The following is a 111713-nucleotide window of genomic DNA, read 5'->3' on the forward strand; positions in this document are numbered from 1 at the left end:
GAGCCGGGCGGCGACGGCCGCGGCGGTCTCGCGGCAGCGGCGCAGCGGGGAGCTGACGATGTCCTGGACGACGCCCAGGGCGGCGAAGTGCTCGGCGGCCCGTTCGGCCTGGCCGCGGCCGGTGGCGGAGAGCTCGGGGTCGGTGCCGCCGCTGCCGGAGAACCGCTTCTCGGGCGTGAGGGCGGTCTCGCCGTGCCGGAGCAGGACGAGCGTGGCGGGGGCGCCCAGGTCGGGGGCCGAACCCCAGCCGGTCTGCGGGGCTCCGGCGGCCTCGGCACTGCTTCCGGCCGTCTCCGGCATCGGGAAAAGCCCCTCCGGGGCGGTCGCGCCGCGTGCCGCCGCCAGCGCCGCGCGGGCCTTGGCCGCGCCCGCGGCCTGGTCGCCGGGCGGGCCAGTCGTGGGCGCGGGCGGCGGGGTGTTCACGGTGCCGCGGGCCGGGGCGTCCAGGGCGGCCGTGGAGGCGGACGCCTCCCACTGCCTGCCGTCGCGGCCCGCGTCCATCGCCTCGTTGGCGAGCCGGTCCGCGTGCTTGTTCTGCGCGCGCGGGATCCACTCGTACGTCACGGAGGACGGCGGCAGGATCGCGGCGGCGCGGGCGGCCAGCGGCTTCATGTCGGGGTGCTTGATCTTCCAGCGCCCCGACATCTGCTCGACGACCAGCTTGGAGTCCATCCGGACGTGGACCCGCAGCGCGTCACCCGCGTCCGGGAACAGCGCCTTCGCGGCCTCCAGACCGGCGATCAGGCCCCGGTACTCGGCGACGTTGTTCGTCGCGACGCCGATGTACTCGGCGGCCTCGGCGAGCGGCTCACCGGTGGCCGGGTCGATGACGACCGCGCCGTAACCGGCGGGCCCCGGATTGCCCCGGGAGCCGCCGTCGGCCTCGACCACCACCTGGCGGGCGACGCTCATTACAGGCCCGACTCCGAGGTACGGACCAGGATCCGGTGGCAGTTCTCGCAGCGCAGGACCGTCTCGGGGGACGCGGCCTTCACATCGTTGACCTCGGCCATGTTCAGTTCGAGCCGGCAGCCCTCGCAGCGGCGCTGGTAGAGCCGGGCCGCGCCGACGCCGCCCTGCTGGGCGCGGAGCTTGTCGTACAGCTTCAGCAGGTCGGCGGGGATGACCTCGGCGACGACCTGGCGGTCCTTGGTCACCGTGGCGGCCTCGGCGTCCAGCTCGGCGGTGGCGGCGTCCCGGCGGGCGGTGGCGTCGTCGACCTTGGCCTGGACGGCGGCGACCCGCCCGGTCAGCTCGGTGACCCGCTCCTGGGCGGCCTCGCGGCGCTCCATGATCTCCAGGACGACGTCCTCCAGGTCGCCCTGGCGCTTGGCGAGCGAGGTGATCTCGCGCTGGAGGCTCTCCAGGTCCTTGGGCGAGGAGACCGCGCCGGAGTCCAGGCGCTGCTGGTCGCGGACGGCACGCTGGCGCACCTGGTCGACGTCCTGCTCGGCCTTGGTCTGCTCGCGGGTGGTGTCGCTCTCCTCGGTGGTGGAGGCGACCAGCAGGTCACGCAGCTGGGCGAGGTCGCTGCTGAGCTGCTCGATCTCGGCGTGCTCCGGCAGCGAGGTGCGCTTGTGCGAGAGCTGGGCGAGACGGAGGTCGAGGGCCTGGACGTCGAGAAGTCGGATCTGGTCGGCGGGCGCGGCGTTCAGTTGGGGGCTCCAGAGGAATGGTGGGTGGTCCAGGGGTCGGTGACCTGCTTCGAGACATGGACCCGCAGGTCCCATCCGTGGCGGTCGGAAAGCGCGTCGAGCTGGGCGGCGGCCTGCTCGCACCAGGGCCATTCGGTGGCCCAGTGCGCGGCGTCGACGAGGCCGAGCGGCGAGTGCTGCACGGCTTCGGACGCCGGGTGGTGGCGCAGATCGGCGGTGAGGAAGGCGTCGACACCGGCGGCGCGCACGGCGTCGAAGAGGCTGTCGCCGGAGCCGCCGCTGACGGCGACGGTACGCACGAGCGCCTCCGGGTCGCCGGCCAGCCGGATGCCCTGCGCGGTGGCGGGGAGCCGGGCGGCGGCGCGGGCGGCGAAGTCGGCGAGGGTCTCGGGGTGGTCCAGCTCGCAGATCCGGCCGAGTCCGCGCCGCCCGGCCGGGTCGGTGGGGTCGGGGACGAGCGGTCCCGTGACGCGCAGGTCGAGGGCGCCGGCCAGGGCGTCGGAGACACCGGGGTCGGCGGTGTCGGCGTTGGTGTGCGCGACGTGGAGTGCGATGTCCTGCTTGATGAGGGTGTGGACGACCCGGCCCTTGAAGGTGTCGGCGGCCACCGTCGTCGTCCCGCGCAGATAGAGCGGGTGGTGGGTGACGATCAGCTGGGCGCCGAGCTCCAGGGCCTCGTCGGCGATCTCGCGGACCGGGTCGACGGCGAACAGCACCCGGTCGATCCGCGCGTCCGGATCGCCGCAGACCGTCCCGACCGCGTCCCATCCCTCGGCCCGCTCGGGGGGCCAGAGGGCGTCGAGGGCGGCGATGACTTCAGACAGACGGGGCACGGGGGAAAGGCTACCTGTCCGGGCAGGCCCGCCGCCCCTGGCCGCCGGACCTGTACGCCAGGACCGGCGGCCGGACACGAATCGTTACTTCACCGGCCGGCCGCCGCGCCGGACCGAGCGGTCACTTCACCAGGTCCGCGCGGAGGTCGTCGAGGACCAGGTCGGCCGAGGTGACGCCGAGGCCCAGGTACCAGGTCTCGTCGGAGACGTCCTTGGCCCGGCCCTCCTTGACGGCCTTCAGGTTCTTCCACAGCGGGTTGGACCGGGCGGTGTCGCGCTGGGTGGCCTTCGGGTCGCCGTAGACGCCGGTGAAGATCCAGTCGGCGTCCGCCTCGTCGATCTTCTCCGGGCTGATCTCGGCGGCGAGGTCGTCGATCTGCTGGTTCTTCGGACGCGGCAGGCCGACGTCCTGAAGGATCGTGCCGATGAACGAGGCCTTGGCGTAGAGCCGGAGGCGGTCGGGCATGTAGCGGACCATCGAGACGGTCGGCTTGTCGGGGCCGATGTCCTCGCCGAGCTTGACGGCCTTCGCCTCGTACGCGTCGAGATTCGCCTCGGCCTGCTTCGTGCGGTCCAGCGCCTGGGCGTTGAGGAGGTAGTTCTCCTTCCAGGTGAAGCCGGGGCGGATGGAGAACACGGTGGGCGCGATCTTGGACAGCTCGTCGTACTTGTCCGCGGCACGCAGCTGGCTGCCGAGGATCAGGTCCGGCTGGAGGCCCGCGATGGCTTCGAGGTTGAGGCTGTTGATCGTGCCGACGCTCTTCGGCTCGCCCGCGTCCTTCTTCAGGTACGAGGGGATGGCCGCGTCGCCCTCGCTGGGGGCGTAGCCGACCGGCTTCAGGCCCAGCGACACCACGTTGTCGAACTCGCCGACGTCCAGCACGACCACGCGCTTCGGGGCCGCCTTGATCTCGGTCCTGCCCATGGCGTGGGTGACCGTACGCGGGAACTCGCCGGCCGTGGCGTCGGTGCCGTACGCCGCCGTCTTCTTCGCCGCGTCCGCGAAGTCCTTGCCGCCCGTGGCGACGGCGGCCTTCTTGCCGCCGCCCGCGTCGGACTTCGCCGCGTCCGCGTCGTCGCCCCCGCAGGCCGACAGGGAGAGAGCGGCCGCCACGGCCAGGGCAACTGCGGCGGTACCGCGGGGTCGAGGGGACATCACTTACTCCAGTTGTCCGCGTACGTGCGTGGGGGGGCACGGGTGTTTGGTTAGGGCTGCCTAACCATAGACACGGCCGCCTCCGACAGCACACTCACCCCTGCCGCCTCAGGAGAATCCGGGCATCGCCACCCTTATGTGTGAAGTGCGGTGGCTCGTGTTGTTCGGCTGGAAGTGCGAAAACTAGCTTTCGTAGCCGGAGGTGACGAGTCCATGACTGCCTGTGCCATCGAGGGTGGATCCGCCGGGGCCGCCGCGACGGCGGACCCGGAAGCGGAACCCGAACCGGAAGAGCCCGGAAGGCCCGCCGGGGAGGACGGGAAAGCCGAGGAAGACAGCGAAACCGGGCAAGCCCGGGAAGCCCGGGGCGGCGAAGAAGCGGAAGCGTCGTCCACGGGGGTCGGCCCGCGGTCGCCCGCCGACGGCGCACCCCTTCCGGGCGGCTTCACGCTCACCGCGGACGGGGCCTACGCCGCCCGGCTGACCGCGGCCCCCGGCCCGCCGGGCGAGCGCGCCTGGTATCCGGAGCGCTGGACGCTGGACGGGCCCGAGCCGTATGCCGTGCCTCTCCCCCTGGACCAGCCCGAGGAGCCGGACGCCCAGGTGGCGCCGCTCGCCGACGGACGGGTGCTGATCCAGCGGCAGGTGGCGGACCGGCAGATGTTCTCGCTGCTCTACCCGACCGGGCCGGGGACCGGCGAACTCCTGCTGGGCGCGGTCGCGTGCGCGCGGATGACCCTGCTCCCGCCGTCGCCGGACGGCCGGTGCGTGTACGCCCTGTCGGCCGGCGAGGACGAGTCGTCGCTCTGGCTGGTGGCGGGCGGGGCGTTCGGGCCCGAGGAGGTAGCGCGGATTCCCGGGCACTGCTCGGGCGGGGTGTGGCTGGACCGGGCGGGCCGGATGCTGGCGCTGGACCGGCGGGCCCCGGGCGGCGGACCGGTGAAGGCGGTCGCCGTCGATCTGGGCAGGCAGGGCGAGGTGACGCCGCTGCTCCAGATCGCGCCGGAGAGCGATGACCGGCTGCTGCTCGCGGACGCCGACAGCGGGCTGCTGCTGCTCCGCTCCGACGCGCCGGGCCACGACCGGCTCGGCTGGGGGGTGCTGGGGAGCTGTCTGCCGGTCAGGTTCCCGGAGTGCCTGCGCCTCGCGGACGCGGCGGTGACCCCGTTCGCGGTGCAGCCGGGCCAGATGCTGATGCCGGAGAGCTGTGCGGTGGCGCTGCGGATCGACGGGGCGGCGGGCAGCTGGGTGGGCGTCTGGCGTCCGGCGGGCCGCCGGCTGCACCAGTTCGCGGCCCCGCTGGGCTGGGCGCCGGGGGCCGGATACTGGAGCCGGGACGGGGTGTTGCACCTCCCGTACGCGAACGCGGCGACGCCCTGCGGCGTGGCGCTGCTGGCGGCCCCGGAGGACGTGGAACCCTCCTCCGTGACCGGCTGTCCGAGTGACGGTGCGGGCGGAACGGAACCATCCGCCGCTGTCGCCGCTCCTGCTGTGTGCAAGCCGGTTCCGTTGGGGCAGGCGCCTCTGCACCGAGCGGCTCGATCTGACTAGACTCGTGGGCCCACGCTACGCGGCCATATCGGGCGGGTACCGACGGTGACCGCTTCGGACGGCGGTGGCGGGGCTTGCGACACACGTAGGTGCGACAGAAGTAAGCGATCACAACGGGGTGACTTCCCACATGTCCGAAGCACGGACCGACACCACCCAGCAGCGCCCGACGGGGGCGGACGAGGGGTCCGGAACCGGTGGTTCCGGAAAGCACCGAGGGGGTGCGTCGGCGGAGAACACGTCGGTGCAGCCGCACGGCCGCCACCGCCGGCCCGCCGAAGAGGAGTCCAGGGCGGCCTGAGCCGCCGAGCAGTCCAGCGCGAAAGGGCCCGGACCGGCGGGAGGACCGCCGGTCCGGGCCCTTTCGCGCGTCGGGGCGGGCGTACGGGCGTACGGCTACCGCCGCTTCAGTCCCAGCACTTCGGCGGCGGCGAAGGTCTCGTTCGGGGGCCGGTCCGCGTAGTACGGGGTGAGCAGCTCGTCCAGCTCCGCGAAGGTGAAGGTCTCCTTCGTCGCGTCGAACTGCGCGGCCACCCGGGGCCGTTCGACGACGGCGACCATGCCTCCGTGGACGACGAGCAGCTGCCCGTTGACCCCGGCCGCCGCCGGTGAGGCGAGATAGCCGACGAGCGGGGAGACATGCTCGGGCGCCAGCGGGTCGAGGGTGCCGTCGGCCGGTTCCTGGAAGCCCGCGAACACGTCCTCGGTCATCCGGGTCCGGGCGCGCGGGCAGATGGCGTTGGCGGTGACGCCGTACTTGGCGAGGGCCAGGGCGGTGGAGGTGGTGAGACCGACGATGCCGCCTTTGGCCGCCGCGTAGTTGGGCTGCCCGGCCGAGCCCGCGAGGAAGGCCTCCGATGAGGTGTTGACGATCCGGCCGTAGACCGGTCCGCCGGTCTCCTTGGAGCGGGTCCGCCAGTGGGCGGCGGCGAAGTGCGTGGTGTTGAAGTGGCCCTTGAGATGGACGCGGACGACCGAGTCCCATTCCTCCTCGGTCATCGAGAAGACCATCCGGTCGCGCAGGATGCCCGCGTTGTTGACCAGGATGTCGAGCCGGCCATGGGCCGAGATCGCCAACTCGACGAGTGCACGCGCCTGTTCGTGGTCGGAGACATCGCCGAGGTGGGCGACGGCCCGGCCGCCCGCCGCGCGGATCTCGGCGGCGACCTCCTCGGCGGGGGCGGCGGACGCCTCGCCGGAGCCGTCGCGGCCGGGCTGCCCGTAGTCGTTGACGACGACGGCCGCGCCGAGGCGGGCCAGTTCGAGCGCTTCGGCCCGGCCGAGGCCGCGGCCCGCGCCGGTGACGATCGCGGACAGTCCGTCCAGCGGAAGGGGAAGTGACATCACGGTCCTCGGATTTCCTTGGCTGCGGGCGGGGTTCAGAGCTCGATGCAGGTACGCAGCGACTCGCCCGTACGCATCTGGTCCAGGGCGTCGTTGACCCCGTCCAGCCGGACCCGGTGGGTGATCATCGACTCCAGGTCGATGCGGCCCGCCCGCCAGAGCGCGATGGCCCGCTCGTAGGAGCGCAGGACGTCCCCGCCGCCGTACATCGAGGGCAGGATGCGCTTCTCGTCGAAGAACAGCTCGAACATGTTGACCTGGAAGATGTCGTCCATGGCCCCGGCCCCGACGACGCACAGGGTGCCGCCGCGGCGGGTGTGTTCGTAGGCGGTGCGGGCGGTGGCGGACTTGCCGACGACCTCGAAGACGTAGTCGAAGCCCTCGCCGCCGGTGATCCGCTGCTTGGCGTCGGCCAGTTCGCCGGGGGCGACGGCCTCGGTGGCGCCGAAGCGGAGGGCTGCCTCGCGGCGGGAGGCGACCGGGTCGACGGCGATGATCTGGGCCGCGCCCTGGACCCGGGCGCCCTGGATCGTGGAGATGCCGACGCCGCCGCAGCCGATCACGGCGACCGACGAACCGGCTTCCACCTTCGCCGTGTTGATGGCCGAGCCGAGGCCGGTGGTGACCCCGCAGCCGATCAGGGCGGCGATCTCGAACGGGACGTCGTCGGGAATCGGCACCGCGCAGCCCGCGCCGACGACGACCTCCTCGGTGAAGGTGCCCGTGCCCGCGAAGCCGAAGACGTCGCCGCCGGGGCGCTTGAAGTTCGGGGTGCCCGCGTTCATGAAGCCGGCCAGGCACAGCTGGGTCTGGCCGCGTTTGCAGGACGGACAGGCGCCGCAGGCGGGCAGCCAGCAGACCAGGACCCGGTCGCCGGCGTTGAGCCCGGTCACCCCGTCGCCGATGTCGACGACCTCGCCCGCGCCCTCGTGGCCGGGGATGAAAGGGGCGGGCTGCGGGAGGACGCCGCTCATCGCGGAGACGTCGGAGTGGCACAGGCCGGTGGCCCGGATGCGGAGCTTGACCTTTCCGGGGCCGAAGCCCACCGCCTCGACGTCGTCGAGGACTTCGAGCTTCTCCTGGCCTATCTCGTGGAGTACGGCTGCGCGCATGGGTGGGGCTCCCCTCACATCGTCATCTACAGCAGGGTTCTGGAGTGCTCAGGAGTGTTCGACGAGCGTGTCGGCGAGGACCGGAGCGTCGTCCCGGTCGGCGGCGGTGACCGTCACCCGGACACGGCCGTCCTCGGTCCACATCCGGATACGGAGCGTCTCGCCGGGGAAGACCACCCCGGCGAAACGGGTGCGGTAGGCGGCGATACGGGAGACGTCGCCGTCCAGCAGGGTGTCGGCGACGGCCTTCAGGGTCATGCCGTAGGTGCACAGCCCGTGCAGGATCGGCCGGTCGAACCCCGCGAGCTCGGCGAACGCGGGGTCGGCGTGGAGCGGGTTCCAGTCGCCGGAGAGCCGGTACAGCAGCGCCTGGTCCTCGCGAACGGTCCGCTCGACCGTGCGGTCGGGGTCGCGGTCCGGCGGGGCGAGCCGGTCGGACGGCCCGCGGTCACCGCCGAAGCCGCCCTCGCCGCGTACGAAGATCTGGGCGTCGTTGGTCCACAGCGGCCCGTCGTCGTCGCCCGCCTCGGTACGCAGCACGATGACGGCGGCCTTGCCCTTGTCGTACACCGCCGCGACCTTCGAGGTCTGCACGGCGCGGCCGGTCACCGGGATCGGACGGTGGACGCGTACGGACTGCCCGCCGTGCAGGACGGCGGCGAGGTCCACGTCGATGCCCTGCGCCCCCATTCCGCCGAAGGCGGCCGTGCCCGCGCCCGCGACGGTGGCGAAGCTCGGCAGCACCTGGAGCCGGGACTCCAGGGTGTAGCGCAGTTCGTCGGGGTCGGTGGCGGGGACGCCCGCGCCGAGGCCCAGGTGGTAGAGCTGGACGTCCTTGTGGTTCCAGTCGATCTCGGCCCGGCGGGGTTCGGCGGCGAGGGCCGCTGAGACATCAATGGGCATGACGGAGCAGCTCCCTGAGGTCCTGGGTGGTCCGTGGCGGTGGGAAGACCTCGGCACGGCCGTCCGCACCGTCGGCCGCACCGAGGTCGTGCGGTGACCGGCAGGACACGCCCCTTCCGGAACGGACGCACGCCTTCTAGAACGCGTTCTAGCCGATGGCCCATGTATAACGCAGGCCCCGGAAGTTGGGAAGACTGCTGACGTCGCGTCAGATCGCGGTTTCCGGGTGACGCCCGGGGCGGGGCGTGCGGTGGTTCGGCAGCCAGATCAGCATCACGATCACCCCGGCCAGCAGCACCCCGCTCGCCGTACGGAAGGCGAGCGCGTATCCGGCCGTGACCTCGGCAGCGTCGCCGGAGCCCGCGGTGCGCGCGGCGGCGACCGTGGAGAGCACCGCGAGGCCCAGCGCACCGCCCATGGTGCGGGAGGTGTTGACCAGGCCCGAGACGAGTCCGGCGTCGCCCGGCTCCGCGCCGGAGGTGGCGAGGGTGGCGAGCGGGGTGGAGGCGAGACCGGCCCCGGCCATCATCAGCACGCCGGGCAGGCAGATCGCGGTGAGGTAGGAGCCCTCCACGCCCATCGTGGACTGCCAGCCGAAGCCCGCGGCGGTGATCAGGACCCCGGCGACGGCGAGGCTCTTGGCCCCGGTGCGCACCATGAGGCGGGGGGCCAGCTTGGAGCCGATGATGACGGCGGCCGAGGTCGGTATCAGCGCGAGTCCGGCCTCCAACGGCGTGTAGCCCAGCACGTTCTGGGCGTACACGGTCATGAAGTACCACATGGAGAAGGTCGCCGACCCCATGAGCAGCATCGACACATTGGCCGAGGACACGGCCCGTACGGAGAACACGCGCAGCGGGATCAGCGGAACGGCGGTCCGCGCCTCCACCAGCACGAAGGCGGCGAGCAGCGCGACTCCGGAGAGCAGCGGTACGAGCGTGGCGGCGGCCGTCCAGCCCTCGGCCTCGGTCTGGACGATGCCGTACGCGACGGCGGCCAGGCCCGCGGTGACGAGGACCGCGCCCAGCAGGTCGATGCGGCGGCGGTCGCCCGCGCGGCCCTCGGTGATCCGCAGGGCGGCGGCGATCAGGACGAGCGCCCCGACGGGCACGTTGATCAGGAGGACCCAGCGCCAGGAGAGGGCGTCGGTCAGGACCCCGCCGATGAGCCCGCCGGCCGCGCCGCCGCCCGCCCCGACCGCCATCCAGGTGCCGATCGCCCTGGTCCTGGCCGGGCCCTCGGGCACGGCCGCGGTGAGGATGGTGAGGGTGGCCGGGGCGAGGACGGCGGCCCCGAGGCCCTGTGCGGCGCGGGCGGCGAGGAGCTGCCAGCCCTCCTGGGCGAGGCCGCCCGCGAGGGAGGCGGCGGTGAAGACGCCGAGCCCGACGAGGAACATCAGCTTGCGCCCGTAGATGTCGGCGGCCCGCCCGCCCAGGAGCATGAACCCGGCGAACGCGATCGAGTAGGCGTTGACGACCCACTGGAGACCTGCCGCGCTCAGCCCCAGGTCGGCCCGCATGGAGGGCAGCGCCACATTGACGACGGAGACGTCGAGGACGACGAGGAACTGGCCGGTGCAGGCGGCGAGCACGACGGCCCAGGTGCTGGGCCGTATTCGGGCGGGGGCGGGCGGGGCGGAGATGGGCGCGGAGACGTCGGGCATGACGGCCATGGTCCCAGGCGGCGAACGGCCCGTACATCGGGTATCGGATCCAGGTCCGGCGCCGGAGCCACCGGTCGCAGGACCTAGGCCCCGCGCCCCGGGAGCCCCGGCCACAGGTCGTGCACCCCGGCCCGCGCCCCGGCCACACGCCGTGCACCCCTGCCCGCGCCGAGAACCCGCCGCCGGGCCCGTCCGGCTCAGCCGCGCCGCAGCAGCGTGACCACCGCCGCTCCGCCGAGGCCGATGTTGTGGGCGAGGGCGGTCCGGGCGCCGGGCACCTGGCGGGGACCGGCCTCGCCGCGCAGCTGCCAGGTCAGCTCGGCGGCCTGGGCGATACCGGTGGCGCCCAGCGGATGGCCCTTGGAGATCAGCCCGCCGGACGGGTTCACCACCCACCGCCCGCCGTAGGTGGTCGCGCCGGACTCGACGAGCTTGCCGGACTCCCCCTCGCCGCACAGGCCCAGCGCCTCGTAGGTGAGGAGTTCGTTGATGGAGAAGCAGTCGTGCAGCTCGATGACGTCGAGGTCGTCCGGGCCGAGGCCACAGGCCGCGAAGACCTGTTGGGCGGCGGCCTTCGACATCGGGGCGCCGACCGCGTCGATGCAGCTGCCGGAGGCGAAGGAGGCCTCGGTGTCGGTGGTCATGGCCTGGGCGGCGATCTCCACGGCCCGCTCCCCCAGACCGTGTCGCTCGACGAACCGCTCGGATACGACCACGGCCGCCGCCGCCCCGTCGGAGGTGGGCGAGCACTGGAGCTTGGTGAGGGGGTCGTGGACGGTGCGGGCGGCGAGGATCTCCTCGACCGTGTACGGGTCCTGGAACTGGGCGTACGGGTTGTTCACCGAGTGCCGGTGGTTCTTCGCGCCGACCGCCGCGAGCTGCGCGGGCGTCGTCCCGTACCGCTCCATGTGCTCGCGGGCCGCGTTGCCGAAGATCTGGGCGGTGGGCGGGGCGTTCACGAAGCCGTGGCCGGCCGCCATGATCCCGTAGTGCCGGGCGACGGGCGAGGTCGCGAAGTCGCCGCCGTCGGAGCCGCCGCCCAGCGCGCCCCGGGCCATCTTCTCGAAGCCGACGGCCAGGACGCAGTCGCTGCCGCCGCCCTCGACGAACTGCCGGGCCAGCATCAGGGCGGTGGAGCCGGTGGCGCAGTTGTTGTTGACGTTGTAGACGGGGACGCCGGTCAGTCCCAGTTCGTAGACGGCCCGCTGCCCGGCGGTGGAGGGCTGGAAGCAGTAGCCGACGGGGACCTGTTCGACCTGGTCGTAGCGGACCCCGGCGTCGGCCAGGGCGGCGCTGCCCGCCTCGCGGACCATGTCCCCGTAACTCCAGTCGCGGGTCTCGGGCTTCTCGAACCTCGTCATGCCGACGCCGACGATGTAGGCCTTCATCTTCCGACTCCATCCTTCTCCGTGCGTGTGGTCAGTCCCGGGGCAGGCCGAGGATCCGCTCGGCGACGACGTTGAGCTGGATCTGGGTGGTGCCGCCCGCGATGGTCAGGCAGCGGGACATCAGGAAGCCGTGGAGGGCCCGTCCGCCCGCCGCCGGTTCGTCCACCGCGCCGTCCGGGCCGAGGAGTTCGAGGGTGAGCTCGGCGGCCTTCTGCTGGTGGAGGGTCTGGACGAGCTTGCGGACCGAGGCCCCGGCGCCCGGTTCGCGGCCGGAGACCTGCTGGAGCGTGGTGCGCAGTCCGATGCAGGCGAGCGCGTGGGCCTCGGCGGCGAGCGCGCCGATCCGGGCCCCGGTCACCTCGTCGAGCCCGGCCGAGCGGGCGATGAGCGTTTCGAGCCCGCTGTCGAAGGTCATCTGGTCGGCCATGTGGACGCGTTCGTTGCCGAGGGTGTTGCGGGCGACCCGCCAGCCGCCGCCGACCTCGCCGACGACGGCGTCGGCGGGCAGCAGGACGTCGTCGAAGTAGACCTCGTTGAAGAGTGCCTCGCCGGTGATCTCCTTCAGCGGCCGGATGTCGATGCCCCGGGCCTTCTTCATGTCGACCAGGAAGTAGGTGAGTCCGCGGTGCTTGGGGGCGTCCGGGTCGGTACGGGCCAGCAGGATGCCGTGGTCGGCGGTGCGGGCGGCGCTCGTCCAGACCTTCTGCCCGGTGATCCGCCACCCCTCGTCGGTCCGTACGGCGCGGGTGCGGAGCGCGGCGAGGTCGGAGCCGGCCTCGGGTTCGGAGAAGAGCTGGCACCACTGGAGGTCGCCGCGCAGGGTGGCGGGCAGATAGCGCTCGCGCTGCTCATCGGTGCCGTACGCGATGAGCGACGGCACCACCCAGGTGGCGACGGAGAGGTCGCTGAGCCGGATGCCCTGTTCGCGTGACTCCTGCTGGATCGCGAGCTGTTGCACGGGGCCGGCGCCCAGCCCGTACGGGGCGGGGAGGTGCGGGGCGGCGTAGCCGGTGGCGGCGAGGGCGCGGCGGGCCTCGCGGGGCGCCAGGCCCCGGGCGGCGGCGAGGTGGGGGCGGGCCTCGGCGCGGTGGCGGGCGGCCTCGGGCGGGAGTTCCAGGGTGAGTTCGCGGCGGGCTCCGACCTCGGCGAGGCGGACGGCGCGCAGCCGGTGGGCGTCGGCGGCGCCGAGGAGCTGGCGGGCGAGGACGGCCCGGCGCAGCTGGAGGTGGGCGTCGTGCTCCCAGGTGAAGCCGATGCCGCCGAGGATCTGGATGGCGTCCTTGGCGCAGGTGTACGCGGCCTCCGGCGCGGTGGCGGCGGCGAGGGCGGCGGTGAGCCCGCGCACCTCGGGCTCCTCGTCGGCGGCGCGGGCCGCGTCCCAGGTGAGGGCGCGGGCCTGTTCGAGGCGGACGAGCAGGTCGGCGCAGAGGTGCTTGACCGCCTGGAACGCCCCGACGGGCCGCCCGAACTGTTCCCGTACGGCGGCGTGCGCGACGGCGGTGTCCAGGCTCCGGGCGGCGGTCCCGCAGGCGTCGGCGGCGAGGAGGACGGCGGCCAGGTCGCGGACGAGGGCGGCGTCGAGCGGCAGGTTCCGGTGGGCCGGTACGTGGACGGCGTCGGCCCGCACCCCGGCCGTGGGCCGGGTCGGGTCGACGCTGCGGTGCGGGCGCACGGTGAGCCCGTCGGCCCCGGCGTCCACGAGGAACCAGAGCACACCGCCCGACGCGTCGGCGGCGGGCAGGAGCAGGAGGTCGGCCGCCTCGCCGGTCAGGACGGGCGGGGCGGTCCCGTCGAGCCGGTGGCCGCCCGGGGCCGGGGTGGCGGTGAGGGTGCCGGGAGTGAGGGCGAAGGCGGCGGTACGGTCCCCGGCGGCCAGCGCCCGGAGCAGGTCACCGGTCCCGGGGCGCACCACCCGCCGCAGCACCGCGCCCACCAGCGCGGTCGCGAGGTACGGCCCCGGCAGCGATCCGTACGCGGCCTCCTCCAGGACCACGGCGAGGTCGAGGAGGTCCCCGCCGCCACCGCCGTACGCCTCGGGCAGATGGATGCCGGTCAGCCCCTGCCCGGCGAGCGCCTCCCAGTGGGCGGGGCGCACGCCGGAGGTCGCCGGGCCTTCCGCGTCGAGGAGCTTGCGCACCTCGCCGGGTGGTGCGGCCCGCGCCAGCCACCCCCGTACGGAGTGCGCCAGCGCGCGGTGCTCCTCGGTGATGCCGATGCCGGTACCGATCGCCGTACCCCTGTCCATGCGCGTCTCCGCCGGTCGCAGCCACTGGAACGGCGCAAGAGTAGAACACGTTTCAATATGACGGAAGGTCAGGAGACTGCCGGATCAGAACCGGAATACCACCGCCACCCAGAAGCGTTCACCCTGCATGCACTTGGGGGGAGCCCGGGTGATCGACGGCTGCCCGGGAGGCCCCACGCATGCGAAGGACGCAACGGATACGGCACGCGGAGGACCTTCCCGAGCCGCGAAAACCGCGCTCAGGACCGATCGTGCCCGTCCTCGCCTTCGCGGGTATCACCGTCGCGGTCATGCAGACGCTGCTGGTCCCGGTCATCAAGGACCTGCCGGTCCTGCTGAGCACCGACCCGGCCAATGCCACCTGGGTGATGACCGCCACCCTGCTCGCGGGCGCCGTCTCGACGCCGATCATGGGGCGGCTCGGCGATCTCCACGGTAAGCGGCGGATGCTGCTCGCCTCGCTGGCCGTCATGGTGGTCGGCTCGCTGATCTGCGCGTCCACCGACGACCTGGTCGTGATGATCACCGGCCGTGCGCTCCAGGGCTTCGCGATGGGCGCCATTCCGCTCGGCATCGGCATCATGCGCGACGAGCTGCCGCGCGAGAAGCTCGGTTCGGCGATGGCTCTGATGAGCTCCTCGATCGGGGTGGGCGGCGGCCTCGCGCTGCCCGCCGCCGCACTGGTCGCCCAGCACGCCGACTGGCACGCGCTGTTCCTCGGCTCGGCCGGTCTCGGCGTCCTCGCGATGGTGCTCACGTACACCCTCGTCCCCGAGCCGCCGCTGCGCGCCCCCGGAACCTTCGACGTCGTCGGCGCCCTCGGGCTCTCGCTCGGCCTGGTGCTTCTGCTGCTGCCGGTCACCAAGGGCGGCGACTGGGGCTGGACCTCGGCCCCGACCCTCGGCCTGCTCGCCGCGTCCGCCGCCACCCTGCTGCTGTGGGGCCGGTTCGAACTCCGCACCCCGGCGCCGCTCGTCGATCTGCGCACCACCGCCCGTCGCGAGGTGCTGCTCACCAACCTCGCCTCGATCATGGTCGGCGTGGCCTTCTACGCGGTCTCGCTGGTCCTGCCGCAGCTGCTCCAGCTGCCCACGTCCACCGGTTACGGCCTCGGGCAGTCCATGGTGATCGCCGGGCTCTGCGTGGCCCCGCTGGGCGTGACGATGATGTTCGTCGCCCCGCTCTACGCCCGGATCTCGGCCCGCCGCGGCCCCAAGACCACGCTGATGCTCGGCATGCTGGTCATCGCGGTCGGTTACGGGGCCGGGCTCGGGCTGCTCTCCGCCGCCTGGCAGACCGTGCTGATCGCGGTGGTGCTCGGCGCCGGGATCGGACTCGCCTACTCCTCGCTGCCCGCCCTGATCATCGGGGCAGTCGACCCGTCGGAGACCGGCGCGGCCAACGGCCTCAACACGCTGATGCGCTCGATCGGCACCTCGGTGTCGAGCGCGGTCATCGGCATGGTGCTGGCCAACACCTCCGTGACGATGGGCTCGGCCCAGGTGCCGTCGATGGAGGGGTTCCGGATCTCGTTCCTGATCGCCACGGGCGCGGTGCTGATCGGCCTGGTGCTGGCGGCGTTCCTGCCCGCGCAGCGGCCCTCCGCGCACCCCGTGCTCCTGGCGAGCAGCGCGGAGGACGCACGGACCGCGGAGCACGCACCGACCGCGGACGGCGCACAGGCCGCGGTCAGCGCACCGGAGCGTCGAACCGCGGCGCCGTCGTGAGCAGCCCGGACACGTCGGACCCCGGCAGGAGCTCCTGAGGCTCGGCCGCGCGGGTGAACAGCCGGGCGGGGCGGCCGCCCTGGACGTGGGCCCGGTCCCCGTCGACGCGGAGCCAGGAGCCCTCGCGCAGCCCGAGCACGGGCACGTCGTTCTCCTCCAGGAATTCGGTGAGCCGCTCCTCGCGGGTCTCGCCCTTGTGGGTGCTGGCCGGGTCCGGGTCCAGATAGTGCGGGTTGATCTGGAACGGGACCAGGCCCAGCGTCTCGAAGGACGGCGGCTGCACGATGGGCATGTCGTTGGACGTGCGCAGGGTCGGGGCGGCCATGTTGGTCCCCGCGCTCGCGCCCATGTAGGGCAGCCCGTCCCGTACCGCGTCGCGCACGGCCTCGCGCAGACCGGTGCGGTAGAGGGCGGCGAGCAGCCGGAAGGAGTTGCCGCCGCCGATGAACACGGCGTCGGACGCGGCGAGTTCGGCGACCGGGTCGGCGTTCTCGTGGACGCCGCGCACGGTGATCCCGGACGGCTCCAGGGCCTCGCGGACCCGGGCGGTGTACGCGGTGTGATCGGCGAGCGCGTACGGGACGAAGGCGAGTCGCGCGTCCGTGGGAAGGAACGCGGCGACGGTGTCCAGGGCGTGTTCCAGGTAACCGCAGCCGTACTGGGTGGAGTTGGAGAGCAGAAGCAGATTCACGGGGTTCCTCGGATACGTCGGGCGGATCGGGTCGGTCAGGTGGTGCGGGGCTGCCGGGCGCGGGACTTCGGCCGCTGCGGCGGGTGGGTGAGGCGCTGCTCCAGCAGCTGGGCCGCGTGGCGCAGCGCGTCCAGCCGGTCCTCGGGCGCCCCCTGGAACCGGTCCTCCCCGCCGCCGAGGCTGAGACTTCCGTACGGCTCGCGCCCCAGGAAGACCGGTACGGCGACGGTGGCGATGCCGGTGTCGTACTCGCCGACCGTCCAGGCGTAGCCCTGGGCCCGGATCTTCATGAACTCCCTTTCCAGCAGGTCCGGTTCGGTGACGGTGCGGTCCGTGAAGCGTGCCATGGGGCGGCCCCGGAAGAGCCGGTGGCGCTGCTCGTCGGGCAGATAGGCGTAGTACGACTTGCTGGTCGCCCCCGCGTGCGCCGGATAGAGCTCGCCGACCAGCGGGTAGTAGCGCAGCGGTCCGGTCTCGCCCTCCTCGGCGGCCACGCAGCGCATGTGGAAGTTGTCGGGCAGGCAGAACAGGACCGTGTCGCCGGTGGTCCGGCGCAGCTCCTCCAGCACCGGACCGGCCAGCAGCTCCAGTGAGCCCGAGCGCTCCCAGAGCCGGCCGAGCCGCAGTACGGCGGGGCCGATGCGGTAGCGGCGGGTGGCCGGGTCGGAGACCAGGAAGCCCCGGCCGGCCAGGGTGGCGAGCAGTCGCTGGGCGACGGAGGTGTCCCAGCCGAACTCCTCGGCGACCTCGGTGACGCCCCAGTCGGGCCGGGTGCGCTCGAAGGCGAGCAGGACCAGGAGCGCCCGGTCGACGGTCTGCAGCGCCCCGGCGGGCGTACGCCGGTCCAGATCGAATACGGCCATCGTCATCTCACCATTCAGACCGGAATTGCAAATAACGGGAAACAGTTGCGCTCAACGCTATCCGATCCCGAATGTTGCCTCAGCACCCCGCCCCGCGCTCTCCCCGTCGAGCGCCGGGCGGGTGTCAGGATCAGGAGAAATGCCCCCATGTTGAAGTACGTACTGGACATCGTCGAGCTGCTGGACGATCCCCAGGTCACTGGCAAGACGGTCGTCGAGCACCTCGACGCCGCAGCGGGGGCCGAGGGCTCGTCCGCGCAGGTCACCACCGTCACGGGTGACCGGGGCTCGACGGACTTCGTGCTCGTCCGCATCCCCGGCTCCCGCGGCCGGACGTCCGGCGGCAGCGCCCGCACCCTCGGTGTGGTGGGCCGGCTCGGCGGTATCGGCGCCCGGCCCGGGGTGACCGGTCTGGTCTCCGACGCCGACGGCGCGGCCGCCGCCCTCGCCACCGCGGCCAAGCTGCTCGACATGCGCCGCCGCGGCGATGTGCTGCCCGGCGACGTGGTCGTCGCCACCCACATCTGCCCGGACGCGCCGACCGAGCCGCACGACCCGGTGCCGTTCATGGGCTCGCCCGTGGACATCGCCACGATGAACCGGCACGAGGTGACCGCCGACATGGAGGCCGTGCTCTCCATCGACACCACCAAGGGCAACCGGATCATCAACCACAAGGGTCTGGCCCTGTCGCCCACCGTCAAGGAGGGCTGGGTGCTCCGGGTCAGCGAGCAGCTCGGCGAGCTGCTGGCCGTGGTGACCGGTGAGCCGTTGGTCACATACCCGGTGACCACCCAGGACATCACGCCGTACGGTAACGGTGCACACCACATCAATTCGATCCTCCAGCCCGCCACCGCGACCGCCGCCCCGGTCGTCGGTCTCGCGGTCACCTCGGCCGCCGCGGTACCGGGCTGCCAGACGGGCGCGAGTCACGAGAGCGACATCGCGTCCGCCGCCCGCTACGCCGTCGAGGTCGCCAAGGGCTTCGGCGCCGGGAGCCTGGACTTCCACGACGCGGTGGAGTTCGACAACCTCGTCCACCGCTACGGGTCGCTGGCTCACCTCCAGACCCTCGGCCGCACCCCCCAGGAGTCCTGATGGCATCCGCCCACCGGGCCGACGCCACGGCCCCCGAGGTCAAGAGCATCGGCAGCGACGACTACTCTCTCTCGCGGGTCCCGCGCGACAAGCGCTTCGGCTTCTGGTCCATGCTCCTGCAGTGGCTGGCCCAGTCCGGCTCGATCTCCCAGTTCACGCTGGGCGCCACCATCGGCGTCGGCATGACCTTCGGGGACGCCTTCCTCGCCTTCACGCTCGGCGCGGTGATCCTGGAGATCGTGATCTTCGCGATCGGTCTGGCCGGTATGCGCGAGGGTCTGGCGACCCCGATGCTCACCCGCTGGACGGGCTTCGGCCGCAACGGTTCGGCGCTGGTCAGCTTCGTCATCGCGGTCAGTCTGGTCGGCTGGTTCGGCGTCCAGAACACGATCTTCGGCAACAGCGTCTCGGCGCTGGTCGGCGGACCGTCCTGGATGTGGTGCGTGATCGCGGGCGTCGCCATCACCGGCCTGGTGATCTTCGGCTTCCGGTACATGGCCCTGTTCGCCAAGATCGTCACCCCGCTGTTCTTCGGCATGGTCGCCTGGTCGATCGTCACGACCCTCAACGACCACTCGATCAGCGAGCTGATCAGCTCGCCGCCGCCCGGCGAGGCGATCCCGCTGGCCGTCGCCGCCACCGCCATCGCGGGCGGTTACATGACCGGCGCGATCGTCTCCCCGGAGATGACCCGCTACAACAGGAAGGGCTCGCACGTCTTCGTGCAGAGCGCCTCCTCGATGATCCTCTCCGAGTACATCGTCGGCATGGTCGGTGTGCTGCTCGGTCACCTGGTGAAGTCCAACGACGTGTCCCACATCGTGCTCTCCGCCTCGGGCGCCTTCGGTGTGATGGTGGTCCTGATGTCCACCGCGAAGATCAACGACTGGAACCTGTACGGCTCCTCGCTCGGCGTCGTCAACTTCTTCCAGGTCGTCTTCCGCAAGCGGCTGCACCGCGGCGTGGTCACCGTCGTCCTCGGCATCGCCGGCACGCTCCTGTCCGCGGTCGGCATCATGACCCACTTCACGGAGTTCCTCTCCCTGCTGGGGGTGATGATCCCGCCGATCGGCGGCATCATCGTCGCCGAGTACTGGGTCGTGAAGCGGATGCGCAAGCCGCTGGACGACACCCGTGAGGCCGAGACGCTGCCCCCGACCTCGCCCACCTGGGTGCCGATGTCCCTGGCCATCTGGATCGTGGCCTTCTGCGTCGGCAAGTTCTACGACGGCGGCATCCCGGCCCTCAACTCGCTGGCCACCGCCTTCCTGCTCTACTGCGTCCTCGGCCTGCTGGGCTGGGTCAGGCCGTACGGCACCTCCACCCTGGACGACGGGGAGGAGACCGCCTCCGCCCCCGCCGCCCGCGCGACCACTCCGGCAGGAGCAGCATGACCCTCACCCCCGCCTCCGAGCAGGCCCAGAGCGAGGTCGTGGACCTCTGCGCCGAACTGATCCGGTTCGACACCTCCAACCCGACCAGCGACGAGCGCGCCGCAGCCGAGTGGGTGGTGGACCGCCTCGCCGAGGTGGGCATCGCCTCCGCACTGGTCGAGTCCGCCCCGGGCCGGGCCAGCGTCATCGCCAGGATCGCCGGGTCCGATCCCGCCCGCGGGGCCCTGCTGGTCCACGGCCATCTGGACGTCGTCCCCGCCGACGCCTCCGAATGGCAGGTCCCGCCGTTCTCCGGCGAGATCCGCGACGGCTACCTCTGGGGCCGGGGCGCGATCGACATGAAGGACACGGTGGCGGTCATGCTCGCCACCGCCCGGCACTTCGCCCGCACCGGCACGAAGCCGGCCCGCGACGTGGTGCTCGCCTTCCTCGCCGACGAGGAGGCGGGCGGAAAGTTCGGCGCCCACTGGCTGGTCGAGCACCGGCCCGACCTCTTCTCCGGGGTCACCGAGGCGATCGGCGAGGGCGGCGGCTTCTCCTTCGCCATCGACGACACACGCCGGCTGTACCCGATCGAGAACGCCCAGCGCGGCATGGCCTGGATGGAGCTCACCGCCAACGGCCGGGCCGGCCACGGCTCGTCGCCCAACGACGAGAACGCGGTCACCGACCTCGCCGAGTCCCTCACCCGGATCGGCCGCGAGACCTTCCCGATCCGGCTGATCGAACCGGTCCGCGCCCTGCTGGAGGAGGCCGCCCGGCTCTACGGCGTCGCGTTCGACGAGAACGACATCGAGGCCACCCTGGCCGGGCTGGGACCGGTCGCGGACTTCATGCAGGTGGTGCTCCGCAACTCGGCGAACCCCACCATGTTCACCGCCGGCTACCAGACCAACGTCATCCCCGGGAAGGCCACCGCCCGCGTCGACGGCCGTTTCCTCCCCGGTCATGAGCAGGAACTGATCGACACGATCGACCGGCTGCTGCTCCCCTCCGTCAGCCGTACGTGGGTCAACCACGACATCGCGATGGAGACGACGTTCGACGGCCCGCTGGTCGACGCGATGTGCGACGCCGTACGCGCCGAGGACCCGGACGGCCACCCCGTCCCGTACTGCAACCCGGGCGGCACCGACGCCAAGGCCTTCACCCGCCTGGGCATCCGCTGCTTCGGCTTCAAGGGCCTGAAGCTCCCGCACGACCTGGACTACGGCCGCCTCTTCCACGGCGTGGACGAGCGCGTCCCGCTGGAGGGCCTGCGCTTCGGCGTCCGCGTCATGACCCGCCTCTGGCAGAGCTGCTGACCCTCGGGTCGACGGTTCCGCCGGGGGGCCGCCCGGACCCGGGCTCACCCCGCGTACGCCCCCGCCGATCCCTTCGGCGGGGGCGTACGGCACGATGGGTCGCCGTCGATCGCACCCCGCCCCACCTGGAGGAACCCCGTGACCGCCGCCGCGTTCTCTGCCGGGCCCGAACCGGAGATCCTCGCCGCGTTCGAGGCCGCCAAGGGCTTCATGCCGGTCCACGAAGGGCTCGCGCTGTACGCCGCCGCCACCGAAGCCGGTGCGCTCGGGCTGCCGCTGCTGGAGGTGGGCACGTACTGCGGGCGCTCCGCCATCCTGCTCGCGGACGCGGCGCGGGCGGCCGGGGTGAGCGCGCTCACGGTCGACCATCACCGGGGCAGCGAGGAGCAGCAGCCCGGCTGGGAGTACCACGACCCGAGCGTGGTGGACCCGGAGGTCGGGCTGATGGACACGCTGCCGACGTTCCGCCGCACCCTGCGCCGGGCCGGTCTGGAGGACCACGTGGTGGCGCTCGTCGGCCGCTCGCCGCAGGTCGCCGCCGTGTGGCGCGGACCGCTCGGGCTCGTCTTCATCGACGGCGGGCACACCGACGAGCACGCGAACGCGGACTACGAGGGCTGGGCCCCGCATGTCGCCGAAGGCGGACTGCTGGTGATCCACGACGTGTTCCCGGACCCGGCCGACGGCGGGCAGGCCCCGTACCGGATCTATCGGCGCGCCCTGGCCTCCGGGGCGTTCACCGAGGTGTCGGTGACGGACTCGCTGCGCGTGCTGCGCCGTACGGGCACCGGGATCTGAGCCGCCCGGTCGCCGTACGGGCACCGGGATCCGGGCCGCCCGGCCGGCCGGGTGGGTAGCATCGCCGCGTGCCGTACGACGACAGCCCTCCCACCGCCCGCCGCGCCCGGCCCCTGTCCGTGGCCGCCGCGCTGGCCGCCGTATGCCTGACCGCCGCCGGATGCGGTGGCGGTCCGGAAGCCGACGAGGCCGGTGCGGCCGCGCCCCGACCGGGCGCGGGCGGCGCGTCCCCGACGGCGGCGACGCCGGGCGACCGGCAGCCGGAACCGTCCGGATCCACCGAAGCCGGGGCCACCCCGTCCGGATCCGCCTCCGCGCGACCGCTGCCGAAGGGCCCGCTGACCGGCCGGACCGTGGTGATCGACCCGGGGCACAATCCGGGCAACCGCGATCACACCCGGGAGATCAACCGGCAGGTCGACATCGGCACCGGCCGCAAGGAGTGCGATACGACCGGTACGTCCACGAACGACGGTTACGCGGAGGCCCGGTTCACCCTCGACGTCTCCCACCGGCTGCGCACCCTGCTGGAGGCGGAGGGCGCCCGGGTCCGGCTGACGCACGACGCGGACCGGCCGTTCGGGCCGTGCATCGACGAGCGGGCCCGGATCGGGAACGAGGCGAAGGCCGACGCGGTGGTCTCGGTGCACGCCGACGGATCGGCCGTGGGCAACCGGGGCTTCCATGTGATCCTGCCCGCGGCGGTGAAGGGCGGCGGGTCCGACACCTCGAAGATCGTGAAGAGTTCGGCAGATCTCGGCGCCCGGATCGCCGGACACTTCGTCCGCACGACCGGAAGCGCGCCCTCCAATTACATCGGCGGAAATAGCGGTCTGGACACGCGTAATGATCTCGGCGGACTGAATCTATCGACCGTGCCCAAGGTGTTCGTCGAATGCGGCAATATGCGTGATCCGAAGGACGCCGCCCTGCTCACCAGCGCGAGTTGGCGGCAGAAGGCGGCCCAAGGGCTGGCGGACGGCATTAGCAGCTACCTGAAGGGGTAGCTCTGCGGCAGCTCGTGATGAGTGATGGGTGATATTTGGGGGGATAGCAGCTCATGATTCGGGCAGGGACGCAACCCGCCCGGGCAGACGATAGATTCATCCGTACGATGGGGAGCCGCTCCCGAGCTTCACGCCGTACCGCCGCACAGGCGGCAACGACGACCGCCCCGACGAGACGACCGACTAAGGACCTTCACGTGAATATCCGCTCCCTCACTCGAGGCGACGGCGTGGTGATCGGAGCAGCGGTCGTGCTGTTCATCGCCTCTTTCCTCGACCTCTCCGGCTACAACTGCCCGCAGGGCGTCGACTGCTCCCGGTTCAGCACGAACGCCTGGGACTCCCTGACCTTCCTGATGAGCATCTACCTCGCCGGTGTCATCGGCGCGGCGCTGGTGATCCTCGGGCGGGCCATGCCGGGCCGCAAGGTCGCCGGGCTCGACATCGGCCAGTTCGGTGTGGCGCTGACCGTCTTCGCGCTGTGGACCGTGTTCTGGACGATCCTCGACGTCAGCGACGCCGGCGCGGGCCTGATCCTCGGCCTGCTGGCCGCCCTCGTGCTGGCCGGCGCCACGGTCGCCGGTCCGCTGGTCCCCGCGCTCAAGGCCCCGCTGCTCAGCCCCGCCGCCCCGGCGCAGGGCGGACAGCCCCAGTTCGGCGCCCAGCCCGGCCAGGGCTACGGCTACCCGGGCGCGCAGCAGCCGCCGTACGGTGCCCAGCCGAGCCAGGGTTACGGCTACCCGGGCGCGCCCCAGCAGGGCCAGCCCGCCCCGGCCGACCAGGCGCAGGCCCAGGCCCAGCAGCCCGCGCCGGGCGGCGCGGCCCCGGCGGGCGACTTCACCCCGTTCTGGTTCGCCGTTCCGGTGGCGCGTCCGCTGTACGGCGAGGACGGTTCGCCGAACCCGATCGCCGAGCTGGCGCCGGGCACCTGGTACCTCGCGGTGGAGCAGCGCGGCCAGAGCCTCGTGGCCCAGACGCAGGACGGCCGTCGTGGCGTCCTCCAGGACACCACGGGCATCCAGCGCGGCTGATCCCGTACGCACGAACGCCGCGGCCCCTCGCCCTTCCGGGCGGGGGGCCGTTGTCGTACAGTCCAACCCTCACACCCTTGCCTGACGCTTCGTCAGTTACGGCTGGAGGGAACGGAATGCGGCTCGGACTCGCGCTCGGTTACTGGGGCCGCGGCCCGGATCCCGGACAGCTCGCCCTGGTCCAGGAGGCCGAGCGGCTCGGCTACGACTCGGTGTGGACGGCGGAGGCCTGGGGCTCGGACGCCTTCACACCGCTGACCTGGATCGCCGCCCACACCTCACGGATCCGGCTGGGCACCGGCATCGTCCAGATGGCGGCCCGTACGCCCACCGCGACGGCCATGCACGCGCTGACCCTGGACCATCTCTCCGGCGGCCGGATGCTGCTCGGCCTCGGCCTGTCCGGGCCGCAGGTGGTGGAGGGGTGGTACGGGCGGCCGTTCCCCCGGAGCCCGCTGACCGCGACCCGCGAGTACGTCGAGGTGATCCGGCAGGTGCTGGCGCGGCAGGCCCCGGTCGAGCTGGCGGGCCGCTTCCACTCCCACCCGTACACCGGCCCGGACGCCACCGGTCTCGGCAAGCCGCTGAAGCCGATCACGCACCCGCTGCGTGCCTCGCTCCCGGTCCTGCTGGGCGCGGAGGGTCCGAAGAACATCGCGCAGACGGTTCGGATCGCGGACGGCTGGCTGCCGCTGTACTGGTCGCCGCTGCGCACGGACGTCTACGGGGCCTCCCTCGCCGGGCTCCGGGACGGCTTCATGATCGCGCCGATGGCCCGTGCGCACGTCTGCGAGGACGTGGCCGAGGGGCTGTGGCCGGTGAAGGCGATGCTCGGCTTCTACATCGGCGGGATGGGTCACGCGGCCCGCAACTTCCACGCGGACCTGATGGCCCGGATGGGGTTCGAGGAGGAGGCCCGGCGGATCCAGGAGCTGTTCCTGCAGGGCCGCAAGGAGGAGGCGGTACGGGCGGTGCCGGACGCGTTCGCCGACGAGATCTCGCTGATCGGGCCGCGCGCCCGTATCGCGGAGCGGCTGGAGCTGTGGCGCAAGGGCCCGGTGACGGATCTGCTGGTCACCGCCCCGGACCCGCACACGCTGCGGGTCCTGGCGGAACTCAACGCCTAGGACGGGCGGTTCAGCCGAACGAGGAGCGGTCCAGCCAGAAGTCCAGCAGTGCCGCGTCGCCGAGCACCTCCACCCGTGAACTGGTGGGCTCCAGGCGGCGGTTGAAGACGAGCATCAGATCGGTGAGCGATCCGCGCAGGGCGACCGTGGCCTTCCCGTGCGCGTGCCGCCAGGTGAAGCGGTCCTCGCCGAACTCGATCAGCCACTCCGCGCCGGGCACATCGGTGGCGTGCAGATGCAAGGAACGCCCGCCGCCGCGCAGTTCGGCGGCCTCCGGGTCGCCCTGCTCCTGGGCCAGCGAGACGATGCCCAGCCACTCCTCGATGGTGTCGGCGGCCACCTCGGCGTCGACGGTGTACGGGGCGCGGGCGGCGAGCGCCGCGTCCGCCCGGTGCACCGCCGTCTCGTGCGTCATGCGCCGCGCCCAGAAGGCCGTGCGCCGCTCGGTCACCCACGTCCACACCTCGGTGTCCGGCCCGGCTTCCCGCAGCGCCGCCACGGTGGCGGCGGCGCCCTCGGCGAGCCAGGCGTCGAGTGCGGCCGGGCCGTCGCTCCCCGGCCCCGCGAAGCCGGGCACCCTGTCCTCCGGAACCTCGTCGGCGGCCCGGCCGCGGACGATCTCGCCGACCCAGCGGTGCGCGCCGCCGACGTGCACGGCGAGCTCCCGCAGGGTCCAGTCGGGACAGGTGGGGACGGTCGCGGTGAGGTCGGCGCCGGTCAGCACGGCGCGCAGGGCGTCGGTCTGGGCCAGGATCTCGTCGCAGTAACGGTCGTGGGAGAGAGGCGTCATGCGGCGCACCCTAACCGGCGGAGCCCGGGTCGATCACCCGGATTTCCGCCGGTCAGGGGGCGGTCCGGCCGGTCCGGCCCGCCCTGTGCGGCCGGCCGGTCAGACGACGCTGCCGGTCCAGTGCTTCACCGGCGCCCTGACTCCGGTTCCGGTGCTGGTGAACGAGAACAGCGAGTCGATGCGCCGGCCGTCGACGGTGGTTCCGGCGCGGTAGAGGACACCGACGTCGGCCTTGCCGTCCTTGTCGAAGTCGCCGGACACGGGCTGGCTCGCGGCCCAGGAGAAGGATCCGGTGCTGGTCCACACCTCGCGGGGCGCGGCGAAGCCCGTGCCGGTGCTCGCGAAGGTGAAGAGCGCGGACTGGTGCACGCCCGCCTCGGTGGTGCCCCGGTTGTAGAGGACGGCGATGTCGTCCCGGCCGTCGCCGCTGTAGTCGCCGGACGTCAGCTTGGTGGCGTTCCAGTTGAAGGAGCCGCTGCTGGTCCAGGTCTTGCGCGGGTTGGCGAAGGCGGTGCCGGTGCTGTCGAAGGTGTACAGCGACGAGATGAACTTGCCGTCCGCCGATGTGCCGTTGTTGTAGAGGACGGCGATGTCGTCCTTGCCGTCCTTGTTGTAGTCGCCGGAGGTGACCTGGCCGGCCGCCCAGGTGAAGCCGCCGGGGGTGGTCCAGGTCTTGCGCGGGTTGGCGAAGCCGGTGCCGGTGCTGGTGAAGGTGTAGAGCGAGGAGACCCGGCCGGTGTCGGAGGAGCCGGAGTCGTAGAAGACGGCGACGTCGTCCTTGCCGTCGCCGTTGTAGTCGCCCGAGGTGACCTTGCTCTTGCTCCAGGTGAAGCCGCCCGGCGTGGTCCAGGTCTGCTTCGGCGCGCTGAAGCCGGTGCCGGTGCTGGTGAAGGTGTACAGCGAGGTGATGGCGCCGGTGTCGGAGGAGCCGGAGTCGTAGAGGACCGCGAGGTCGTCCTTGCCGTCGCCGGTGTAGTCACCGGAGGTCAGTTGGCTCTTGCTCCAGGTGAAGCCACCCGGGGTGCTCCAGACCCGCTTGGGCTCGCCGAAGCCGGTTCCGTCGCTGTAGAAGGCGAAGAGCGAGGCCCGGTTCTTGCCCTCGACGGAGGGGCCGTTGTCGTAGAACGCGGCGATGTCCTCGCGGCCGTCGCCGTTGAAGTCGCCGGAGGCGACCTGGGACTCCCCGGGCAGTCCGCGGACCTGGGTGACCCAGTCGGTGAGGTCGTCGGTGCGGGACTCCACCGCACCGGCGCGGGTCTCGTCCGAGCCGAAGCAGCCTGCCCCCCAGGAGGCGCTGTGGACGGCGGCGAGCAGGACGGCGCCGTTCTGCTCGCGCAGGGCGGGCCCGCCCGCGTCGCCCTTGCAGATCGCGCCGCCGTCGCGGGTGACGGCCACCGTCGTCGCACCGGCCGCGGTCACGTCGAACGTGCCCGCGTGCAGCCGGTCGGGCACCCAGGACGTGGCGGTGCGGCCGTAGCCGACCGCCCGCAGGCTCTCGCCCGCCACCGGGGCGGAGTCCGCGAGCAGGACCGGCGCGATGTCCGTGACCGGCTGGGCCAGCTTGGCCATCACCAGGTCACGGTCACTGCGCGAAACCAGCTCGGTCACCTCGACGACCTTGCCGCCCGTGCCGGTCAGATCGGCACGCCCGATCGTCGCCGTGGTCTTCTGCGCCGGGGCGCCGGCGGGCAGCGGGAACGCCGGCTGCCCGGCCGCCGCGAAGCAGCTGCTCGCGGTCAGGATCCACTGGGCGTCGACCAGCGAACCGGTGCAGGCACGCTTCGTGTCACCCTCACCGATGTCGAGCTTGGCGGTGAAGGCGTACGTGCCGTCGGCGACCGCGTCACCGACGACGGCCTGGGCGGGAGAGGAGACGGTCATCGCCCCGGCCGCGGCGACCACCGCGAACAGAGCCGTACCCCGCACACGGCGGGAAGATCTCGAAGACACAAGGATTCCTTGCTGGTTACGGAAGGGCGGACCGCGCTCTACTTGGTGGCGTGGATCTCGAGAAGCGTGTGGTCGCGGTTCTCGGGATCGGCGGTCTCGCCGACCGGCGTCCAGGTGTTCTTCGGGACGTCGAAGGAGGCCTCGTCGCCGCCCACGGCCTCCATGTCGACCCGCAGCGTGTAGTCGTTGCCCTTGACCCCGTAGACCTGCGGGAGTTCGAGCGAGAGGAAGCCGCTGTTGCCGGTGACCCGGAAGCAGAAGCGGCCCTTCTCGCGCGAGAAGACCTCGACCAGTCCGGTGGCGGACGCGCAGTCCGCGAGCAGGATGTGTCCGTCGCCGCGCTTGAGGAGGATGCCCTGCTCGGCGAAGATCTTGTCCGCCTCCGGGTAGGCGAAGTCCTCCACGGCCACCGGCGGCAGCTCGTCGGCCGCGGCGGCCGGGGCGCCGGGCTCGGCTCCGGCGAACGGGGCGCCCACCAGGACGATTCCGGTGACGGCGGCGGCCGCCAGGGCGGAGGAAAGGAAGGAACGGGCTCTCACTGCTTCATCAGCCTCTCGTAGTCGGGCCACAGGAACGGCCGCACGAGGGAGCAGTGATGCGCCGCTCGACCGAAATCGAGGCCCCCTCGGCACGTACCGTCCACCCGGCACGTCAACTTCACATGCCGAGCCGAATATTCATATCATCCACATGGTCACGACCGAGGGCGAAGGGTCACCCGGATCTTTCACGCCGCCCCTGTCCGGATCGCCGCGCAGCCGCTATCCGGTCAGCTGGGAGGTGGAGGGAACCTTGTCCTTCACCTCGGCGCCCGCGTCCTTGCCGGCGTTCTTGATGCTGTCGATGACGCTCTCGAACGCGCCCACATCGCCTTCGCCCGCCTCGCCCTTGCGGAGCTTCGTCCCCAGCCCCTTGAGCGATTCGATTCCGGCGGTGAGCGGGGCGACGGCCTTCGACAGCAGCGGGTCGCCCTTGGCGTTCTCCGCCGCGGCCCTGAGCCGGTTGTAGGCGAACCCGCCCGCCAGGCCCGCCTTGACGAGGGCGATACGCCGCCCCTCCGCGCCCTTCTTGAACGTTCCGGCGCGGTACGGCTTCACGATCCACTGGTACGTCGCACCCGCCGCGAGCCCCGCGTTGGCGACGAACCGGGTCTTGGCGAGCCGCTGCTTCTCGGCGGAGGCCGAAGGGCTGGCGCCGGAGGGGTCGGCCGCCGCCGACGCGCTCGCCGCGTTGCCGCCCGCGGAGTCTCCGGAGTCGCCGCACGCGGTCGCGCCCGTCAGAAGGGCGCAGGACAGCAGCAGCGCGGTCAGGGTGCGGCGGAGCGGTACGGGACGGGACACGGCGGGCCTCCTGACCGGACTGAACGGGCCAACCCGGGCATGTCACAGCGAGTGACGGACCTCGGCACTCCGGTTCAGCCTCGCCCGTTCTCCCCTCGGTCGCCACCCGGTGCGGGCCGTCCGGGTTTCACCCTGCGTAAAGCGGCAACCAGAGTTCCATGTCTCCCAGAACCCGTTCAGGAAGCAGTTCAGCGGCTCGTGTGATCGCCGTCGTGGCCGACATCCTGGCCTTCATCATCATTCTCTGGATCCTGATGTACCTGCTGGACGCCAACCGCGGCAACGACTTCGTGCAGTGGGTGCACGACTCGGCCCGCTGGCTGGCCGGCTGGTCGTACGACCTGTTCACGTTCGACAAGGCGTGGGCGCGGGTGGTGGCCGGTTACGGTCTGGCGGCCGCGGTCTACCTCTTCATCGGGCACGCGGTGGCGGGCCGGCTCCGCCGGGGCTGAACCGGCTCCGCCTCAGGGCGTGTTCAGCGGCAGCAGTCCGGCTCCAGGCCGACCGGCAGCCGCTCGCCCGCGAAGACGGCGGTGGTCGCCTCGTCGCCCCCCAGCGCGGCCACCGCCAGCAGCAGGGAGCCCGCCGTCCAGGTGGTGAGCTCCTCGGGCCAGAAGGCCCGGTTGCCCTCGAAGACGTACCCCGTCCAGTACAGCCCGCCCTCGGCGCGCAGGTGCTGGACGGACTGGAGGATCTCCAGCGCCCGGTCCGACTCCCCCGTCACCCAGAGGGCCAGGGCCAGTTCGCAGCTCTCGCCGCCGGTCACCCAGGGGTTGGGCAGCACACAGCGCACCCCGAGACCGGGCACCACGAAACGGTCCCAGCCCTCCTGGATGCGGGCGGTGGCCTCGGCCCCGGTGACCGCGCCGCCGAGGACCGGGTAGTACCAGTCCATCGAGTAGCGCCCCTTGTCGAGGAAGCGCTCGGGGTGACTGCGGATCGCGTGGGCCAGCGCCCCGGTCGCCAACTCCCAGTCGGGCTGCGGCTCCTCGCGGCGCTCGGCGATGGCCAGCGCACAGCGCAGCGCCTGGTGGATCGAGGAGGAGCCGGTCAGCAGCGCGTCGCTCACGGGCGTGCCGTCGGGCTCCCGCTTCCAGCCGATCTGCCCGCCGGGCTGCTGGAGGCCGAGGACGAACTCGACGGCCGCGAAGACCGTGGGCCACATCCGGTCGACGAACGCGTCGTCGCCGGTGGCGAGGTAGTGGTGCCAGACGCCGACGGCCACGTACGCGCAGAAGTTGCTCTCCAGGCCCCGGTCGGTCGGCTGCTGCGGGTCGCCGTCGTGGTAGGCGGCGTACCAGGAGCCGTCGGCGTTCTGGTTGCGGGCGAGCCAGTCGTAGGCGCGGGCGGCGGCCTCGTGCTCGCCGGCCGCGTCGAGCGCCATCGCGGTCTCGGTGTGGTCCCACGGGTCGAGGTGGTGGCCCCGGAACCACGGCAGCGCCCCGTCCTCCCGCTGTACGGCGAGCAGGGCGGCGACCGTCTCGGACGCCTGACGTGCCGTCAGGACACCGGGCAGGACGAGGTGTTCGGTCTGTTCGGGAGTGCTCACGCCTCGGCCTTCGGAAGGTGCGGCTTGGTGGCGTAGGCGACGAAGCTCTTGCCGACGACCGGGTTGAGGAGCTGCTCGGCGACCCGGGTCGCGAGCGGCTTCTTCATGATGTCCCAGACCAGCAGCTTGTGGTAGGCGCGCACCGGCAGCGCCTGGTCGTTGTCCACGCCGAAGGCGCACTTCAGCCACCAGTACGGCGAGTGCAGCGCGTGGGCGTGGTGGGTGCCGTACGGCTTGAGTCCGGCCTCGCGGATGCGGGCGAGGAGCTGGTCGGCCTTGTAGATGCGGATGTGGCCGCCCTCGACCTCGTGGTACGCGTCGGAGAGGGTCCAGCAGATCTTCTCGGGGCCGTAGCGCGGGACGGTGATGGCGATCCGGCCGCCCGGCTTGAGGACCCGGACCATCTCGGCGAGGACGCCCTTGTCGTCCGGGATGTGCTCCATGACCTCGGAGATGATCACGACGTCGAAGGAGTCGTCGGGGAAGGGCAGGTTGAGCGCGTCGCCCTCCATGGCGGTGGCGGTGGCGCCCTCGGGGGCCTCGCCGGCCTCCTTCATCGCGGCGAACCACTTGGCGACCTCGCGGATCTCCTCGCCGTTCTGGTCGAGGGCGACGACCTGCGCACCGCGCCGGTAACACTCGAAGGCATGCCGGCCGGCACCGCAGCCCAGGTCGAGCACTCGGTCGCCTGCGGCGAGCGGGAAGCGGGTGAAGTCGACGGTCAGCACGAGGGCCTGCCTTCGAGGTCGGAGGTACGGGTTGCGACGATCGGGTCCGCGGTCGCCCGGAGGCGCGCGGCCGCCCGGGAGTCCACGGTCACCTGCGGACTCCGCGGGCGGTGATCGCCCGACGGTACAGCTCGGCGGTTCCGGCGGCCGCCCTGGCCCAGGTGAAGTTGGCCAGCACCCGTGCGCGGCCCGCCGCGCCGAGCCGGGCGCGCAGCTCCGCATCGCCCAGCAGCCGGGCCAGCGCCCCGGCCAGCGCGTCCGCGTCGCCGGGCGGGACGGCGAGACAGGTCTCCCCGTCGCGGCCGGAGACCTCGGGGATCGCACCGCCGGTGGTGGCGACGAGCGGGGTGCCGGTGGCCATGGCCTCGGCGGCGGGCAGCGAGAAGCCTTCGTACAGCGAGGGCACGCAGGAGACCTGGGCGCTGCGCACCAGGTCGACGAGCTCGGCGTCGCTGATGCCCTTGACGAACTCGACGGCGTCCGCGAGGCCGTGCCGCTCGATCGCCCGGGCGACCGGCCCGTCCTCGGCGCGCTTGCCGACGACGACGAGGTGGGCGTCGGGGTTCTCGGTACGGAGCTTGGCGAGCGCGTCGACGAGGTGGACCAGGCCCTTGAGCGGGACATCGGCGCTGGAGGTGGTGACGATACGGCCGGGCACCTCGGCGACGGAGGGGTCGGGCGACCACAGGTCGGTGTCCGCGCCGATGTGGACGACGCTGATCCGGTCCTTGCGTACGCCGAGGTCCTCGACGATCTCGTCGCGGGAGGAGCCGGAGACGGTGAGGACGGTGTCCAGCTTGCGGGCGACCCGCTTCTGCATCCGGGTGAAGGCGTACCAGCGGCGTACGGAGGCGCGTCGGCGGCGGCTGGTGGCGGCTTCCAGGTCGAGCCTGCGGTCCACGGTGATGGGGTGGTGGATCGTCGTCACCAGCGGCGCCCCGAGGTCGCCGAGGAGCCCGTACCCGAGGGTCTGGTTGTCGTGGACGACGTCGAACTCGCCGCGCCGGGCCAGCAGGTGGCGGCGGGCACGGAGGCTGAAGGTGAGCGGCTCGGGGAAGCCGCCGGTCCACATGGTGGCGACCTCGGCCAGGTCGACCCAGTCGCGGTACTCGCCGCGCTTCGGCGTACGGAACGGGTCGGGCTGGCGGTAGAGGTCGAGGCTGGGCAGCTCGGTGAGCGGAACGCCCTCGTCGAGCACCGGGTAGGGCTGGGCGCCGATGACCTCGACGCTGTGGCCGAGCCGGGCGAGCTCGCGGCCGAGGTGGCGGACGTACACGCCCTGCCCGCCGCAGAACGGATTGCCCTTGTAGGTGAGGAGTGCGATGCGCAACGGCCGGTCGCCGGTCCCGGCGGAGCTGCCGTCGCCCGTGCGGGGGCCTGTCTCTATGGCCTCAGCGGTCACACTCGGCCCCCTTCTGACTGCGTGTTCGCCGGAGCGTAACCGGTCGCGCTAATCTAGAACAAGTTTCAGACTTGATAGAACATGTTGCAGACTTGATCGTTCGACGTGCATCGAATCTACCGGCAGGTAGCGTCGGCGGAACGGCCGGATCAGGTGATTCGCGCCACGACGGACGCCCTGGCATGCTGTGCGCGCCCGGCCGGGGCCGCTTCGTCCGTCCGGGTGCGGTATCAAGCCATGGATCACGGATCGTGGATCGGGGACAGCATGACCGCGGACGCCAGACCGGCAGCGCCTCCGCTGACCGAACGCCAGGAGGCCCGTCGCCGCCGCATCCTGCACGCCAGCGCCCAGCTGGCCAGTCGGGGCGGGTTCGAGGCGGTGCAGATGCGGGAGGTGGCCGAGGCCGCCGGGGTCGCGCTGGGCACCCTCTACCGCTACTTCCCGTCCAAGATCCATCTGCTGGTCGCGACCATGCAGGACCAGCTCCAGCACATGCACACCACGCTCCGCAAGCGCCCGCCGGCCGGCGACGACGCGGCCCAGCGGGTGGCCGAGACGCTGATGCGCGCCTTCCGCGCGCTGCAACGCGAACCGCACCTCGCGGACGCCATGGTCCGCGCCCTGACCTTCGCGGACCGCAGCGTGAGCCCCGAGGTGGACACCGTCTCCCGGCTCACCACGGCGATCATCCTGGACGCGATGGGCCTGGAGCACCCGACCCCGGAGCAGCTCTCGGCGGTCCGGGTCATCGAGCACACCTGGCACTCGGCGCTGATCACCTGGCTGTCGGGGCGGGCCTCGATCGCCCAGGTGAAGATCGACATCGAGACGGTCTGCCGCCTCATCGACCTGACGGCGCAGGACCGGCCGGAGCGGGAACCGGAGCGGGGCTGAGGGTCTGGGCGCCCGCGAGCGCCACCACGGCCGCCCGGCGATGGTCCGTCCACTCGGTCAGCGGGACATCGTCCCGCCCGGCCTTGAACAGCGCCTCCCGCCGGACCCACAACCGCAGCAGCGCCGGGCCGGGGTCCGGCCCGGCGCCGGCGGCGTCCACCTCGGCCTCCGGCAGCAGCCGCCGCAGTACGGGCAGGGGCCCCGGCCGCCGGGTCAGGGGCTCCACGTCGATGCCGACCGGGCCCGGCCCGACCGCCGCGGCGACCAGCCCGTCGGCGTGACTGAGACTGGCGCCCAGGCCGGGGCGGTCCGGCAGATACGGCCGGCCGTGTCCGCTCTCCCCGCACCCGGGGCAGCGCTGGGCGGGCTCCATCTCGTGGGGCGGCCGCCCGGTGACCCGGGAGGCGCACAGCCGCAGCAGCAGCCGGGCCGCCACGACATCGGCACGCCGGGCGGGCACCCGGACCGCCGCGAGCCGGCGCCGCTCCCACGGGGCGAGCATGTCCTCGTCCAGCTCCGGGCAGGCCAGCACCTCGGCGGTGGTGGCGACCAGCGCGACGGAGGCCGCGCTCACCCGGCCGGAACCTCCGCGCGGCCGACGGAGCCCAGGAAGCGCTCCTGGACGCGGGCGAGGGTGCGGAAGTCGTCAATGGTGACTTCTTGCAGGTCGATACTGTCGCCGGAGATCTCCTCCAGGAGATCGATGAACTCCAGGAAGTCCATCGAGTCGATGAGACGGGCCTCGATGAGGTCCTCGTCGACACCGATCGGGCCGTCGAGGCCAGGGTTCTTCTCGTGGAGCCACGCTGAGACCTGGTCCATGGGGGAATCGCTCCTCTGACTGTTCTGGTGACTGCCGGGCGTAACTGCTGTGACCGTCAGGACCCGGTGGCGGCCCGGAGCCGCTCCAGGGCCTGTTCGGCGGTGCCGTGGGCGAGGATCATCGCGTGCACCCAGCGTTCGACGCCGAAGGCGACGCAGGAGCTGTACGCGGGACCGTGCGAGCCGGCGCGGATGCCGAGCCGCTCGCCGAAGAAGTTGCGGTGCCGGTTGACGGAGCCGATGGCCGTGCCGTCGGGGGCGCTGTACTCGTACTTCACCGGGTCCAGCGCCATCAGGCGGGCCCGCGATCCCCCGTTGTCGTAGAACGGGTCGTCGGCCGCCGCCCGGGTCAGGACCAGGCCGAGCCGTCCGGCCACCTCCTGGATGAACTCGCCGCCGCGTTCCTGGTGTTCGGAGGCGCCGTCCTTGGTTCCGAGGTAGATCACCTCACGCATGTGGAACCCCCAGAGGCGGCGCAGGCCGTCGTAGTGGGTCTCGTTGCGGAAGCAGCGGCCGACCGCCGAGAGCCGCAGCCCGTCCTCGCCGACGTCCTGGCCCTCCAGGGAGAGCAGCAGGCCGTAGCAGGTGGCGGACGGCAGCACATGGCCGGTCGGGTGCAGCGGGAGGTCCTGGGGCGAGCCGCCGGAGGCCAGCCCGTCGAGCGCGTCCGGGCCGAACCGCCCGGCGGAGACGCCGAGATGGGGGAAGTTGCGGAAGAAGTCCAGCCGTGCCAGTCCGTCGACGGACAGCAGGGGCGGCCCCACGACCTCGGGGGCGGAGAGCCGGGCGGCCAGACCGGTCAGCAGATCGTCCAGCCCCCGCAGCAGAGCGGTGCGGACCGGGTCCAGCGTGATCAGCCCGGCACCGGGGCTCTTCAGCTCGATACCCGGCAGGGCCGTGATGCTGGATGTGTTCATGAAACCGCGTCTTTCTCGGTCGGGACGGCCATCGGCGACCCACCGGATGTACGAACCGCATCGCCATGACGGCGGCGACCCTGAGCAGGGCCGTCGACAGGTCCGCCAGCAGGGCCGTCACCGGCCGGAGCGCGGGCAGGGAAAACGGCTTGACAGCCCGTCACGGACCCGACCGCGCCCTTGGACATTAGGCCCGTGGCTCGCTTGTTGTCTAGACCAAAAATACCGAACGACAAGTATCGGTTCCGTGTCTGTCAAGCACATGACCACACCCCATATCCCCATATGTGCCAGGCACTTGACAGCTCAGGCGGTCTGGACCAATCCTGCTGATCGACGTGGTCACGGCTCCTCCCGCCACGGCACTGCCATCCGTCCCGCCGTCCGCGGCGACCCCGCTCCCCCGGGGTCGCCGCACGGCCGGCCGAGGAGAAGAACCTGCCATGAACCTCATGACGACACCCGCCCCTCGCCGCCGGCCCCGCCTGCACCGCGCGGCGTCGGACATCCCGTACTTCAGCGCGGACGGCGAGGCCTACCTCGCGCAGACAGCCCTGCGGGAGCTCGACAAGTCGCGTCCGCTGCGGGTGCTGTCCGAGGAGGACTTCGCCCACTGGCAGACGTACGGCTACGTCATCGTCCGGGAGGCGGTCCCGGCCTCGGTGGCCGGGCAACTGCTGGACTTCACCTGGGACTTCCAGGGCCTGGACCCGGAGCGGCCGGAGAGCTGGTACGAGGACCGGCCGCTGCGCTCCGAGCTGGACCAGCAGCTGCACATCTACGGCTTCGTAGAGGCGTACCACCACCAACTGCTGTGGAACAACCGGCAGTCGCAGCGGGTGTACGACGCCTTCGTCGACGTATGGGACTGCGAGGAGCTGTGGGTCACCCTGGACCGGCTCAACCTCAACCCGCCCAACCGGGGCAACCGTGACCGCGCCCTGATCGAGCCGACGGACCGGGGCTTCGACATCGAGCTCCACTGGGACATCGACACCACGCTCGCCGTGCCGCCGCAGCGGGTGCAGGGCATCATCGCGCTCAACGACACCCGGCCGGAGACCGGCGGTTTCCAGTGCTGCCCGGAGCTGTTCCGGCAGTTCGACACCTGGAAGACGCGGCAGCCGGGCGACCGGGACCCGCTGCGCCCGGACATCGACCGGGACGAACTCCCGGTCGTACGCCCGGATCTGCGCCCCGGCGACCTGCTCATCTGGAACGGTCTGCTGGCCCACGGGGTGGCGCGCAACCTCTCCGAGAACGGGGTGCGGGCCGTGCAGTACCTGTCGATGATGCCCGCGCTGGAGGAGCACGAGCGGCTGCGCAAGTCCCGGGTGGAGTCCTGGCGCCATCTGCGGACGCCGCGCTGGAACCGCACCCTGGTCGGCGACCCGGTGCTGCCCGAGTCCAAGCGCTACCCGACGGCCGAACTGAACGCTCTGGGCAGCCGGTTGCTGGGGCTCGCCTCGTGGCAGGACCCGGTCGAGGAGACCGAGGACGCCGCGGGCACGGCATCCGCCGCCCCGAGCGGGGAGCCTTCGTGCGCCGCGTCTGCCTGACCCTGCCCACCCACCGGGCATGCTCCGGCACCATCGCGGCGATCGGTGAGGAAGCGGCGTACGGGGCACGGGAGTTCGGCGTGGAGGTGCACCTCCTGATCCTGGACTCCTCTCCCGAGCCGGTCCTCGCCGAGCACCGGGCGGCGGTGGCCGCACTGCCCGCCTCCCCCGGGGTGACCGTCCACCACCTCGACGAGAACGAGCAGCGCGCCTTCCTGCGCGAGGCGACCGAACGGTCCGGCGCGACGTCGGCCGCGGCGGACCGGCTGCTGGGCCTGATGTTGCCGTCCCGCGTCTCCTACGGGGCCTGCACCAACCGGGCGTTCCTCATCGCCCAGGCCCTCGGCTGCACGTCCGTGCACCGCCGGGACTCCGACAGCCGCTACCAGCACCTCGACGGCGAACCGGTCTTCCCGCTCCACCAGGAACTGGCCCACCTGGGCCGACGGGCGGACGACGTACGGAAGTCGGCGACGAGAAGCAAGCTGCCACCGGGCTCGGGCGACCGCCGGGTGGCGGTGGCGGGCGGCTCGTTCGTGGGCGAGATGTCGGTGGACGTGGCGGAGATCCACGAGCTCGACCCGGACACGTACGGCGAACTGATCGGCCTGTCGCTGCCCGAGGGGTACCCGGATTTCTGGCGCAAGCATCTGATCGACGAGTCGTTCCGGGGCGCGGGGAACGGGACGTTCGACGGCGACCGCGCGACGCTCGCCCCCATCAGCCCGATGCGCGTGGACATGTGCAACATCGCACTCGACCACGAGGTCTATCGCAGGGTCCCGCTGCCGCCCGCACCCGACACCATCGGCACCGACTACTTCCTGCTCCACCTCGCCCACGACGCCCGGCTGCCCGGCCTCCAGCACAACCGACACATCGTCAACTTCCATACGGCGGAACGGCGTACGGACGCCGGCTTCCTCGCGTACCAGCTCCGCTTCGCGAAGTTCCTGCTGGCGAAGACGTATCTCAACGCCGTGTACGCGAGGACGGCGGAGGCCGGTGACGCGCTGCTCGACGCCGGGGGCCACATCCGGGCGTCCGTGGTCGCCGGTTTCGTCCGGGACAGCGTCGCCCTCGACCGTACGGAGGTCGCCCACCGCCTCGACGTGATCGAGCGGGCCTACCGGCGGCTCGGCGGCCGCTACACGACGGTCGCGGACACCCTCGCGGAGAGCCGCGGCCCGCTCCTGGACGAGGCCCGGGACGACATGGCCGACTTCGCGCTGCTGATGGACCACTGGGAGGCGCTGGCCGGCGCGAGCGCCGAAGCGGGCCTGGAGCAGCAGGTCCGGGCCGTGACCCGATGAACTCCGCCGCCGACAGGGAAACGATGCACCGGAACCCCCCGCACACCACCACGACCACGGTCACCGTCGCCTACAAGGGCGGTGAGGAGCGGCGTGGCCCGATCACCATGGGCCAGGCCAACATGATCCGCTGCATCCTGCGGGACGACCCCACCCACATCAACATCCACGATGTGTGGCCCGTCCCCGAGGGCGCCACCGTGGCGGCCGTCACCGACGCCCTGCGCGTCCTGGCCGTACGGCACGAGGGGCTGCGCACCACCTTCCCGCACCCGCCGGAGGCCGCACCGGTCGACCAGGCCGTGGCGGCGGAGGGCACGTTCACGGTGACCGTCCTCGACCACGCCGAGCTCCCCGCCGACCCGGCGGGGTACGCGGAGTCGGTGGCGCGGGCGGCCCGGGCCGGGCGCTTCGCCCTGGAGCGGGAGTTCCCGATGCGGATCACGCTGCTCACCGTGGCCGGACAACCGGCCTATGTGGCACTGGCGTTCAGCCACGCGGTGGCCGACGGCAGCGCGATGGCCATCCTGCGCGAGGAGTTCGCCGAGCTGCTGGCGGGCAAGGAGCTGCCGGGGCTCACGTCCCTTCCCCCGGTCGACCTGGCCGCCGTGGAGGCCTCCCCGGCCGGGCTGCGGAAGTCGGAGGCCTCCCTGCGGTACTGGGAGCGGATCCTCCGCACCGGGCCGCAGGAGATGTTCGCGGAGCCGCGCGGCAGGAGGCCGGGGACCGACGAGGAGGCCCGGCAGCTGACGCTGCGCTCCCGCCGGGGCGGCCGGGCGCTCGCCGGGGCGGCCCGCCGTACCGGACACCCCGAGGCCACCGTGCTGATGGCCGCCTGGTGCGCCCTGGTGGCCCACCGGGCGGGCCAGGACAGCTGTGTCACCGCCGTCCCGAGCGCCAACCGGTTCCACCCCCGGGTCGCCCGTTCGGTGACCACCACGTCCCAGGACGCGCTGCTTCACCTGGACGTCCGGGTGCCCGCCTTCGACGCGCTGGTCGCCCGGACCTGGGGGGCGGTGCTCAACGCCTACCGGCACAGCCAGTTCGACTCCGTACGGCTGTGGGAGATGATCGACCGGGTCACCGCCGAGCGCGGCAGCCACTTCGGCCGGGACGTGGTGTTCAACGACGTGAGCGCCCTGCCCGCCCCGCTCCTGGGCACCGACGCGCAGGACCACGACGACGCCGGGCAGGAGCTGACCTGGGGGCCGCCCCAGACGCTGCCGACCCGGCTGCTCGCCTTCACGTACCGGACGGCGCCCCGGCTCCACATCTCCCTGTGGGCCGCCCCCTCGCTCTTCACCCCCGAGGAGGCGGAGGGGTTCCTCTCCGGGCTGGTCCTGCTCCTGGAGGCGGCCGCCGCCGGGGACGTACCGATGGAGGCGCTGGCCGAGGTGACGGGAGTCCGCCCCGCCGAACGCGGGTCCGGCTGGCTCCGGGTGGACGGCTGCTGGGTCTCGCCCGACGCGGTGCGCGAGACCCTCGGCCGGGCGGTGGGCGGACTGCCGGTGGGGGTGCAGGTGACCGAGGCGTCCGGCGCGGAGCCCCACCTCACGGCGTACATCGCCCGCGGCGACACCGCGTTGACGCCCGAGGAGGCCCACCGGGCGCTGACCGCCCTCATCCCGGCCGCCGGTTCGGGGGTCCTGGCACCCCACCGCTACGTAATCGTCGAGAACCCACCCACCGAGCCGGACCGGAGCGACGCATGGCGTCGGCTGAACACCATCGATGAAGGGACCGGCAGGAGCCGGCAGGTGTGACATGAGCGTTGACGACACGACCCTCCAGAAGCCCGAACCGCTGCCCAGCCCCTGGCGGTCGGGCCGGTTCCGGCTGTTCTTCACGGCGCGCAGCGCGTCGCTGCTGGCCGACGGCATGCTGATGGTGTCCCTCACCACGGCGGTGCTGGGCGCGGGCCACGGGGCGAGCGGCGTCGGGTACGCGCTGGCGGCGTGGATGACCCCGATCGTGCTGCTGGTGCTGTTCGGCGGGGTGCTGGCGGACCGGTTCACCCCCCAACTGATGATGATCTGCGCGGACGTGGCGCGCATGCTGGCCATGCTGACGCTGGCCGCTCTCCTCTTCTCCTCCGACAGCGTCCCGCTGTGGCAGATCATGGGCCTGATGGCGCTGAGCGGCGCCGCGACGGCGATGTTCCAGCCCGGTATGGCGAGCATGGTCCCGCGGGTCGCCGAGGACATCCAGAAGGCCAACGCGCTGCTGCGGATCTCCGAGGCCCTGAGCACGCTGCTGGGCCCGGGCCTGGCGGGCATCCTGGTGGCGTACTGGCAGGTCTCGGGCTCGTACCTGGTCATCGCGGCGGCGTACGCGCTCAGCGCCCTGGTCCTGCTCCCCCTGCGGAAGCTGCACACGGAACGCGACGAGGGCGACGCCCCGATGTGGCGCAGGCTGGCGACGGGCTGGCAGGAGTTCCGGTCGCGCCAGTGGCTGTGGGGCGTCATCGCGGTCTGGTCCGTCTACGGCCTGTTCGTGTTCGGCCCCGCGCTGCCGCTGGGCGCGACGCTGATGATCGAGCAGCACGGGGCGAACGGGTACGGCTGGATCGCCTCGGCCGACGGCGCGGGCACGATCATCGGCGGCCTGATCGGCATGCGGGTCCGCCCACGCCGCCCCCTGGTCGCGGGCGCCCTGGCCATGCTCTGCTTCGCGCTCAACCCCTTGGCCCCGGCCCTGGAATGGTCCTTCGCGGCGACGGCGATCGCGCATGTCATCGCGGGCTACGGCTTCGCGTTCTGGGGCGTGATGTGGGCGACGAGCGTCCAGTCGCACATCCCGCTGACGGTCCTGAGCCGCGTCTCGGCGTACGACGTCGCGGGCTCCATCATGGTCATCCCCCTGGGCCGCGCCCTGGCGGGCCCGGCGGCGGACGCGTTCGGCGCGAACGAGGTGCTGATCTTCTCGTCGGTGATGTCGTTCGCCCTGCTGGCGGTGATGCTCAGCGTCCCGGCGATCCGGGCTCTGCGGCGGGCGCCGGAGGGCGCACTGAGCAAGCCGGCTGCCGAACCGGCGGTCTGAGCTGCCGGTTGCACCGGGGCGGGCGCGGCGAGGCCCGGGAACGCCAGGTCGCGGCGGTGCAGGCGTTTGAGGCATCCGCGCGGAGAGGAAAGTACGGAATGAGTGTGGTGGAGAGCTGGTCCCGTGTGGTCAGTCTTCTTGAGCAGCACGCCCCCGCCGATCACGCGGATCTGCCGGGGCCCACTTCTGAGCGGATGCTCGCTGCCTCCGAGGAACGGATGGGTGTTCCTCTCCACCAGGATCTGCGGGCATGGCTGTTGCGGAATAATCTGGATCTTCCCGAGGAAGATGTGGATGACGATCTGGCGTGTTGCGGCTTCGTCGGATTCCCGGACGAGGGAAGCTTCTTTCTGGGTATCCGGGCGATCGAGAAGCTGTACGCGAATCGCTTCACGCCCGGCGGATTCGATCCTCCGGACCAGCCGGACAATCCCTTCTGGCGCAATGAGTGGATCCCGTTCCTGTCGGACCAGGACGGCTGGATGGGAAAGTTCGTCGACGGGCGGGACGGGCGTGTCGGCAGGTGGTTCGTGGGGGACATCACGATCACGGGCGAGTACGAATCCCTGGCTCACTACTTCGACTCCGTGGCAGAGATGCTGACGAAGATCGCCGATGGAAGCTACCCGGTCTGTGAAGTCGCCGACGGGCGTCTCGTCTGGTCCTGACCCGCCCCTCACTCCTCCGGCGGAAACACCACCTCCCCCGACCCCGCCAGCGTCAGCGTGATCGCCTCCACCGGGCAGCCCTCCGCCGCCGCGAGGACGTGTTCGCCCGCGTCGCGGTTCTCCTCGGTCGGGTGGGACTGGCGGGCCGAGTCCAGGTGGAAGGCGTCGCCCGCGTGGTTGACGCACATGCCGGAGCCAATGCAGACGGAGCGGTCGACCTCCACGTGCCAGCGGTCGCCCATCATGCCTCCCGGTAGCCGGCGGGCAGGTGGATCATCTTGTGCTCGAAGAACTCGCCGTAGCCCTCGGGGCCGAACTCGCGGCCCAGGCCCGAGTTCTTGTAGCCGCCGAAGGGGCCGAGCATGTCGAGGCTGAAGGTGTTCACGCTGTACGTGCCCGTGCGGACGCGGCGGGCCACGTCGATGCCGCGTTCCGTGTCGGCCGTCCAGACGCTGCCGCTGAGGCCGTACGGGGAGTCGTCGGCGATGCGGACCGCCTCGTCCTCGTCTCCGTACGGGATCAGGCAGATCACCGGGCCGAAGATCTCCTCGCGGGCGATGCGCATCGAGTTGTCGACCGAGCCGAAGAGGGTGGGTTCTACGTACCAGCCTCGCTCCTGGGAGGCCGGCACGTTGCCGCCCGTGAGGATCTTGGCGCCCTCCTCCTGGCCCAACTTGATGTAGTCCAGGGAGCGTTGTTGTTGGCGGCGTGCCACCAAGGGGCCCAACTCGGTGGTCGGGTCCAACGGGTCGCCCACGCGGAGTGCGCCTGCCGCTGCCGCGAACGCCTCCGCTATCTCGTCGTAACGGCTGCGCGGGGCCAGGATGCGGGTCTGGGCCACGCACGCCTGGCCGTTGATCATCCAGGCGAACGGGACGATGCCCGCCACCGCCGCCTCCAGGTCGGCATCGGGGAGGATGACCGCTGCCGACTTGCCGCCCAGCTCCAGGGTGACGCGGGTCAGGTTGCGCGACGCCACCTCCATGACGCGGCGGCCGGCCGCGACCGAGCCGGTGAAGGAGACCTTGTCCACGTCCCGGTGAGCCACCAGGTACTCGCTGACCTCCCGGTCCGCCGGGAGGATGGAGAGGACGCCGGGCGGCAGGCCCGCCTCTGCTGCGATTTCCGCCAAGAGGTAAGCGTCCAGAGGGGTTTCCGGGGAGACCTTCAGGACCGCCGTGCAGCCGGCCAGGAGGGCAGGGGCCAGTTTCGCCGCTGCTGTGAACTGGGGGACGTTCCACGGGACGACCGCGGCCACCACACCCACCGGTTCCCGGCGGACCAGGAGCGGGCCGAGGACTCCGTCGCGGCGCTCCTCGTACGGGAACGTACGGGCCACCGTGATCGCCGAGTCCCAGACCATCATCGCGGCCAGCGCCTGCACCATGACGCTCGCGCTGTACGGGGTGCCGTTCTGCGCACTGATGAGGCGCGCGAACTCCTCGTGGCGTACGGCGAAGGCGTCCTTGATCCGGGTGATCACCGCGATCCGCTCGTCCAGCGACATGCGGGGCCAGGGTCCCTCGTCGAATGCCTGGCGGGCGGCGGCGACCGCTCGGTCCACGTCGGCCTCGGAGGCGTGCGGCACGCGGCCGATGACCTGTTCGGTGTGCGGCGAGATCACCTCGATGACCTCGGTGGAGAGCGGATCGGTGAACTCCCCGCCGATGAACAGGTGTCCGTGTTCCACAAGCTCCGTACGTTCCGTCATGGCTGCCGCCTCCCGCGAACCCGCACACCCGTAACTGACTGTTCGTCAGAACTGATACCAGTTCCTGTTTCAGGAGTCCACGGTGCGGACCGCACCCGGGCGGCGAATAATTGGTAGACCCGGGCTACCACTGGAACGAGTTCTCGTTACAGTGGAGGCCGGCGCGGAGATGGGAAGCCCATGACTCAGGTGACGCAAGTGCCTCAGGTGACCGACCATGGCGGAGGCGTCCACAGCATCAAGGTGCCCATCCCGGACAACCCTCTCGGGCACACCCTCGTCCATCTCGTCGACACCGACCGGGGACCGGTCCTCATCGACACCGGCTGGGACGACCCCGCCTCCTGGGACACCCTGGTCGCCGGGCTCGCCGCCCTCGGCACCGCCGTCACCGACATCCACGGCGTCGTCATCACCCACCACCACCCCGACCACCACGGCCTCTCCGGCCAGGTCCGCGAGGCCTCCGGGGCCTGGATCGCGATGCACGAGGCCGACACCGCGATCGTCCGGCGCACCCGGGACTCCGAACCCGGCACCTGGCTCGACTACCTCACCCGCAAGCTCGCCGCCGTCGGCGCGCCGGACGACCACCTCGCCCCGTTGCGCGCCGCCCGCAGCGGAGGGCGGCTGCGGACCCTGCCGGGACTGCGTGCCGCCCTGCCCGACCGGGAGATCGTGCCCGGCGAGCTGCTCGACCTGGCCGGGCGGCGGCTGCGGGCCGTCTGGACGCCCGGGCACACCCCGGGCCATGTCTGCCTCCATCTGGAGGAGCGGCATCCCGCCGGGCTGGAAGGGAACGGGCGGCTGTTCTCCGGCGACCATCTGCTGCCGGGCATCAGTCCGCACATCGGGCTGTACGAGGACCCGGACGACACCGCCGTCACCGACCCGCTCGGCGACTACCTCGCCTCGCTGGAGCGGATCGGCCGGCTCGGGGTGGCCGAGGTGCTGCCCGCGCACCAGCACGCGTTCACCGATGCGGGCGGGCGGGTGCGGGAGTTGCTGGACCATCACGAGGAGCGGCTGACCGGGCTCCTCGCCCTGCTCGCCACGCCGCTCACCCCGTGGCAGCTGGCCGAGCGGATGGAGTGGAACCGGCCCTGGGCGCAGATCCCGCACGGTTCGCGGTCCATCGCCGTGTCGGAGGCCGAGTCCCATCTGCGGCGGCTGGTGAAGCTCGGCCGCGCGGAGGCCGTACCGGGCGGGCCGCCGGTGACGTACATCGCCGTCTGACACCCGGCATCCCGCCTCGGCGGCCCGCGCGGCCGGTGACGTACGGCGCCGTCCGAGCCCCCGACCGGCCCGCGCCCCCGGTGACGTACATCGCCGTGCGGGCTCCCGGCCGCTCCCCTACGGACCGGTAGAGTGGGCAGGTCGTCATCATGCCCGTACAGGGGGAAGCCGGTGCGAATCCGGCGCTGTGCCCCAGCCGTGACCCGTCCGCCCGACGGCAGCCGGACCGCCCTCCGCGGAGCGTGACCGGCTCGGGCCACCGGAACCCCGGTGGCCGGCACCGTCGAGGCATACGGGGCCGGAACCCGGTGCCCTCGTGCGCCCGGGGAGTCCGGCCCTCGCAGGAGAGGCCCAGCCAGCCATGACCGTACGCCGCAGCGCAGCCGCGCTCGCGACCACCGCCGTGCTTCTGGGCGCGGCCGCCCCCGTGGCGGTCGCCGCGCCGAGTCCTTCCCCGTCGGCGGAGCTGCCGGCCGGGCTCTACGGCACCGCGGACCCCACGTACGACGGGGTGTGGCGGCAGTCGCTGGCCTTCCTCGCGCAGAAGATCGAGTACGTCACGCCGTCGACGCAGGCGGTGGACTGGCTGGTGGGGCAGCAGTGCGACAGCGGGGCGTTCACCTCGTACCGCGACGCCTCCAAGCCCTGTGACGCGTCCACGGTGATGGACACCAACGCCACCGCCGTCGCCGTCCAGGCGCTCGTCGAGGTGAACCTGCACCGGGACGCCGCGAACAACGGCGCCGACTGGCTGAAGTCCGTGCAGAACGAGGACGGCGGCTGGGGCTACAACCCCGGCAGCCCGAGCGACGCGAACTCCACCTCCATCGTGATCGGCGCGCTCGCCCGCACCGGCGTCCCGGTCGGCGAGCTCACCACCGCCGACGGCAGCACCCCGTACACCGCGCTCCAGGCCCTGGCCATCCCCTGCGAGGACAAGGACGGCGGCGCGTTCGCCTACCAGCCGGGCAAGAAGGGCGAGCTCACCGCCAACCTGGACGCCACCGCGGCCTCCGTGCTCGGTCTGATGGGCAAGGGCATCGCCTCCGGCACGTCCAACGCGGTCAAGGACCCCTCCTGCGCCAAGGGCGACGACCTCAGCCCGGAGCAGACCGCCCAGAACGGCGCCTTCTTCCTCGCGGACACGCTGAAGAAGCAGCCGTACCTGGAGCAGGCCCCGATGCCGGGCGCCGAGGACAGCACGCCGCAGCCCGACTACGGCAACACCGCGGACGCGGTCGTCGCGCTCGCCGCCTCCGGGCACAAGAACAAGGCCCAGTCCTCCGTCACCTGGCTGCAGAAGAACGCCACGGGCTGGGCGAAGCAGGGCGGTCCGGCCGCCACCGCGCAGCTGATCCTCGCGGCGCACGCCACCGGTGCGGACGCCCGCAGCTTCGGCGGCGTCGACCTCGTCAAGCAGCTCAACGCGACCGGACCCGCCCCGGCCGCCACCGCCCTCCCCTCGCCCACGCCGACCGGTCCGCAGCCCTCCAGCGGCACCGACAGCGACGACAGCGGGCTGAGCCTGGGGTGGCTGATCGGTATCGGTCTCGCCGCCGGTGCGGGCATCGGCTTCCTGCTCAGCATGCGCCGGAAGAAGCAGCAGCCGTGAGCCGTACGTCGCGGGAAGCGGCCGTGCGGCGTGCGCCGCGTACGCCGGTCCCGGCGCGGCCGCTGAGCCCTCTCGTCGCGCGGCCGCTGAGCCCGGTCGTCGCGCGGTTGCGGAATCCGCTCGTCGCGCTCCTCGCCGCCCTGGTCGCCGCCTCGGCCGTGCTGCTCGGCGCGGGCAGCGCCGAGGCCGCCGGATACCGCTACTGGTCGTTCTGGCAGGGCAACGGCAAGAACTGGGAGTACGCCACCCAGGGGCCGTCGGTCCTGCGCCCGGACGACGGTACGGTCCAGGGCTTCCGGTTCGCCGTGAGCGAGGACTCGGGCGACGCCGACCAGCCGCGCCGCGCCCCCGACTTCGGGGCGATCTGCGCGGACACCCCGGCGGAGGACGGGAAGAAGCGGGTGGCGCTGGTGATCGATCCTGGTACGGCGGCGGACGCCCCGGACGGCGAGAAGCCGCCCGCCCCGCGCGCGGCCTGCGCGCAGGTCGCGCCGGACGCCAGCAGCGCGGAGGCGCTCGCCGCGGTGGCGAAGCCGCTGCGGTACGACAGCAGCGCCATGCTCTGCGCGATCTCCGGCTATCCGAAGTCGGGCTGCGGCGAGCAGGTGTCCGGCGACAGCGGCAGCGCGAAGCCGTCCGAGCCTGCGAAGACCGCCGACGGCCAGGAAAAGGGCGAGGAAGGCGACGGCGGCGGTCCTTCCGTCGGGCTTCTCGTCGGCATCGGCGCCGTCCTGTTGCTGGGCATCGCCGCCGTGGTCCAGGCCCGCCGCCGCCGGTGACCGCCTCCCCCGCCCCGGCCCCGGCCCGGCTGCTGCGCCGCGCCCTGCACGCCCCCGAGGCGGACCGCGGCAACGCGCTGCCCGCCGGGGCGTGGTGGCTGTGGGCGCTGGGGCTCGCCACCGCCGCGTCCCGGACCACGAACCCGCTGCTGCTCGGGCTGCTGGTCGCGGTGGCGGGGTATGTGGTCGTGGCGCGGCGCACGGACGCTCCGTGGGCCCGCTCCTACGGCGCGTTCGTCAAGCTCGGGCTGTTCGTCGTGGCGCTGCGGCTCGTCTTCTCCGTCTTCCTCGGCTCGCCGATCCCCGGTTCGCACACCGTCTTCGTCCTTCCCGAACTGCCCCTGCCGGACTGGGCGCAGGGGGTGCGGATCGGTGGCCGGGTCACCGCCGAGCAGCTCGTCTTCTCCCTCTACGACGGGATGAAGCTGGCCACCCTGCTGATCTGTGTCGGTGCGGCGAACTCGCTGGCCAACCCGGCGCGGCTGCTGAAGTCGCTGCCCGGCGCGCTGTACGAGGCGGGGGTCGCCGTCGTGGTCGCGATGACGTTCGCGCCGAACATGGTGGCCGACGTGGTGCGGCTGCGCACCGCGCGCCGGCTGCGGGGCCGGCCGACCGGTGGCGTCCGGGCCGTGGCGCAGATCGGGCTGCCGGTGCTGGAGGGCGCGCTGGAGCGGTCGGTGGCGGTGGCCGCGTCGATGGACGCGCGGGGGTACGGGCGTACGGCACAGGTCCCGGCCGCTGTCCGGCACACCACGAATGTGCTGACCCTGGGCGGGCTGCTCGGGGTGTGCGCCGGCACGTACGGGCTGCTGGCCGCGCAGGGGGCGGTGTACGGGCTGCCGCTGCTGCTGGCCGGTCTGGTCACGGCGATGGCCGGGCTGCGGCTCGGCGGGCGGCGCTCGGTGCGCACCCGCTACCGGCCGGACCGGTGGGGTGTGCGGGCCTGGCTGGTGGCGTGCTCGGGTGTGGTGGTCGCGGCGGCGATGATCTGGGCGGGGGCGGTGGATCCGGACGCGCTGCACCCCGGGGTCGTACCGCTGACCGCGCCGGTGCTGCCGCTGTGGCCCGCCGCCGCGGTGCTGGTCGGGCTGGTGCCCGCGCTGGTCGCCCCCGTACCGCCGTCGACCCGGGCGCACGGACAACCGGCGCATCGCAGCAAGGAGCAGGCGTGATCAGGTTCGAGCGGGTCTCCGTGCGGTACGAGGGCACGGAACGTCCCACGCTGTCGGGCGTCGACCTCACGGTGCCCGAGGGCGAACTGGTCCTGCTCGTCGGCCCCTCCGGTGTCGGCAAGTCGACTTTGCTGGGTACGGTCTCCGGGCTCGTCCCGCACTTCACGGGCGGACTGCTGTCGGGCCGGGTCACGGTGGGCGGTCGCGACACCCGTACGCACAAACCGCGTGAACTGGCCGATCTGGTCGGGACCGTGGGCCAGGATCCGTTGGCGCACTTCGTCACGGACACCGTCGAGGACGAGCTCGCGTACGGCATGGAGTCGCTCGGCCTGGCCCCCGACGTGATGCGCCGCCGGGTGGAGGAGACGCTCGATCTGCTGGGCCTGGCCGAGCTGCGCGACCGGCCGATCGCGACCCTGTCGGGCGGCCAGCAGCAGCGGGTGGCGATCGGTTCGGTGCTCACCCCGCATCCGAAGGTGCTGGTGCTGGACGAGCCGACCTCCGCGCTGGACCCGGCGGCGGCCGAGGAGGTCCTCGCGGTGCTCCAGCGGCTGGTGCACGATCTGGGCACGACCGTGCTGATGGCCGAGCACCGGCTGGAGCGGGTGGTGCAGTACGCGGACCAGGTCGTCCTGCTGCCCGCCCCGGGCGCGGCCCCCGTGATGGGGACGCCCGCCGGGATCATGAAGGTGTCGCCGGTCCGGCCGCCGGTGGCGGAGCTGGGGCTGCTGGCAGGCTGGGACCCGCTGCCCCTGTCGGTACGGGACGCCCGGCGCGCGGCGGGCGGGCTGCGGGAGCGGCTGGCGGATTCGGTGCCGCCGGGGGCCGCCTCGGACGCGGTGCCGGTGCGGACGGACGTTCCGCCGGGGTCGCCGGAGGTGCCCGGTCCGCCGGGGTCGCCGGAGGTGCCCGTTCCGGTCGCGGTCGAGCGGCCGCGGGCCGGCCGGTTGGCGCGGCTCCTGGGACGTGGGCCCGCCGCCCCGGCCACCCCGGCCGCCGCCGATCCGGTCACCCGGGTCGACGGGCTCGGGGTGCGGCGCGGCCGGGTCGAGGCGCTGCGGCGGGTGACGCTCACCGTGGCTCCGGGCGAGACGGTGGCCCTGATGGGCCGCAACGGGGCCGGCAAGTCCACGCTGCTCGGCGCGCTCGTCGGCATGATCGAGCCCACCGCGGGCACCGTGCGCGTCGGCGGCCTGGCCCCGGCCCGGACGGACCCGCGGGCGATGGTGCGCCGGGTCGGCCTCGTACCGCAGGAGCCGCGCGATCTGCTGTACGCGGACACAGTGGCCGCCGAGTGCGCGGCCGCCGACCGGGACGCGGGCGCGGCGGAGGGCACCTGCCGGGCGCTGGTGTCGGAGCTGCTGCCGGGCGTCGGCGACGACACGCACCCCCGGGACCTCTCCGAGGGCCAGCGCCTCGCGCTCGCCCTGGCGCTGGTGCTGACGGGCCGGCCGCCGCTGTTGCTGCTGGACGAGCCGACGCGGGGCCTGGACTACGCGGCGAAGGCCCGGCTGGTCGGCGTACTGCGGGGGCTCGCGGCCGAGGGGCATGCGATCGTCCTGGCGACGCACGACGTGGAGCTGGCCGCGGAACTGGCGCACCGGGTGGTGATCCTCGCCGACGGGGAGGTCGTCGCGGACGGCCCGACCGGGCGGGTGGTGGTCTCCTCCCCCGCCTTCGCCCCGCAGACGGCGAAGATCCTCGCCCCGCAGGAGTGGCTGACCGTGTCCCAGGTGCGCGGGGCGCTGGAGGCGGGCGCGTGAAGGCGATGCCGGAGGTACGGGAACGGGCTCCCCGGCCCGTGCGGCTCGGGCCGAAGTCGGTGGCCGTGCTGCTGCTGACCGGGGCCGTCGGGGTGGTCGCGTTCGGGTGGCCGCTGCTGGCGGACGCCGGGTCCGGGCTCGCGCACGCGCGGGACGCGCCCTGGCTGTTCGCCGCGCTGCTGCCGCTGCTGGTCGCGGTGGTGGTGGCGACGATCTCCGAGTCCGGGATGGACGCGAAGGCCGTCGCGATGCTCGGTGTGCTGGCGGCGGTCGGGGCGGCGCTGCGCCCGCTGGGGGCGGGCACGGCGGGCCTGGAGCCGATGTTCTTCCTGATGGTGCTGAGCGGCCGGGTGCTGGGCCCCGGGTTCGGGTTCGTCCTCGGCTCGGTGACCATGTTCGCCTCGGCGCTGCTGACCGGCGGGGTCGGGCCGTGGATGCCGTTCCAGATGCTGTCGATGGGCTGGTTCACCATGGGCGCGGGGCTGCTGCCGGGGCCGGACCGGCTGCGCGGGCGGGCCGAGTTGGCGATGCTGGCGGTGTACGGCTGCGTGGCGGCGTTCGCATACGGCACGGTGATGAATCTGCAGGGCTGGACGCTGATCACCGGTCTGGGGTCGGGGATCTCGTTCGTCGCGGGCGACCCGCTGCACGAGAACCTGGTGCGGTTCCTCGCCTACTGCGCGGCGACCTCGCTGGGCTGGGACCTGGGGCGGGCGGTGCTGACCGTGGTCCTGACCCTCACGCTCGGTCCGACGCTGCTGAAGGCGCTGCGCCGGGCCACCCGCCGCGCCGCCTTCGACGCGCGCGCGGCGTTCGGGGAGCCCGGGGCGTAAGGCCCCCGGCGTCCCCGGACGAGGCCGCCGGGGTCAGAGCCGCTGGATGATCGTGCCCGTCGCCAGGGCTCCTCCCGCGCACATCGTGATCAGCGCGAACTCCTTGTCACGGCGTTCCAGTTCGTGCAGGGCCGTGGTGATCAGCCGGGCGCCCGTCGCGCCGACCGGGTGGCCCAGCGCGATCGCGCCGCCGTTGACGTTGACCTTCTCCAGGCCGTCGAGGTCCGCCTCGAACTCCTGCGCCCAGCTCAGGACCACGGACGCGAACGCCTCGTTGATCTCGACGAGGTCGATGTCCCGCAGCGACATGCCGGCCTTGCCGAGCACCGCCCGGGTCGCGTCGATCGGACCGTCGAGGTGGAAGTGCGGGTCGGACCCGACCAGGGCCTGGGCCACGATCCGGGCCCGGGGCTTGAGCTTGAGGGCCCGGGCCATGCGCTTCGACGACCACATGATCGCGCAGGCCCCGTCCGATATCTGCGAGGAGTTGCCGGCGGTGTGGATCGCGCTCGGCATGACGGCCTTCAGCCCGGCGAGCGCCTCCATCGAGGTGTCGCGCAGCCCTTCGTCCCGGTCGACGAGCCGCCACATGCCCTGGCCCGCCGCCTGCTCCTCCTCGGTGGTCGGGACCTGGACGGCGTACGTCTCGCGCTTGAAGCGCTCCTCCGCCCAGGCGGCGGCCGCCCGCTGCTGGGAGAGCAGGCCGAGCGCGTCGACCCGCTCCCGGGTCAGACCGCGTTTGCGGGCGATGCGCTCGGCGGCCTCGAACTGGTTGGGCAGGTCGACGTTCCACTCGTCGGGCCAGGGCTTGCCGGGTCCGTGTTTGGAGCCGCTGCCCAGCGGCACCCGGGACATCGCCTCGACGCCGCAGCTGATGCCCACGTCGATGACCCCGGCGGCGACCATGTTGGCGACCATGTGGGAGGCCTGCTGCGAGGAGCCGCACTGGCAGTCCACGGTGGTCGCGGCGGTCTCGTACGGCAGGCCGACCGTCAGCCAGGCGTTGCGGGCCGGGTTCATCGACTGTTCGCCGGCGTGGGTGACGGTGCCGCCGACGATCTGTTCGACGCAGTCGGCCTGGATGCCGGTGCGGCCGAGAAGTTCCCGGTAGGTCTCACCCAGCAGATAGGCGGGGTGCAGATTGGCGAGTGCGCCTCCGCGCCTGCCGATGGGGGTGCGTACGGCTTCGACGATGACGGGTTCCGCGGCCATGAGCTCGTCCTCTCCTCGCGCTTCCGCAGGGGGCGTCCCGGCGCCCACGGAAGGAACTAGTACGCGTTCTAGTTCTGCAAGCAGTCTCGTGACGGCGGCCCGGCTGCGCAAGGGGCGTGCACGCACCGCACGCACGCCCTCCGGCGAGGCGACGGGCCGGAGGGCGGCACCGGGGGCAACAGATCCGGCCACGGCTCTTGCCACTTGTAGAACTCGTTACTACCTTGCGGGCACCTTCTGATGGTCCGTCAGGCAGCCGGGGAGACAGCCGAACCGGCCGGGCGGGGCGTCGGACGGTTCGCGATCAGATCCGGAGTGGAGAGGTGCCCATGCGCTGCCCCCATCTGCCCGACGGGTTCGACTTCACCGACCCCGATCTCCTCCAGGCCCGCGTGCCGCACCCGGAGTTCGCCCTGATGCGGGAGACCGCGCCGGTCTGGTGGTGCACCCAGCCGCCCAACATCTCCGGGTTCGGCGACGCGGGCTACTGGGTCGTCACCCGCCACGCGGACGTCAAGTACGTTTCCACGCATCCCGAGTTGTTCTCCTCGAACACCAACACCGCCGTCATCCGCTTCAACGAGACGATCAGCCGCGACCAGATCGACGTCCAGAAGCTCATCATGCTGAACATGGACCCGCCAGAACACACCCGGGTCCGCCAGATCGTCCAGCGCGGCTTCACCCCGCGCGCGGTGCGCTCGCTGGAGGCGGCCCTGCGCTCCCGGGCCCGCTCCATCGTCGAGACGGCCCTCGCGTCGGCGGACGCGGACGGCTCCTTCGACTTCGTCACGAACATCGCGGTGGAGCTGCCGCTCCAGGCCATCGCCGAGCTCATCGGCGTACCGCAGGAGGACCGTTCCAAGATCTTCGACTGGTCCAACAAGATGGCCGCGTACGACGATCCGGAGTACGCGATCACCGAGGAGGTCGGCGCCGAGGCGGCGATGGAGATCGTGGCGTACTCGATGAACCTGGCGGCGGCCCGCAAGGAGTGCCCGGCCCAGGACATCGTGAGCCAGTTGGTCGCGGCGGAGGGCGAAGGGAACCTGTCCTCCGACGAGTTCGGGTTCTTCGTGATCCTGCTCGCGGTGGCCGGCAACGAGACCACCCGTAACGCGATCAGCCACGGGATGCACGCCTTCCTCACCCACCCCGAACAGTGGGAGCTCTACAAGCGGGAGCGCCCGAAGACGACGGCCGAGGAGATCGTGCGCTGGGCGACCCCGGTGGTCTCCTTCCAGCGGACCGCCACCCAGGATCTGGAGCTGGGCGGGCAGCGGATCAGGAAGGGCGAGCGGGTGGGGCTGTTCTACTCCTCGGCCAACAACGACCCGGAGGTGTTCGACGCCCCGGAGGCCTTCGACATCACCCGGGACCCCAACCCGCACCTCGGGTTCGGCGGCGGCGGTCCGCACTTCTGCCTGGGCAAGTCGCTGGCCGTGATGGAGATCGACCTGATCTTCAACGCCATCGCCGACGTACTGCCGGATCTGCGGCTGCTGGAGGACCCGCGGCGGCTGCGTTCGGCGTGGCTCAACGGGATCAAGCAGCTTCAGGTGACCACGGCGGCAAAAACCTGACACCGGTACTTCCGGTACGCCGGCACGTCCGGCACACCGGTCCCGAGTGGCGGCACCGGCCGCGCGGGCGGACGATGGATGCGCGGCGATCCATGCCGAAGGGGTGCCGGGACGGTGGACGTCGTCCCGGCACCCCTTCGGCCTGCTCCCCCCTGCTGCCCTGCTGCCCTGCTGCCCTGCTGTTTACTTGCCGCCTGCGGCTTTCCCGGCCGGTACGGGCTCCGGATCGGCCTCGGGTTCCGCGGGCTCCGCGGACTCCTCGGGTTCCGCGCGTTCCGCAGGTTCCGCGGGCGGCTGTTCCACGGCTTCCGCTTCCGCCGCCGCTTCCCGGTCCCCGGTCACCAGCCTGCGCGGCCCCGACAGCAGATACGTCAGCCCGAAGCCCAGCGATACGACCAGGGCGCCGCCGGCCGCGTCGAGCACCCAGTGGTTGGCGGTGGCCACGATCGCGGCGATCGTGAAGAGCGGGTGCAGCAGGCCCAGCGCCTTCATCCACAGCTTCGGCGCCAGCATCACGATCACCACACCGCACCACAGCGACCAGCCGAAGTGCAGTGACGGCATCGCGGCGTACTGGTTGGTGACGGTGGTCAGCGTCCCGTAGTCGGGCTTCGCGAAGTCCTGCACCCCGTGGACGGTGTCGATGAAGCCGAGGCCGGGCATGAGCCGGGGCGGGGCCAGCGGGTAGAGCCAGAAGCCGACGAGCGCGAGCAGGGTGGCGAAGCCGATGGACGAGCGGACCCAGCGGTAGTCGGCGGGGCGGCGCACGTACAGCACGCCGAGGATCGTCAGCGGGACGATGAAGTGGAACGTGGAGTAGTAGTAGTCGAAGAATTCACGCAGCCAGGTGATCTGGACGACCGTGTGGTTGACCCAGTGCTCGATGTCGATGTGCAGCCACTGCTCGATGGCGTGGATCTGCCGGCCGTGCTCCTCGGCGAGCGGGCGGCCCGCCCGGGCGGCGAGGCGGACCTGGGCGTAGGCGTCGTAGACGACCCGGATCAGCAGGAGTTCCAGCAGCAGGTTGGGGCGGGTGAGGACCCGGCGCCAGAACGGCAGGAGCGGCACGCGTCTCCAGCGCGCCGCGACCGGTTTCGCGTAGTCGGTGGGGACCGGGTGCTGCCAGTACGGCGAGGTGCGGGGCAGGAACGGGGCGAGGCAGGCCGCGCCGAGCGCCACGAGGAGCAGCACGTTGTCGCGTACGGGGAAGAGCGGTTCGAGGTTCGGCAGGAGCATCGTGCCCGGCAGGGTGACGACCAGCACCACCACGGAGGGCCAGACCAGCCGGTCGGAGGCCTGCTTGCCGACCCTGCCGACGACCGCGAGGAGCACCCAGAGCAGCTGGTGCTGCCAGGCGGTCGGCGAGACGGCGACCACGACGCAGCCGGTCACGGCGACCGCGAGGAGCAGCTGCCCGTCCTGGGCGTACCGCACCGCGCGCCGCAGGCCGACGGCCACGACGGCGGCGGCGAGCACCAGGAAGAGGACGATCTCCAGCGGCCCTTCGAGGCCGAGCCGGAGCAGCGCCCCGTGCAGCGACTGGTTGGCCAGGCTGTCCGGCCGCTCGCCCAGCCCCGCGCCCGCGAGATGGTGCACCCAGTACGTCCATGAGTCCTTCGGCCCCGCGACCCACGCGACGGCCGTGGCGAGGACGAAGGTCGCACCCGCGCTCACCGACGCCTGCCGCCTGCCGGTCAGCCAGAGCAGGGCGGCGAACAGGAGCAGCACCGGCTGGAAGGCGGCGGCCAGACCCACGAGGACACCCGCCGCACGGTGCTCCCGCACGACGAAGCAGGCCAGCAGCACCAGCAGGACGGGCAGGATGCTGGTCTGGCCCAGGTGCAGGGCGTTGCGGACCGGCAGCGACAGCATGAACAGGCTGATCGCGACGGGGGCCGCGAGCAGGGCCGTCCGGCGGCCCACCGGTGCGGGCAGGGCGCGGGCCGCGACGATGCCGAGAGCGACGACGAGCAGCAGCGACCCGAACGTCCACACGACGCCCAGGGTCTGCTGGGCCGAGGAGGTGAGCGGTTTCAGGACCAGTCCGGCGAAGGGCGTCCCGGTGAACCGGCCGCCGTCGTACAGCGAGCCCGTCAGGTGCAGGACGCCGTTCTCCCCGATCCAGGTCTCCAGGTCGAGCAGCCGTTCCCCCGGTGGCTGCCGGAGCACCACCGCCACCTGCCGTACCGCCAGCGCGGCCGCGACCAGCCAGAGCAGGGCACGGGTCAGCCCGGTCCTCGCTCCCGCGTCCGCCGCCGCGTCACCGCGCACACTGTGATCCGCATTCACCACGCTGCGCCGACCCTCCCACCGTTCCATGCACCGCCCCTTCGATTGGAGGCGATGCCGGATGAAGCCTCGCATTGCCCTACGAGGTAGACACAATCAACCCCCTCTTTGCCTGACTGTCATCCTGCTGCGGTCCGGAAGAAGTCGTTCGCGGGGATGAGAAGGCGCCGGAGGCCTCAGGCGTTCGGGCCGGCGGCGGGGGCGTCCGCCTGCCAGGCGGTGAACAGCGGTACGTCCTCGGACCCGGCCAGCACGACGACGCCGAACGGGCGGTCGAAGGCGATGTGGTGCACCCGCTGCGGCCGGGGGGCGGCGCCCGCCGGCGCCATGGCGACCACCGTCACGGCGGCGGCCTCCACCCCTTCCTCGGCGACCTTCAGCACGGCCTCCTGGACCACGTCGGAGATGGTGAGCGGTTCGGGCGAGAGGCCGGAGAAGTCCGCGTCGTCGGAGGTGGCCAGCCGGATGCCGAGGGCGGGCAGCTGCCGGGTGACGGCCACCCGGGTGCGCAGCGCGAGCCTCGGCAGCCCGATGGTCACCCGGTCGGTGTCCAGCGGAGCGCCCGCGGCCCGGGGCGCCCAGCCCGCGGGCAGCACCCGGCCGGCCCCGGCGCCCGGCTTCCCGAGGACGAGTCGGACCCGGGCTCCGGGGCGGACGTCCGGTTCCGGTGCGCAGCGGAGCTCGACGACGTACGCTCCGCCGGTCGTCCAGGCGTCGGACAGCGGCACGTACGCGAACATGGTCGGCACCGGGGTGACCGCCCCGGCCGCGTCCGTGAACGGCAGGTCCTGGGTCCGCCAGGCTTCGAACGGCTTCTCCCAGCGGGCCTTCAGCGCCAGCACGTTGACCAGGGCGAGGAGGATCTCGTCGGTGATCTCCAGCGGCAGCCGGTCGATCAGCCCTCCGGTGGCCTCGCGCACCCAGGCGTCGACGGCCGCCGGGTCCATCGGGCCGAAGCGGACGTCCGGCAGCGCCTCCCGGTACGCGCGCAGCACGGGCACCCGGCTCCAGACCCGGGTGGCCACGCCCAGCGCCCCGGTCTCCGCCAGCTCGCGGGCGACCGCCGTGACGACCGGCGCGGCCTCCTGGTCCGCGGTGCCGAGGAGGGCCCGCAGCTCGGCGGCGGTCGCGCCGCGCGCACCGGCGGCCACGGCGGCCAGGGCGAGCCACAGCCCGGCGGGCGAGCACACGAAGCCGGTGCCCGGCTCCGTACGGTTGCCCGGCTCCGTACGGTTGCCCGGCTCTGTACGGTCGCGTCCTTCGCGGCCCTCTCCTGCCGTGTGGCCCTCTCCCGCCGTCGCGGCGGCCATGCCGTCCTGTATCCAGCGTTCGGCGAGACGCTGGATCGCTCCGGTGGTGGACTCCGTGGATCCCGTGGCCACATCCGTCACTGCTGCCCCCTCCATATGAATGGCGTCGTCATTCGGCCGTACGGCGGCGAGAATGCCCCGCATGACCTGGACCGTGACCGCCGAACGATACGACTCCCCCGACGCGAGCGCACTGCGCCGGGACTACTACGACGAGGTCGCGAGCCGCTACTGGCAGCGGCCCGCCACCGCCGAGGAGATCGCCGACGGACTCGCCGACGACGGCGCCGACCTGCTCGTACCGCCGACCGGGCAGTTCGTCGTCGGCCGGTACGGGAGCAAGGCCGCGAGCTGTGCCGGGCTGGTGCTGACAGAGGCGGCCGGGCCGGGTACGGCGGAGTTGACGCGGGTGTACGTGCGGCCGGCGTTCCGGGGCACGGGCGGCGGCGGGCTGCTGCTGGCCGCGGTGGAGGAGGCGGCGAGGTCGTACGGCGTACGGCTGCTGCGGCTGGACACCCGCAACGACCTGGTCGAGGCGCGCGGGCTGTACACGAAGCACGGGTACCGGGAGGTGCCGGCGTTCCACCGCCGCAACCCGTACGCGGAGCACTGGTTCGCCAAGGAGCTGTGACCCGGCCCGCCATGACGTGCCGGACCGTGCCTCCGTGGGTGGCAGGTCTGGCGGGCGGGTCAGGCGGGCGGGTGAGGGTGGCCGGGGTCGTCCTGGTCGTCGAGGGCGCGGCGGTGGGCCTCGCGCTCGTCGGGGCGCAGATGCGCCTCGTGGTCGCGGGGAGGCGTCGGGGAGTGCGGGCGCTCCCTGGTCGAGCCGCTGACCTCGGCGGTCAGTTCGCTGACGAGTTTGACCAGGTCGGTGGGGCGTTCGGGGCCCCACCAGTCGCCGAGGAGCTCGGCGAGGGAGTCCTCGCGGGCCTGGGAGAGGTGGACGACGGCCTCGGCGCCCGCGTCGGTGAGGATCATCTGCAGGCCCTCCCGGCGGGCCAGTCCGCGTTCCTCGACCTGCCGGGCCGCGTCGGTGATCACATGCAGCGGTACGGGAGCGGTCTCGGCGAGCCGGGCGGGTTCGACGGTGCCGTGCCGCTTGATCCGCAGGAGCAGCCAGCTGGCCGCGGGCAGCAGGTCGTACCCGGCCCGTGCGGTGATCTTCTCGTAGATCTCGCGGCGGCCCTCCCGGGTGGCGAGCACCGACAGCGCGCGGGCGCACTCGTCGTACGAGGAGCGCTCGACGGGGTTGGAGGCGAGGGTCTGGCCGGCGTCGGGGGCGGTCACCGAGCCCCGGAGCTTGTCCTCACGGAGGAACCAGGCGAGGACGAAGGCCAGGAGGACGACCGGGACGGCGTACAGGAAGACGTCCGTGATGGAGGTCGAGTACGCGCCGAGGATGCCGGGCCGCAGGTCGGCGGGGAGCTGTCCGATGGCCCGGGGGTCGGCGGCCAGCCGCCCCGCGTCGACGCCCGGCGGCAGTGACTGTCCGGCGAGCGCGTCCGTGAGCTGGCCGGTCAGCCGGTTGGCGAAGATGGTCCCGAAGATGGCCACGCCGAACGCGGAGCCGATGGACCGGAAGAACGTGGCGCCGGAGGTGGCGACGCCGAGGTCCTGGTACGAGACGGAGTTCTGGGCGACCAGGACGAGGACCTGCATCACCAGGCCGAGACCGGCGCCGAAGACGAAGAAGTAGGCGCTCATCAGCCAGGTGGAGCTGTTCTGGTCGAGGTTGTGGAGCAGCAGCAGACCGACGGCGGTGAGGGCCGTGCCCGCGATCGGGAAGACCTTCCAGCGGCCGGTGCGGCTGACGATCTGGCCGGAGCCGGTCGAGGTGATCAGCAGACCGAACACCATCGGCAGCATGTGCACGCCGGACATCGTCGGGGTGATGTCGTGGACCACCTGGAGGAAGGTCGGCAGGTAGGTCATCGCGCCGAACATGGCGAAGCCGATGACGAAGCTGATCACGGCGACGAGGCTGAAGGTGCGGATCCGGAACAGTTTCAGCGGCAGGACGGGTTCGACCGCGCGCCGCTCGACGGCGATGAACGCCACGAGCAGGACGACGGCGAGCACCGCGAGCGCGATGATCTGCGGGGAGCTCCAGGCCCAGGTAGTACCGCCGAGGGAGGCGACGAGCACCAGGGCGGTGGCGACGGACGCGATGAGGAAGGTGCCGAGGTAGTCGATGATGTGCTTCTCGCGGCGGACCGGGATGTGCAGGACGGCCGCGATGACGACCAGCGCGACGACGCCGATCGGCAGGTTGATGTAGAACACCCAGCGCCAGCTGAGGTGTTCGGTGAAGAAGCCGCCGAGGAGCGGTCCGAGGACGCTCGTCACGCCGAAGACCGCGCCGAAGAGTCCTTGGTACTTGCCGCGTTCGCGCGGGGTGACGAGGTCGCCGACGATCGCCATCGACAGCACCATGAGTCCGCCGCCGCCGAGCCCCTGGAGGGCCCGGAATCCGATCAGCTGGGGCATGTTCTGGGCGATTCCGCAGAGCGCGGAGCCGATCAGGAAGATCACGATCGCGGTCTGGAAGAGCTTCTTGCGGCCGTACTGGTCGCCGAGCTTGCCCCACAGCGGGGTCGCCGCGGTGGCCGCCAGCAGATAGGCGGTCACCACCCAGGACAGATGGTCGAGTCCGCCCAGCTCGCTGACGATCGTCGGGAGCGCCGTGGAGACGATGGTCTGGTCGAGTGCCGCGAGCAGCATGCCGAGGAGCAGCGCCCCGATCGCCACCAGGACGCTCCGGTGGGACTGTCCCTCACCGGGGGCCGGGGGTGGCGGGCTCAGCTGCTGGGCCATGGGCGTCGTCTCCTCGATCCGCTGGACGCACGGATCCGGTCCGATCCCGATCCGATCCGCTACACCCCCATCCTGGACGTTTCGTTCTGTTATGGCCTGTTATGTACTGCCGAGGGCGGACCGAGCCCCGGCAGCCCGTTGGGCTTCCCCGGGGCGGGCTGCATAATCGCAGGCAGTTCAAGGGGAGGGGACCCACGATGACCGGACACGCATGCCCGGAGTGCGGAAGACGGACGGCCGGGGAGCCCGGCACGGAGCACCGGGTGCCGTGCCGGTGCGGCGCGGGCGCGGATTCCGCGCCGCTCACGGGGGACGAACAGCGGGCCGCCCGTACGGCGGAGATCGCCGCGGCCGAGGACTTCGACCCGCTGCGCATCCGGCCGTACGTGACGTTGACGGACCTCGACGCGAGGGCGGGCGGGGGTGGACTTGACGGCCTTGCGGAGTCGGGGGGTGCGGCCGCTTCGAGTGAGTCGGGGAACTCTGGGGCTTCTGGGTCTTCCGGGGCGGCGGTTCCTGCTGGCATCCCGAGTGCTCCGGGTGCTCCGGGTGCCGCGGAGACCACGATGCCGCTGTTCCTGGGCGATGACGGCCCGGACGCGGGCGTAGGCACGGTTACGGGTACGAGTGCGGGCACGGGTACGGGCGCGGGCACGCCTGCCGGGCCGGGGAGCCGTAGACGTTCCGCGGCCGCGGAGCCGGTCTTCGCTCCCGACCCCGTGCAGCCGCGCCGCAGGCGACCCTTCGGAGCCCTCGCCGTGGGGGCGGCCGTGGCCGCGGTGGTCGGTACGGCGGCCTTCGCCGGCGGGCTGTTCGGCGGCGACGACAGCCAGGACGAGGCGCTGCCGGAGGCCACCACGAGCGTCCCGGACACCGAGGACGAACCGGCCGCGTCGGTCGCCCCGTCGCCCTCAGCGTCGGCCGCTCCGTCCCGTACCCCGTCCGCCTCGGCCACTCCGTCCGCCTCGCCGTCCGCGTCCGCCTCGCCGACAAGGAGCCAGGAGCCCACCCCGACCGCCACCGCGTCCGCCCCGCCGACGGCGAGCGCGTCGGCCGCCCCGGGCGGCGGTGGCGGCGCGTCCCCGGCCCCGCCGTCCGAGGCCCCGCCCGCCGAACTGGCCGGCCCCTCGCTGCGGCCCGGCGACCGGGGCCCGGAGGTCGCCGAGCTGCAGAACCGGCTCATGGAGGTGTGGCTCTACGCGGGCCCGTCCGACGCGAACTACAACGACCGGGTGGAGAACGCCGTGGCGATCTACCAGTCGTACAAGGCGATCCAGGGCGACCCGGCGGGCGTGTACGGGCCGAACACCCGGCGCGCGCTGGAGGCGGAGACGAGTGGACGCGGACGCCGCTGAGCGCGGCCGCCGGGCGGGGGGATTGGCGTTCCGGGCGCGGTTTTTGTATCGTGATGGAACAAAGTAGCTCCCGCCCGCACTCCCTGACCGGCGGGCGGGGGTTGCTCTGGTACGGGACACGCATGCGGAACACCTCGTACCGCACACCCACGTACCGCACCGCCTCACGGCCCGCGTACGCCCCGCCCCACGGCACGCGCACCCGGGCTGTTCGTACACCTCCCCGCGTTCTGGAGCAGCCGATGCCGGCCACCGTCCTCACCGCACAAGCCCTCCTTCTCGACATGGACGGCACCCTCGTGAACTCCGACGCGGTGGTGGAGCGCTGCTGGCGGCAATGGGCGGTCGAGCACGGGCTGGACCCCGAGGCCGCGCTCAAGGTGGTGCACGGCCGGCAGGGGTACGCCACGATGGCCGTGCTGCTCCCGGACCGCCCGGTGGAGGAGAACTACGCGGACAACCGGCGGATGCTCGCCCAGGAGACCGCCGACGTCGAGGGCGTCGTGCCGATCGGCGGCGCGCCCGCGTTCATGACCGCGATCGCCGAGCTGCCGCACGCACTGGTGACCTCCGCCGACACCGCGCTCGCGACGGCCCGGATGGGTGCGGCCGCGCTGCCGATGCCCGCCGTCCGCGTCACCGCCGAGCAGGTCGGCGCCAGCAAGCCGGACCCCGAGGGCTTCCTCAAGGGCGCGGCGGAGCTGGGCTTCGACGCGGCGGACTGCATCGTGTTCGAGGACTCCGAGGCGGGCATCGCGGCGGGCCGGGCGGCGGGCATGCGCGTCGTGGGCGTCGGCCCGCGCGCGGCGGCCCTCGCGCCGGACGCGCACGTCGAGGACCTGACGCAGGTACGGGTGGAGGCGGCCGAAGACGGCTCGATCCGCCTGCACATCAGCGAGGCCTGAGGCTCTCCCGGTCCGGGCGCAGGCCGGGGCCGCTGCGCCGGCCTCGGAGTTCAGTCCCGGTGCAGCAGCCCGCGCGCGACCAGTTCCAGGACCGTCGCGACGGCCATCACCTGGACCGCCATCAGCGCCACCAGGACGAACAGCTGCACGGCGCCCGCCTCCACGGGTGAGGCGCCGCCCAGCAGCATGCCCACGAACGCCCCCGGCAGCGTGACCAGCCCCACCGTCCGGGTCTGATCGAGCCCGGGCAGCAACGCGTCCGACGCCGCCGGCCGCACGATCTCCAGCCGGGCGTCCCGGTCGAGCAGCCCGAGGGCCATGCCCGCCTCCACCTCGCCGCGCCGGGCGGTGAGTTCGTCCAGGGCGCGCCGTCCGGCGAGCACGGTCGCGGTGAGCGCCCCGCCGATGAGGATGCCCGCCACCGGAATGAGCGCCAGGCCCCGGACCGGCACGAGCCCGGTGAGCAGCAGCGCCCCCACCACGGGAAGCACGCTCACCCCGATCGGCACGGCCGCCCAGCGCCAGGTGCGGTTGCCGGTGATCCGGCGTCCGGCGGTCCACACCGCCACCGCGAACATCAGCGCCACGAACCCGAGAAGCGGCGCCAGGGACCGGACCACCCAGCCGATGAGCAGGGAGACGGCGGCGAGTTGGGCCGCCGCCCGCACCCCGGCGACGAGAATCTCGCGCGACCGGCCCAGCGAGGCCCACGCGGCGACGGCGGCGGCAAGGACCAGCAGGACGGCGAGGACGACACCGAGCGTGAGGGAGACCGGAAGCAGCACGCGGCAACGATAGAGCGAGCCGCACCCGCCCCGGCCCCATCACCACCCGGCCCCCTGGGGGGCGTACCCGGGACCCCGCACGCCCCCGTCCCCCGATCCAACCTCCAACACCACCCGGACAAACCACCCGTGATGGATCCGCGCGCTCCCGCGATCCATCACTCCCCTTGCACACCCCTTGATGTGACGTGCACATGTCGCCACTCTGTTACCTGACGCCCACCCCACAGAAACCTGGCGTCGCCACGATGGCCGGGCCACACCACCGCCCGCCCACGCACCCCCCACGTCAAGGGAGTTCGCATGTCCGGTATCTACGCGCGTCGCCTCTCCGTCGTCGCGGCGACCGCCGCACTCGCCGCCTCGTCCGCCCTGCTCGCCGCCCCCAACGCCCAGGCCGCCATGCCCACCCCGGTCAGCGCGGCGACCGCACGCACCTACCTCGGCCAGCTCACCGTCGGCGCCGAGGGCTCGTCCAGCGGCTACAGCCGTGACAAGTTCCCGCACTGGATCACCCAGTCGGGGGCCTGCAACACCCGTGAGGTCGTCCTCAAGCGCGACGGCACCAACGTCCAGCAGGACGCCTCCTGCGCCGCGGTCAGCGGCAGTTGGTACTCGCCCTACGACGGCGCGACCTGGAGCGCCGCGTCCGACGTGGACATCGACCACATGGTCCCGCTCGCCGAGGCCTGGCGCTCCGGCGCGAGCAGCTGGACCACCGCCCAACGCCAGGCGTTCGCCAACGACCTGACCCGCCCCCAGCTCATCGCGGTCACCGACAACGTGAACCAGTCCAAGGGCGACAAGGACCCGGCCAAGTGGATGCCGCCGAGCTCCTCGTACAAGTGCACCTACGTCCGCGCCTGGGTCCACGTCAAGAAGCACTACAACCTGAGCGTGGACTCCGCCGAGAAGAGCGCCCTGCAGTCCGCCCTGAACGGCTGCTGACCCGCCGGAACCCGTGCGCGGCCCTTCCTCGTTCTGTACGTTACGGAGCCCATCCGTGACGGCGTAGCGAGGAGACATCACATGGCCGGACTGCGCCTGGGTCCACTGCTGCGGTACGTCGACTGGGAGACCGGGTCCACCGCGACCGTCTGGGTCGAGGCGAGCCGTCCGTGCACCGTGGAGGTCCGGTGCGCGGACGGCGCCTCGGGGTCGTCGCCGACCTTCGCGGTGGCCGGGCACCACTACGCCCTGGTGGTGGTGACGGGTCTGACCCCCGGCTCCACCACGGCGTACGAGGTGCTGATCGGCTCCCGGCGCGTCTGGCCGCCCGACGACGCCCGCCTCCCGCCGAGCACCATCACCACACCGCCGGTGGCGACGGCGTCGACCACGGCCACGGCGGACGGGGCGGAGAGCGCCGAACCGCCCGGCGTGCGGATCTCGTTCGGGTCGTGCCGCTGGGCCGCCGCTCCCGGCGGCGGACACGACCCCGTGGGGCCGGACGCCCTGGTCACGCTGGCCGCCCGGCTCGCGGCGGATCCGGCGGCCGAGCGGCCCGACGTGCTGCTGCTCCTGGGCGACCAGGTGTACGCGGACGAGACCTCGGCGGCGACCCGGCGCAGGCTCGCCGCCCGCCGGGATCTGCGCGAGCCGCCGGGCGCGGAGATCGCGGACTACGAGGAGTACACCTACCTCTACGACGAATCGTGGCGCGACCCGGAAGTGCGCTGGCTGCTCTCCACCGTGCCCAGCTGCATGATCTTCGACGATCACGATGTCATCGACGACTGGAACACCAGTGCCGCCTGGCAGCGGGACATGCGCGCCACACCCTGGTGGCACGAACGGATCGTCAGCGGGCTGATGTCGTACTGGGTCCACCAGCATCTGGGCAACCTCTCCCCCGCCGAGCTGGCCGCCGACCCCCTGTACGCGGCGGTCAGGGCATCGCCCGACGGCACCGAGGCGCTGCGCCGCTTCGCCGCCGAGACCGACGCGGATCCCGCCCGGACCCGGTGGAGCTACCGGCGTGTTTTCGGCCGAGTACGGCTGGTGATGGTCGACACCCGCGCGGCCCGGGTCCTGGCCGAGGAGCAGCGGGCGATGCTCGACGCCGAGGAGGCCGGCTGGCTGCGGGAAGCGGTCCTGGACGACCCGACTTCATACGATCATCTGCTCATCGGCAGCTCGTTGCCGTGGCTGCTGCCGCCGCTCGTCCACGACGCGGAACGCTGGAACGCCGCCCTGTGCGCGGGCGTACGCGGGCGACGCTGGGCGCGGTTCGGCGAGAAGCTGCGCCGCGCGTCCGACCTGGAGCACTGGGCCGCCTTCCCGGAATCCTTCGACCGGTTCACGGAGTTGCTGCGGGAGGCGGGAAGCGGTCCGCACGCCCCGGCGACGGTATGCGTCCTCTCGGGCGATGTGCACCACGCCTACATCGCCGAACCCCGGTGGCCGGACACCGGGCCCCGCCGACCGGACACCGAGCCCGGCCCCGGAAGCGACTCCGGAGCCGATGCCACCGCCGGCTCCGGGGCCGCCCCGGCCTCCCGCGTCCTCCAGCTGACCTGCTCCCCCGTGCACAACTCGATCCCGCGATCCATCCGGACGGGCTTCCGATTCGGCTGGAGCCGGGCGGGCCGGTGGATCGGCCGGGCGCTGAACCGCCACGGCCGTACGGGAGCGCCGCCGGTGACCTGGGGCAGGGCGGGTGGGCCGTGGTTCGGTAACCAGCTCATGACGCTGACGTTGCTTGGCCGGAAGTCTGCGCTGACATTGGTGCAGGCCACAGCGGGCAGAGAAGGGGCCCAGCTAGAGACGGTTCTTGAGCGTTCACTCACCCCTGAGGGTGAGGCGGTTTCCAGCCACTCGACGGAATGTTGAAGTTGCAAGCACTGGTGAGGTTTCCCTAACCTGAGGCGCTCGGTCGGTTTACGTCCCCACCACAACCGAAGGAGCCCACCCCCCATGCTCATCCGCTTGAACCAGGCACAGCCCTACGCGCTCAGCCTCTTCCGCTTCGTCGTCGGCCTGCTCTTCGCCTTCCACGGCGCCGCCACGCTCTTCGGAGTGCTGGGCGGCAACCAGGCGGAGACCGGCGCCTGGCCCGGCTGGTACGCCGCCCTGATCCAGCTGGTCTGCGGTTCCCTGGTCGCCCTCGGCCTCGGCACCCGTGCCGCGGCCTTCCTCGCCTCGGGATCGATGGCGTACGCGTACTTCAAGGTGCACCAGCCCGAGGCGTTCCTGCCGATCCAGAACGGCGGAGAGGCGTCGGCGATGTTCTGCTGGGCGTTCCTGCTGCTGGTCTTCACCGGCCCGGGAGCCGTCGCCCTCGACCGCTTCTTCGGTTCGCGCGGCACGACGGCCACCGCCGAGGACCCGGCCCGGCGCGAGCAGGCCCCGGCCGTCCCGGTCTGACCGGCGGTCCGCCCACCCGCCCCTCTCCCGGAGCCCCGCGTTCCGGCGCCGACCCGGCGCGCGGTGAGACTCCGGAGGAGGGGCGGAGCCCCCGTCACACCCTCCCGGCGGGCCCGAACGGCACCGTGAAGCAGGCCGCCCGCTCCCCCGCACCGCCCTGCCGGTCGTGAATGATCACCGACCGCGCCCCGCCCTCCCGGAAGTCCCAGCCGTGCAGGGCCTCCGCCCGGCCATCGCCGTCCTCGTCCGTCCGGAAGTCCAGCCACACCTCGTTGACCGGGTCCGCGGTCGCCGCCGGACGGTGCTGGTAGTGAGGTCCGGCCGCCGCGGGATCGGCGCCACAGGGCGAGGTGTGCACATGCATCCCGTACGCCCGGCCGGGCACGAGCCCCCGCAGCCGGGCCCCGACCCGGGTGCCGGACGGGTCCGTGAACTGCGTGACCTCGATCCGCGCGCCCGCCGGCACCAGCCGGGTGTCGTACGTCAGCGCGTCCGACGGGACGAAGGAACCGGGCGGGGAGAACACCCCTGCGGCCCGCATCCACGAACTGCCGCGCGCCGTGGCGCCGTCATCGCTGCGGCTCGGGTCCCCGCCTCCACCGGGTTCTCCACCGCCGCTCGGCTGCTGCGCCGGGATCCCCACCGCAGGGGCCCCGTGCGCCCCGTGCGCACCGTGGCCGCCGAGCGCCACGTCGTCCGTCGCGTGGGCGACGCCGACGCCGACGCCGCAGACCAGCGTCAGCAGAGCCACCGTGCCCGCCAGCACCCCCGGGACCCGCGGCACGTCCGTCCTCCGCCGCCGCCCGGAATGCGGGTGCGACGGCCCGTGTCCCGTCCGTACCATCCATGCCGTCATGCGCTGCTCCTCGCTCGTACCGGCCCTCGTGCCGGTCGTTCATCCCTCCTAACGGGCGCATGGCCTCCAGGTGTACGTGACCTGCACAACATCACCCGCCCTGGACGAGGCCCCGGGAACCCTCACGCGTACGCTGTACAGCTGAACCTGCCGCCCCTGCCGCTCCCCTGCGACGTCGCGGCGTTGACACGATCGGGGAGTAGTAGACGGTGCTAGAGAGTGTGGCCGCGCTGACCAGCAGCCCATGGATCTACGCGGTGGTCGCCCTCTCCGTTCTCCTGGACGTCTTTCTGCCCCTGCTGCCCAGCGGCGTGCTCGTCATCACGGCCGCCACGGCGGCCGCGGCCGGCTCCACCACCGTCAGCGGCGGGGGCACCGGAGGGCAGGTCCCCTCGCTCGTCGTGCTGATCCTGTGCGCGGCCACCGCCTCGGTCCTCGGCGACCTCGTCGCGTACCGGCTCGCCTGGCGCGGGGGCGACCGGCTGGACCGGGCCATCGCCCGCTCCCGGCGTCTCAGCACCGCGCAGGAACGTCTCGGCGCAGCCCTGAGCCGGGGCGGCGGCGCGCTGGTGATCATCGCCCGGTTCGCTCCGGCGGGCCGCTCCGTGGTCTCCCTCGGCGCGGGCGCCGCCCACCGCAGGAAGCGGGACTTCCTGCCCTGGTCCGCGCTCGCGGGTCTGGCCTGGGCGGGTTACAGCGTGGGGCTCGGCTACTTCGGCGGCCGGTGGCTGGGCTCGACGTGGTTCGGCACGGCCGTTTCGGTACTGGCCCTGTTCGTGGCGGGCGCGCTGGCCGCGTTCGTGGTGAAGCGCCCGGCGACGCGGACGGCGACACCGGCCGGGATCCCGGCGGAGGCGGCGAAGACGCCGCTGCCCGCGCAGACGGACACCGAGACGGAGATCGGGACAGCAGCGGAGACCGGGGCGGGGAAGGGGACACCGGCAGTCGGGCCCGGCGGCCCGGCACCCGTGGGTACGCCCGCTCCGGCCGCCCCCTGAACCGAGGGCAGTCGCGCGGCGGCGGGGCTCAGCCCTTGGCCGCGCCCCGTATCTCCAGACCGTCGAGCAGCTTCATCGTGGCTGCGGTGATCTCGTCGACGGCCCGGTCGAAGACCTCACGGTTGTGCGCGGCGGGCGCGCGGAACCCGGAGACCTTGCGTACGTACTGAAGGGCGGCGGCCCGCATGTCCTCCTCGGTGGCCTCTTCGGGGAGGGCGGGCGGGCGGAGCGTCTTGATGCTGCGGCACATGTCTCCAGTGTGGACCGCCCCACTGACAACGGACACCCGTCGCCGTCGCCGCCCGCCGTCCCGGCCGGTTCAGCTCCGTACCAGGTCGCTCGGGTTCGACCGGTCGGTGCACAGGGCCCAGATCACGAAGCTGTCGATCGCGATGGTGACGATGGCCCAGACCGGGGTGTACGGGAGCCACATGAAGTTGGCGATGAGGTTCAGGGAGGCGAGGGCGACGCCCGCCGCGCGGGCCCAGGTCGCGCCCTTGAGGATGCCCCAGCCCACGAGGATGAGGATCACGCCGAGGACGAGGTGGATCCAGCCCCACGAGGTCACGCTGAACTTGAAGACGTAGTCGTTGATCCGCGTGTAGACGTCGTTCGAGGCGATCCCCGCGATGCCCTTCAGTACCCCGAGGATGCCGTCGACGAAGAGCAGGACACCGGCGAACACCGTTCCTCCGGCCGCCCACCCGCTGCCGGTGTATCCGCCCGGACGCGGGTCGGCGGGGCGCGAGGCGCCGGGTGTGCTGGGCTGCGACATGAGGACTCCTTGGTCGGAACAGACGCCGGGCGCCTGCTGTCCTGACCTGCCCCGGCGGTGCGGGCAGATCAGCTCCGACGTTCCTCGCGGCCCTCGCGCGAAGCCACCTGGACGCACCCGTTCGGGTGATGTGTCACGGCGCGCTGACCGTCACGATGCGACCTTGGGCGTCGACGGTGAGGGCCACGCGCTCGACCCGGTTGACGAGGGCGACGCCGGCCCACACGATCCCCCACACCAGGCACGAGAAGACGGTGAGGAAGGCGTGCAGCACATGGTTCACCGGCTGCCCGCGCACCAGCACCACCTGGCTCCCGGAGCGCGACTCGACGCGCCAGCCGCTCGCGATGCGCCGGCTCACCACCCAGTCCAGGATCAGCGTGCGCTGCGCCGCGTCGGGGGGCTCGGCCCCGGCCACGTAATACCCGGGCGGCGGTTCGATCGAGGCGCTCTCGCGTACCGTACGACGACGCTTCACGGGATCACCCCCAGGTGTCGAGGTCGCCGCCGCGCCATTCGATCAGCCCGGGCCGGTCCAGCTCGACGACCTTGTCGGGCCCCGGGGCGAACCCCGCGGCCCGCAGCAGCGCGGCCACCTCGCCCCGCCCGTGCGCCAGGCCGACGATCTGGCCGTGCACGGTGACCCGCCGCCCTCCGGTCGCGGAAGGCGGATAGACGATCACGGGCGGGTGCTCGGCCATGCCTCCACGGTGCCTTGAGCACTGCCCCCGCGCATCCCGGGAGGCGGACCGCCCGCCCCGCGCCACGGAACCGCCCAGGCGCGGCCCGACGTCCCCGCCCACGTTCGTACGATCATGAACCGCGACGGAGGGCCCGCCCATGACGACAACGACCGCTGCCCGCTACCTGTACGTGACCCGGCACGGTCAGGCGTCCGCCGACGAGACCACGCTGACGGACGCGGGCCGCCGTCAGGCCGCCCTGCTCGGGGAGCGGCTCCGCGGGGCCCCGATCACCGCGATCCACCACGGCCCGCTGCCGCGCGCCGAGCAGACGGCGAAGCTGATAGCCGAGCGGCTCCCGGGCGTTCCCCTGGTGCCCTCCGAACCGGCCGGCGACTACCTCCCGTACCTGCCGCCGCGGGAGGAGCTGCCGCCGGAGTCGGCCGACGAGACGCTCGCCCGGCTGGCCGGCTTCCCGGCGGCGGAGCGCGAGCTGGGTCCCGGGCTGGCCGAGGAGGCGCTCGCACGGTTCACGGGCACGGTCGAGGGCGACGAGCCCCGCCATGAACTCCTCGTCACCCACAACTTCCTGGTCGGCTGGCTCGTCCGGGCCGCGCTGGAGGCCCCGAAGTCGCGCTGGCTGGGCGTCAACCACGCCAACGCGGCGCTGACCGTGATCCGTTACGCGCCCGGCCGCGCGCCGGCCCTCCTCCTGTTCAACGACACCGGGCACCTGCCCGCCGAACTCCGCTGGACCGGCTTCCCGCCCGAACTGCACATCTGAGCGGAGACGGGCGGAGGCGACGACTCAAACACCGCGCCCGGGCCCGGGCCTCCCGACCATCGACATGAGCAGCTCATGCGTCCCGGCGTCGGCGGCCACGACGAGGCCCCGGCCGCCCGGCCCGGCCGGGGCGCCGTCGATGCCGGTGACGACACAGCCGGCGGCCCGGCACAGAGCGATCCCGGCGGCGAAGTGGACGCTTCCGCTCAGGTCGCCGCCGTCGGTGACGTAGGCGGCCCGCTTGCCGGCCGCGACCCAGGCCAGCGCGAGCGACGTGGAGACGACGCGCGGGCGGAAGTGCTCGATGAACCCGGGGTGGGCCAGCAGGTCCACCGCCCGGAATCCGGGCGCACCCGGGAAGGGCGGATCGAGGTTCACGTCGACCAGCCGGGTGTCCGCCGTGGGCGCCAACGGCTCGTCGCCCTCGGCCCCGGACCGCACCCAGGCGGTCTCTCCGTCGGTGAGGAAGACCTCGCCGCTGAACGGATCGGCCACGGCGGCCGGGCCGTCGCGCAACGCCACGTTGACGGCGACCAGTTGGGAGCCGACGGCGTAGTTGAGCGTCCCGCACAAGGGGTCCACCAACCACTCCCGCCCCGCACCGACCGCACCCCGCCGGCCCCCCTCCTCACCGTGCACCGCGTCCTCGGGCCGGGCGGCGCGAAGGATGTCGAGGACGGCCTCCTCGGCCGCCACGTCGACATCGGTGGCGAAGTCCCCGGCGCCCTTGTCGATACGGGAGTGGAGCTGCCCGTACCGGGCGCGCACGACCGCCGCCCCGGCCAGCGCCGCGGCGGCGGCCGTCTCGGTGTCGGTCAGCCCGGCAGGTGAGTCGATCATGAAGAGCAGGCTAGCGGGGTCCCCCGTACGCCGTCCGGAAAACCGACCACGACCGCAAGCCCCCCCACCACCACAACACCCCCTCACAACACCCCTCTTCCCTCCCCCCTCACGCGCCTTCCCGGCGGCCGAGGAGCAGCGCCTCCGAGCCGACGGGCCGGAACCCGGCGGCCTGGAACGCCCGGATGCTGCGCGCGTTGCCCGCGGCCTGCTGCGACCAGAGCGGTTCGCCCGGGGGCACCAGGTGCCGAGCGGCGGTGGCGAGAGCCCGGCCGAGGCCCCGGTGCCGGGCGTTCTCCTCCAGCTCGACGGCGACCTCCCACCGGCCGGCCACCCCGCGCCCGAGCACCAGCACTCCCCCGTCGACCTCCCACATCCGCACCCCGTCCCGCCGCCGACGGGCGCTGACCACGCGCGGGTGCACGGGATCGGTGACCTCCCGCAGCTCCAGCCCGGGCGCACCGGGCAGCGAGGACGCCACGGTCAGCAGGTCGATGGTGTCGGTGACCCGCCCGGTGCGTTCCAGGAGGGCCAGCAGAAAGCGGGGATGCATGGTCGCGGCCAGCGCATCGCAGTCCAGAGCGGCGAGCGTCGCATGGACCCACTCGGGGTCCTCGTCGGTGAACACGACCGAGTGCGCGGTGAAGGCGATCACCCCCGTGTCGCGGCCGCTCGGCGCGGCGACCACGGTCGTGCCCCCATCAGCCTCCGGAAACCGCCCGCACGCCGCGGCGTCCAGGATCTCCGCCAGCGTCTGCCCCATGAAGTGCCCCCTCGTCCCCAGTCGTCGTCCGCTACGACGCTCCACTTCGAACCGAGCGCAGAAGATCGGCCCGCGTATGCGCCTCACGTTCGCACACCGCTAATGCCCCGCGCTGTCATACGACTGCCTACCGCAAAGCCGCTTGCCGCCACCGAAATACCCAGCGGGAACAGTCCGCTCCAAACTGGATTCATTGCCGACAATATGGGTCGAACCATTTGCGCGCCTGCGTCTATCTCCAGGACCAGCCCCTCTGGCATGCACCACCAGCAGCATTAATATGATGAACTGCATGAACTCGGCGCCTTTCGTGATGGTCCATGTAGGACAGAGCTATGCGCCGCGGCGCAACCTGCGGCACGGGGTCGAGACCTGCACCTGGGGGCTTCCCAAATGGCAGCCCGAGTACCGGTCTCAACGTCCGCGCTTCGCCGTACTGGCCACAGGTGCGGGACCACGTACAAGTCGCCCCAAGTGGCTCACCCGGAGGATCACGCTGTACCTCTTCGAGGTCCGCGGGAACTTCTACCAGGGGGAGAGCCTGCACTGGCCCGACGAAGAGGACGAAAGGGCAGTCAAATACCGGGTGCGCTTCGGGATCGAGCCTTTGGCCGTGATACGGGACGTATCCCTCGGCGAAGACGGACCGTTGCCCGCGGCCGCAAGTGACGCCATCAGACTCTCCGGGACCAGGCAGGGCAGCGGCATCCTCTGCGACTTCGACCCTCAACCCCTCCTGAAAATGGCGCATATAGAAATGAACTGGGCAAACGGGCAGCCAGTTCTATCGGGGATCGCCCCGGGATTCAGCCCGGAAGACATAGACGTACCCGCCCAGTCAGGAGGGAAGCGGGCGAAGCAGGCGAAGCGGTCCGCCGGCTCGTCCGGTGGAGCCGGATTCATCTCCGACCCCGCAAAGCGCAAGGCGATCGAGATGTACGCGGAGAACATGGCCAAGGCGCATTACGAGGAGCTGGGCTGGACAGTCAAGCGCCTCGGCAAGCCCTACGACCTCCACTGCACCCGGGACGGGGAAGAAAAACGCGTTGAGGTCAAGGGCACGACCGGCTCGGCCGCCAAAGTACACCTGACGTCCAACGAGGTCGATCACGCACGCGAGCCGCAACACACTGTGGACCTGTACGTGGTGAGCGATATCAAGATCGAAGGCGAGAATCACACGGCGAGTGGGGGCCGCGTTCTGCACTTCAAGGATTGGTTTCCCGCCGAAGAGGACCTGAAGCCAAGGAACTTCGAGTACCGCCTGCCCTTCGGCGGCTGACACCCTCCCTCACTCGCCCCTTGGCAACGGCGGTAGCCGGCCGTCCACTCGTATGGAGATCACCCGTGGCACTTCTGCGCATGTCAGCCCGCAGCATGCGGGAGCGCGCGAACAATGCTTCTCTGGCGGAGTCCCTCACCGAGCAGTTCCGCCAACACCTCTTCCACGAACCGTCGCGCGGTGAACGAACAGCTTGGCGGGTCAGCCTTCAGGCCCTTGCCGAGGTGCTGTGCGACGCAGGCCTCGAGGAGGTTGAGGTGCTCCTCGAGTACAGGTTGCCCCTCAGCAGCCTCCGCGCAGACGTGGTACTGACCGGTTCGCACCCCGAGACCGGCGAACCGTCTTACGTCGTCGTCGAACTCAAGCAGTGGAGCGAGGCCCGCTTGGTACCTGGTGCAGCGGATCTGTGCCTGGTGAAGGGGATGGGAAACCGCGCCCTCCTGCATCCCGTGGCCCAGGTGCGTCGCTACGCCGAATACCTTGAGGATTTTGTAGCGGTGCTGCATGACTCACCGAGCCATCTCTCGGGGTTGGCCTATCTGCACAACGCCCACGACCGAGATGTGAGCGAACTGCTCGGCGCGGCGGACGGGAAGGCCTGCCTCTTCACCAGTACGAGTCGCGGCGAACTCACACGGCATCTGCAGACCCGGCTGTCCTCACTCGACGGGGCGCTGGAAGCCGATGCCCTCCTGGACAGCGCCGTCGCTCCTGGACGGCAACTCATGCGAGCCGCAGCGGACGAGGTCCTCAATGGCGGGAAGTTCCTCCTCATGGACGAACAACAGGTCGCCTTTTCCCTGGTGAAGCGTGCTGCGGCGGATTCACGGCAATCACATCGCAAAGAGGTGATCGTGGTCTCCGGCGGCCCTGGGTCGGGAAAGAGTCTCATCGCCCTCCACGTCATGAGCCACCTCGGCAGGAACCAGCGCAAGGTCGTCCATGCCACCGGTTCCAAATCCTTCACCACGACACTGCAGCACGTCGTCGGGGAGAAGAACGAGCGAGTGGCCAAGCTCTTCCGCTACTTCCTCGACTTCGGCAACGTGGAAAGGAACGAACTCGACGCGCTCATCTGCGATGAAGCCCACCGGATACGCCGCTACTCGGGAAGTCAACACCCCGCAAGTGGTCACCGCAGCGGGCGGAGCCAGGTCGAAGAGCTCATCGACGCGGCCAGGGTCCCCGTGTTCCTGCTTGACGAGCATCAGGTCGTGCGCCCCGGTGAAATGGGAAGCGTCAAGGCTATAGAAGAGGCTGCGGCGGCTCGCGGGTGCCTTGTTCGCCACGTGAACCTCAACGAGCAGTTTCGATGCGGCGGAAGCCGCGCATACGAACGCTGGGTCCGCCGCCTCCTGGGACTCGAGCCCGGAGGACCTGTGCCGTGGGATCCAGGATCGGAGTTCGAGCTGTTGGTCGCCGACACACCCCGGCAGATGGAACTGTTCCTTCAGTCTCAACAAGCGGCCGGCCACACCGCGCGGATGACCGCCGGTTTCTGCTGGCCGTGGAGCTATCCACGGCCGGACGGTTCCCTCGTCGAGGATGTGGTCATCGGTGACTGGCGGCGCCCATGGAATGTCAAGGGCGGGCGAGTCGTGGCGGGCGCTCCGTCGTCTTCGCTCTGGGCAACCGAATCAGCAGGCATAGGTCAGGTCGGCTGCATCTATACGGCGCAGGGCTTCGAGTACGCCTGGAACGGCACAATCTTCGGGCCCGACTTCGTGTGGCGGAACGATGGCTGGCGAATCGTTCCGGCCGAGTGCAAGGACGACAGCTTGCGCAGAGCCAGCCCTGACGACTTCGCCCGGCTGACGCGCAACATATACAAGGTGCTCCTCACCCGGGGGCTGACCGGAACGGTCCTGTACTCAGCCGATGCCGAGACTCAGGCCATGCTGAGCAGGCTCGTAGCCGCCAGGACGCCTTGAGGGAAGCTCCGCCTCGCTCCACCACAGGTCGGTCACCACCACGCGCGAGGCACGCCGAAGGCCCCCGACCATGATCGGTCGGGGGCCTTCATCACGTTTCCCGCTGGTGGGCGCGGACGGTTTCGAACCGCCGACATCTGCTTTGTAAGAGCAGCGCTCTACCCCTGAGCTACGCACCCGTGGATGAGGCAACAGCGTACATGGACCGGGGCCCCTGCTCATAAACCGTTCCGGGGGATAACCCCACCTCGAAGACGGTAGCCGTCCGGATCCCGTCGGGGACCCGGGGTGCATACGGTTTGAGGGCACCGGCAACGACGTCCGGTGGCACGTACCGCACGCACTGGGGGACCGATCATCGTGGACATCGTTTCGAGCGCACCGACCCGCACCCGCCCCGGGGCGCCCGGGCGGGCCCTCGCTCTCGGGGGCGGGGTCGCGTTGCTGGCGCTGGCGCTCACCGGGTGCGGGGGTACGGATGTGGACGGCGCGCCCGTCGAGCGCGAGTCCTTCGCGCTGGCGGGGAAGGTGCTGACCATCGAGGCCGAGAACGGCACCGTGGACCTCGTGCCGGCCGATGTGGAGCAGGTCGAGGTGGAGCGGCAGGTCGACGGGTGGGCGGTGTTCGGCAGCGGGCCGGACTCCGTCTGGAAGATGGAGAAGGACACGCTCACGCTCCGGGTGAAGTGCGAGGGCATGCTCAACAACTGCGACTCCCGGCACCGGGTGAAGGTGCCGCGCGGGGTCGATGTGACGGCCGCGTCGGACAACGGCACGATCACCGCCACCGGCTTCGACCGGGCGCTGGACCTCTCCTCCGACAACGGGGAGATCAATGTCCGGGAGGCGAGCGGCTCGCTGAAGCTGAAGAGCGACAACGGGCAGATCCGGGCGGACCGGATCTCCGGCTCCTCCGTGGTCGCCCGCGCCGACAACGGGGAGATCCGGCTGGGCTTCAGTTCGGTGCCCGATCTCGTGGACACCGAGAGCGACAACGGGGGCATCACCATCGACCTGCCGCCGGGCGGGCAGACGTACGCGGTGAACGCCTCCGCCGACAACGGGGACGTCTCCGTCGGGGTGCCGCGCAGTGACGACAGCGCCCATGTGGTGAAGGCGCGCAGCGACAACGGCCAAGTCACGGTGCGAAGCGCGAACTAACCGACCCGTGTGTTCGTCCTTACCTGGTGGGAGAATGTACCGGGCAGGGCGAATCGGCACGGGAGAGGGATGTGACGGCGACACACGCGCGGCCGGAGGCAGGAGCGGGTGGAAGTTCCGCCGTCCAGAGTGGTCAGGGTGGGCAGGGCCTGCCGGAGCGGCGCTCCCCCGGTTCCGGGGCGCGGGATCTTCTGGCGTTGATGCTGCTGCCCGTGCCCCTCGTGCTCGCCGCGTTGCCCGCCGCCTTCGCCGGTGGCGGTACGCGCCGGTGGTTCGGCGGGCGCGGGGAGAACGAGCGGGTCGAGGCGCAGGCCGCGAAGGACGCCGCCGCCGAGGCCTTCTACGACCTGGACAGCGCCCAGCGTGATCTCAGGATCTCCATCGAGACCATCAACGCCGTGGACAGCTCCTCGCGCGGCCGCAAGGCCTCCGAGGACTTCGCCGCGCTCGGCCGGCGCATCGACGAGGTCAGTCACGCCTACATCACCGCCGTCGACAGCCATGATCTGGACCGGGACGATCTGGAGCCAGCCGTCGCCTCCCGGGCCCGCACCGAGCTGACCCGGGCCAAGGACGACCTCGTACGGGTCAAGGGCGAGCTGGACCGCTTCGCCCAGGGGCTCGGGCCGCTGCTGGGCAGCGCGGAGACGCAGCTCGCCCGGCTCGCCCCCGCCGTCGAGCGGGCCCGGCAGGCCCTCCTGGGCGCGAGCAACGCTCTCGACGCGGTACGGGCCGCGGGGCTGCGGGCCGACGAGCTCGCCGCCCGGCTCGCCGCGCTCGCCCCGGAGCTGACCAAGCTGAACCAGGGCGCAGGGAAGCACGGGGTCGCGGAGACGCTCCAGCGGGCCGATGTGGTGCTGCGTGACGCCGAGGCCGTACGGACCGAAGCCGAGCGGCTGCCCGAGCGGGCCGCCGAGATCGACCGGCGGCTGGTGTCGCTGCGGACCCGTGCCCAGGCGCTCACGACGCGGGCCGGTTCGGTGGAGCCGGTGCTCAGCGAGTTGCGGCGGCGTTTCTCGGCCGCCTGCTGGCAGGACCTGCAGCCCGTCCCGGAGCAGGCCGCCGTGAACGTACGGCAGGCCGAGGAGAAGCTCGCGGAGGCGGCGAAGGCGCGCGACGAGCAGCGCTGGGCGGACGCCACGTCCCGGCTGTCCACGGTCCGTGCCCTGCTCAACGCCACGGACGAGGCGGTGTCCGCCGCCGGGGACCGGTTGCAGCGGTTGAACGCCGTGGCGAAGGACCCGCAGCAGGAGATCGAGCGGACCCGGTTCGCGGTGCGGGACGCCCAGCGTCTCGCCATGGCCGGCCGGCACACGCCCGATCCCCGGCACGCACGGCCGCTCGACGACTCCGTCGCCCGGCTGGAGCGGGCCATCGCCGGGCTGGAGGGACGCCATCCCGACTACTGGCACTTCCTGACCGAGACCGAGGCCGTGCGGCAGACCGCCGCCCGGGTCGTCTCCGACATCCGCGAGGAGCGCGGCGGCGGCACCTGAGCCGTCCCGGCACCGGGGGGCGTGGTCCCCGGCCCCCGATGGCTCTAGCCTGAGCCCATGCCTCGTTACGAATTCCGCTGCCGCACCTGCGGAGACACGTTCGAACTCAGCCGTCCCATGGCCCAGTCCTCGGACCCCGCCTCCTGCCCCGCCGGCCACGACGACACCGTCAAGCTGCTGTCCGCCGTGGCCGTGGGCGGCGCCGCCGGCTCCGCACCCGCGCCGTCCGGCGGTGGCGGGGGCTGCTGCGGGGGCGGGTGCTGCGGCTGATCCGCCCCTCCCGGCCGGCGGGCGTCGGGCCTATTTCTTGCGGGACAGCGTCAGGCCGTCCGCGACCGTCAGCAGGACGCTGTCCATCCGGGCGTCCGCGCTCACGTGGTCGTTGAACTTCCTGATCGCCGCCGCCGGGCCCGTCGCCTCCGGGTCCGTCACCCCGCCGTGGAAGAGCACGTTGTCCGTGGCGATGACCCCGCCCTGCCGCAGCCGGGGCACCAGCTCCTCCCAGTACGCGATGTAGCCGCCCTTGTCCGCGTCCAGGTAGGCGAAGTCGATGTGCGGCTCGGCGGGCATCGCGCGCAGGGTGTCCAGGGCCGGGGCGATGCGCAGGTCGATGCGGTCCGCGACGCCCGCCTTCGCCCAGGCCTCGCGCCCGTACGCCGTCCACTCCTCCGAGATGTCGCAGGCGATCAGCGTGCCGTCGGCGGGCAGCGCCCGGGCCATCGCCAGGGCGCTGAACCCGGTGAACGTGCCGACCTCCACCACATGCCGGGCGCCCACCAGCCGGACGAGGAAGGCCAGCAGCGGGGCCTGCTCCTCGGCCGACACCATGCCCGCGTGGTCGGGGAATTTCGCGTACGTGGTGTCCACCAGCTCCCGCTGGACCGGGTCCAGCGGGGGGTTGTGGGCCAGCATGTACGCGTACAGCTCGTCGGTGATCGTGGTGTCGTTGCCCTTGGTCATGACCCCACCCTTCACCAACCCGCGCCGTCGCGCAGCCGAAATCACGCAGCGGAAGCCGCCAGGAAGCGCCGCAGGATCTCCTCCCCCGCCGCTCCGCCGCGCTCCTCCAGGGCCGTGACATGCGGGGCACTCCAGCCCTCGTCGGCCAGTTCGCCGTGGCCCGGGCGCCAGCCCTGGTCGGCGGCGAGCAGCAGGTCGGCGTCGAGGAGGGAGTCCCCGGCGGCGAGCGTGCGCGTGGCGCCGGTGCGGCGGGCCACCTCGTGCATCGCGGCGCTCTTGGTGAGCGGCGCCGGGACCACGTAGATCTTGCGGCCCTGGAGCGAGACCGTCCAGCCGCGCGGGCGGGCCCAGGCGGCCAGTTCCTTCACCCATTCCTCGGGCAGCAGGGCGCGTTCGACGACGAGGTAGGCGAAGAGGTCCTCGGCGACCCGTTCCTTGAGGAGCCAGGCCGGGTCGGCGGTGGTGGCGAGGTGGGCGCGGATCTCGGTGAGGGGCGCGCACTCCTCCGCGATCCGGGTCTCGACCCGCCGCTGCCAGTCGTGGTCGGAGACGCCGTCGACCAGGATGTGGCCGCCGTTGGCGCAGATCGCGTACCGGGGTGCCGGGCCGGGCAGGTGGATGCGGTGGTACTGCTCGCGGGTGCGGGTGGTGGTCGGCACGAAGACCGTGGAGTCGGCCAGGTCGGTGAGGAGGGCGGCCGACCTCTCCGTCATGTACGAGAGCGGCTTGTGGCCGTACACCTCGACGCAGAGGAGCCGGGGGGCTTCCGCGTCCGGCATGGACAGGTCGAGCGAGGCCGCCGAGTAGATCAGCGTACGGTCGAGGTCGCTCGCCACCAGGGTGGTGGAGCCGTTCACAGCGGTCGGGTTACTCATGCGCCCTGCACCGCCTTGCCGTCCGCGCCTGTCGCGCCGCGCGTGAAGCGGGGGTGGATCAGACCGACACAGCTGTACGGGAGGTCGTCGACCTCCTCAACCGGGACGCCGCGCTGTTCGGCCAGCAGCCGGATGTGGGTCAGGTCCGCGCCCGCGCCGCGCTTCGCGAGGATCTTCCAGGGGACCCGGCGGAGCAGGACCCGGGTGGTCTCGCCGACGCCCGGCTTGACCAGGTTGACGTCGTGGATGCCGTACTCCTCGCTGATCCGCTCGACGGCCGCCCAGCCCTCCCAGGTCGGGGCGCGGTCGGCGGCGAGCAGCTCCTTGGCCTCGTCCTCGACCTGGCCCGCCACCTCGTCGAAGCGGGCGGCGACGGTGTCGAGGAAGAGACCCGAGACGTCGGAGTCCGCCAGTTCCCGGTAGAACTTTCCGCCGTGGAAGTCGTCGGGGCCGACCAGGTCGGCGCGGAGCACCGTACGGGAAATGAGGCCGGAGACCGTGGAGTTGAGGCAGGCCGAGGGGATGAGGAAGTCCTCGCGGGTGCCGTACGTCCGGACGCAGCCGCCCGGGTCGGCGAGCACCGAGATCTCCGGATCGAAGCCGGCCGGTCCGCCCGATGCCTCGAACTCCGTTATCGCCGCGGCCAGTTCGCGGGTGATCGCGCCCTTCCCGGTCCAGCCGTCGACGAACACCACGTCGGCCGGGTCGTGATGGGCGGCCAGCCAGCGCAGGGCGGTGGCGTCGATGCCCCGGCCCCGGACGATGGAGATGGCGTAGTGCGGCAGGTCCAGGCCGTGCCGGTGCCGGGCCCAGCGGCGCATCAGCACCCCGACCGGGGTTCCGGCGCGGGCGAGCGAGACGAGCACGGGGCGCGGGCCGCGTTCGGCGAGGACCGTCTCGGTGACGGTGCCCACCGCGCGGGCGATGCGGGCGGCGGAAGTCTCCAGGGCGGCGGTGAACAGGGCCTGGTACTCGGCGCTGGGCTGGTACTCCACCGGAAGCGACTCCGCGTAGTGCGCGCCGCCGCTCTGGATCGCCTCCTCGCGCTCCTCGGTGGGCGCTTCCAGCTCGGTGTCCGAGAGGTCCTGGAGCAGCCAGCCGACGTCCTCCGGCGCGTAACTGGAGAAGTCGGGGCCTCGGAGGGGCTCGGGCAGCACGGCGGACTCCTGCGCGTGGAGGACGGGTGTGGGGGTGTACGAGGGGACGACCGCGAGGAGCACCTGGCCGGTGTGGGGTGCCAGGCGGGCCAACAGCCCTTCGGGGGCGTGCAGTTCGGGGGTGTCGGCGGTGGAGTCGACGACGGCGACCACGGCGTCGAAGCCGGCGCCCGCCACGTTGTACGCGTACCGGTCGCCGGGGCCGTCCGCCGGGTCGTCGTGGGCCGGGAAGACGAGGCGGGTGCGTATCGCGTAGCCCGGGTCGTCGACGGCCAGGACCGGCGAGCGGGTGGTGGTGGAGTAGCGGATCTCGGCGTCGGACCCGAGGGCCGCTTCGAGGGCGGTGCCCAGGCGCAGGGGCGCGTACATCAGCTCCTCGAAGCCGAGGACGAGGACCCGGCGGGGGCCCTGGACCCGGCCCGCTTCGTCGCCGCCCAGCGCGGCCGCGATCCGGTCCGCCATGGCCGGGAGCGCCGCTTCCAGGGCTGCCCGGTGGGCAGGGGTGAAGCCGTGGCGGCCGCCGTCGGGAACGCCCGCGGGCCAGTCGAGGTCGACCCGGGTGATGGGGGCAGCATGGTCATCGGCCTCGTGGGCCCGCTCCGCCTGCCCGGCCCGCTCCGCCTGCCCGGCCTGCTCCGCCAGCACGGCCCGCTCCGCCCGCTCGGCCTGCCTCACCCGCTCCGCCTGTTCCGCCTGTTCCGCCTCCTGTGCCGCGACCAGCGCCTGGCCGCGTTCCAGAACGCCGTCCGGCAGCGTGACCGTGCCCGTGGAGCGGGTCACCAGGTCGACGCGGGCGCCGATCTCGGCGGCGAAGGCGGTCAGCCGGTCGCGGTCGCCCGCCGAGCGCATGTCGACCAGGGCGACGATGACGTACCGCTCGCGCGGGTGCAGGGCGTGCAGCGCGCGGACGGTGTTCAGGACCGTGTTGCCGGTGGAGAACTCGTCGTCGACCAGGACCAGCGCGGAGGCGTCCGCGCCGGGCCCGCCGCCCGCCAGCAGCTCGCCGTCCTCCGGCAGCAGCAGGTGCGAGGTGGCGTGCGAGTGCGACTCCTCGAAGCCGCCCGCCTGCCGGACGCCCGCCACCGGACGCCGGGTGGAGTGCAGGTACGGGGCGTCCCGCAGGCCGTCCGCGACGGCGTGGCCGAGGCCGGTGGCCGTCTCCGCGTAGCCGAGGACCACCGCGCGGCGGGCCTCCTGCTCGCCGAGGAGCTCCCGTACGCGCTCACCGAGCCCGTATCCCGCCCCGTACACGACCGAGGGCCGCTGCGGCACATGCTTGCCCAGCACGTTGGAGACCAGCAGATGCGCCCGCTTGGGGTTGCGGCGCAGGGCGAGGCCCAGCAGTTCCTGGAGCTCTCCGTCGCCTTCGAGGGCGACTCCCAGCCGCTCGGCCACCCAGTTGCCCGACCACACCACGTTCACGGTCTCTTCTCTCGTCGCGCGCTCGCTCATCGATGCGCGCTCAGTTCGTCAGGCCGGCGGCCAGCAGGTCCACGAAGCCGACGTCTTCCCTCGCCACTCCGAAGACCTCGGCGCGCTGGAGCGTGCGCTCCGCCCAGGCCCGGTGGGGCTTCACTTCATTCATCTTGTTCGTGTACGCCGAGCGCAGCACCCCGCCGCCGCCGCGCTCAGGGCTCAGGATGTCCTGGGCGTCGGTGTACTCCTCGTGGCTGACCACGGACAGGGCGTGGACCGGCGCCACGTGCGACGGGTGGATGCAGGTCTTGCCGAGCAGTCCGTTGGCGCGGTCGAGCTCGATCTCCCGGAGCAGTCCGTCGAGGTCGTGCTCGATGAGGGCCGTACGCAGTTCCTCGGCCCGGCCCTCCAGGAAGGGGCTGCGGCGCAGCTGGGGCTTGAACATGCGCTCCTGGCGGCGGAAGTACTCCCAGACCGGGCCGGTGATCGTGAAGCCGGTGCCGTCGGCACGGCCGAGCACATTGACCACGTCGGCGATGACGGAGGCGACGATATGGACGTCGTACGCGGTCATGTCGGGTGCGCGGCGCAGTCCGTAGGCCGAGCAGAAGTCGGTGACGCCGAGGCGCAGGGCGAGCACCCGGTCCCGGTACTTGTCGACGCTGCGGGCGATGCCCTGGAGGATTTCGCCGCGCGTCTCCAGATGGAGCAGTTCGGGGGATTCGAGGACCGGCATGGCGAAGAGTCGTCGGCCGCACGCCGTTTCGGCCTCGGCGAGCGCTTCGAGGAACTGCCTTCCGCGTTCTTCGGTGAATTTGGGAAGTACAAAACCGGACAACATCCGGACCGAGTCGCCGAGGCGCCGCACCAGATCGGTGATCTGGGCCGGTTCCCGTACGCGGATGAAGAGCAGCGGTACGTCGGCTCCCGCCGCGTCCGGTGTGTTCCCGGCGCCGGCCGGGCCCTTCGGGGTGGCCTCCGGTGCCGTGGTGCGGGCGGCCAGGGCGGCGAACTGCCTGATCAGGTTGGCTTCGGCGCCGGTCACCTCGGCGTCGTCGATCGAGTCCTCCAGGCACAGCACCATGGAGACCACACCGCGTCCGGCCTGCTTCAGCACGTCGTCGGCGAGTGACGGGCGGGTGGCCGGGGAGTAGAGCGTGGCCCCCAGGGCGACGGAGAGCATCCGCGCCGGCGAGTCCGCGGTGAAGGTGCAGGGCTCCCGGAAGAACAGGCCCTCGCGGGCAGTGGGCGATATGTGCCCGAAGTGACGCATGATTTTCCCCCGAACTGCCTGACCGGCCGAACAACGTATGGCCGGTAATAGTACGTACGGACGGGTGTCAACAGTTCCCCATGTACATGAATTTCCGGTTACCCGACCCTTGTCCGACCCCCTCGCGCGGTATCGTCACGCCCTGCCCGCGCCGCCGCCGGGCACGGTCGTGCCGCCCCCCGCGTTGTCCGCACGGGCCCCCAGCAGGCAGGATGACGGTCATGACGCACACGATGCTGAAGGGCTCGAACGTCCCTGTCGATGCCGCGGCCGTCCGGGCCGTGCTGCGCTGGACCCCGGGCGCCGGGGTTCCCGACGTGGACGCCTCCGCCCTGCTCCTCGGTGCGTCCGGCCGGGTGCGGTCCGACGAGGACTTCGTCTTCTACAACCAGCCCCGGCACCCCTCCGGCCTGGTCCGGCGGCTGCCGAAGCGCAGCATCCCGGAAGGGCTGACGGACACGATCGAGGCGGACCTCGGGGCGCTCGACGCCTCGGTGGACCAGGTGGTCATCGCGGCCTCCTCCGACGGGGCCGCCTTCGAGCAGGTGCCGGACCTGCGGATACTTCTGTTCGACGCCGCGTTCGCCGATGGCGACCCGCTGGCGGTGTTCGATGTCCGGCCGGAGACCGGGGAAGAGACGGCGATCATCTGCGGCGAGCTCTACCGCCGCGGCGAGGGGTGGAAGTTCCGCGCGGTCGGCCAGGGCTATCCCACCGGCCTGATCGGCCTGGCCACCGCCTTCGGTATCTCGGTGGACGAGTCGGAGGCGGCGAACGGGGCGGAGCCGGCGGACGACGCTCAGGACCCGGCCGCTGCGGCAGCCGCGGGGCCGCTCCCGGCCGCCGTGCCCCCGCCTCCGGCCGCGCCGCCGGGGCCCGCTGCCGCCCCCGTGACCGCCGGGCCCGACTCCCAGGCCACGGTCCAGCACCAGCAGCCCTCCTACGGCTATCCGCCGCCGGTCGCGCACCCCGCTGCCGCCGCCGCGCCCCAGCAGCCGGCGTACGGCTATCCGCAGCCGGCCGCCGCGCCGCCCGCGTACGGCTATCCGCAGCCCGCGGCAGCCGCCGCGCACGCGCCCGACCCCCATTTCGTGCTGCCTCCACAAGGTCCGCAGTTCGTCCGGTCCTGAGCCTCGTCCGGTCCTGAGCCGCCCCGGCCCTGAGCCGCCCCGGCCCGGCGGCCACATCCCCCGGGCTCAGGTCCGGGTCTTGTAGCCGCGCCCCCATTGCATGCCGTAGCCGTACAGCCGGTCCAGCTCCGACTGGAAGCCGTACACGAACTTCACCTCGCGGCGCACGATCAGCTCGTCCTTGACGTTCTCCACGGTGAACACCGCGCAGGAGCGGGCCTGCGGCGCGCGTTCGTCCAGCTCGATCTCGATGCGCGGGCCGTTGCCCGGGTAGAGCGTGATCTTGGCGTGGGTGCGGTCGAAGGCGGGCGTCCGGTCGTAGATGTAGACGAAGAACAGCAGCCGCTTGATCTTGTCGCGCTGGTCGAGGTTGACGTAGACCGTCTCGCCCGAGGGAGCGCCGAACCGGTCGTCGCCGCTGAGCCGGACGTAGGGCGGGCCGTTGAGGTCGCCGATGAGGCTGCCCAGCGGCTGCACGACGCCCTTGGTGCCGTCCGTGAGCTCGTACATGCAGCCGAGGTCCAGGTCGACGTTGACGACGCCCTGGGTGTGCGCCTGGACCACCTCGGGCTTGAAGAGCTGGAGCGGGCGCCGCAGCCGGCCGCTCTGGCGTGAGCGGCCCTCGATGTCCGAGGTCCGCATCCGCCAGGACAGATTGACCCGGAGGTTGCCCGACAGGGCGCCCTGCTTGCTGAGCGAAATCGTGGCGTTCCGCTTGGACAGCACGATGGCGCTCGACGTCGAGTTGCCCGAGTCGAACTGCGCCGCGCGCCCCGGCCACAGGCCGTCGAAGAATCCCATACCAACCCCCACCTGTTCCGCGCCGCCCGGACATCACTGCGGGGCGGCCACCGGGCCGGGTCCGGGAGTTCCCGGAGAGCCGTCGCCGTGTGGGCCGCCCCGCAGAGAGCGTTCCTCAATCCTTACCGGGTCACACCCCGGAGGACACTTCTGCCTTGGTGTCCGAGCCGCCGCCCCCGCCGGATTCCGCGGCGAGCGCGCGGTTGCGCTTGACCGAGGACCAGAAGGAGAGGGCGATCAGGATGACACCGACCGAGCCGGTGATCAGCTCGTTGATCTCGTACTGGATGGTGATCAGCAGGATGACGGAGAGCGCGCCGATCGCGTAGTGCGCCCCGTGCTCCAGGTAGACGTAGTCGTCGAGCGTGCCCTCGCGCACCAGGTAGACGGTGAGCGAACGGACGTACATGGCGCCGATGCCGAGGCCGAGGGCCATCAGCACGATCTCGTTGGTGATCGCGAAGGCGCCGATGACGCCGTCGAAGGAGAACGAGGCGTCCAGGACTTCCAGGTAGAGGAAGAGGAAGAACGCGGCCTTTCCGGCGAGGGCGACCCCGGTGACGGGCTTGCCCTTCTTCTTGGCCTCTTCCTCGGCCTCGTGCTCGCGCTCCTCCTCCTCTTCGAGCTTGTTCTCGAAGAAGCCGGAGAGCCCGCCGACGATCAGGTAGGTGATCAGACCGGCGATGCCGGAGAGCATGACCGTCGACGCCTTGTCGGCGTGACCGCCACCGTGCTGGTGGGCGTTGGTCGCGAAGGTCATGGCGGTGATCAGCAGGATGATCAGCGCGACGCAGACCGACAGCATGTCGACCTTGCCGAGCTTGGCGAGCGGGCGCTCGATCCAGCGCAGCCACTGGATGTCACGGTCCTCGTCGAAGATGAAGTCGAGGAAGATCATCAGCAGGAACATGCCACCGAAGGCGGCGATCGACGGATGGGCGTCCGTGACCAGTTCCTTGTACTTGTCCGGGTCGTTGAAGGACAGGTCGATGGCCTCGATCGGTCCGAGCTGGGCGCTCACGGCCACGATCACGACGGGGAACACCAGTCGCATACCGAAGACGGCGATGAGGATGCCGATGGTGAGGAAGATCTTCTGCCAGAAGGCATTCATCTTCTTCAGGATTCCGGCGTTGATCACCGCGTTGTCGAAGGACAGCGAGATCTCCAGGACGGACAGGATCGCGACGATGCCGAAAGCCTGCCACCCCCCGTAGAGGATCGCTGCGACCAGGCCGAGCGCGGTGACCGCGAACGACCAGCCGAAGGTTTTCAGAACCACTGGCTACCCCATCGTGTTATGTAAAAGGGTCTCCCCCGGTGTGTCGGGGCCCCCCGCGCCGTGCGCGGCGTTATGAAACGTTGACGCCGAAGTCTAGAGCGATGCCGCGCAGGCCCGACGCGTACCCCTGCCCGACTGCACGGAATTTCCACTCGCCGTTGTACCGGTAGAGCTCTCCGAAGATCATCGCGGTCTCCGTCGAGGCGTCCTCGCTGAGGTCGTAGCGGGCCAGTTCCTGACCGTCGGCCTGATTGACCACGCGAATGAAGGCATTGCTGACCTGGCCGAACGCCTGGCCCCGGCTGTCCGCGTCATGGATCGAGACCGGAAAGACGATCTTGTCGCAGTGGGCGGGAACCTGGTCGAGACGGACGATGACGGACTCGTCGTCGCCCTCGCCCTCCCCCGTGAGGTTGTCGCCGGTGTGCTCGACGGAGCCGTCCGGGCTCGTCAGGTTGTTGTAGAAGACGAACCACTCGTCACCGAGCACCCGGCCCGACTGGCACAGCAGTGCGCTGGCGTCGAGGTCGAAGGCGGCTCCCGTGGTGGAGCGTGCGTCCCAGCCGAGCCCGACCAGCACCTGTGTGAGGTTGGGTGCGACCTTGGAGAGGGAGACATTGCCTCCCTTGGCGAGCGTGACGCCCATGTGTGTCCTCCCCGAGTCGTGTAAAACGCTGCCGGGCGCTTTCGACGCCCGAGGTCGGGCGTCGAAAGCGCCCGGTCAGGGGGTGTCCGGCCCGGTTCCGGGCCGGACACCCCCTGGGGCCAGAAACCTCAGACGTTGACGCCGAAGTCCTGGGCGATGCCGCGCAGGCCGGAGGCGTACCCCTGGCCGATGGCGCGGAACTTCCACTCGGCGCCGTTGCGGTACAGCTCGCCGAAGACCATGGCGGTCTCGGTCGAGGCGTCCTCGCTGAGGTCGTAGCGGGCCAGCTCGGTGTTGTCGGCCTGGTTGACCACGCGGATGTACGCGTTGCGGACCTGGCCGAAGCTCTGCTGGCGGGTCTCGGCCTCGTAGATCGAGACCGGGAAGACGATCTTGTCGACGTCGGCCGGCACACCGGCCAGGTTCACCTTGATGACCTCGTCGTCGCCCTCGCCCTCGCCGGTGGTGTTGTCACCGGTGTGCTCGACGGAGCCGTCGGGGCTCTTCAGGTTGTTGAAGAAGACGAAATTGCCGTCGGTGGCGACCTTGCCCTCGGTGTTCGTCAGCAGCGCGCTGGCGTCGAGGTCGAAGTCACCCCCGGTGGTGGTGCGGGCGTCCCAGCCCAGACCGACGATGACCGCGGTCAGGTTGGGCGCGGCCTTGGTCAGCGAGACGTTGCCGCCCTTGCTGAGGCTGACTCCCACGAGTCCTCCAGTAGTTTTCTCAGGGGCCGGCAGACACCAGCGTCCCCGTCGTTCGTTGGCATCGGATCAACGATTGGATCCTAGTGACCGGTTCCCGGCCAAAACAGGCTTTTGACCGGGCGTCGCCAGGAGATCGTCTCAGAGCGCTTCGAGCGCCTTGACGTAGTCGTTCAGGTCCCGGGCGTCCGGGAGGCCGTTCACGACGCTCCAGCGGACCACACCCGCCTTGTCGATGACGAAGGTGCCGCGCACCGCGCAGCCCTTGTCCTCGTCGAAGACGCCGTACGCCCGCGAGGTCTCCCCGTGCGGCCAGAAATCGGACAGCAGCGGGTACTCCAGGCCCTCCTGCTCGGCGAAGACGCGCAGGGTGTGGATGGAGTCGTTGGAGACGGCGAGGAGCTGGGTGCCCTCGTTCTCGAAGCGGGGCAGCTCGTCGCGGAGCGCGCACAGCTCGCCGGTGCAGACGCCGGTGAAGGCGAACGGGTAGAACACCAGCACCACGTTCTTCTCACCGCGGAACTCCGACAGCCGCACGGTCCGGCCGTGGTTGTCCTTGAGCTGGAAGTCCGGGGCCTGACTGCCGACCTCGATCGTCATGGAACACGCATCCTTAATCGCCGCTTCTCCGCGTCCCGGGCCGGGTCCGTCCGGGTGACACCCACCCTACGCAGGCCGGTCGCGGGCGTACGAAGGCCCTCACGGGCACGGTGTGCGCCCGTGAGGGCCTCGGGTGGTGCAGAGAGTGGTTCAGCGCTTGCCCTTGGCCCCCTTGGGGGTGGCCAGACGGCTGCCCGTCCAGTCCTTGCCCGCGCTGATGCTCTTGGTCTGGGCGAGCCCGGCCGTCTGGGCGGCCTCATTGATGTCGCTCGGTTCGACGTATCCGTCACGGCCGGTCTTCGGCGTCATCAGCCAGACCATCCCGCCGTCCTCGATCAGACCAATGGCATCCACCAGCGCGTCCGTAAGGTCGCCGTCCTCGTCGCGGAACCAGAGCAGGACGACGTCGGCGACGTCGTCGTACTCCTCGTCGACGAGTTCCTGGCCGGTAGTGGCCTCAATGCCCTCACGGAGCTCCAGCTCGACGTCGTCGTCGTAGCCGATCTCCTGGACCACTTGTCCGGGCTCGAACCCCAGGCGTGCTGCCGGGTTGGTCCGCTCCTCCGCGTGGTCCGCGGTCGCGCTCACGGGTTGCCTCCTGATCATGTCTTCGGAAAATGCTGCAGCCACGCGCGTGCGCGGGGCGTTGGCCGTAGTCCACACGGGCTCGGCGAATCGCGCAAGTACCCAGCGTGCGAGACCGCCTATACGGTGACGTTCCCTGCCACGTCGCCGCAAGTTCCGGCATGTCTCTACGGCGGCTTCCCGGGGTCTCCCCCGCGTCGCCCCATCCGTTTACGTCCTTCCTCAGCTTATGCGGTTTCGATCCGCCAATCGGAGTCGAACAGCCTTTGGGAACGCTTGGACGCCTTGGGCGTAAGGTTGCGGTTTGCCCGTACCCAGCCGCGTACTGCCCATACTCGTGCCCCGCCGACGAGTTTTCGGAACCTCGGGGTTACCCCACGGTAGAGATGACGTTCGGGCCCTCGCGGTAGCACGATGGAGACGGCGCACACAGAGTTGGCAGAGCCGTACGGGGGCCCGTTCCCCGTGAACAGGCCCCGTAGAGCACCACCGAACAGCGAAGGAACAGTGTGGCTTCCGGATCCGATCGCAACCCGATCATCATTGGCGGCCTTCCGAGCCAGGTCCCGGATTTCGATCCTGAAGAGACCCGGGAATGGCTCGACTCCCTCGACGCCGCCGTCGACGAGCGCGGCCGTGAGCGGGCCCGCTATCTGATGCTCCGGCTCATCGAGCGCGCGCGGGAGAAGCGCGTCGCCGTGCCGGAAATGCGCAGCACGGACTACGTGAACACGATCGCCACGAAGGACGAGCCGTTCTTCCCCGGCGACGAGGAGATCGAACGCAAGGTCCTCAACGCGACCCGCTGGAACGCCGCCGTGATGGTCTCGCGGGCGCAGCGTCCCGGGATCGGCGTCGGCGGCCACATCGCCACGTTCGCGTCCTCCGCCTCGCTGTACGACGTGGGCTTCAACCACTTCTTCCGGGGCAAGGACCAGGGCGACGGCGGTGACCAGATCTTCTTCCAGGGGCACGCGTCCCCGGGGATCTACGCCCGCGCGTTCCTGCTGGACCGGCTGAGCGAGGCGCAGCTGGACGCGTTCCGCCAGGAGAAGTCGAAGGCGCCGAACGGCCTTTCCAGCTATCCGCACCCGCGGCTGATGCCGGACTTCTGGGAGTTCCCGACCGTCTCGATGGGCCTCGGCCCGCTCGGCGCGATCTACCAGGCGCGGATGAACCGCTACATGGAGGCGCGCGGGATCGCCGACACCTCCAAGTCGCACGTCTGGGCCTATCTGGGCGACGGCGAGATGGACGAGCCGGAGTCGCTGGGCCAGCTGTCCATCGCGGCCCGTGAGGGCCTGGACAACCTGACCTTCGTGGTCAACTGCAACCTGCAGCGGCTGGATGGCCCGGTGCGCGGCAACGGCAAGATCATCCAGGAGCTGGAGTCGCAGTTCCGGGGCGCCGGCTGGAACGTCATCAAGCTGGTCTGGGACCGCTCCTGGGACCCGCTGCTGGCGCAGGACCGCACGGGCATCCTGGTCAACAAGCTGAACACCACGCCGGACGGCCAGTTCCAGACGTACGCCACGGAGACCGGCTCGTACATCCGCGAGCACTTCTTCGGCGACGACCCGCGGCTGCGGGACATGGTCAAGGACATGACCGACCAGCAGATCCTGCACCTGGGCCGCGGCGGTCACGACCACCGCAAGGTCTACGCGGCCTATGCGGCGGCCAAGGCGCACAAGGGCCAGCCGACGGTGATCCTGGCGCAGACGGTCAAGGGCTGGACGCTGGGGCCGAACTTCGAGGGCCGCAACGCGACCCACCAGATGAAGAAGCTCACGGTCGAGGACCTCAAGCGCTTCCGGGACCGGCTGCACATCCCGATCACGGACAAGCAACTGGACGAGGGCTACCCGCCCTACTACCACCCGGGCCGCGACTCGGAGGAGATCCAGTACATGCACGACCGCCGCCAGGGTCTGGGCGGTTACGTCCCGACCCGGGTGGTGCGCGCGAAGCCGCTGCCGCAGCCCGAGGAAAAGACGTACGCGGCTGCGAAGAAGGGTTCGGGTTCGCAGTCGATCGCCACCACCATGGCGTTCGTCCGTATCCTGAAGGACCTCATGCGGGACAAGGAGATCGGCAAGCGTTTCGTGCTGATCGCGCCCGATGAGTACCGCACCTTCGGTATGGACGCGTTCTTCCCGAGTGCGAAGATCTACAACCCGCTGGGTCAGCAGTACGAGGCGGTCGACCGCGATCTGCTGCTCGCGTACAAGGAGTCGCCGACCGGGCAGATGCTGCACGACGGCATCTCCGAGGCGGGCTGTACGGCCTCGCTGATCGCGGCCGGTTCGGCGTACGCCACGCACGGCGAGCCGCTGATCCCGGTGTACGTCTTCTACTCGATGTTCGGGTTCCAGCGCACCGGCGACCAGTTCTGGCAGATGGCCGACCAGCTCGCGCGCGGCTTCGTGCTGGGCGCCACCGCCGGCCGCACCACGCTGACGGGTGAGGGCCTCCAGCACGCGGACGGCCACTCGCAGCTGCTGGCCTCGACGAACCCGGGCTGTGTCGCCTACGACCCGGCGTACGGGTTCGAGATCGCGCACATCATGAAGGACGGGCTGCGCCGGATGTACGGCGAGGCGAACGAGGACGTCTTCTACTACCTCACCGTCTACAACGAGCCGATCCAGCACCCGGCCGAGCCGGAGAACGTGGACGTCGAGGGCATCCTCAAGGGCATCCACCGCTTCTCCACCGGCGAGAAGGGCGAGATCCCGGCCCAGATCATGGCGTCCGGCGTGGCGGTCCCCTGGGCCCTGGAGGCGCAGAAGATCCTCGCGGACGAGTGGAACGTCAAGGCGGACGTCTGGTCGGCGACCTCCTGGAACGAGCTGCGCCGCGAGGCGGTGGACGTGGAGCGCTACAACCTCCTGCACCCGGAGGAGGAGCAGCGCGTCCCGTACGTGACCAAGAAGCTCGACGGGGCCCAGGGCCCGTTCGTGGCGGTCTCGGACTGGATGCGTTCGGTGCCGGACCAGATCGCGCGCTGGGTGCCGGGCGCGTACCAGTCGCTGGGCGCGGACGGCTTCGGCTTCGCGGACACCCGGGGTGCGGCCCGCCGGTTCTTCCACATCGATGCGCAGTCGATCGTGCTGGCGGTCCTCACCGAGCTGGCCAAGGAGGGCAAGATCGACCGGTCGGCCCTGAAGACGGCGGTCGACCGCTACGAGCTCCTGGACGTGGCCGCGGCCGATCCGGGCGCGGCGGGCGGCGACGCGTAGGCGGGAAAGTTTCGATCCGGAGGGGCGGTGGCGCGGAAGCGTCGCCGCCCCTCCGGCGTATCCGGGCTCAGTTCTCCCAGATCTTGAAGGCGCGTACCTGGTACGGGGAGCGGGGCGTCCAGGTGCCGCCGCCGGGGTACGTCTCGAACTCGCCCGTCTCCGCGCACTCGGCGGACTGGTAGGTGGTGACGGGCCGCCCGGTGCGGTTGGCGAGGGACTGGGCGTCGCCGCCCTTCGGCAGCGGTACGCAGCTCTCGATGTCGGTGTCGGAGAGCTCGAAGGTGTGGCGGGCGCCGGTGAAGTCGGGCTTCTTCCAGAGGCAGAGCCGGCCCGCCTCACAGGACCCGAGCGTGACGCCCGAGGACCCCGGCGAGCGCTCCGGAGCCGCCGCGGCCCGGTCGTGGGCCAGGGCCTGGGGAACGAGTGCGGAGACGGCCAGAGCGGCCGCGAGAACGGCCGTACGCGTGACCGTCCTACGAGTCGTGCCTGTCATACGTGTCGTGGTCGTTGTACGTGTCGTGGCCGTCGTAGGCGTCGTGGTCGTACGCATGGTGGATCAACCCCCGTGGTCGGTCGGTGATGTGCTTCGACGATCACTCTGCGTCACCATGCGCGGTGCGCGGAAGACGGGCCGGGGGTTGCCACCCTGATAGGCGACAGCCCCGCCGAAAGGATTCGGCGGGGCTGTGACCTGCGCTGTGTTGACGCTCCGCGTCGTCGTGCGGGGCGCGTCAGATGTGGCCGACTCCGGCACCCGCCTCGGCGTTCGCGCCGCGCTTGGTGAGGGTGGCGACGAAGGCGGCGATCACCGCGACGACGCCGGCGACCGTGAAGGCCAGGCCCATGCCGGACATGAAGGTGTCGTGGATGACCCCGCCGATGCGGTCGACGATGTCCGGCGTCATGCCGGGAGCCTTGGCGAGCGCCTCGGTCGGGACCATGCCGAACTCGGCGGCCTGCTCCAGATTCGGGTCGGGTTCGCCGGGCAGGCCCGCGCCCGCCCAGTTCTCCGCGAACTCCGAGCTGACCTTGGAGGACATGACCGCGCCGAGGACGGCGGTGCCGAGCGCGCCGCCGACCTGCATGGCGGCCTGCTGGAGACCGCCGGCCACGCCGGAGAGCTCCATGGGCGCGTTGCCGACGATGACCTCGGTGGCGCCGACCATGACCGGGGCGAGCCCGCAGCCGAGCAGGGCGAACCAGAGGGACATGGCGAAGGTGCCGGTGGACTCGCTGAGCGTGGTCATGCCGAACATCGCGGTGGCCGTGCAGACCATGCCGCCGACCAGCGGGACGCGCGGGCCGAACTTGGTGATCAGCAGACCCGCGACCGGCGAGGAGATGATCATCATCGCGGTGAGCGGCAGCAGATGCAGACCGCTGTCGACCGGGCTGAGGCCGTGGACGCCCTGGAGGAAGAAGGTCACGAAGAAGAGGCCGCCCATGAAGGCGAAGGCCATCAGCATCATGAGGACGACACCGGCCGTCAACGGCACGGAGCGGAACATCCCCAGCGGAACGAGCGGCTCCTTGACCCGGGTCTCCCAGAGGCCGAAGGCCAGGAAGAGCAGGAGCGCGAGGCCCAGCCACGCCCAGGTCCGGCCGTCGCCCCAGCCCCAGGACTCACCGGCCTTGATGATGCCCCAGATGAGGGCGAACATCGCGCCCGAGAGCAGCGCGATGCCCAGGAGGTCGAAGGAGCGCGGCGCGTTGGCGGCGCGGTGGTCCTTGAGGATCACCAGGCCGAAGGCGAGCGCGGCGATGCCGACGGGCACGTTGATGAAGAAGACCGACTGCCAGCTGACGTGCTCGACGAGCAGACCGCCGACGATCGGACCGCCCGCGGTGGACGCTCCGATGACCATGCCCCAGATGCCGATCGCCATGTTCAGCTTCTCGGCGGGGAAGGTGGCGCGCAGCAGGCCGAGCGCGGCCGGCATCAGCAGGGCGCCGAAGAGGCCCTGGAGCACGCGGAAGAGGATGACCAGCGAGATCTCGCTGGAGAGACCGATCGCACCGGAGGCGAGGGCGAAGCCCGCGATGCCGATGAGGAAGGTCTGACGGTGGCCGAAGCGGTCGCCCAGCTTGCCCGCGGTGATCAGGGCGACGGCGAGGGCGAGCAGATAGCCGTTGGTGATCCACTGGACGTCGGCGAGCGAGGCGCCGAGGTCCTTCTGGATCGCGGGGTTCGCGATGGCGACGATGGTGCCGTCGAGGGCGACCATCATCACGCCGATGGCGACGGCGAAGAGGGTCAGCCAGGGGTGGCCGCGAAGCCCCTTGACCGGGGCGGGTACTGCGTTGTCTTCGGGCTCCCGCGGCGCCTTCTCGACGGTGGTCTGACTAGTCATACGGGGAGACTAGTGACAGCCGCTGACAGTTGACAAACCAATTCACAAGTCAGTAACTGTCACGTAGCTCACACGTAGCGCACAGGTATGCTGAGCTGGACAAATACGGGAAAAGAGGGACCGGTACGTGACCGACGGGCAGACAGTCGAGCCCCGCGCCGGACTGCGTGAACGCAAGAAACAGCGCACCCGCGACGCCTTGCTGCGCGCCGCCCTCGAACTGTTCACCACCCAGGGGTACGAACGCACCACCGTCGACGAGATCGTCGACGCCGTGGAGGTCTCCCAGCGCACCTTCTTCCGCTACTTCGCGAGCAAGGAGGACACCACCTTCGCCGTGCAGGAGATGGTCGAGTCCCGTTTCATCGAGGAGCTGCGCCGCCGCCCCGCGGACGAGGCGCCCTTCGAGGCCATGCGCCGGGCGGTGCTGTGCGCCTGGAACAGCATCGGCGAGGCGATCGAGGAGGTCATCACCGTCGACCTCCATATGCGGACCTACCAGATGATCGAGTCGACCCCGCCCCTGCTCGCCGCCCATATGCGGCGCGGCATCGCCCTGGAGAACCAGATCGCCCGGCTGATCGCGGAGCGCGAGGGGCTGGACGTGGATCGGGACCCCAGGCCGCGGGTGGCCGTCGCCGCGTTCTCCGGGGTGATGCGGGTGACCGGCCAACTGTGGGGCCAGGGGCGCGACCCGAGCGTGGAGGCGCTGCGCGATCTGACCGAGGAGTATCTCGACCAGCTCGTCCCGGCCCTCGCCCGGGACTGGCGTCAGGAATCTCACGGCTCGCGTCAGCAATAGCGCACCTCCGGGACCACAGTGACCCTCCGTGAGAAATCCGGAGTGAATCCTTTGCGGACGGGTGATGTACGTCACCCGAATCACGGTGGCCGACGCGCGTCTCCTAGGGTGTGGCGCAGTGACTTCTTTCGACACCTCTCCCACGTTGACCGCATGGCGCGCGCTGCTCGCCGTCGCGGTCGTGTTCGTGATGCTGGCGACGACGGGCTGGAGCGCCGTCCGCGATCAGCACCCCGACGGGCCGCGCGAGCTCGCGCTCGCCGCCTGGGCGCGGGACCGGATAGCGGGCCGTTCGCTGCCGGAGGCCGACGCCCCCGCCTATCGGCTGGCCCACTTCTTCGCCACCCTCACCGCGGGGCAGCGGACGGCGCTGGCGGGCAAGTACCCGTCGGTGGTGGGAAATCTGAACGGCGTACCGGTCACGCTGCGCTACCGGGCCAACCGGGTCGCCCTCAGGCAGGCCGTGGCCGTGGAGCAGGTGCGGGCGCACGACGAGAAGCTGTCGCCGGACGGGCGTGACGAGGCACAGGCCCGGCTCGACCGGTTCCGGTCGCTGCTCAAGGGCGGGCGCCAGATCCTGGCCTTCGATCCGTCCGGGAAGGGCCGGGCGGCCGAGGTGTTCGGCAACCTCGACCGGGCCGCCCGGGTCTCCGTCGTCGTCCCCGGCGTCGACACCCATCTGCTGACCCTGGAACGCAGCAAGCGCCAGTACGCGGCCCCCGTCGGCATGGCCAAGTCCCTGTACGGCGCGGAGCGCTCGGCCTCCCCGGGCACCCGTACGGCCGTCATCGCCTGGGCCGACTACACCGCCCCGGCCGGTCTCGGCATGGACGCGGCGCTGGGCGGGCTGGCGGCGAACGGCGCGATCCGGCTGAACGCGATGGTCGGTGCGCTGCCCGGCGCCTCGAAGGTCTCGCTGTTCTGCCACAGCTACGGCTCGGTGGTCTGCGGGGTGGCCGCGCACTCGGCCCCCGACCGGGTGGCCGACATCGCGGTCGCGGGCAGCCCGGGCATGCGGGCCGCCAACGCCGGGCAGCTGGAGACCGGCGCCCGGATCTGGGCGACCCGGGACGGCGACGACTGGATCGGGGACGTACCGCATCTCGAATTCGGCGGGATCGGTCACGGGGCCGATCCGGTCGACCCGGCCTTCGGCGCGCGGATCGTCTCGGCGGCCGGAGCCGCCGGGCACAGCGGCTACTTCGAACCGGGCACCGAGAGCCTGGACAACTTCGCCGCGATCGGCGTCGGAGCGTACGGGTCGGTCAGCTGCGCGCGTGCCGACAGCGCATGCCACAGCGGTATTTCCGGTGCGCGGGACGGCTGACGCGCGTAGAGAAGCGTGTCGGGCGGATTAATTGGGACTTACTCCGAGGGGGGACGCGGGCGACTGTGCCGCATACGATGAGGCACATGGGTGATGTGCTGGCCGGAATTCATGCCACCTGGGAGTTCGACACCGACTCCGTGCTCATCCGCTTCGAACGGGGCATCCGCACACCGAAGCTCTTCCAGAGCCTGCGGGAACGCCGCATCCCGTATGCGGCGCTGTCGTCGGTGACGCTGACCCCGGGCAAGCGGAGCACGGTGGTCCTGCGTGCCGTGCCGCGACCGGGTGCCGATCCTCTGGTGGAGGCTGCCGCCGGGCAGCTCAAGGAGGGGTGCGACCCCTATCGCCTGGTGCTTCCGGCGGAGCGGGAAGTGCTCGCCGAGTACTACGCGGACGAGCTGCGGGCCCTGCTGGACCCGGCGTCCGACGAGCCCGCCGACCGCTTCCTGGTGGCGGCCCCCGAGGCCCCGATGAACTTCAAGGCGTACGACGGCCGGGCCGGCTTCGACGGCGAGCGGGTCTCCTTCCGGTGGTCCTGGACCGGGGCCTCCAGCGCCAAGTGGAAGGCCGGCGACCAGACCTTCAAAGTGAGCGAGTTGGCCGGAATCGTATGGCGCTCGCCCGAGGCGCTGGACGGCTACCTGCGGCTGCTGCCCCGCGCGGCGGCCCCGGTCGACCACCGCACCGGCGGCAGCCTGGGCGATCTGCACGGTCCCGGCGGCTCCGTGGACGTGGACGGCGGTACGCCGGACGGGGTGCCCGCCGGGGCCCCGACCGCCGGCCCGGACCAGGATCCGGCCGCCGTGCTGTTCGGCCTGGGCTACGGGCCGGTGCACGAGTCGCTGCCCTTCGCCGCCGCCGTCCTGGAGTCCGTACGCAAGACCCAGCCCGCGCCCGCCGCCTCCGCCCCGGCCCTGGTGAACGCCGGGCGGCGCGATCCGGCGGACATCGCCGAGCGGATACATCACCTCGGCGAGCTGCATCAGGCCGGCCTGGTGACGGACGCCGAGTACACCGCGAAGAAGGCCCAACTGCTCGCGGAGCTGTGACCCGTACGGTCACCGGGCCGCGACCCCGTGAGCAGTACGCCCGCCGAGCCGTGACCCCGTACCGGAGTATGAGGTGGACCGGCCGCAGGTCGGAACCCCGGTATGACTCCCCCGGGCCTCCGGTCTGCCTAGGCTGACCGGGCTATGTCCACATCCACGTCCTCCTCCCCCGCCGGGCCCCCGCCGCCCGCCGACGGCCTGCTGAGCGCCGCCCGCCGCAATCTGCGCGAGCTCGCCCACGGGCTGTCCCACGCGTCCCATCCGTCCACGCCGCTGCTGGCCGAAGCCCCGAAACTGTGGCAGCGGCTGCTGCCGTACGTCGTGGTGCTCGCCCTGGCCGCGACCTTCATCCCGGTCACCATCACCGTCCTGACCTCGCAGTACGACGTGCCGGGCGCGCTGGCCGGGGCGCTCGGGGTGGCCGGGGCGGCTCCGCTGCTGATGCTGGCCCACCGGCCGCTCCAGGCGTGGTGGATCATCTTCCCGGCCGACATCGTGGGCGCGCTGGTGCTGCTGGCGCACCCCTCCGAGCAGCACGACGTCTGGCCGTGGATCCCGCCGGTGCTGGTCGCCTACCTCTTCCTGCTGCTGGCCATCGGGCTGCGCGAGACACGGCGGACCGCGGTCTCCGTATGGGTGGCGACATGTCTGGCCGGGCTGGTGCTGCATCTGATCGCGCCGGCCGACCGCAGCACCGGCAGCGCCCTGCTGCTGCCGATCCTCGGCGCGGTGGTCCTGGTGATCGGCGGGGCGGTGCGGGAGCGGGGCGAGGCGACCCGGCGGCTGGCCGAGCAGGAGACGATCAGCGAGGCGGAGCGGGCGCAGCGCACGCTGCTGGAGGAGCGGACCCGGATCGCCCGGGAGCTGCACGACGTGGTCGCGCACCATATGTCGGTGATCACCGTGCAGGCGGACTCCGCGCCGTACCGGATCCCGGGTCTGCCGGAGCCCGCGCAGGAGGAGTTCGCCGCCATCGCGGCGGCCGCGCGGGAGTCGCTCGGCGAGATGCGGCGGCTGCTGTCGGTGCTGCGCAGCGACGGCACCGAGGGCGATCTGACCCCGCAGCCGGGCCTGGACCGGCTCCAGCAGCTGGTGGAGGCGACGGTACGGGCCGGGCTTCCGGTGGAGCTGTCGCTCGCCGCGGATCTGGGCGAGGTGCCGTCGGCGGTGGATCTGTCGGCGTACCGGATCGTGCAGGAGGCGCTGGCCAATGTGGTGCGGCACGCACCCGGGGCGCGCACCCAGGTCTCGGTGCGGGCGGCCGCGGGCCATCTGAACGTGCTGGTGGTCAACGGGCCCGCGCCGAAGCCCGCCGAGCCGCTGGAGAGCACCGGGACCGGGCACGGGCTGGTGGGCATGCGGGAGCGCGTACGGTTGACCGGCGGCACGCTGGACACCGGGCCGCTGCCCGACGGCGGGTTCCGGGTGGCCGCCCGGATGCCGCTGCCTCCGGCCACGGCGCCGTCCGCCCGGCCCTCTTCCGTCCCACCCCCTTCGGAGGACCTGTGACCATCCGCGTGATCATCGTCGACGACCAGGCCATGGTGCGGGCCGGGTTCGCGGCGCTGCTGTCGGCGCAGAGCGACATCGACGTGGTGGGCGAGGCGGCGGACGGCCGCCAGGGCGTGGACGTCAGCCGCAACCAGCATCCCGACGTGGTCCTGATGGACGTCCGGATGCCGGAGATGGACGGACTGGCCGCCGCCCGCGAGCTGTTGAACCCGCCGGTGGGCGTGGTGCACCGGCCGAAGGTGCTGATGCTGACGACGTTCGACGTGGACGACTACGTGTACGAGGCGCTGCGCGCCGGGGCGTCCGGGTTCCTGCTGAAGGACGCCCCGCCCGCCGATCTGATCGCGGCGGTACGGGTGGTGGCGGCCGGTGACGCGCTGCTCGCGCCCTCGGTGACCCGGCGGCTGATCGCGGACTTCGCGGCGCAGCGGCCCGCCGGGGCGACGCGCGGCGGCCAGGCGCTCCGGCTCAACGGCCTCACCCCGCGCGAGAGCGAGGTGCTGGAGCTGATCGCGCGGGGGCTGTCGAACCAGGAGATCGCGGGGCGGCTTGTGCTGGCCGAACAGACCGTCAAGACGCACATCGGGCGGGTGCTGGCCAAGCTGGACCTGCGGGACCGGGCGCAGGCGGTGATCTTCGCGTACGAGTCGGGGCTGGTGACTCCGGGGGACGCGGGGGCGTAACGGTACGTCCTGGGTTCTCGCCCACCCCCTACCCCGGTATCACCCCGCAGTTGGCTCCCCGGTGTGACGTCGCGTCACCCGTCCGCTTCCTACCTTCCTCCCGGTCGCACCGCTCGGTGCGGCTCCGGAGAGGGAGGGCACGATGCGTCGATACGCGAGGACCGTGGTCGCGTTCGCACTGGCGACCAGCGTGGTGGCGGGAACCGCGGGCTGGGTTTCGGGGGATGCGCAGCAGGCGCTGACCGGGCCGCCGCCGGGCACCGCGCAGTGGCGGGCGGACCGGGCGCTGGGGGCGGAGCTGCCCGATCCGGAGCGCTCGACCGCTGCCGAAGTCGCGTCGTTCTTCGCCGGGTTGAGCCCGAAGGAGCGGCAACTGCTGTTGCTGCGGCATCCGTCCGTCGTCGGGAATCTCGACGGGGCGCCGCTGGAGGTGCGTTACCGCGCCAACTCCCTCGCGCTGACCGCATCCGACGACCCCCGCTACCGTTCGCTGGCCGCGCCCGGACGCCAGATCCTCGCATTCGATCCGCGCGGACGCGGGCTGGTCGCCGAGGTGTTCGGGGATCTGCGCGCGGCGGCGCGGGTCTCGGTGGTGGTGCCGGGGTCCGACAACGACGCCGGGACCTTCGACCGGAAGGTCGCCGCCCACGGGGCCCCGGCCGGGATGGCCCGGACCCTGCAGCAGGAGGCGGGTCCGGAGACGGCCGTCATCGCCTGGGCCGGGTACACCACCCCCGTCGGCGTCGGCGTGGACGCGGCGACCGGGCGGCTCGCGGAGGCGGGCGCCGGGCGGCTGACCCGGTTCGCGGAGGGCCTGACGGCGGACGGGCTGCCCGAGCCGGCGATGTTCTGCCACAGCTACGGCTCCGTCGTCTGCGGGATCGCCGCCCACCGCCTGCCCGCCACCGACCTGGTGGTCCTCGGCTCCCCCGGCATGCGGGCGGACGATGCCGCGGGGCTGCGGACGAAGGCCCGGGTGTGGGCGGCGAAGGACCCGACCGACTGGATCGACAACGTGCCGAACGTGCGCTTCGCCGGTCTCGGCCATGGGGCGGACCCCACCGACCCGGCGTTCGGCGCCCGCCGCGTACCGGCGGACGAGGCCCGGGGCCACGCCGGCTACTTCGCGCCCGGGACGGACTCGCTCCGGGCCTTCGCCGCCATCGCGCGGGGCACGACCACTCCGGAAGGTGCGACCCGATGAACGCCGTACCGAAGACACCACTGCGGAAGAACGCCGTACGCGACGACGTCCGGCGGCTCGCCGACCGTATCGACTCCGCCACCCCCGCCCACCGCGACCGCGCGATCGACGGCCTGCGGGCCGTGGCGCTGCTCGCTGTGCCGCTCGGCCACTGGATGCTCGGCGGGTTCCGGCTGGACGCCGACGGGCTGCACAACGCGAGCCCGCTCTCGACCTTCGGCGGGTTCGCGCCGGTCAGTTGGGTGCTCCAGATGCTGGGCATCTTCTTCCTGGTCGGCGGGTACGCGTCGGTGCTCTCCTACCGCCGCCGGACCTCGACGACGGCCGCCTGGCTGGGCGGCCGGCTGACCCGCCTCGGCCGGCCGGTGCTCGGGGTGACCGCCGTGTGGGCGGTGCTGCTCTCGGCGCTGTCCGCGCTGGGCGTGCCGGGCGACACGCTGCGTACGGCGTCGACGCTGGTGATCCAGCCGCTCTGGTTCGTCGGGGTGTACACCGTGGTCACGGCCCTCACCCCGGTCTGTGTGCGGCTGGCGCGACGGCTCGGCGGCTGGGCGGCGCTGCCGCTGCTGGTCTCCGTCGCGGTCGTGGACTTCCTGCGCTACGGCCCCTTCGCGGAGGCGATGCCGTCCTGGCTGAGCGCACTCAACATCCTGCCCGGCTGGCTGTTCGCGTATCAGCTGGGCGTGTCCTGGGGAGAGGGCCGGATCGGCAGGCGCGGGGCGCGGCTGCTGCTGATCGGCGGCGGGGTGCTGTTCGCCGTGCTGCTGCTCGCCTTCCACTACCCGGCGTCGATGGTCGGCGTGCCGGGCGAGGCGCGGACGAACTCGCATCCGCCGTCGCTGCTGGTGGTGGCGTTGGCGGCGGCGCAGAGCGGGGCGGCGATCCTGCTGCGCGACCGGCTCGGGCGGCTGCTGCGCAGGCCGCTGCTGTGGGCGCCGGTCGTGGTGATCAACCTGTCGGCGATGACGATCCTGTGCTGGCACCAGACGGCGATGCTGGCCGCCGCCGTACCGGCCTCGCTCACGGGCGCGGCGGGCACGGCGGTGGCGGGTCTGACCACCGCGCCGGACACGGTGGGCTGGGTGCTGGCCCGGATCGCCTGGCTGCCGGTGTTCGCCGGGCTGCTGGTGCTGATCGCCCGGTACGCGCGCCGCTTCGAGGACCCGTGGCGGTCGGGCACCCGCGCCGCGAACGCCCGCCGCGCGCTGGCGGGGCTGCTCGCGGCGGGGTTCGCGGTGTTCGCGCTGGGGCTGGCGTGAGGGGCCGGCGTCGTCATGGACTTCATGAACCAGGCGATCACCGCGTACGTCTCCGGGCTACCGCTCCCGCGCCGTCGCCGTGCTGCTCATGTCCGGGTAGCGGTCCCCCGCCACCCGGTCCGCGATCGGCTCCAGGGCGGCCAGTTCGTCCGCCGTCAGGGTCAGCCGGGTCGCGGCGACGTTCTCCAGGAGGCGGCTGCGCTTACGGGTGCCGGGGATCGGGACCACGTTCAGGCCGTGGACCTCGGCGCGCTGCTGGACCCAGGCCAGGGCCACCTGTGCGGCGGTCGCCCCGTGGGCCGCGGCGATCTTGTGGACGGGCTCCAGCAGGGCCGCGTTCGTCCTGGCGTTGTCGCCGGTGAAGCGGGGTTGGTGGGCGCGGAAGTCGTTCGCCGCGAGGTCCTTGCCCGCGTCGGTGAAGGCCCCGGTGAGGAAGCCCCGGCCGAGCGGGGAGTACGGGACGAGCGTGACGCCCAGCTCGGCCGCCGCGCCGACGGCGCTCCGCTCGACGTCCCGGCTGAAGAGCGACCACTCCGACTGGAGGGCGGCGATCGGGTGGACGGCGTACGCCTCGCGCAGCTCCGGGCCGGTGACCTCGCTCAGGCCGAGCTGCTTGACCTTGCCCTGCTGAACCAGCTCCGCCAGTGCGCCGATCGATTCGGCGAGCGGGACGGCCGGGTCGCGGCGGTGCATGTAGTAGAGGTCGATGACGTCGGTGTTCAGCCGGCGCAGGCTCGCCTCGACGGCGGTACGGATGTAGGCGGGGTCGTTGCTGATGCCCCGGTACTGCGGGTCGTCGGTGCGGACGAGCGCGAACTTGGTGGCGAGGGTGATCTCGTCCCGGTGGGCCCCGACGAACGGCGCGAGGAACTCCTCGTTGGCCCCGCGCCCGTAGGCGTCGGCGGTGTCGAAGAGCGTGACGCCCGCCTCCAGGGCCGCGTCCAGGGTGTCGCGGGCGGCGGCGAGGTCGGTGTCTCCGTAGAACTCGCTCATGCCCATGCAGCCGAGCCCCTGGACGCCGACCCGGGGTCCGCCGGCGCCGAGCTCCGTGGTGGCGATCTTGTTGCTGTCGTTGCCAGTCATCAGGCACTGTGCCTCTCCGGCGCCCTGCGGGCGCCCGCGTAGAACTCGATCTTGTAATCGAGCACGGCGAGGGTGTCGTGGAGCTCCGCGATCCGCGAGAGCACATCGCGGCGGGTCGCCTCCAGCAGTTCCTGCCGTTCCTCGAAGGTGGACTCGCCCTCGCGCAGCAGCTCCGCGTACCGCACCATGTCGGCGACGGGCATGCCGGTCATCCGCAGCTTGCCGACGAAGGCCAGCCAGTCCAGGTCGCGGTCGCTGAAGCGGCGCTGGCCGGTGTGCGAGCGGTCGACGTGGGGCATGAGGCCGATGCGTTCGTACCAGCGCAGGGTGTGCGCGGTGAGCCCGGTGCGGGCGACGACCTCGCTGATGCTGTAGCTGCCCTTGTCCGTGCCTGTACCTGTGCCCGTCATGCTCTCCACGCTAGATCCTTGGAGTGCACTCGAAGCAAGCGCAATCGAGGTTTCTCTGACACCTCCTATGACCCGACATGTCGCATGTGCCCGAGATGAAGGAATGTTCATCCTGGCTTCATGTTCGTACCGCCCGGGACCGTCAGGGTGAACGCATGGCTTTCTCACCTCGTCTGGCGGCCCTGGCAGCCGTCGTCGCCGTGCCCCTGGGCATAGCGGCCACCAGCTACGCCATGACCGACACCTCGGAGGCGCCGAAGGTGCCTCCCGCCGTTCAGCTGGACGAGAGTCCACGCGCCACCCCGCCGTCGCCGAGCGGCACCCCCGCTCCGACCCGTACACCGGACAGCTCCGTCGTCCCGGGCCCCTCCGCGGCCGACGACGACGATGACGACGACGACCTCGGTGATGACGGTTAGCCGGTCGTCGCTGGGCTTCCCGAGGATCTCCGCCCGGGTACGGATCCTGCTGTGGCTGCTGGTCGTGATGGCGGTCGCGCTGGGCGCGGTCGCCGTCACCGTGCGCTCGATCCTCCAGCGGGACGTGGACCACCGCATCAGCCAGCTGCTCACGCAGGAGACCGGCGAGTTCGCGAACTTCGTTCCGCAGGGGGTGGACCCGGACACCGGCGGCCGCTTCGGCACCGCGGACCGGCTGCTGCGCGTCTATCTGCAGCGGCAGTACGCCGACCCCGACGAGGAGCTGCTGGGCCTGACCGGCCGGCCAGGCGCGCGGCCCGACGTCATCCGGCAGCGCCGCGACCTGCCCCCGGACAGCGCCCTGTGGCGGGACACCGCCTCGCTGACCCGGATCCACGCCTCCGAGAGCTCCTTCGGAACGCTGGAGCGCCCGCAGGGCGAGCTGCGCTGGGCCAAGGTCGTGATCGCTCCGTCCGGGGGCAGACAGCCCGGGGCGTTCGTCGTCGCCTTCCACCCGGAGCGCGAACGGGCCGTCGCCGACAAGACGTTCTGGACGCTGCTCGCGCTGTCCGGGGTGGCGCTGCTGATGACGACGGGCATCGGCTGGGCGGTCGCCGGACGCATTCTCGCGCCCGTACGGCTGGTGCGGACGACGGCGGCGGAGCTGACCGAGCAGGACCTCACCCGGCGGATCCCGGTGGAGGGCCGGGACGACATCGCGGCCCTCGCCGAGACGTTCAACGCGATGCTCGACCGGCTTGAGCAGGCGTTCGCCGCGCAGCGGGTCTTCGTCGACGACGCCGGGCACGAGCTGCGCACCCCGATCACCATCGTCCGGGGCCATCTGGAGCTGATGGGCGACGATCCGGCGGACCGGGAGGAGACGGTGCGGCTGGTCACGGACGAGCTGGACCGGATGAGCCGGATCGTCGAGGACCTGCTGCTGCTCGCGGGGGCCGAGCGCCCCGACTTCGTACGTCCCGAGCCCGTCCAGCTCGCGGAGCTGACGGCCGACGTGTTCGTGAAGGTGCGGACCCTGGGCGACCGGGAGTGGCAGCTCGACGGCGTCGCGGACCGCGAAGTGCGCCTGGACGAACAGCGGATGACGCAGGCGATGGTCCAGCTCGCGCAGAACGCCGTCCAGCACACCGTGCCCGGCCAGCGCATCCGTATCGGCTCCCGGACGATCGGCTCCCGGGCCGATGCGGGACGTGTGGAGCTGTACGTCGCCGATCACGGACCCGGCATTCCGCCGGAGGACGCCGAGGTCATCTTCGAACGGTTCCGCCGGGGCACGTCCCGGCGCGGGACCCGCACCAGCGGGGCCGGGCTGGGCCTCGCCATCGTCAGAGCCATCGCGGAGGGCCACCACGGCCGCGTGGAACTACGCCGCACCGAAGGCGGCGGAGCCACTTTCGTCATCACGCTGGAGACCGACACATGAACCGCATCCTGATCGCCGAGGACGAGGAGCGCATCGCCTCGTTCGTCCAGAAGGGCCTGCGCGCCAACGGCTTCACCACGGTCGTCGCCGACGACGGTGACCTGGCGCTGGGCCATGCGCTGACCGGCGGTTTCGACCTGATGGTGCTCGACATCGGGCTGCCGGGCCGGGACGGCTTCACCGTGCTGCGGGAGCTGCGCGAGGCCCGCGTCACGCTGCCGGTGATCGTGCTCACCGCCCGCGACTCGGTCCGGGACACGGTGGCGGGTCTTGAGGGCGGGGCCGACGACTGGATGACGAAGCCGTTCCGCTTCGAGGAGCTGCTCGCCCGGATACGGCTGCGCCAACGCACCGCAGCCCGCGCGCCCGAGGTCACCCTGTTGCGCAGCGGCAGCCTCACCCTGGACCTGCGCACGCGGCGGGCCCGCGCGGAGGACCGGACGGTGGACCTGACGGCACGCGAGTTCGTGCTGCTGGAGATGTTCCTGCGCCACCCGGGCCAGGTGCTGTCGCGCGAGCAGATCCTGTCGCATGTGTGGGGGTACGACTTCGACCCCGGCTCCAACATCGTGGACGTGTATGTCCGGGCGCTGCGCCGGAAGTTGGGGGCGGAGCGGCTGGAGACGGTACGGGGCATGGGGTACCGGCTGCCGTAGGGCCTCTCTGGGCCATGGCCCGCATGAAAGATCCCTCACCGGCCGCTCATCGACCGCTCACCCCGCCTTCAGAGGCTGTACAGCGTGCCTCTCCCCCTCCGGCAGACCGTCGGCCTCTGCGCCGTCCTCGGACTCTGCGCTCTCCTCGCCGTCCCCGGCGCCGCCCCCGGCCTCAGTGCCGAAGGGCGGCTCTCGCTCGCCGTCTTCGTCCTGGCCACCGCCGCCTGGATCGCCACTCCGGTGGACGACGCCTACATCGCGCTCGGCGCGGGCCTGGCGCTGACGGTGACGGGGGTGATCAGCAGCGAGGCCCTGTTCGCCACCCTGGGCGACGAGACGGTGTGGCTGCTGATCTGCGCCTTCGTCCTCGCGGCCGCCGTGACCCGGACCGGTCTCGCGGGCCGGGCCGCCGTCTTCCTGGTCGGCGGGGCCAGGACCGTACGCCAGTTGACGCACCTGACCACGGCCGGTCTGGTCGTCACCGCGTTCGCCGTGCCGGCCACCTCGGGCCGGGCCGCGCTCGCCCTTCCGGTGTTCCTGGCGCTGGCCGCCGCACTCCGTGAGCGGACCCGCCTGGTGGTGATGCTGGCGCTGCTCTTCCCCACCGTCATCCTGCTGTCCGCCGTCGCCACGCTCATCGGGGCGGGCGCGCACCTGATCACGGTCGGGGTGCTGTGGGAGCAGACCGGGGAGCAGCTGAGCTTTGTGCAATGGCTGGTCGTCGGGCTGCCGTTGGCGGTCGCCTCCTCCCATCTCGCCGCCGAACTGGTGCTGTTGACGACGACCCGGCGGGCCGACCGCAGGGGCCCGGTCACGATCACGGCGGCGCAGATCCAGGAGCACTCCGAGACGGCCGTCGAAGGCCCGCTCACCCCGGCCGAGTCCCGGTGTCTGCTCCTGCTGGCGACGGTCGTCCTGCTGTGGTGCAGCGAGCCGTTGCACGGGGTGTCGCCCGCCGTGGTCGCGCTGATCGGCGCGCTGGTGGCGACCTCGCCCGCGCTGGGCACGGTGCGCTTCAAGGACGGTCTGCGGACGGTCCCCTGGCCGTTGCTGCTGTTCATGGCCGCCACGATGGCGATGGGCGTCGCGCTCTCCGACTCGGGCGCGGCCGACTGGCTGGTGGGCTGGATACCGCTCGGGGCGTCGACGCCCCCGTGGCTCTTCCTGACCGGTGTGGTCGTCGTCAGCACGGCCGCCCATCTGGCGCTCCAGTCGCGCTCCGCCCGGTCCTCCGTGCTGGTCCCGCTGGTGGTCGCGGCTGCGGTCGGGGCCGGGGTCAATCCGGTCACGGCGGCGCTGGCGTCCACGGCCGCCGCCGGTTTCTGCCACACCCTGCCGTCCTCGGCGAAGCCGGTCGCGCTCTTCGCGGACGTGCCCGGCACTCCGACGTACACGCCACGCGATCTGCTGCGGCTGTCCGCCTTCCTCGCGCCGCTCACGGCGGCCCTCGTCCTCGCCTTCGCGCTCGTCGTCTGGCCGCTGCTCGGCGTACCCGTCCTTCTCGATCCGAACGAAAGGCCCCAGCCATGACCCACCGCATCGCCATCGCCCCCAGCGGTTTCAAGGAGTCCCTGTCCGCCGCCCGGGTGGCCGAGGCCATCGCCGTCGGCGTACGCCGGGTGGTCCCCGACGCCGATCTCGACCTCATTCCGCTGGTCGACGGCGGCGAGGGCACGGCGGAGGCGCTGGCCCTGGCGGGCGGCGGCCGACTGGTCGCGTGCACCGCGACGGGCCCGGTGGGCGACCCGGTCCCCTCGCACTTCGCGCTGCTGGGCGGGCCCGGTCCGCTGACCGCCGTCGTGGAAATGGCGGCCGTCGCCGGGCTCGCCCTGGTGCCGCCGGACCTCCGCCACCCGGGCGCGACCACGACGTACGGCGTCGGCGAGCTGATCCGGGCGGCGCTGGACGCGGGGGCCCGGCGCATCCTGGTCGGCTGCGGCGACTCCGGTACGTCGGACGGCGGCGCGGGTGCGCTCCAGGTGCTCGGGGCCCGGCTCACCGACCGGCACGGCCGTGAACTCCGGCGCGGCGGCGGGGTGTTGCACGAGCTGGAGCACATCGACCCGTCCGGCCTCGACCCCCGGCTGGCCGAGGCCGACCTCCTGGTGGCCTGCAACCCGTACAACGTGCTGTGCGGGAAGCGCGGTGTGGCCCGGGTGTTCGGGCCGCAGAAGGGCGCGACCCCGGCGGAGGTGGAGCTGCTGTCGGCGGGCCTGGAGCGGCTGGCCGCCGTCCTCACCCGCGACCTGGCCCCGGCCTTCGCGCCACCGACCGGAGCACCGATCGACCTGCGGACGGCTCCCGGCACGGGCGCGTCCGGCGGCCTCGGAGCCGGACTCGCGGCGGTGGGAGCCCGCCTCCTCCCCCGTTACGACGTCCTCCTCGACGGCCTCGACCTGGACGCCCGCCTGGCCCGCGCCGACTTCGTGATCACGGCGGAGGGCGCGCTGGACCACCAGACCGTACGCGGCAAGATCCCGGCGGAGGTGGCGCGGCGGGCCCGGGCCGCAGGGGTGCCGGTCCTGGTGCTGGCCGGGACGATCGGGCCGGGCGCGCAGGACGTACGGGCGGTGGGCGTGGACGCGTACAGCGCGATCCTGCCCGCGCCGATGACGCTGGTGGAGGCGATCGGCCGGAGCGACGAGTTCCTGGCCGACGCCACGGAACGGGCGATGCGGATCATGGCGCTCGGCACCCGGCTGGCACCGCTGGACCCGCTGGCCGCGTGAGGCCTCGGGGTCCCGGGACCGGAGCGGCGGCCTCGGGCCGGGAGCGGCGGCCTCGGACCGGGGCGATGGCCTCGCGCCTCCCGGGGCCCGGGGCGGCGGCCTCGCGCCTCCCAGGCCTCCCGGGGCCCGGGGCAGGATGCCGGGCACGGCGGTTAGGCTCGGACGCATGGAGAGCCTGCGCATCATCGACACCTGGCCGGTCACGACCGCGGCGGCCGCCGTCGTCCGGGCGGACGGCACGGTCCTCGGCACGCACGGGCCGGCCGACCACCGCTTCCCCCTCGCCTCGGTCACCAAGCCGCTCGCGGCCTACGCGGCGCTGGTGGCGTACGAGGAAGGGGCCGTGGAGCTGGACGAGCCGGCCGGGCCCGAGGGCTCCACGGTGCGCCACCTGCTCGCCCACACCAGCGGCCTCGCCTTCGACGAGCACCGGGTGACGGCCCCGCCCGGCAACCGCCGCCTCTACTCCAACGCGGGCTTCGAGGTGCTGGGCGACCACATCGCGAAGGCGTCGGGCATCCCGTTCGCGGAGTATCTGCGCCAGGCCGTCCTGGAGCCGCTGTCCATGACCTCCACGACCCTCGACGGCTCCCCCGCCCGCGACGGCGTCTCCACCGTGGCCGACCTGGTCCGCTTCGCCGCCGAGGTCCAGGCCCCGCGCCTGCTCGACCCGCGTACGGTCCTGGAGGCCCAGAGCGTCGTGCATCCGGGCCTCAAGGGCGTCCTGCCGGGCTACGGCCACCAGAGCCCGAACGACTGGGGCCTCGGCTTCGAGATCCGCGACTCCAAGTCCCCGCACTGGACGGGCAACTCGTCCTCCCCGGCCACCTTCGGGCACTTCGGCCAGTCGGGCACGTTCCTGTGGATCGACCCGGTCGCGGGCGTCGCCTGCGTCGCGCTGACCGACCGCGCCTTCGGCCCGTGGGCGGCGGAGGCGTGGACCCCGTTCACGGACGCGGTTCTGGCCGAGCTGTCCTGAACCGGCTGCCACCCAGCTCGGGCGGCGTCAGGCACTCGAACCAGACGGTCTTCCCGCCGCCGTCCCACCGCTTGATGATGCCCCAGTCGTCGGTGACGGCGTCGACGAGGACGAGCCCCCGGCCCCCGTCGTCCAGCGGGTCGCCCGTGATGGCGAGGGGCATGACGGGGCTGCTGTCCGCGACCTCGACGCGGACGCCCTCGCCGCGCGGCAGCCGGAAGATGAAGGTCCGGCCACGCCGGTCGGGCACGTGCTGCACGACGTTGGCGATCAGCTCGGTGAGCGCCAGCTCGGCGGCGTCGGCGAGGAACATCAGCTCCCAGCCCTTGAGGTAGAGCCGCAGCACGCGGCGCAGATGCCGGGCGGAGTGCTCGCCGAGGGCGAAGTCGGCGCGGTAGACGGGCTCCCCGGGATCCCTCCGGGGGATAACTACGTGATTCATGTCACCAGCCTGCGATGGGCTGGCTACGCTCGGCTACGTACCGAAACGAACGCCGCGAGGCGTTGCACCCGGAGGTCCGTCGCCGTGGCCAACATCCAGACGCTCGATCCCGACGCTTCACCGCTCGCCTACTACGGCGCGGAGTTGCGCCGCCATCGCGAAGCCCAGGGCCTGACGCAGCCGCAGTTGGGCTCCGCCATCTTCTGCACGGGCTCGCTGGTCGGCCAGGTCGAGACGACGAAGAAGGTCCCCACCCGCGACTTCTCGGAGCGTGTGGACGCGGCGCTGGGCACGGACGGGACGTTCTCCCGCCTGGTGGGCCTGGTACTGCGAAGCCAACTGCCGACCTGGTTCCAGCCGTACGCGGACATGGAGGCGAAGGCCGCGTACATCTCCGCGTACCAGGCACAGTTGGTCTACGGGCTGTTGCAGACGGAGGACTACGCGCGGGCGGTGCTGGCCACCGGTATGCCGGACGACCTGGAGGGTCTGCTCGCCGCCCGGATGGAGCGCCAGCGGATCCTGGAGC

At 72.0% G+C, this 111713-nt stretch carries 103 protein-coding genes and 1 tRNA gene (2 of these 104 only partly in view); 52 read left to right on the plus strand and 52 right to left on the minus strand.

Annotated features, from left to right (window positions below; all coding sequences use genetic code 11):
- The 4 genes from ACSMXR_RS09015 to ACSMXR_RS09030 all read right to left on the minus strand — a co-directional run.
- On the minus strand, nucleotides 1–912 hold the 5' portion of the coding sequence (locus tag ACSMXR_RS09015; protein WP_473171592.1) for a bifunctional RNase H/acid phosphatase. Its footprint begins 399 nt before the window's first position; the window shows 912 of its 1311 coding nt (coding positions 1–912); its start codon is at nucleotides 910–912; the stop codon falls past the left edge of the window.
- A complete protein-coding gene (locus ACSMXR_RS09020) occupies nucleotides 912–1655 on the minus strand; it encodes a zinc ribbon domain-containing protein (RefSeq protein WP_179889503.1) in 744 nt (247 codons plus the stop codon). The genes ACSMXR_RS09015 and ACSMXR_RS09020 overlap by 1 nt, the downstream gene beginning before the upstream one ends.
- A complete protein-coding gene (locus ACSMXR_RS09025; RefSeq protein ID WP_473171593.1) occupies nucleotides 1652–2488 on the minus strand; it encodes a Nif3-like dinuclear metal center hexameric protein in 837 nt (278 codons plus the stop codon). The genes ACSMXR_RS09020 and ACSMXR_RS09025 overlap by 4 nt, the downstream gene beginning before the upstream one ends.
- A gap of 121 nt (nucleotides 2489–2609) precedes the next feature.
- Entirely contained in the window at nucleotides 2610–3644 is a 1035-nt protein-coding gene (locus ACSMXR_RS09030; protein ID WP_473171594.1) for an ABC transporter substrate-binding protein, read from the minus strand.
- A 213-nt stretch (nucleotides 3645–3857) separates the two neighbouring features.
- On the opposite strand from ACSMXR_RS09030, the gene ACSMXR_RS09035 reads away from it, so the two are divergent.
- Nucleotides 3858–5195: a hypothetical protein gene (locus tag ACSMXR_RS09035; protein WP_473171595.1), complete on the plus strand. Its 1338-nt coding sequence runs from the start codon at nucleotides 3858–3860 to the stop codon at nucleotides 5193–5195.
- A 396-nt stretch (nucleotides 5196–5591) separates the two neighbouring features.
- Here the strand turns inward: ACSMXR_RS09035 and ACSMXR_RS09040 are convergent, their stop codons facing one another.
- The 6 genes from ACSMXR_RS09040 to ACSMXR_RS09065 all read right to left on the minus strand — a co-directional run bounded on the left by ACSMXR_RS09040 (nucleotide 5592) and on the right by ACSMXR_RS09065 (nucleotide 13850).
- Entirely contained in the window at nucleotides 5592–6539 is a 948-nt protein-coding gene (locus ACSMXR_RS09040; RefSeq protein WP_137235217.1) for a 3-oxoacyl-ACP reductase, read from the minus strand.
- Between the two features lie 35 nt (nucleotides 6540–6574).
- Complete coding sequence (locus tag ACSMXR_RS09045; RefSeq protein ID WP_473171596.1) at nucleotides 6575–7651, minus strand: Zn-dependent alcohol dehydrogenase; 1077 nt, start codon at nucleotides 7649–7651, stop codon at nucleotides 6575–6577.
- A gap of 48 nt (nucleotides 7652–7699) precedes the next feature.
- Nucleotides 7700–8554: a MaoC/PaaZ C-terminal domain-containing protein gene (locus tag ACSMXR_RS09050; RefSeq protein ID WP_381908140.1), complete on the minus strand. Its 855-nt coding sequence runs from the start codon at nucleotides 8552–8554 to the stop codon at nucleotides 7700–7702.
- A gap of 208 nt (nucleotides 8555–8762) precedes the next feature.
- Nucleotides 8763–10226: an MFS transporter gene (locus ACSMXR_RS09055; protein ID WP_473171597.1), complete on the minus strand. Its 1464-nt coding sequence runs from the start codon at nucleotides 10224–10226 to the stop codon at nucleotides 8763–8765.
- Nucleotides 10227–10414: 188 nt separating this feature from the next.
- On the minus strand, nucleotides 10415–11605 hold the full coding sequence (locus tag ACSMXR_RS09060; protein ID WP_137235221.1) for a lipid-transfer protein: 1191 nt from the start codon (nucleotides 11603–11605) through the stop codon (nucleotides 10415–10417).
- A 31-nt stretch (nucleotides 11606–11636) separates the two neighbouring features.
- On the minus strand, nucleotides 11637–13850 hold the full coding sequence (locus tag ACSMXR_RS09065; RefSeq protein WP_473171598.1) for an acyl-CoA dehydrogenase: 2214 nt from the start codon (nucleotides 13848–13850) through the stop codon (nucleotides 11637–11639).
- A 179-nt stretch (nucleotides 13851–14029) separates the two neighbouring features.
- Here ACSMXR_RS09065 and ACSMXR_RS09070 point away from each other — a divergent pair, with 179 nt between their 5' ends.
- Complete coding sequence (locus tag ACSMXR_RS09070) at nucleotides 14030–15577, plus strand: MFS transporter (protein ID WP_473171599.1); 1548 nt, start codon at nucleotides 14030–14032, stop codon at nucleotides 15575–15577.
- Here the strand turns inward: ACSMXR_RS09070 and pepE are convergent.
- Together pepE and ACSMXR_RS09080 are read right to left on the minus strand one after the other, a co-directional pair.
- Nucleotides 15540–16268 (minus strand): dipeptidase PepE, encoded by a 729-nt coding sequence (pepE, locus tag ACSMXR_RS09075; RefSeq protein WP_473171600.1) that lies wholly within the window; start codon nucleotides 16266–16268, stop codon nucleotides 15540–15542. The two genes, ACSMXR_RS09070 and pepE, sit on opposite strands and share 38 nt — an antisense overlap.
- 35 nt (nucleotides 16269–16303) lie before the next feature.
- Nucleotides 16304–17131 (minus strand): IclR family transcriptional regulator, encoded by an 828-nt coding sequence (locus tag ACSMXR_RS09080; protein ID WP_364881887.1) that lies wholly within the window; start codon nucleotides 17129–17131, stop codon nucleotides 16304–16306.
- A gap of 147 nt (nucleotides 17132–17278) precedes the next feature.
- Here ACSMXR_RS09080 and ACSMXR_RS09085 point away from each other — a divergent pair, with 147 nt between their 5' ends.
- The 7 genes from ACSMXR_RS09085 to ACSMXR_RS09115 all read left to right on the plus strand — a co-directional run bounded on the left by ACSMXR_RS09085 (nucleotide 17279) and on the right by ACSMXR_RS09115 (nucleotide 24893).
- Entirely contained in the window at nucleotides 17279–18232 is a 954-nt protein-coding gene (locus ACSMXR_RS09085; protein WP_137235226.1) for a DUF1177 domain-containing protein, read from the plus strand.
- Nucleotides 18232–19626 carry a cytosine permease gene (locus ACSMXR_RS09090; protein WP_473171601.1) on the plus strand — a complete coding sequence of 465 codons (1395 nt, stop codon included), beginning with the start codon at nucleotides 18232–18234 and terminating at the stop codon, nucleotides 19624–19626. Before ACSMXR_RS09085 ends, ACSMXR_RS09090 begins: the two co-directional genes overlap by 1 nt.
- Nucleotides 19623–20930, plus strand: coding sequence for a M20/M25/M40 family metallo-hydrolase (locus ACSMXR_RS09095; protein ID WP_473171602.1), 1308 nt, complete (start codon nucleotides 19623–19625; stop codon nucleotides 20928–20930). The genes ACSMXR_RS09090 and ACSMXR_RS09095 overlap by 4 nt, the downstream gene beginning before the upstream one ends.
- A 210-nt stretch (nucleotides 20931–21140) precedes the next feature.
- Nucleotides 21141–21728, plus strand: a complete 588-nt coding sequence (locus ACSMXR_RS09100) for a class I SAM-dependent methyltransferase (RefSeq protein ID WP_376187352.1) — start codon at nucleotides 21141–21143, stop codon at nucleotides 21726–21728.
- A gap of 68 nt (nucleotides 21729–21796) precedes the next feature.
- Entirely contained in the window at nucleotides 21797–22735 is a 939-nt protein-coding gene (locus ACSMXR_RS09105) for an N-acetylmuramoyl-L-alanine amidase (RefSeq protein ID WP_473171603.1), read from the plus strand.
- Nucleotides 22736–22932: 197 nt separating this feature from the next.
- Nucleotides 22933–23766 (plus strand): hypothetical protein, encoded by an 834-nt coding sequence (locus ACSMXR_RS09110; protein WP_364881898.1) that lies wholly within the window; start codon nucleotides 22933–22935, stop codon nucleotides 23764–23766.
- 116 nt (nucleotides 23767–23882) lie between these two features.
- Nucleotides 23883–24893 carry an LLM class F420-dependent oxidoreductase gene (locus tag ACSMXR_RS09115; RefSeq protein ID WP_137235232.1) on the plus strand — a complete coding sequence of 337 codons (1011 nt, stop codon included), beginning with the start codon at nucleotides 23883–23885 and terminating at the stop codon, nucleotides 24891–24893.
- A gap of 10 nt (nucleotides 24894–24903) precedes the next feature.
- Here the strand turns inward: ACSMXR_RS09115 and ACSMXR_RS09120 are convergent, their stop codons facing one another.
- The 4 genes from ACSMXR_RS09120 to ACSMXR_RS09135 all read right to left on the minus strand — a co-directional run bounded on the left by ACSMXR_RS09120 (nucleotide 24904) and on the right by ACSMXR_RS09135 (nucleotide 28973).
- On the minus strand, nucleotides 24904–25683 hold the full coding sequence (locus ACSMXR_RS09120; protein WP_381908158.1) for a maleylpyruvate isomerase family mycothiol-dependent enzyme: 780 nt from the start codon (nucleotides 25681–25683) through the stop codon (nucleotides 24904–24906).
- A 99-nt stretch (nucleotides 25684–25782) separates the two neighbouring features.
- Entirely contained in the window at nucleotides 25783–27633 is a 1851-nt protein-coding gene (locus ACSMXR_RS09125; RefSeq protein ID WP_473171604.1) for an FG-GAP-like repeat-containing protein, read from the minus strand.
- A 38-nt stretch (nucleotides 27634–27671) separates the two neighbouring features.
- Nucleotides 27672–28172, minus strand: coding sequence for a hypothetical protein (locus tag ACSMXR_RS09130; RefSeq protein WP_218527702.1), 501 nt, complete (start codon nucleotides 28170–28172; stop codon nucleotides 27672–27674).
- Nucleotides 28173–28394: 222 nt separating this feature from the next.
- Nucleotides 28395–28973 carry a hypothetical protein gene (locus ACSMXR_RS09135; RefSeq protein ID WP_137235235.1) on the minus strand — a complete coding sequence of 193 codons (579 nt, stop codon included), beginning with the start codon at nucleotides 28971–28973 and terminating at the stop codon, nucleotides 28395–28397.
- Nucleotides 28974–29131: 158 nt separating this feature from the next.
- Here ACSMXR_RS09135 and ACSMXR_RS09140 point away from each other — a divergent pair, with 158 nt between their 5' ends.
- Nucleotides 29132–29425, plus strand: a complete 294-nt coding sequence (locus ACSMXR_RS09140) for a hypothetical protein (RefSeq protein WP_063751842.1) — start codon at nucleotides 29132–29134, stop codon at nucleotides 29423–29425.
- Nucleotides 29426–29448: 23 nt separating this feature from the next.
- Here the strand turns inward: ACSMXR_RS09140 and ACSMXR_RS09145 are convergent, their stop codons facing one another.
- From ACSMXR_RS09145 to ACSMXR_RS09155, 3 genes are all read right to left on the minus strand, one after another.
- Complete coding sequence (locus ACSMXR_RS09145; RefSeq protein ID WP_137235236.1) at nucleotides 29449–30522, minus strand: glucosidase family protein; 1074 nt, start codon at nucleotides 30520–30522, stop codon at nucleotides 29449–29451.
- The gene (locus ACSMXR_RS09150; protein ID WP_030081035.1) at nucleotides 30519–31250 is read right to left on the minus strand and encodes a class I SAM-dependent methyltransferase; all 732 of its coding nucleotides are present in this window, start codon (nucleotides 31248–31250) and stop codon (nucleotides 30519–30521) included. Before ACSMXR_RS09150 ends, ACSMXR_RS09145 begins: the two co-directional genes overlap by 4 nt.
- 88 nt (nucleotides 31251–31338) lie before the next feature.
- Nucleotides 31339–32652: a glycosyltransferase family 4 protein gene (locus ACSMXR_RS09155; protein ID WP_137235237.1), complete on the minus strand. Its 1314-nt coding sequence runs from the start codon at nucleotides 32650–32652 to the stop codon at nucleotides 31339–31341.
- Between the two features lie 267 nt (nucleotides 32653–32919).
- Between ACSMXR_RS09155 and ACSMXR_RS09160 the strand changes: the two genes are divergently transcribed.
- Nucleotides 32920–33549, plus strand: a complete 630-nt coding sequence (locus ACSMXR_RS09160) for a TetR family transcriptional regulator (protein ID WP_137235238.1) — start codon at nucleotides 32920–32922, stop codon at nucleotides 33547–33549.
- Here ACSMXR_RS09160 and ACSMXR_RS09165 read toward each other — a convergent pair.
- From ACSMXR_RS09165 to ACSMXR_RS09175, 3 genes are read right to left on the minus strand one after another with little or no spacing between them, the layout of a single operon-like run.
- Nucleotides 33497–34123 (minus strand): 4'-phosphopantetheinyl transferase family protein, encoded by a 627-nt coding sequence (locus tag ACSMXR_RS09165; protein WP_473171605.1) that lies wholly within the window; start codon nucleotides 34121–34123, stop codon nucleotides 33497–33499. The two genes, ACSMXR_RS09160 and ACSMXR_RS09165, sit on opposite strands and share 53 nt — an antisense overlap.
- The gene (locus ACSMXR_RS09170; RefSeq protein WP_137235240.1) at nucleotides 34120–34371 is read right to left on the minus strand and encodes an acyl carrier protein; all 252 of its coding nucleotides are present in this window, start codon (nucleotides 34369–34371) and stop codon (nucleotides 34120–34122) included. The genes ACSMXR_RS09165 and ACSMXR_RS09170 overlap by 4 nt, the downstream gene beginning before the upstream one ends.
- Before the next feature lie 56 nt (nucleotides 34372–34427).
- Nucleotides 34428–35288: a class-II aminoacyl-tRNA synthetase family protein gene (locus tag ACSMXR_RS09175; protein WP_137235241.1), complete on the minus strand. Its 861-nt coding sequence runs from the start codon at nucleotides 35286–35288 to the stop codon at nucleotides 34428–34430.
- Between the two features lie 443 nt (nucleotides 35289–35731).
- Between ACSMXR_RS09175 and ACSMXR_RS09180 the strand changes: the two genes are divergently transcribed.
- From ACSMXR_RS09180 to ACSMXR_RS09200, 5 genes are all read left to right on the plus strand, one after another.
- Nucleotides 35732–36847: a phytanoyl-CoA dioxygenase family protein gene (locus ACSMXR_RS09180; RefSeq protein ID WP_374202324.1), complete on the plus strand. Its 1116-nt coding sequence runs from the start codon at nucleotides 35732–35734 to the stop codon at nucleotides 36845–36847.
- Nucleotides 36829–38160 carry a DUF6271 family protein gene (locus ACSMXR_RS09185; RefSeq protein ID WP_473171606.1) on the plus strand — a complete coding sequence of 444 codons (1332 nt, stop codon included), beginning with the start codon at nucleotides 36829–36831 and terminating at the stop codon, nucleotides 38158–38160. The genes ACSMXR_RS09180 and ACSMXR_RS09185 overlap by 19 nt, the downstream gene beginning before the upstream one ends.
- Nucleotides 38157–39923: a condensation domain-containing protein gene (locus ACSMXR_RS09190; protein ID WP_473171607.1), complete on the plus strand. Its 1767-nt coding sequence runs from the start codon at nucleotides 38157–38159 to the stop codon at nucleotides 39921–39923. The genes ACSMXR_RS09185 and ACSMXR_RS09190 overlap by 4 nt, the downstream gene beginning before the upstream one ends.
- 1 nt (nucleotide 39924) lies before the next feature.
- Nucleotides 39925–41199 (plus strand): MFS transporter, encoded by a 1275-nt coding sequence (locus tag ACSMXR_RS09195; protein WP_137235245.1) that lies wholly within the window; start codon nucleotides 39925–39927, stop codon nucleotides 41197–41199.
- A gap of 98 nt (nucleotides 41200–41297) precedes the next feature.
- Nucleotides 41298–41867: an SMI1/KNR4 family protein gene (locus ACSMXR_RS09200; RefSeq protein ID WP_473171608.1), complete on the plus strand. Its 570-nt coding sequence runs from the start codon at nucleotides 41298–41300 to the stop codon at nucleotides 41865–41867.
- A gap of 8 nt (nucleotides 41868–41875) precedes the next feature.
- On the opposite strand, the gene ACSMXR_RS09205 is transcribed toward ACSMXR_RS09200, so the two are convergent.
- On the minus strand, nucleotides 41876–42109 hold the full coding sequence (locus tag ACSMXR_RS09205) for a ferredoxin (protein WP_103508313.1): 234 nt from the start codon (nucleotides 42107–42109) through the stop codon (nucleotides 41876–41878).
- Nucleotides 42109–43578 (minus strand): aldehyde dehydrogenase, encoded by a 1470-nt coding sequence (locus ACSMXR_RS09210; RefSeq protein ID WP_473171609.1) that lies wholly within the window; start codon nucleotides 43576–43578, stop codon nucleotides 42109–42111. The genes ACSMXR_RS09205 and ACSMXR_RS09210 overlap by 1 nt, the downstream gene beginning before the upstream one ends.
- Nucleotides 43579–43776: 198 nt before the next feature.
- Here ACSMXR_RS09210 and ACSMXR_RS09215 point away from each other — a divergent pair, with 198 nt between their 5' ends.
- The 6 genes from ACSMXR_RS09215 (at nucleotide 43777) to ACSMXR_RS09240 (ending at nucleotide 50976) form a co-directional block, all read left to right on the plus strand.
- The gene (locus ACSMXR_RS09215; protein ID WP_381794184.1) at nucleotides 43777–44814 is read left to right on the plus strand and encodes an MBL fold metallo-hydrolase; all 1038 of its coding nucleotides are present in this window, start codon (nucleotides 43777–43779) and stop codon (nucleotides 44812–44814) included.
- Nucleotides 44815–45175: 361 nt separating this feature from the next.
- On the plus strand, nucleotides 45176–46426 hold the full coding sequence (locus ACSMXR_RS09220) for a prenyltransferase/squalene oxidase repeat-containing protein (protein ID WP_137235248.1): 1251 nt from the start codon (nucleotides 45176–45178) through the stop codon (nucleotides 46424–46426).
- A 62-nt stretch (nucleotides 46427–46488) separates the two neighbouring features.
- Complete coding sequence (locus tag ACSMXR_RS09225; RefSeq protein WP_473172361.1) at nucleotides 46489–47205, plus strand: SCO2322 family protein; 717 nt, start codon at nucleotides 46489–46491, stop codon at nucleotides 47203–47205.
- Nucleotides 47202–48377 (plus strand): energy-coupling factor transporter transmembrane component T, encoded by a 1176-nt coding sequence (locus tag ACSMXR_RS09230; protein ID WP_473171610.1) that lies wholly within the window; start codon nucleotides 47202–47204, stop codon nucleotides 48375–48377. The genes ACSMXR_RS09225 and ACSMXR_RS09230 overlap by 4 nt, the downstream gene beginning before the upstream one ends.
- Nucleotides 48374–50143 (plus strand): ABC transporter ATP-binding protein, encoded by a 1770-nt coding sequence (locus tag ACSMXR_RS09235; protein WP_473171611.1) that lies wholly within the window; start codon nucleotides 48374–48376, stop codon nucleotides 50141–50143. The genes ACSMXR_RS09230 and ACSMXR_RS09235 overlap by 4 nt, the downstream gene beginning before the upstream one ends.
- A gap of 5 nt (nucleotides 50144–50148) precedes the next feature.
- A complete protein-coding gene (locus tag ACSMXR_RS09240; protein ID WP_364882042.1) occupies nucleotides 50149–50976 on the plus strand; it encodes an ECF transporter S component in 828 nt (275 codons plus the stop codon).
- Nucleotides 50977–51009: 33 nt separating this feature from the next.
- Here ACSMXR_RS09240 and ACSMXR_RS09245 read toward each other — a convergent pair whose 3' ends face one another.
- Nucleotides 51010–52188 carry a steroid 3-ketoacyl-CoA thiolase gene (locus ACSMXR_RS09245; protein ID WP_012381129.1) on the minus strand — a complete coding sequence of 393 codons (1179 nt, stop codon included), beginning with the start codon at nucleotides 52186–52188 and terminating at the stop codon, nucleotides 51010–51012.
- A gap of 329 nt (nucleotides 52189–52517) precedes the next feature.
- Between ACSMXR_RS09245 and ACSMXR_RS09250 the strand changes: the two genes are divergently transcribed.
- Nucleotides 52518–53771, plus strand: coding sequence for a cytochrome P450 (locus ACSMXR_RS09250; protein ID WP_473171612.1), 1254 nt, complete (start codon nucleotides 52518–52520; stop codon nucleotides 53769–53771).
- Between the two features lie 183 nt (nucleotides 53772–53954).
- Here ACSMXR_RS09250 and ACSMXR_RS09255 read toward each other — a convergent pair whose 3' ends face one another.
- Both ACSMXR_RS09255 and ACSMXR_RS09260 read right to left on the minus strand, forming a co-directional pair.
- The gene (locus ACSMXR_RS09255; RefSeq protein WP_473171613.1) at nucleotides 53955–56090 is read right to left on the minus strand and encodes a bifunctional glycosyltransferase 87/phosphatase PAP2 family protein; all 2136 of its coding nucleotides are present in this window, start codon (nucleotides 56088–56090) and stop codon (nucleotides 53955–53957) included.
- A gap of 146 nt (nucleotides 56091–56236) precedes the next feature.
- Nucleotides 56237–57451 (minus strand): serpin family protein, encoded by a 1215-nt coding sequence (locus ACSMXR_RS09260; protein ID WP_473172362.1) that lies wholly within the window; start codon nucleotides 57449–57451, stop codon nucleotides 56237–56239.
- Nucleotides 57452–57512: 61 nt separating this feature from the next.
- On the opposite strand from ACSMXR_RS09260, the gene ACSMXR_RS09265 reads away from it, so the two are divergent.
- Nucleotides 57513–58001, plus strand: coding sequence for a GNAT family N-acetyltransferase (locus ACSMXR_RS09265; RefSeq protein ID WP_137235254.1), 489 nt, complete (start codon nucleotides 57513–57515; stop codon nucleotides 57999–58001).
- 59 nt (nucleotides 58002–58060) lie between these two features.
- Here the strand turns inward: ACSMXR_RS09265 and ACSMXR_RS09270 are convergent, their stop codons facing one another.
- Complete coding sequence (locus ACSMXR_RS09270) at nucleotides 58061–60184, minus strand: MDR family MFS transporter (RefSeq protein ID WP_376187299.1); 2124 nt, start codon at nucleotides 60182–60184, stop codon at nucleotides 58061–58063.
- 263 nt (nucleotides 60185–60447) lie between these two features.
- On the opposite strand from ACSMXR_RS09270, the gene ACSMXR_RS09275 reads away from it, so the two are divergent.
- Nucleotides 60448–61539 (plus strand): peptidoglycan-binding domain-containing protein, encoded by a 1092-nt coding sequence (locus ACSMXR_RS09275; protein ID WP_473172363.1) that lies wholly within the window; start codon nucleotides 60448–60450, stop codon nucleotides 61537–61539.
- A gap of 242 nt (nucleotides 61540–61781) precedes the next feature.
- Entirely contained in the window at nucleotides 61782–62444 is a 663-nt protein-coding gene (locus ACSMXR_RS09280; protein WP_137235257.1) for an HAD-IA family hydrolase, read from the plus strand.
- Nucleotides 62445–62494: 50 nt separating this feature from the next.
- On the opposite strand, the gene ACSMXR_RS09285 is transcribed toward ACSMXR_RS09280, so the two are convergent.
- Nucleotides 62495–63229, minus strand: a complete 735-nt coding sequence (locus ACSMXR_RS09285; protein WP_218527682.1) for an ABC transporter permease — start codon at nucleotides 63227–63229, stop codon at nucleotides 62495–62497.
- Between the two features lie 303 nt (nucleotides 63230–63532).
- Between ACSMXR_RS09285 and ACSMXR_RS09290 the strand changes: the two genes are divergently transcribed.
- From ACSMXR_RS09290 to ACSMXR_RS09300, 3 genes are all read left to right on the plus strand, one after another.
- The gene (locus ACSMXR_RS09290) at nucleotides 63533–64177 is read left to right on the plus strand and encodes an HNH endonuclease family protein (protein ID WP_137235259.1); all 645 of its coding nucleotides are present in this window, start codon (nucleotides 63533–63535) and stop codon (nucleotides 64175–64177) included.
- 81 nt (nucleotides 64178–64258) lie between these two features.
- Complete coding sequence (locus ACSMXR_RS09295) at nucleotides 64259–66061, plus strand: alkaline phosphatase D family protein (protein WP_473171614.1); 1803 nt, start codon at nucleotides 64259–64261, stop codon at nucleotides 66059–66061.
- Between the two features lie 84 nt (nucleotides 66062–66145).
- Nucleotides 66146–66595, plus strand: a complete 450-nt coding sequence (locus tag ACSMXR_RS09300) for a DoxX family protein (RefSeq protein ID WP_137235261.1) — start codon at nucleotides 66146–66148, stop codon at nucleotides 66593–66595.
- Between the two features lie 94 nt (nucleotides 66596–66689).
- Here ACSMXR_RS09300 and ACSMXR_RS09305 read toward each other — a convergent pair whose 3' ends face one another.
- Nucleotides 66690–67451 (minus strand): superoxide dismutase family protein, encoded by a 762-nt coding sequence (locus ACSMXR_RS09305; protein WP_473171615.1) that lies wholly within the window; start codon nucleotides 67449–67451, stop codon nucleotides 66690–66692.
- 209 nt (nucleotides 67452–67660) lie between these two features.
- On the opposite strand from ACSMXR_RS09305, the gene ACSMXR_RS09310 reads away from it, so the two are divergent.
- Nucleotides 67661–68449 (plus strand): DedA family protein, encoded by a 789-nt coding sequence (locus ACSMXR_RS09310; RefSeq protein WP_473171616.1) that lies wholly within the window; start codon nucleotides 67661–67663, stop codon nucleotides 68447–68449.
- Nucleotides 68450–68477: 28 nt separating this feature from the next.
- On the opposite strand, the gene ACSMXR_RS09315 is transcribed toward ACSMXR_RS09310, so the two are convergent.
- The 4 genes from ACSMXR_RS09315 to ACSMXR_RS09330 all read right to left on the minus strand — a co-directional run bounded on the left by ACSMXR_RS09315 (nucleotide 68478) and on the right by ACSMXR_RS09330 (nucleotide 69925).
- Nucleotides 68478–68699 carry a DUF2277 domain-containing protein gene (locus tag ACSMXR_RS09315; protein WP_030075838.1) on the minus strand — a complete coding sequence of 74 codons (222 nt, stop codon included), beginning with the start codon at nucleotides 68697–68699 and terminating at the stop codon, nucleotides 68478–68480.
- A gap of 69 nt (nucleotides 68700–68768) precedes the next feature.
- Nucleotides 68769–69224 (minus strand): DUF7144 family membrane protein, encoded by a 456-nt coding sequence (locus ACSMXR_RS09320; RefSeq protein WP_473171617.1) that lies wholly within the window; start codon nucleotides 69222–69224, stop codon nucleotides 68769–68771.
- A 133-nt stretch (nucleotides 69225–69357) separates the two neighbouring features.
- Nucleotides 69358–69702 carry a DUF8108 domain-containing protein gene (locus ACSMXR_RS09325; RefSeq protein ID WP_030075834.1) on the minus strand — a complete coding sequence of 115 codons (345 nt, stop codon included), beginning with the start codon at nucleotides 69700–69702 and terminating at the stop codon, nucleotides 69358–69360.
- 4 nt (nucleotides 69703–69706) lie between these two features.
- Entirely contained in the window at nucleotides 69707–69925 is a 219-nt protein-coding gene (locus tag ACSMXR_RS09330) for a hypothetical protein (RefSeq protein WP_006124168.1), read from the minus strand.
- A gap of 139 nt (nucleotides 69926–70064) precedes the next feature.
- On the opposite strand from ACSMXR_RS09330, the gene ACSMXR_RS09335 reads away from it, so the two are divergent.
- Nucleotides 70065–70691, plus strand: coding sequence for a histidine phosphatase family protein (locus tag ACSMXR_RS09335; RefSeq protein WP_364881976.1), 627 nt, complete (start codon nucleotides 70065–70067; stop codon nucleotides 70689–70691).
- A gap of 24 nt (nucleotides 70692–70715) precedes the next feature.
- On the opposite strand, the gene ACSMXR_RS09340 is transcribed toward ACSMXR_RS09335, so the two are convergent.
- Both ACSMXR_RS09340 and ACSMXR_RS09345 read right to left on the minus strand, forming a co-directional pair.
- Complete coding sequence (locus tag ACSMXR_RS09340) at nucleotides 70716–71531, minus strand: inositol monophosphatase family protein (RefSeq protein WP_137235267.1); 816 nt, start codon at nucleotides 71529–71531, stop codon at nucleotides 70716–70718.
- Between the two features lie 109 nt (nucleotides 71532–71640).
- On the minus strand, nucleotides 71641–72294 hold the full coding sequence (locus ACSMXR_RS09345; protein ID WP_376187282.1) for a GNAT family N-acetyltransferase: 654 nt from the start codon (nucleotides 72292–72294) through the stop codon (nucleotides 71641–71643).
- A gap of 292 nt (nucleotides 72295–72586) precedes the next feature.
- Here ACSMXR_RS09345 and ACSMXR_RS09350 point away from each other — a divergent pair, with 292 nt between their 5' ends.
- Nucleotides 72587–73576 (plus strand): protein NO VEIN domain-containing protein, encoded by a 990-nt coding sequence (locus ACSMXR_RS09350; protein WP_473171618.1) that lies wholly within the window; start codon nucleotides 72587–72589, stop codon nucleotides 73574–73576.
- Between the two features lie 65 nt (nucleotides 73577–73641).
- On the plus strand, nucleotides 73642–75507 hold the full coding sequence (locus ACSMXR_RS09355; RefSeq protein WP_473171619.1) for a DNA/RNA helicase domain-containing protein: 1866 nt from the start codon (nucleotides 73642–73644) through the stop codon (nucleotides 75505–75507).
- 104 nt (nucleotides 75508–75611) lie between these two features.
- Here the strand turns inward: ACSMXR_RS09355 and ACSMXR_RS09360 are convergent.
- Nucleotides 75612–75686 (minus strand) — tRNA-Val (locus ACSMXR_RS09360).
- A 181-nt stretch (nucleotides 75687–75867) separates the two neighbouring features.
- Here ACSMXR_RS09360 and ACSMXR_RS09365 point away from each other — a divergent pair.
- From ACSMXR_RS09365 to ACSMXR_RS09375, 3 genes are all read left to right on the plus strand, one after another.
- Nucleotides 75868–76668, plus strand: coding sequence for a DUF4097 family beta strand repeat-containing protein (locus ACSMXR_RS09365; RefSeq protein ID WP_473171620.1), 801 nt, complete (start codon nucleotides 75868–75870; stop codon nucleotides 76666–76668).
- Nucleotides 76669–76739: 71 nt separating this feature from the next.
- The gene (locus tag ACSMXR_RS09370) at nucleotides 76740–78164 is read left to right on the plus strand and encodes a coiled-coil domain-containing protein (protein ID WP_381794131.1); all 1425 of its coding nucleotides are present in this window, start codon (nucleotides 76740–76742) and stop codon (nucleotides 78162–78164) included.
- 57 nt (nucleotides 78165–78221) lie between these two features.
- On the plus strand, nucleotides 78222–78434 hold the full coding sequence (locus tag ACSMXR_RS09375; RefSeq protein ID WP_137235271.1) for an FmdB family zinc ribbon protein: 213 nt from the start codon (nucleotides 78222–78224) through the stop codon (nucleotides 78432–78434).
- 30 nt (nucleotides 78435–78464) lie between these two features.
- On the opposite strand, the gene ACSMXR_RS09380 is transcribed toward ACSMXR_RS09375, so the two are convergent.
- Genes ACSMXR_RS09380 through ACSMXR_RS09395 form a run of 4 tightly spaced genes read right to left on the minus strand, consistent with a single transcriptional unit; the run spans nucleotide 78465 to nucleotide 83845 of the window.
- Nucleotides 78465–79124, minus strand: a complete 660-nt coding sequence (locus ACSMXR_RS09380) for an O-methyltransferase (protein ID WP_137235272.1) — start codon at nucleotides 79122–79124, stop codon at nucleotides 78465–78467.
- Between the two features lie 41 nt (nucleotides 79125–79165).
- Nucleotides 79166–79999, minus strand: coding sequence for an HAD family hydrolase (locus ACSMXR_RS09385; RefSeq protein ID WP_473171621.1), 834 nt, complete (start codon nucleotides 79997–79999; stop codon nucleotides 79166–79168).
- Nucleotides 79996–82608 (minus strand): phosphoribosyltransferase, encoded by a 2613-nt coding sequence (locus tag ACSMXR_RS09390; RefSeq protein ID WP_473171622.1) that lies wholly within the window; start codon nucleotides 82606–82608, stop codon nucleotides 79996–79998. The genes ACSMXR_RS09385 and ACSMXR_RS09390 overlap by 4 nt, the downstream gene beginning before the upstream one ends.
- A 10-nt stretch (nucleotides 82609–82618) precedes the next feature.
- Nucleotides 82619–83845, minus strand: coding sequence for an HpcH/HpaI aldolase/citrate lyase family protein (locus ACSMXR_RS09395; protein ID WP_364881991.1), 1227 nt, complete (start codon nucleotides 83843–83845; stop codon nucleotides 82619–82621).
- A gap of 212 nt (nucleotides 83846–84057) precedes the next feature.
- On the opposite strand from ACSMXR_RS09395, the gene ACSMXR_RS09400 reads away from it, so the two are divergent.
- Nucleotides 84058–84975: a TerD family protein gene (locus tag ACSMXR_RS09400; protein ID WP_473171623.1), complete on the plus strand. Its 918-nt coding sequence runs from the start codon at nucleotides 84058–84060 to the stop codon at nucleotides 84973–84975.
- Between the two features lie 66 nt (nucleotides 84976–85041).
- Here the strand turns inward: ACSMXR_RS09400 and ACSMXR_RS09405 are convergent, their stop codons facing one another.
- From ACSMXR_RS09405 to ACSMXR_RS09430, 6 genes are all read right to left on the minus strand, one after another.
- Entirely contained in the window at nucleotides 85042–85776 is a 735-nt protein-coding gene (locus tag ACSMXR_RS09405) for a TerD family protein (RefSeq protein WP_137235276.1), read from the minus strand.
- A gap of 130 nt (nucleotides 85777–85906) precedes the next feature.
- Complete coding sequence (locus ACSMXR_RS09410; protein ID WP_103511682.1) at nucleotides 85907–87058, minus strand: DUF475 domain-containing protein; 1152 nt, start codon at nucleotides 87056–87058, stop codon at nucleotides 85907–85909.
- Nucleotides 87059–87128: 70 nt separating this feature from the next.
- Nucleotides 87129–87704: a TerD family protein gene (locus ACSMXR_RS09415; RefSeq protein WP_030622261.1), complete on the minus strand. Its 576-nt coding sequence runs from the start codon at nucleotides 87702–87704 to the stop codon at nucleotides 87129–87131.
- Nucleotides 87705–87832: 128 nt separating this feature from the next.
- Complete coding sequence (locus ACSMXR_RS09420) at nucleotides 87833–88408, minus strand: TerD family protein (protein WP_030622260.1); 576 nt, start codon at nucleotides 88406–88408, stop codon at nucleotides 87833–87835.
- Between the two features lie 138 nt (nucleotides 88409–88546).
- Nucleotides 88547–89005 (minus strand): peroxiredoxin, encoded by a 459-nt coding sequence (locus ACSMXR_RS09425; protein WP_003969401.1) that lies wholly within the window; start codon nucleotides 89003–89005, stop codon nucleotides 88547–88549.
- Nucleotides 89006–89155: 150 nt separating this feature from the next.
- Nucleotides 89156–89593 (minus strand): DUF3052 domain-containing protein, encoded by a 438-nt coding sequence (locus ACSMXR_RS09430; protein WP_030078202.1) that lies wholly within the window; start codon nucleotides 89591–89593, stop codon nucleotides 89156–89158.
- A gap of 506 nt (nucleotides 89594–90099) precedes the next feature.
- On the opposite strand from ACSMXR_RS09430, the gene aceE reads away from it, so the two are divergent.
- Complete coding sequence (gene aceE, locus ACSMXR_RS09435; protein WP_137233241.1) at nucleotides 90100–92832, plus strand: pyruvate dehydrogenase (acetyl-transferring), homodimeric type; 2733 nt, start codon at nucleotides 90100–90102, stop codon at nucleotides 92830–92832.
- Between the two features lie 67 nt (nucleotides 92833–92899).
- On the opposite strand, the gene ACSMXR_RS09440 is transcribed toward aceE, so the two are convergent.
- Nucleotides 92900–93325 (minus strand): peptidase inhibitor family I36 protein, encoded by a 426-nt coding sequence (locus ACSMXR_RS09440; RefSeq protein ID WP_137233242.1) that lies wholly within the window; start codon nucleotides 93323–93325, stop codon nucleotides 92900–92902.
- 238 nt (nucleotides 93326–93563) lie between these two features.
- Nucleotides 93564–95060: an MFS transporter gene (locus tag ACSMXR_RS09445; RefSeq protein ID WP_473172364.1), complete on the minus strand. Its 1497-nt coding sequence runs from the start codon at nucleotides 95058–95060 to the stop codon at nucleotides 93564–93566.
- A 250-nt stretch (nucleotides 95061–95310) separates the two neighbouring features.
- Between ACSMXR_RS09445 and ACSMXR_RS09450 the strand changes: the two genes are divergently transcribed.
- The 7 genes from ACSMXR_RS09450 to ACSMXR_RS09480 all read left to right on the plus strand — a co-directional run bounded on the left by ACSMXR_RS09450 (nucleotide 95311) and on the right by ACSMXR_RS09480 (nucleotide 103022).
- Nucleotides 95311–95985 (plus strand): TetR family transcriptional regulator, encoded by a 675-nt coding sequence (locus ACSMXR_RS09450; protein WP_137233244.1) that lies wholly within the window; start codon nucleotides 95311–95313, stop codon nucleotides 95983–95985.
- Between the two features lie 118 nt (nucleotides 95986–96103).
- Nucleotides 96104–97312 (plus strand): alpha/beta hydrolase, encoded by a 1209-nt coding sequence (locus tag ACSMXR_RS09455; RefSeq protein ID WP_364891735.1) that lies wholly within the window; start codon nucleotides 96104–96106, stop codon nucleotides 97310–97312.
- 86 nt (nucleotides 97313–97398) lie between these two features.
- Complete coding sequence (locus tag ACSMXR_RS09460) at nucleotides 97399–98364, plus strand: DUF4429 domain-containing protein (protein ID WP_218527667.1); 966 nt, start codon at nucleotides 97399–97401, stop codon at nucleotides 98362–98364.
- 144 nt (nucleotides 98365–98508) lie between these two features.
- Nucleotides 98509–99873, plus strand: a complete 1365-nt coding sequence (locus ACSMXR_RS09465; RefSeq protein WP_473171624.1) for a sensor histidine kinase — start codon at nucleotides 98509–98511, stop codon at nucleotides 99871–99873.
- Nucleotides 99870–100559 carry a response regulator gene (locus ACSMXR_RS09470; RefSeq protein WP_030622245.1) on the plus strand — a complete coding sequence of 230 codons (690 nt, stop codon included), beginning with the start codon at nucleotides 99870–99872 and terminating at the stop codon, nucleotides 100557–100559. Before ACSMXR_RS09465 ends, ACSMXR_RS09470 begins: the two co-directional genes overlap by 4 nt.
- Nucleotides 100560–100701: 142 nt before the next feature.
- Nucleotides 100702–101763: an alpha/beta hydrolase gene (locus tag ACSMXR_RS09475; protein ID WP_473171625.1), complete on the plus strand. Its 1062-nt coding sequence runs from the start codon at nucleotides 100702–100704 to the stop codon at nucleotides 101761–101763.
- Entirely contained in the window at nucleotides 101760–103022 is a 1263-nt protein-coding gene (locus ACSMXR_RS09480; protein ID WP_473171626.1) for an acyltransferase family protein, read from the plus strand. Before ACSMXR_RS09475 ends, ACSMXR_RS09480 begins: the two co-directional genes overlap by 4 nt.
- 57 nt (nucleotides 103023–103079) lie before the next feature.
- Here the strand turns inward: ACSMXR_RS09480 and ACSMXR_RS09485 are convergent, their stop codons facing one another.
- Both ACSMXR_RS09485 and ACSMXR_RS09490 read right to left on the minus strand, forming a co-directional pair.
- Nucleotides 103080–104105 (minus strand): aldo/keto reductase, encoded by a 1026-nt coding sequence (locus ACSMXR_RS09485; protein WP_381908235.1) that lies wholly within the window; start codon nucleotides 104103–104105, stop codon nucleotides 103080–103082.
- Nucleotides 104105–104515: a MerR family transcriptional regulator gene (locus ACSMXR_RS09490; RefSeq protein WP_137233251.1), complete on the minus strand. Its 411-nt coding sequence runs from the start codon at nucleotides 104513–104515 to the stop codon at nucleotides 104105–104107. Before ACSMXR_RS09490 ends, ACSMXR_RS09485 begins: the two co-directional genes overlap by 1 nt.
- Before the next feature lie 155 nt (nucleotides 104516–104670).
- Here ACSMXR_RS09490 and ACSMXR_RS09495 point away from each other — a divergent pair, with 155 nt between their 5' ends.
- The 6 genes from ACSMXR_RS09495 (at nucleotide 104671) to ACSMXR_RS09520 (ending at nucleotide 110742) form a co-directional block, all read left to right on the plus strand.
- Nucleotides 104671–104934 carry a small hydrophilic protein gene (locus ACSMXR_RS09495; RefSeq protein WP_218527660.1) on the plus strand — a complete coding sequence of 88 codons (264 nt, stop codon included), beginning with the start codon at nucleotides 104671–104673 and terminating at the stop codon, nucleotides 104932–104934.
- Nucleotides 104924–106378 carry a sensor histidine kinase gene (locus ACSMXR_RS09500; protein WP_473172365.1) on the plus strand — a complete coding sequence of 485 codons (1455 nt, stop codon included), beginning with the start codon at nucleotides 104924–104926 and terminating at the stop codon, nucleotides 106376–106378. The genes ACSMXR_RS09495 and ACSMXR_RS09500 overlap by 11 nt, the downstream gene beginning before the upstream one ends.
- A complete protein-coding gene (locus tag ACSMXR_RS09505) occupies nucleotides 106375–107034 on the plus strand; it encodes a response regulator transcription factor (protein WP_137233253.1) in 660 nt (219 codons plus the stop codon). The genes ACSMXR_RS09500 and ACSMXR_RS09505 overlap by 4 nt, the downstream gene beginning before the upstream one ends.
- A gap of 84 nt (nucleotides 107035–107118) precedes the next feature.
- Entirely contained in the window at nucleotides 107119–108564 is a 1446-nt protein-coding gene (locus tag ACSMXR_RS09510) for an SLC13 family permease (RefSeq protein WP_473171627.1), read from the plus strand.
- Nucleotides 108561–109763 (plus strand): glycerate kinase family protein, encoded by a 1203-nt coding sequence (locus ACSMXR_RS09515; protein WP_473171628.1) that lies wholly within the window; start codon nucleotides 108561–108563, stop codon nucleotides 109761–109763. The genes ACSMXR_RS09510 and ACSMXR_RS09515 overlap by 4 nt, the downstream gene beginning before the upstream one ends.
- A 166-nt stretch (nucleotides 109764–109929) precedes the next feature.
- Nucleotides 109930–110742, plus strand: a complete 813-nt coding sequence (locus tag ACSMXR_RS09520) for a serine hydrolase domain-containing protein (protein ID WP_164615280.1) — start codon at nucleotides 109930–109932, stop codon at nucleotides 110740–110742.
- Here the strand turns inward: ACSMXR_RS09520 and ACSMXR_RS09525 are convergent.
- Complete coding sequence (locus ACSMXR_RS09525; protein ID WP_364891699.1) at nucleotides 110711–111184, minus strand: ATP-binding protein; 474 nt, start codon at nucleotides 111182–111184, stop codon at nucleotides 110711–110713. The two genes, ACSMXR_RS09520 and ACSMXR_RS09525, sit on opposite strands and share 32 nt — an antisense overlap.
- Before the next feature lie 84 nt (nucleotides 111185–111268).
- Here ACSMXR_RS09525 and ACSMXR_RS09530 point away from each other — a divergent pair, with 84 nt between their 5' ends.
- A protein-coding gene (locus ACSMXR_RS09530; RefSeq protein WP_473171629.1) for a helix-turn-helix domain-containing protein crosses the window boundary here: on the plus strand, nucleotides 111269–111713 show its 5' portion. Its footprint extends 380 nt past the window's final position; 445 of the gene's 825 nt are visible here — the first part of the coding sequence; the start codon lies at nucleotides 111269–111271; its stop codon lies off the right edge, out of view.

It is taken from the genome of Streptomyces sp. DSM 106670, from assembly GCF_055792845.1.

Bases quoted from the DNA above. Each gene is read 5' to 3' on its own strand.
- ACSMXR_RS09030 (WP_473171594.1), bottom strand. From the start codon at position 3,644: ATGTCCCCTCGACCCCGCGGTACCGCCGCAGTTGCCCTGGCCGTGGCG.
- ACSMXR_RS09035 (WP_473171595.1), top strand. From the start codon at position 3,858: ATGACTGCCTGTGCCATCGAGGGTGGATCCGCCGGGGCCGCCGCGACG.
- ACSMXR_RS09040 (WP_137235217.1), bottom strand. From the start codon at position 6,539: ATGTCACTTCCCCTTCCGCTGGACGGACTGTCCGCGATCGTCACCGGC.
- ACSMXR_RS09045 (WP_473171596.1), bottom strand. From the start codon at position 7,651: ATGCGCGCAGCCGTACTCCACGAGATAGGCCAGGAGAAGCTCGAAGTC.
- ACSMXR_RS09050 (WP_381908140.1), bottom strand. From the start codon at position 8,554: ATGCCCATTGATGTCTCAGCGGCCCTCGCCGCCGAACCCCGCCGGGCC.
- ACSMXR_RS09055 (WP_473171597.1), bottom strand. From the start codon at position 10,226: ATGGCCGTCATGCCCGACGTCTCCGCGCCCATCTCCGCCCCGCCCGCC.
- ACSMXR_RS09060 (WP_137235221.1), bottom strand. From the start codon at position 11,605: ATGAAGGCCTACATCGTCGGCGTCGGCATGACGAGGTTCGAGAAGCCC.
- ACSMXR_RS09065 (WP_473171598.1), bottom strand. From the start codon at position 13,850: ATGGACAGGGGTACGGCGATCGGTACCGGCATCGGCATCACCGAGGAG.
- ACSMXR_RS09070 (WP_473171599.1), top strand. From the start codon at position 14,030: ATGCGAAGGACGCAACGGATACGGCACGCGGAGGACCTTCCCGAGCCG.
- ACSMXR_RS09080 (WP_364881887.1), bottom strand. From the start codon at position 17,131: ATGGCCGTATTCGATCTGGACCGGCGTACGCCCGCCGGGGCGCTGCAG.
- ACSMXR_RS09085 (WP_137235226.1), top strand. From the start codon at position 17,279: ATGTTGAAGTACGTACTGGACATCGTCGAGCTGCTGGACGATCCCCAG.
- ACSMXR_RS09090 (WP_473171601.1), top strand. From the start codon at position 18,232: ATGGCATCCGCCCACCGGGCCGACGCCACGGCCCCCGAGGTCAAGAGC.
- ACSMXR_RS09095 (WP_473171602.1), top strand. From the start codon at position 19,623: ATGACCCTCACCCCCGCCTCCGAGCAGGCCCAGAGCGAGGTCGTGGAC.
- ACSMXR_RS09100 (WP_376187352.1), top strand. From the start codon at position 21,141: ATGCCGGTCCACGAAGGGCTCGCGCTGTACGCCGCCGCCACCGAAGCC.
- ACSMXR_RS09115 (WP_137235232.1), top strand. From the start codon at position 23,883: ATGCGGCTCGGACTCGCGCTCGGTTACTGGGGCCGCGGCCCGGATCCC.
- ACSMXR_RS09120 (WP_381908158.1), bottom strand. From the start codon at position 25,683: ATGACGCCTCTCTCCCACGACCGTTACTGCGACGAGATCCTGGCCCAG.
- ACSMXR_RS09140 (WP_063751842.1), top strand. From the start codon at position 29,132: ATGTCTCCCAGAACCCGTTCAGGAAGCAGTTCAGCGGCTCGTGTGATC.
- ACSMXR_RS09160 (WP_137235238.1), top strand. From the start codon at position 32,920: ATGACCGCGGACGCCAGACCGGCAGCGCCTCCGCTGACCGAACGCCAG.
- ACSMXR_RS09170 (WP_137235240.1), bottom strand. From the start codon at position 34,371: ATGGACCAGGTCTCAGCGTGGCTCCACGAGAAGAACCCTGGCCTCGAC.
- ACSMXR_RS09175 (WP_137235241.1), bottom strand. From the start codon at position 35,288: ATGAACACATCCAGCATCACGGCCCTGCCGGGTATCGAGCTGAAGAGC.
- ACSMXR_RS09180 (WP_374202324.1), top strand. From the start codon at position 35,732: ATGAACCTCATGACGACACCCGCCCCTCGCCGCCGGCCCCGCCTGCAC.
- ACSMXR_RS09190 (WP_473171607.1), top strand. From the start codon at position 38,157: ATGAACTCCGCCGCCGACAGGGAAACGATGCACCGGAACCCCCCGCAC.
- ACSMXR_RS09195 (WP_137235245.1), top strand. From the start codon at position 39,925: ATGAGCGTTGACGACACGACCCTCCAGAAGCCCGAACCGCTGCCCAGC.
- ACSMXR_RS09200 (WP_473171608.1), top strand. From the start codon at position 41,298: ATGAGTGTGGTGGAGAGCTGGTCCCGTGTGGTCAGTCTTCTTGAGCAG.
- ACSMXR_RS09205 (WP_103508313.1), bottom strand. From the start codon at position 42,109: ATGGGCGACCGCTGGCACGTGGAGGTCGACCGCTCCGTCTGCATTGGC.
- ACSMXR_RS09210 (WP_473171609.1), bottom strand. From the start codon at position 43,578: ATGACGGAACGTACGGAGCTTGTGGAACACGGACACCTGTTCATCGGC.
- ACSMXR_RS09220 (WP_137235248.1), top strand. From the start codon at position 45,176: ATGACCGTACGCCGCAGCGCAGCCGCGCTCGCGACCACCGCCGTGCTT.
- ACSMXR_RS09240 (WP_364882042.1), top strand. From the start codon at position 50,149: ATGCCGGAGGTACGGGAACGGGCTCCCCGGCCCGTGCGGCTCGGGCCG.
- ACSMXR_RS09245 (WP_012381129.1), bottom strand. From the start codon at position 52,188: ATGGCCGCGGAACCCGTCATCGTCGAAGCCGTACGCACCCCCATCGGC.
- ACSMXR_RS09250 (WP_473171612.1), top strand. From the start codon at position 52,518: ATGCGCTGCCCCCATCTGCCCGACGGGTTCGACTTCACCGACCCCGAT.
- ACSMXR_RS09255 (WP_473171613.1), bottom strand. From the start codon at position 56,090: ATGGAACGGTGGGAGGGTCGGCGCAGCGTGGTGAATGCGGATCACAGT.
- ACSMXR_RS09265 (WP_137235254.1), top strand. From the start codon at position 57,513: ATGACCTGGACCGTGACCGCCGAACGATACGACTCCCCCGACGCGAGC.
- ACSMXR_RS09270 (WP_376187299.1), bottom strand. From the start codon at position 60,184: ATGGCCCAGCAGCTGAGCCCGCCACCCCCGGCCCCCGGTGAGGGACAG.
- ACSMXR_RS09280 (WP_137235257.1), top strand. From the start codon at position 61,782: ATGCCGGCCACCGTCCTCACCGCACAAGCCCTCCTTCTCGACATGGAC.
- ACSMXR_RS09290 (WP_137235259.1), top strand. From the start codon at position 63,533: ATGTCCGGTATCTACGCGCGTCGCCTCTCCGTCGTCGCGGCGACCGCC.
- ACSMXR_RS09295 (WP_473171614.1), top strand. From the start codon at position 64,259: ATGGCCGGACTGCGCCTGGGTCCACTGCTGCGGTACGTCGACTGGGAG.
- ACSMXR_RS09300 (WP_137235261.1), top strand. From the start codon at position 66,146: ATGCTCATCCGCTTGAACCAGGCACAGCCCTACGCGCTCAGCCTCTTC.
- ACSMXR_RS09305 (WP_473171615.1), bottom strand. From the start codon at position 67,451: ATGACGGCATGGATGGTACGGACGGGACACGGGCCGTCGCACCCGCAT.
- ACSMXR_RS09315 (WP_030075838.1), bottom strand. From the start codon at position 68,699: ATGTGCCGCAGCATCAAGACGCTCCGCCCGCCCGCCCTCCCCGAAGAG.
- ACSMXR_RS09320 (WP_473171617.1), bottom strand. From the start codon at position 69,224: ATGTCGCAGCCCAGCACACCCGGCGCCTCGCGCCCCGCCGACCCGCGT.
- ACSMXR_RS09330 (WP_006124168.1), bottom strand. From the start codon at position 69,925: ATGGCCGAGCACCCGCCCGTGATCGTCTATCCGCCTTCCGCGACCGGA.
- ACSMXR_RS09335 (WP_364881976.1), top strand. From the start codon at position 70,065: ATGACGACAACGACCGCTGCCCGCTACCTGTACGTGACCCGGCACGGT.
- ACSMXR_RS09340 (WP_137235267.1), bottom strand. From the start codon at position 71,531: ATGATCGACTCACCTGCCGGGCTGACCGACACCGAGACGGCCGCCGCC.
- ACSMXR_RS09345 (WP_376187282.1), bottom strand. From the start codon at position 72,294: ATGGGGCAGACGCTGGCGGAGATCCTGGACGCCGCGGCGTGCGGGCGG.
- ACSMXR_RS09350 (WP_473171618.1), top strand. From the start codon at position 72,587: ATGAACTCGGCGCCTTTCGTGATGGTCCATGTAGGACAGAGCTATGCG.
- ACSMXR_RS09375 (WP_137235271.1), top strand. From the start codon at position 78,222: ATGCCTCGTTACGAATTCCGCTGCCGCACCTGCGGAGACACGTTCGAA.
- ACSMXR_RS09380 (WP_137235272.1), bottom strand. From the start codon at position 79,124: ATGACCAAGGGCAACGACACCACGATCACCGACGAGCTGTACGCGTAC.
- ACSMXR_RS09385 (WP_473171621.1), bottom strand. From the start codon at position 79,999: ATGAGTAACCCGACCGCTGTGAACGGCTCCACCACCCTGGTGGCGAGC.
- ACSMXR_RS09390 (WP_473171622.1), bottom strand. From the start codon at position 82,608: ATGAGCGAGCGCGCGACGAGAGAAGAGACCGTGAACGTGGTGTGGTCG.
- ACSMXR_RS09395 (WP_364881991.1), bottom strand. From the start codon at position 83,845: ATGCGTCACTTCGGGCACATATCGCCCACTGCCCGCGAGGGCCTGTTC.
- ACSMXR_RS09400 (WP_473171623.1), top strand. From the start codon at position 84,058: ATGACGGTCATGACGCACACGATGCTGAAGGGCTCGAACGTCCCTGTC.
- ACSMXR_RS09405 (WP_137235276.1), bottom strand. From the start codon at position 85,776: ATGGGATTCTTCGACGGCCTGTGGCCGGGGCGCGCGGCGCAGTTCGAC.
- ACSMXR_RS09415 (WP_030622261.1), bottom strand. From the start codon at position 87,704: ATGGGCGTCACGCTCGCCAAGGGAGGCAATGTCTCCCTCTCCAAGGTC.
- ACSMXR_RS09425 (WP_003969401.1), bottom strand. From the start codon at position 89,005: ATGACGATCGAGGTCGGCAGTCAGGCCCCGGACTTCCAGCTCAAGGAC.
- ACSMXR_RS09440 (WP_137233242.1), bottom strand. From the start codon at position 93,325: ATGACAGGCACGACTCGTAGGACGGTCACGCGTACGGCCGTTCTCGCG.
- ACSMXR_RS09445 (WP_473172364.1), bottom strand. From the start codon at position 95,060: ATGATGGTCGCCCTCGACGGCACCATCGTCGCCATCGCGAACCCCGCG.
- ACSMXR_RS09460 (WP_218527667.1), top strand. From the start codon at position 97,399: ATGGGTGATGTGCTGGCCGGAATTCATGCCACCTGGGAGTTCGACACC.
- ACSMXR_RS09465 (WP_473171624.1), top strand. From the start codon at position 98,509: ATGTCCACATCCACGTCCTCCTCCCCCGCCGGGCCCCCGCCGCCCGCC.
- ACSMXR_RS09475 (WP_473171625.1), top strand. From the start codon at position 100,702: ATGCGTCGATACGCGAGGACCGTGGTCGCGTTCGCACTGGCGACCAGC.
- ACSMXR_RS09480 (WP_473171626.1), top strand. From the start codon at position 101,760: ATGAACGCCGTACCGAAGACACCACTGCGGAAGAACGCCGTACGCGAC.
- ACSMXR_RS09485 (WP_381908235.1), bottom strand. From the start codon at position 104,105: ATGACTGGCAACGACAGCAACAAGATCGCCACCACGGAGCTCGGCGCC.
- ACSMXR_RS09490 (WP_137233251.1), bottom strand. From the start codon at position 104,515: ATGACGGGCACAGGTACAGGCACGGACAAGGGCAGCTACAGCATCAGC.
- ACSMXR_RS09495 (WP_218527660.1), top strand. From the start codon at position 104,671: ATGGCTTTCTCACCTCGTCTGGCGGCCCTGGCAGCCGTCGTCGCCGTG.
- ACSMXR_RS09500 (WP_473172365.1), top strand. From the start codon at position 104,924: ATGACGGTTAGCCGGTCGTCGCTGGGCTTCCCGAGGATCTCCGCCCGG.
- ACSMXR_RS09505 (WP_137233253.1), top strand. From the start codon at position 106,375: ATGAACCGCATCCTGATCGCCGAGGACGAGGAGCGCATCGCCTCGTTC.
- ACSMXR_RS09515 (WP_473171628.1), top strand. From the start codon at position 108,561: ATGACCCACCGCATCGCCATCGCCCCCAGCGGTTTCAAGGAGTCCCTG.
- ACSMXR_RS09520 (WP_164615280.1), top strand. From the start codon at position 109,930: ATGGAGAGCCTGCGCATCATCGACACCTGGCCGGTCACGACCGCGGCG.
- ACSMXR_RS09525 (WP_364891699.1), bottom strand. From the start codon at position 111,184: ATGAATCACGTAGTTATCCCCCGGAGGGATCCCGGGGAGCCCGTCTAC.